This is a genomic window from Pseudomonas sp. NA-150 (assembly GCF_044336365.1).
Classification (GTDB): Bacteria; Pseudomonadota; Gammaproteobacteria; order Pseudomonadales; family Pseudomonadaceae; genus Aquipseudomonas.
The window spans coordinates 410477-524481 of sequence record NZ_CP172305.1 but is presented as its reverse complement, the minus strand read 5'-3'; the positions used below and the strand labels follow the sequence as shown (position 1 = coordinate 524481).

Here is a 114005-nt window from a genome sequence, read left to right as displayed (position 1 = left end):
AAAACGCACAGGCGGATTGCGTGGCCAGAGCTGAGGCTCGTCCAGTAGTCGCGCTTGCGCCGGCAAAGTCGGGCCGTCGTTCAGCTCCACACCATCGCGCAATCGCTGCAATTGCTCTTGCGTCGGCACGCCTTCCACTTGCACCCAATAGGTCTTGGCCAGCTTGTGCTTGGGATCAGCAATCCGCGCCTGCAGTTGGCCATCGTTGGTCAGCAGCAATAAACCTTCGCTGTCGCGATCCAAGCGTCCGGCCGGGTAGATTCCGGGGATCTCGATGTAGTCCTTGAGCGTCGCCCGGCCTTCACCGTCGCTGAATTGCGTCAGCACATCGAATGGTTTGTTGAACAGAATCAAACGAGGCTCGGCAGGTGGCGCTTTGGCAACGCGGCGGGGATTAGCCGACGAGTTAGAAGTGGGGCGACGGGAGATGGGGCGCGGGGTGCGGGGCATGACGGTTTACATTTCGAAAACGGAAAGGGCCACTTTAGTGGCCCTTCGCGTAAATGCCTAACCCAACCGATCAATTAACGGAACGGTGGCTCGTCAAAGCTGCGCAGTTTGCGCGAGTGCAACGAGTTGAGCTGGCTGCGCATCAGGTCGACGGCAGCAATACCGATCTTCAAATGCTGGCTGACCGCGCGCTCGTAGAACGCGTTGGCCGAACCCGGCAGTTTGATTTCACTGTGCAGCGGCTTGTCGGAAACGCACAGCAACGTGCCGTAAGGAACGCGCAGACGATAACCCTGGGCGGCGATGGTGCCGCTTTCCATGTCCACCGCCACAGCACGGGACAGGTTGATCAGCGGACGTTCCTGAGCCCAGCGCAATTCCCAGTTACGGTCGTCGTAGGTCAGAACCGTGCCGGTGCGCAAACGCTTCTTCAGGTCGTCGCCGCGCTCGCCGGTCACCTGTGCCGCCGCTTCCTGCAACGCCAGCTGCACTTCCGCCAAGGCCGGGATCGGAATGTTCGGCGGCACCACCCGGTCGAGAATCCCGTCGCGGCGCATGTAAGCGTGAGCCAGCACGTAGTCGCCGATGGTCTGCGATTGGCGCAAGCCACCACAGTGGCCGATCATCAGCCAGCAATGCGGACGCAACACCGCCAGGTGGTCGGTGATGTTCTTGGCGTTGGACGGGCCGACGCCGATATTGACCAGCGTCACGCCATGACCATCAGTCGCGATCAGGTGATAAGCAGGCATCTGATAGCGATGCCAGACCACGCCGGCGACGATCGACTGCATCTCGCCATGGTCCATGCTTTTGTCGACGATCACGTTGCCCGGCAGCACCATGCGCACGAAACGCGGGTCGCTGCGCAGTTGCTCCAGACCATGCAAGATGAATTGGTCGACATAGCGGTGGTAGTTGGTCAGCAGAATCCACGGCTGCACATGCCGCCAGTCGCTGCCGGTGTAGTGCACCAGTCGGCGCAGGGAGAAGTCCACCCGTGCGGCGTCGAACAAGGCCAATGGCAACGGGTCGGTGTTGGCCCAATCGTAGAGGCCGTCGGCAATGCCATCGGTGGCGGCGGACAGGTCGGTACTCGGGAACACACGTGCCAGCGCCGCTGCGGTTACGCCAGAGCCAGCCAGCTCATCGCCTTGCTCGACCACGTACGGATAAGGAATGTTTTGTTCGCTGACGCCCACTTCCACCGTGACGGTGAAGTCGTTCATCAGTGGCACCAGTTGCTCGAGCAGATAGGCGCGGAATGACGAAGGGTGGGTCACAGTGACGCTGTAGGTGCCGGGCAACTGGACCTTGGCGTAAGCCCGTGTGGTCAATGGCACTTCGCCCTGGCAGTGATAACTCAGACGCAATTCGGGGTAGCGGAACAGTTCACGCTCAGCCGCCGTCGGTTCGACGCGGTCTTTGAGATAGCGCTTGAGCGCCTGGCTCAGGGCGCCGGTGGCGCGTTCATGCAAAACGGCAAGCCGATCAACAGCTTGCTCGGCGGTTTCAACGACAATAAAAGCTTCGGTCACGATACACATCCTGTCTGATCTTGCAGACTTGTATCTTGCCTGCATCGACAGCCGAAGGCACTAGCAGATGTCACTGTAGGAGCGGGCTTGCCCGCGATGGCGATATGCCTGACACACCGCGTGACGATTATCGCGGGCAAGCCCGCTCCTACAGAGATTGCCTATTACCCGACATTCGGCGACGAACGTGCGACCAACCCCACCACATCAACCCCGCGCGGCAACGTGCCATACACCCGCCCGGTCGAGGCCAGGCGGCTGCTGATGAAGCCATCGCTGACGCTGGCATTGCCGGCTTCCAACAACAGCTTGGCCTGTAGCCCTATGGCGATGTCTTCGGTCAGTTGCCGAGCGCGGTATTGAATGTCATCGGTGTCCCGGAAGTTGGTTTTTAGCTGCGCGATGTGAGCGGCCAAACGCTTGTCGCCATGACCATCGCCCAATTCATCGAACAGCGCATCAAGCACGCCCGGCTCTTTGGACAGCGCGCGCAAAACGTCCAGGCATTGCACGTTGCCGGAACCTTCCCACGTCGAGTTGACCGGCGCCTCACGGTACAAACGCGGCAGGATGCTTTCTTCAACGTACCCCGCGCCGCCCATGCATTCGGCGGCCTCGTTGATCATCGCCGGCGCACGCTTGCAGATCCAATACTTGCCTACCGCCGTGACCAGCCGGGCAAAACGCCCTTCCCGCGAGTCGTCTTGATGATCCAGCGCGCGCCCCATGCGCATGGTCAGCGCCAACGCCGCTTCGCTTTCCAGCGCCAGATCGGCGAGTACGTTTTGCATCAATGGCTGTTCGCTGAGCACCCGCCCACCGACGCTGCGATGCGCGCAGTGGTGCGCCGCCTGGGTCAAGGCCTGACGCATCAAGGCGCTGGAGCCGACCATGCAATCAAAGCGGGTCATGGCGACCATCTCGATAATGGTCGGCACGCCGCGCCCTTCTTCGCCGATCATCCACGCCAGCGCGCCACGGAATTCGACTTCGCTGGAAGCGTTGGAGTTGTTACCCAATTTGTTTTTCAGGCGCTGGATGTAGAACTCATTGCGCGTGTCGTCAGGCCGATGACGTGGCAGCAGGAAGCAGGTCAGGCCTTTGTCAGTCTGTGCGAGGGTCAGGAACGCGTCGCACATCGGTGCCGAACAGAACCACTTGTGGCCAACCAACTCATAGGCCTGCCCCGGCCCGGTGGCGCCCACCGGATACGCGCGGGTGGTGTTGGCACGGACGTCGGTGCCGCCCTGCTTTTCGGTCATTGCCATACCGATGGTGACCCCGGCCTTGTGGCGCATGCCGACGTTGCGGGGGTCGTATTCGGTGGCGAGGATTTTTGGCAGCCAGAGGTCAGCCAGATCGGGCTGCAGCTTCATCGCCGGCACGCTGGCAAAGGTCATGGTCAACGGACATCCACTGCCCGCCTCGGCCTGACTGTGCAGGTAGCTCATGGCCGCACGGGCGACATGGGCGCCAGGTTGCGGATCGGTCCAGGGCAAGGATGGCAGGCCATGCTCGACCGCGGTGCGCATCAGTTCGTGGTAAGCCGGATGAAACTCCACCAGATCGATGCGATGCCCGTAGCGGTCATGACTGACAAACACCGGCTTGTTCTGGTTGGCGAGAAAACCTGCTGCCATCAGCGGCCCACCGGCCAGCGCGCCATAGGTGTCGATCCGCGCCTGCGCCCAACCGGCGCCATAGCGTTGCGACCACTCTTGCAGCGGGAGGTCGACGCGGTACAGGTTGACGCCATCCAGAGACGGTGGCTGATTGGTGACTTCGTGGGTTTCCGCGAACTGATGCAGGTTCATGAGACAGGCTCCTGTCTTCGCGGGCGCACCAACGTGCGCCCTGATGAAGATCAGTGAATCATGCACGCCTACGCGTACAAAGCGCCATATCGGACTAAATAACGGCGCTTTTGCCCTGCACGCGTTGTCGACCTACAAACTCCACTGACCCTGGACCGCAGACGAAGCTTGCAACGGCTCGGGGTCACACTGCTTCAATTCAAGGCTCAAGCGGAAACAGCTGCCAAGTCCTGGCTCTGATTCATGACTCAGGCTGCCACCCATCAAGCCGATCAGTTGCCGGCAAATCGCCAGACCGATGCCCAACCCGCCGTGTTCGCGGGTCATCGAGCCATCGACCTGAAAAAAGGTCTGGTACAGCGTTGCTTGATCCAGATGACTGAAACCGATGCCGGTATCGATCACTTCAATCACCAACCGATATTTTTCCGCCCCGCTGGGCTGCCCCGAAACCCTGACACCGACCGAGCCAGACCGGGTGAACTTGATGGCGTTGTCCATCAGGCAACCCATGCACTGGCGCAACTTGCTCACATCACCCAACAAGCTATCAGGGAGCTTTTCATCAAGCTCGACGCTGAAGCCCAGGCCTTTGTTTTCCGCAGCGCTGGTGTATTGACCGCGCACCCCGGCCATCAGACGACGCACGCTAAAAGGCTCATCCACCGGGCGCAGCTTGCCGGCCTGCAGTTCGGTCAGGGTCAGAATGCCGTTGACCATGCCCATCATGTCCTGCGCGGAGCCGGCCGCCGTTTGTTGGTACAGCTCAAGTTCGCTGTCCATGGGCAGCGTCTGCATCAACTCCAGGGAACCGATCACGCCGTTCATCGGCGTGCGCAGTTCATGGGTCAGCGTGGCCAGGAACTCATCTTTCAAACGGTTACTGGTCGCCAATTGCTGGTTCAAACGCTCCAGATTCTGCCCGGACTCCAGCAGGATTTGCGCCTGTTGCTCACGCATCATGTTGATACGATCGGCCAGCGCCAGCGACAGCAACGCCACTTCCAGCACCGAACCGATCTGGCTGGAGTACATGGTGAAGAAGGTATTGGGCAGATAGCCGAGCAGCATGACCGCATTGATCAAGCCGCCAGTGAGGAACACCGACCAGGCGATGATGAAATAACGTGCTACGCGCAATCCACGAACACCGGCGGTGATCCCGGTGGCGATGATGACCAGTGTAAACAGCAGCACCAGGCCCGTGGCCAGACGTAATGCCACGCCGTAATCAACGGTCAGCGCCAGCGCCATGACGACGACGGCAAACGCCATCATCAACAGCAACGAGCGGTCGAGCCAGCGACTCAGGGTACTGGTCTTGAGGAAGTGCCGAGAGAACTGGCTGGCGAAAAACACCGCCGAGCCCACCAGGAAGGGCGTCGCAGCGTTGGCCCACCAGGGATTGTCCGGCCAGAAAAACTCGACGCCCGCACCATTCACCGAGATCTGATACAGCCCGAACGAGGCGATATAAAGGTTGTAATACAGATAACTGGTATCGCGCACGCTGAGGTAGATGAACAGGTTGTAGACCAGCATCCCCAGTAACATGCCGTAGATCAGACCCAGAACATAAATGCGCGCCGGCTGCGCTTCTATATAAGCGTGACTGTTCCACAGGACCAGCGGAGCCTGAATCGAACCATGACCGGCCACCCGCACATACAGCGTCTGTGGTTGATTGGCCGGAAGTTTCAAGTCAAATAGGAAGTTGTTCTGTTTAATCTGCCGATGGGAAAACGGCAGCATATCGCCGGTCTGCCAGGCCACCTGGAAGCGACCGGTCTCGTCGGCGGTATAGAGGTCGACGTGATCCATGGGCGGATAGGCCATTTCCAACAGCCAGTCCGGACGTGCCAAAGGATTCGTGGGGCGAAATTGCAGCTCCACCTTCATCCAGAATGCAGAACGCGAATAACCGGCATTCAGGGTGTCGGCATCCAGCGGGCGAAAGCGCACCTGCATCTCGGGAGCGCTGACCTGATCGATGGTCACCTTCCCCGTAACATCTTCGAGCACCTGTACTGCTCGGCCCAAGGGCAACGTCCGCGTGTTCTCGTCGAACTCGATCGCACTGGCCCATAGCGGGAACAAGGTGATCAACATAATCAGCAAATAGCGCATACAGCCCCAGCGTGGTCTGTCTGACGGGTCGAAAAGCCTCTCTCCCTAAGAGACGACGGTCGTCAGCAGTGCCTGTTATAGATTGTGAATAACTGATGAGGTCCGGTTACTTAACCGACTGTCCATTATGACCGTATTTTAGTGAGTGCCCCGGTTGCCCCTGACACTGAAACTTTAAGTCAGCCTATTGGCTAATGGCAGTCAGCATAGCCGTGAATGGCTATACGACACCACTCTTTTTAAATTACCGAAAAGGCTCTAAACCGGGCCTCTTAGCGATTTACGTTGTAGTACATGACGGAAACAAGCTAATCAGTGCTGAAAAATGACCGTTCCGGCCGTATGAAAATTCCGCCATCGCCTAGCGGCCGCGGAAAAAGTTTGATGGTAAGCTCGCGCACCATGAATACCTATAGCTCCCGCCCTGTTGTCCTCTGTCTCTCCGGCCACGACCCTAGTGGTGGCGCCGGCCTGCAGGCAGATATCGAAGCCCTTATCGCTCAAGGCTGTCACGCCGCCCCGACCGTGACCGCCCTGACCGTTCAAGACACCGTCAATGTCAGTGATTTCCGCGTGCTGGATCGCGAGTGGGTGTTGGCGCAAGCCAATGCAGTGCTCAATGACTCCACCGTAGCGGCGGTCAAGCTGGGCATGCTCGGCTCGCTGGAAATGGTCGACACCGTCGTCGAACTGCTCCAGGCGCACCCGCATTTGCCAATGGTCTGCGACCCCGTGCTGCGTGCCGGCGGCGGCGGTCGACTGGGCAAGGATGAAGTCGGCTACGCCATGCGCGAACGCTTGCTGCCGTTGGCCATCATTGCCACGCCAAACCTCCCGGAAGCGCGCATCCTCGCCGAACTGCCTGAAGGCACCGCCGACGAGTGCGCCGCCAAACTGCTGCCCTTCTGCAAAAACCTGCTGATCACCGGCGGCCACGGTGACGAAGAACTGATCCACAACCGCCTGTACATCCGCGACGGCGAATCACAGACCTACACCTGCCAACGCTTGCCGGGCAGCTATCACGGTTCGGGATGCACCTTGGCCAGTGCGCTGGCTGGGCGCTTGGCGCTGGGTGAAAACCTGATCAGCGCGGTGCAATCGGCGCTCAACTACACTTGGCGTACATTGCGCGACGCTGAACAGCTGGGCAAAGGCCAGTACGTTCCACGTCGTCTGCCGTTGGATTTTTGCTCGTAATGCCACGCTTCGAGGTCTGACCGATGAAACTACGTGGCCTGTACGCCATTACCGACAGCCAACTGTTGGCCGGCAAATTCTTGTCTTACGTGGAGGCCGCCCTTGAAGGCGGCGTCACCCTGTTGCAGTACCGCGACAAAAGCGGCGACGAGTCCCGCCGCTTGCGTGAGGCAGAAACGCTGCGCGGGCTGTGCGAACAATATAAAACCCACCTGATCATCAACGACGATGCCGAACTTGCCGCGCGCTTGAACGTGGGCGTTCATTTGGGCCAAACCGACGGCTCGCTGCCGGATGCACGCGCATTGCTCGGGCATCGGGCGGTTGTCGGCGCCACGTGCCACGGCAGCCTGGCGATGGCCGAAAGAGCCAAGGCTGACGGCGCCAGTTACGTCGCGTTCGGCCGGTTTTTCAGCTCCACAACCAAACCCGATGCACCCGGCGTGCCCTTCGATTTACTCGATCAGGTTCGCGCCAAGCTTCATCTGCCGATTGCCGTGATTGGCGGGATCACCCTGGAAAACGCCGCGCCACTGGTGGCTCACGGCGCTGATCTGCTGGCCGTGGTGCATGGCCTGTTTGGTGCCGACAGCACGGCGGAAGTCACTCGTCGCGCTCGGGCATTCAACGCATTGCTCAAAGTCAACTGATTCAGTTCGCGGTCAATTCGAACTCAAACCCGGCGGGCCTGCCGATCGCGTTTTCCAGCGACAGCAGCGCCCGTTTGCGGTCGACACCGCCGGCATAACCAGTGAGATCACCACTGCTACCGATGACGCGGTGACAAGGGACGATGATCGAAATCGGGTTCTTGCCATTGGCGCTGCCTACCGCGCGTGAGTGCCCCGGACTCAAACCCATGTTCCTTGCCATGTCTCCATACGAGACGATCTCGCCGTAGGGAATTCGCGACAACTCCTCCCAGACCGCCCTCTGAAACGGCGTGCCCTGAGCCCGAAAAGGCACTTCGAAAACCCGACGCTCGCCGCGAAAAAACTCGGCCAACTCTTGGTGCGCCTGCTGCACCACCCGTGGCGCCTGCGCATCGCCCGCACCGAGCATGAGTGACGGGTAATATTTCTGGCCGACGAAAAACACGCCGGTCAACACCTCGTCCTCGACCCGCAAGGCGATATCACCCAGCGGGCTGGGAACCCAATAACCAGCGCTCATCGTTTTGCCTCTTCATGTTGACGCCATAGGTGCACCACGGCGTAGGCCCGCCACGGCGCCCACTGGCTGGCACGCTCGCTGAGTTGCAGCGCCGTCGTGCAGCCGAGGTGCTTTTTCAGCACTGCATCGCCTTCCGGGAAAGCATTCGGCCAGCGCAACGCGCGCATGGCAATGTATTGCACCGTCCACTCGCCGATGCCACGAATATCACGCAGCGCGTTGAGCGTGTCGTCCAACGGTGCGTGTGGAGTGAGCACGATCCGCAGCGCGGCTACTTCCTGCGCGGCCGCCACGATGGCCTCGGCGCGGATCCGAATGATACCGGTCAAAATCAGCGCCAGCGCATCCAGCTCCGCAATCACCGCTGCGCCCGGCAAGGTGTGGACCAGCCCAAACGGCGCGTTTTCGACCCGTGTTCCAAATTGCCCGGCAATCCGCCCCAGCACTTTGCGCGCATTGATGACCGAAATCTGCTGCCCGACCACCGCACGAATCACAATCTCAAAACCGTCGAAGGTCCCTGGCACACGCATACCGGGAAGCTCTGCGGCCAACGCCCCCAAGTGAGCGTCTATCGGACCCGGCTGGCTCTCGGTATCAAACACGCGTCGTGTCCGCTCCAGCACTTCGGCGATTGCTGGTTGCAGCGAGACAGAAACCGCCACCTCCAGCGCATTGCGCAACGGCGCGTGCGTAACGCTGATCCATCCGTTTAGACGCTGCGCCCCGTGCATGACTTCCACCGCACGCGCGTAGACGTCCTCGCCCACATACTCCACGCCCTCGATCTGGCGATGACGGAGGAAATGCAGCACCCCGGACCAGGAATAAGGTGCCTGATAAGGAAGGTCGTAGCTGACGGCGGTGTCGTGCATGTTCGGACCGAGTGTATTCATGGGGGACTTCAGTTGACCGGCACAGCCAAAGAGAAGCTAGGTATAATCCGTCCCCTGCCTCTTCTGGACAACCGAGATCTCATCATGTCCCGTTCCGAAACCCTGTTTGCCAACGCTCAAAAACACATTCCAGGTGGCGTCAACTCGCCGGTTCGTGCCTTCAAGAGCGTGGGCGGCACGCCGTTGTTCTTCAAACATGCCGCCGGCGCCTACGTGACTGACGAAGACGACAAGCGCTATGTGGATTACGTCGGTTCGTGGGGCCCGATGATCCTCGGCCACAGCCATCCGGACGTACTCGACGCGGTACGCAAGCAACTGGAACACGGCCTGTCCTACGGCGCACCGACGGCGATGGAAACCGAGATGGCGGACCTGGTCTGCTCGATCGTGCCGTCGATGGAAATGGTACGGATGGTCAGTTCGGGCACTGAAGCGACCATGAGTGCGATTCGCCTGGCCCGTGGCTTCACCGGCCGCGACAGCATCATCAAATTCGAAGGCTGCTACCACGGTCACTCCGACAGCCTGCTGGTCAAGGCCGGTTCCGGCGCCCTGACCCAAGGTGTGCCAAGCTCGGCCGGCGTACCGGCCGCGTTTGCCAAACACACCCTCACAGCGGCGTTCAACGACCTCGATGCGGTCGAGCAGATGCTCGCGGAAGTCGGCCAGGAAGTAGCGTGCATCATCGTCGAGCCGGTTGCCGGCAACATGAACTGCGTACCGCCAGCGCCAGGTTTCCTGCAAGGCCTGCGCACGCTGTGCGACAAACACGGCGTAGTGCTGATTTTCGACGAAGTGATGACCGGCTTCCGCGTGGCACTGGGCGGCGCTCAGGCTTACTACGGCGTTGTCCCGGACCTCAGCACCTTCGGCAAGATCATCGGCGGCGGCATGCCGGTTGGCTGCTTCGGCGGCAAGCGCGAAATCATGTCGCACATCGCACCGCTGGGCCCGGTCTATCAGGCTGGCACCTTGTCGGGCAACCCGTTGGCGATGGCGGCGGGTCTGACCACGTTGCGTCTGATCAGCCGGCCTGGCTTCCACGACGAACTGAGCGACTACACAGCGCGCCTGCTGGCTGGTTTGCAAGAACGTGCCGACGCTGCCGGTATTCCGTTCGTGACCACCCAGGCAGGTGGCATGTTCGGCCTGTACTTCAGCGGCGCCGATGACATCGTCACCTTTCAGGACGTGATGAGCAGCGATGCCGACCGCTTCAAACGCTTCTTCCACCTGATGCTGGAAGGCGGCGTGTACCTGGCGCCGAGCGCGTTCGAAGCCGGCTTCACCTCCATCGCCCACGGCGACGCAGAGCTGAAACTGACGCTCGATGCCGCTGAGAAAGCTTTTGCAGCGCTGAAGTAAAGCTGTCGGCGATTCTGTGTAGGAGCTGCCGCAGGCTGCGATAAGGTCTGAAAGACCTTCATTGAGTTTGAATACGGCGACCGCGTTGCGGTCGATCGCAGCCTTCGGCAGCTCCTACAGAGATAAAGTTGCAATTCCCACACTGCTTTTCCCCCGCAAAATCAGGCACATCAAGCCCGTGCAGCAGAAAATCCGTAAAGACTTTGTAAGGTAGCCCCCGCTTATTTCATAATGTGCCGCCAGCGCGTTCTGCTGGACGGGTACGCCCGCACCTTTTTCAGAGGTAAGTCGATTCCCATGAACCGCACCGGCCGCGCCCTTGCTTTGGGCTGCCTGATGCTCCTTCATCCCCTGCTGGCCAATGCAGGCGGCAACTCGTTGTTAATCCCAGCGGTGGGACGCTGCACCCTCAATACTCAGCCAGACAACCTGCCTGAGGCTTTGGCCGTGTGCCAAAAAGCCGCGCAATCCGGGGATGCACAAGCACAATACGAGTTGGGCGAGTTCTACTACTCAGGCAAAAACACCACCCGCGACCTGACCCAAGCGCTGAATTACTTCGAAAAAGCTTCGCTGCAAGGCCATGCGCAGGCGCAGTACAAGCTGGGTTTGATGTTTTTCCATGGCGAAGGCGTTCAGGCCAATAACATCCAGGCCTATATCGTGCTGAAGATGGCGGCGGTCAACGGTTCGGAAGATGCGCTGGATGTGGCTGACGAAGTGTCGGCGAAAATGCAGCGTTCAGAGCTGGAAGTCGCGACCCAGGTGCTGGGACAGATTTTCCGCAACTACCTGCTGGAGCTGCAAACGGCTGAAGGTCGTACGCCGTTCGCTCCACTGCCCTGATCTGATGTTGACTATTTTTCCGGCATCGGCATCGGAAACGGCATCACGTTGCTGGTGCCTCGGGCCTCACTGATCTTTGGCGTACCAATGCGCTCGACTTCATCGATGCGCACGATCGAATGCATCGGCACAAAACTGCGCACCACGCCTTCGAACTGGGCCTTGAGCTTTTCTTCGCTCGGGTCCACCACCACGGTCGTACGCTCACCGAAGACGAACTCTTCCACCTCGAGGAAACCCCACAGATCGCTCTGATAGATCTGCTTGGCGTACATCTCGAACACCTGGCCCTGGTTGAGGAAAATCACCTTGTAGATTGGAGCTTCACGTTTGGTCATAACAGGCGGGTAACAATCGGGGGACATAAAGAGGGCGCAAACTATAGCATGTCCTCCGGGCAGGGAATGCTAGGAAGCTGTGACCGGCAACACTATAATGCGCGGTTCTTCGAATCACCTGATGATCACGCATGGCCAAGAAGCTTTATATCGAAACCCACGGTTGCCAAATGAACGAGTACGACAGCTCGCGCATGGTCGATCTGCTGGGCGAACATCAAGCCCTGGAAGTCACTGCTCGCGCGGAAGATGCCGATGTCATCCTGCTCAACACCTGCTCGATTCGCGAGCGGGCGCAGGACCGGGTCTACTCCCAGCTTGGCCGCTGGCGTGAACTGAAACTGGCCAACCCGGACATGGTCATCGCCGTCGGCGGTTGCGTGGCCAGCCAGGAAGGCGCGGCGATTCGTGATCGCGCGCCCTACGTCGACGTGGTGTTCGGCCCGCAAACCCTGCACCGCCTGCCGGAAATGATCGACGCTGCCCGCGCTACCCGCCTGCCACAGGTGGATGTGTCGTTCCCGGAAATCGAAAAATTCGACCACCTGCCCGAGCCTCGCGTCGATGGCCCGAGCGCCTATGTGTCGGTCATGGAAGGTTGCAGCAAGTACTGCACCTTCTGCGTGGTGCCGTATACCCGTGGCGAAGAAGTCAGCCGCCCGTTCGACGACGTCATCACCGAAGTCATTCACCTGGCCGAAAACGGCGTGCGTGAAGTGACGCTGCTGGGGCAGAACGTCAACGGCTATCGTGGCGCGACCCACGACGGACGCATGGCCGATCTGGCCGAGCTGATCCGCGTTGTCGCCGCCATCGATGGCATCGACCGCATTCGCTATACAACTTCGCACCCGCTGGAATTTTCCGACAGCCTGATCCTCGCCCACGCTGAAGTACCCGAGTTGGTGAAACACCTGCATTTGCCGGTGCAGTCGGGCTCGGACCGGATTCTGTCCGCGATGAAGCGCAACCACACCGCGCTTGAATACAAATCCAAGCTGCGCAAGCTGAGGGCTGCTGTTCCGGGTATCAGCATCAGCTCTGACTTTATTGTCGGTTTCCCCGGCGAGACCGAAAAAGACTTCGAAAACACCATGAAGCTGATCGAGGACGTCGGTTTCGACTTCTCGTTCTCCTTCGTCTACAGCCCGCGCCCAGGCACGCCTGCCGCCGATCTGAAAGACGAAACCCCCGAAGCATTGAAAAAACAGCGCCTGGCCGCCTTGCAGCACCGCTTGAATCAGCAAGGCTTCGAGATCAGCCGGCAAATGGTTGGCAGCACCCAGCGGATTCTGGTCACCGATTATTCGAAAAAAGACCCCGGCGAATTGCAGGGTCGTACCGAGAACAATCGGATCGTCAACTTCAAGTGCGACAACCCCAAGCTGATCGGGCAATTCGCTGACGTCCATATCGACGACGCGCAGCCACATTCGTTGCGCGGTTCGCTGTTGCAGTAAGTGCTCTGGCGCGGGCGTTTAACGGCGCTCGCAGCCCAGCTCGATGACGTTTAGCAAGTGAAGGCTTTCACACATAGATTTACGGGGTTATCCTTCATTTCATCTTCATTGCCGTCGGGCGGCTAAAAACAGACCTTGAACGCTCCCATCGAACCACATCGTTTCATCCTCGAGCCTATCGAGGCCCACCGATTCGCAAATCTTTGCGGGCAATTCGACGAGCATCTGCGCTTGATCGAACAACGCCTGAATATCGAAATCCGCAATCGCGGAAACCAATTCGAACTGATCGGCGAACCCCAACACACCACTTCGGCCGAAAATCTGTTGCGCCGCCTGTACCGGGAAACCAAGGGTACCGAGCTGTCGCCAGACATGGTGCACCTGTTCCTACAGGAATCCGGCGTCGAAGAACTGGACAACCACCCGGCTGCCGAAGTCGGCGTGGCCCTGCGCACCAAGAAGGGCATGATTCGCCCGCGCGGCCTGAATCAGCAGCGTTACGTCAAAGAAATCCTCAGCAACGACATCAACTTCGGCATCGGCCCGGCCGGTACCGGCAAGACCTATCTTGCCGTCGCCTGTGCCGTGGATGCACTGGAGCGTGAGCAGATCCGCCGCATCCTGCTGGTACGCCCAGCGGTTGAAGCGGGCGAGAAGCTCGGCTTCCTGCCCGGCGATCTGTCGCAGAAAATCGACCCATACCTGCGCCCGCTGTACGACGCGCTGTATGAAATGCTCGGTTTCGAATACGTGGCCAAGCTGATCGAGCGTCAGGTCATCGAAGTTGCGCCGCTGGCCTACATGCGCGGTCGCACCCTTAATAACAGCTTCATCATTCTCGACGAAAGTCAGAACACCACTGTCGAGCAGATGAAGATGTTTTTGACCCGTATCGGTTTCGGCTCCACCGCCGTGATCACTGGCGATATCACCCAGGTTGACCTGCCCAAGGGCACGCGCTCGGGCCTGAACCATGTGATCGACGTGCTCAAGGATGTGCCGGGCATCAGTTTCACCCACTTCAAGCCCAAGGACGTGGTGCGCCATCCGTTGGTGCAGCGCATCGTCGAAGCCTACGAGCGCTTCGAGACTCGCTTCAACGACGAGCCGCCGGTCAGATATACGTCTAACCAGGACACCCGCCGCGATGCTTGAGCTGGATCTGCAACTTGCCAGTGAAGCGCAAGCACCGACTGAAGCCCAGTTCCGCCAATGGTGCGAGCTGGCCTTGCGCCAACGCAGCGCCGATTCGGAGCTGACCATTCGCCTGGTCGACGAAGCCGAAGGCCGCGAGCTAAATCACACCTGGCGCCACAAGGACTACGCCACCAACGTATTGTCCTTCCCTGCCGATGTGCCGGATGAATTGCTGGATATCCCGCTGCTGGGCGATCTGGTGATCTGCGTACCGGTGGTGGTGCGCGAAGCCGGCGAACAGGGCAAGGCTGTCGACGCACATTGGGCGCACCTTGTCATTCATGGCTGCCTGCATCTTCTCGGTTACGACCACATCGACGATGAAGAAGCCGAAGAAATGGAAGCACTGGAACGAACGTTGCTTGAAGAACTGGGTTATCCCGATCCTTATGCAGACGACGAAACCGCTGACCATCACCCTTTAGAAACAACCAGCAAGGAACACGAGTAAGGGCTATGAGCGAAGACCGATCGAGCAACGGGCAAAAGTCATGGCTGGGGAAAATCACCCAGGCTTTTGCCCACGAGCCGAAAAACCGCCAGGAGCTGCTTGAGCTGCTGCGCGAGGCCCATCAAAACAAGCTGCTGGACAGCGAAGCGCTGGCCATCGTCGAAGGCGCCATTCAGGTGGCTGATCTGCAGGTGCGGGACATCATGGTCCCGCGCTCGCAAATGGTCAGCATCAAGGCGACCCAGACCCCTCGCGAATTTCTGCCGGCAGTCATCGACTCCGCGCACTCGCGCTACCCGGTGATCGGCGAAAGCCACGACGACGTGCTCGGCGTGCTGCTGGCGAAAGACTTGCTGCCGCTGATTCTCAAGGCAGACGGTGACCTCGACAGCATCAAGGATCTGCTGCGCCCGGCGACGTTCGTGCCCGAGTCCAAGCGTCTCAACGTGCTGCTGCGTGAGTTCCGCGCCAACCACAACCACATGGCCATCGTCATTGACGAATACGGCGGTGTGGCAGGTCTGGTGACCATCGAAGACGTACTGGAACAGATCGTTGGCGACATCGAGGACGAGCACGACGTCGAGGAAGACAGCTACATCAAACCGCTGCCCAGCGGCGACTTCCTGGTCAAGGCGCTGACGCCGATCGACAGCTTCAACGAGTTCTTCGACAGCGAGTTCTCGGATGACGAGTTCGACACCGTAGGCGGACTGGTGATGAGCGCGTTTGGTCATCTGCCAAAACGCAACGAAACCACCGAGATCGGCGCCTACCGTTTCCGTATTCTCAACGCCGACAGCCGCCGCATTCACCTGCTGCGCCTAAGCCCAATCTCGCGCTAAGGAACATCCATGCACTGGATCACCCGCCCCGGCTGGCCCGGTAACCTGCTGGCCATGGCGGCCGGTGCACTGACCACCCTGGCCCTGGCGCCCTTCGATATCTGGCCGTTGGCGCTGGTGTCGCTGATTGTTCTGTACCTCGGCTTGCGCGAGCTGAACCCGCGCCAGGCGTTGGTTCGCGGCTGGTGCTATGGCTTCGGCTTGTTCGGTGCCGGCACCAGCTGGATCTACGTCAGCATCCACACCTACGGCGGTGCTTCGGCATTGCTCGCCGGCCTGCTGATGCTCGGCTTCATCGCTGCGATTGCCTGGTTTTTCGCCTTGCCGACCTGGCTTTGGGCGAAATGGGTTCGCCGCAACAACGCGCCGCTGGCCGATGCACTGGCTTTCGCCGCGTTGTGGCTGGGGCAGGAAGCGTTTCGTGGCTGGTTCCTCACCGGTTTCCCGTGGCTCTACTCGGGCTACAGCCAACTCGATGGCCCGCTGTCCGGGCTGGCGCCGCTGGGTGGCATGTGGCTGATTTCCTTCACCCTGGCACTGACCGCTGCCCTGCTGTGCAATCTGCCGCGGCTGCGGATGAACAGGTCTGCACTGATCGGTGGCGTGGTCTTGCTGCTGGCACCGTGGGGCCTGAGCCTGGCGCTGAAAACCCACGCATGGACTTCCCCGGCCGGCGCACCGTTGAGCGTTGCAGCGATTCAGGGCAACGTCGAACAGAGCATGAAGTGGGACCCGGCCGAACTGGACGCCCAACTGAAGCTGTACCGCGACATGACCTTCACCAGTAAACGCGCCGATCTGATTATCTGGCCGGAAACCGCGATCCCGATCCTCAAAGAGTCAGCCGAAGGCTACCTGTCGATGATGGGCAAATTCGCCGCAGATCGCGATTCGGCGATGATTACCGGCGTGCCGCTTCGTCAACTGGGTGGACACGGCGAATACCGTTACTACAACGGCATCACGGTGGTCGGCGAAGGCGATGGCACCTACCTCAAGCAGAAACTGGTGCCGTTCGGTGAGTACGTGCCGCTGCAGGAATTGCTGCGTGGCGTGATTACCTTCTTCAACCTGCCGATGTCGGACTTCGCTCGTGGGCCGGCCGATCAGGCATTGCTGCAAGCCAAGGGTTATCAGATCGCGCCGTACATTTGCTACGAAGTGGTGTACCCCGAATTCGCCGCCGGGCTTGCCGCCCAAAGCGACTTGTTGCTGACGGTGAGCAACGACACTTGGTTCGGTACCTCCATCGGCCCGCTGCAACATTTGCAGATGGCGAAGATGCGCGCTCTGGAAGCCGGTCGCTGGATGATCCGCGCCACCAACAACGGCGTGAGCGCACTGATCAACCCGTTCGGCAAGATCACTGAGACCATTCCACAGTTCCAGCCCGGCGTGCTGTACGGCGAGGTGGTGCCGATGCATGAGCTGACGCCTTACCTGCGCTGGCGTTCGTGGCCGTTGACGGTATTGTCGGTGGTGTTGATTGGTTGGGCGTTGGTGGCTCGGCGGGTAAAACGCCAAACTGCGTCCTGCGCAGACGCCCTGTAGGAGCTGGCTTGCCAGCGATCCGCTTGACGCGGTGTACCTGTTACACCGCTATCGCGGGCAAGCCCGCTCCTACAGACCGATGCCCTACCGATAAAACAACGGATACGCCAACAACCCCGCCACCTCATTGAGCAACTGCCCGCTCTGCCACACCGATTTGCTCTCCGGCAGCCAGCCGTTGAACGGTCGGGCGTTATCGACACCCAGAAAGCCCACCGGCGCCGCCACCACGGTGAAACCTGCCTGTTCAAAGCTCCAGCGCGAGCGCGGCATGTGCCACGCCTGGGTGACCACCACCACACGTTTGATGCCCAGCGGCTGCAACAGCGCGGCGGTCATGGTCGCGTTTTCCCAAGTGGTGCGGCTGAGCCCTTCTTGCCAGCGTACGTCCACGCCAAAATCGTTCTTCAGCGAGTCAGCCATGATCTGCGCTTCACTCGGCGGCTGGTCATAGTGCAGGCCGCCACTGGTCAGAATCGGCAAACCTGAGACTTTTGACAGATGTGCAGCAAAGCGCATGCGCTCAAGGGCCAGCCCGGTAGGGATATCACCGCCCCACGTAGGGTCGTTGCGCTCACGGCCAACCCCCAGAATCACTATCGCATCAGCCCGCTGCGCCAGCGACGCCCACTGGCTCTGCGGCAGGACCGGCTCAGTCTCAATAGCCCGAGCGCTCCACTCCACGACAATCGGCAGGCTCATGGCCCACATCCCTCCACAACCCACGACGAAAAACAGGGTGGCCAGGCGCGGCCGCGAGCGACGCAGCCACCAGGCGATCAAGATGAGCAGAATAAGAATGCCGGGCGGCAGGAGTAATTGTTTGATCAAGTAACGAATAGGCATCGAGCATCTCCAGAGATGCTCGAAGCCTAGAAGGATTGACGCTAAGCAACAATGCTTATGAAGCAGGCCCTAAGCCTGCAGTGGCTGACGTATATCGCGTACTAATAGCGTAACTACCTGAAATTCGATGATTTAATCTTTGCCGATGCCTTGGCACGCTGTTGATTGTTTAGCCAGATGACCTTGGCCGAACGCAGCGGCGTCGAAGTCGGCCCATCAAGCTCCCTTGCAGCAGAAGAACTCCTCATTACACGTTCAGCCACAAAACCAAAGGCACCTGAATCCAGGTAGGCTTCGATAAGCTCAAACTCCGCAGGGCTAAGGCCACGTAGCACCAGTTCGGCAGGGGCTTCATCACGAAGTCGAACCGCTGTATTTGCCACGTCCAGGGCCTGCCCCAAACGATTGATCAAGCGCTCGTAAAGCTCGGGTTTTATCGCTGCTTGCTGCAACTCTGCCATCCGTTCACCTCATTGAAGATAAAACACACTCCCCCGATATTGAGCTTAGCGAAACTGCCCAGATCAGCCGGATGCCGCGACCAACGGCCTCTGGCGGCCTTTTCGAAGCAATCAGGGTTTCCCTCGATAGTCGGCCCTCATGTATGCTACGGCGCTTCCTTTAATTCCACTTCCCGCTCTGCTGAGGCCAATTGACTCAGGGTTGCCACGAAGAGGATGAGGTCACCAATTCCTTAGTAAAAAAGTAGCCATGCACGAACTCTATCAGCCCCGCGAAATCGAAGCCGCCGCCCAGACCTTCTGGGACGAGCAAAAATCCTTTGAAGTCAGTGAGCAGCCAGGCAAGGAAACCTTCTATTGCCTGTCGATGTTCCCGTACCCGAGCGGCAAGCTGCACATGGGTCATGTGCGCAACTACACCATCGGCGACGTGATCGCGCGCTACCAGCGCATGCAAGGCAAGAATGTCCTGCAGCCAATGGGTTGGGATGCGTTCGGCATGCCGGCAGAAAACGCCGCGATGAAGAACAACGTCGCCCCGGCCAAGTGGACCTACGAAAACATCGCCTACATGAAAACCCAGCTGCGCAGCCTGGGCCTGGGCGTTGACTGGTCGCGCGAAGTCACCACCTGCAAACCCGACTACTACCGCTGGGAACAATGGCTGTTCACGCGCCTGTTCGAAAAAGGCGTGATCTACCGCAAGAACGGCACCGTCAACTGGGACCCGGTGGACCAGACCGTACTGGCTAACGAGCAAGTGATCGATGGCCGCGGCTGGCGTTCCGGCGCAGTGATCGAGAAGCGCGAAATTCCGATGTACTACTTCAAGATCACCGCCTACGCGGATGAACTGCTGGAGAGTCTCGACGACTTGCCGGGCTGGCCTGAGCAAGTCAAAACCATGCAGCGCAACTGGATTGGCAAATCCCGTGGCATGGAAGTGCAGTTCCCCTACGACCAGGCGTCGATCGGCGAAGCAGGCACACTGAAAGTATTCACCACCCGTCCGGACACCCTGATGGGCGCAACCTACGTCGCCGTGGCCGCCGAGCACCCGCTGGCAACGCTGGCTGCACAAGGCAATCCTGAGCTGCAAGCCTTCATCAACGAATGCAAAAGCGGCAGCGTGGCTGAAGCCGACATCGCCACTCAGGCGAAGAAAGGCCTGCCGACCTCGCTGTTCGTCGAGCACCCACTGACGGGCGAAAAGCTGCCAGTGTGGGTCGCCAACTATGTCCTGATGCATTACGGCGACGGCGCAGTCATGGCGGTCCCGGCGCACGACGAGCGCGATTTTGAATTCGCTACTCAGTACAATCTGCCGATCAAGGCGGTCGTTCGCACCAGCGCTGGCGATGAAACGCCCGCACCGTGGCAAGCCGCTTACGGCGAGCATGGCGAACTGATCAACTCCGGTGAGTTCAACGGCCTGGATTTCGCCGGCGCATTCGACGCCATCGAAGTGGCCCTGCTGAAGAAAAACCTTGGCGCTTCCCGCACCCAGTTCCGCTTGCGCGACTGGGGCATCAGCCGTCAACGCTACTGGGGCTGCCCGATCCCGATCGTGCACTGCGACACCTGTGGTGACGTGCCGGTGCCGGAAGACCAATTGCCGGTCGTGCTGCCGGAAGACGTCGTGCCTGACGGCGCCGGTTCGCCGCTGGCGCGCATGCCTGAGTTCTACGAGTGCAGCTGCCCGAAATGCGGTGCACCGGCGCGTCGTGAAACCGACACCATGGACACCTTCGTCGAGTCCTCGTGGTACTACGCTCGTTACGCATCGCCTCACTACGAAGGCGGTCTGGTCGACCCGGTTGCAGCCAACCACTGGTTGCCGGTCGATCAGTACATCGGCGGCATCGAACACGCGATCCTGCACCTGTTGTATGCGCGCTTCTTCCACAAATTGATGCGCGACGAAGGCCTTGTCAGCTCCAACGAGCCGTTCAAGAACCTGCTGACCCAAGGCATGGTGATCGCCGAAACCTACTATCGCCTCGAAGCCAACGGCAGCAAGACCTGGTTCAACCCGGCGGATGTCGAGCTTGAGCGTGACAGCAAAGCCAAGATCATCGGCGCCAAACTGATCAGCGACGGCTTGCCGGTCGAGATCGGTGGCACCGAGAAAATGGCCAAGTCGAAAAACAACGGCGTCGACCCACAGTCGATGATCGATCAGTACGGCGCCGATACCTGCCGCCTGTTCATGATGTTCGCTTCGCCACCTGACATGAGCCTGGAATGGTCGGACTCGGGCGTCGAAGGTTCGCACCGTTTCCTGCGTCGCGTCTGGCGTCTGGCGCAGACCCACGTCACGGCGGGCCTGCCAGGCACGCTCGACGTCTCTGCGTTGAACGACGAACAGAAAGCCGTTCGCCGCGCCATTCACTTGGCGATCAAGCACGCCGGTCAGGATATTGGCCAACACCAGAAATTCAACACGGCCATCGCCCAGGTGATGACCTTGATGAACGTGCTGGAAAAAGCCGCACAGACTTCCGAACAAGATCGCGCACTGGTGCAGGAAGGCCTGGAAACGGTCGCCCTGTTGCTGGCACCGATCACACCGCACATCAGCCACGAACTGTGGAGCCAACTGGGCCACAGCACGCCGGTCATTGACGCAGGCTGGCCAGTGCTGGATGAAACCGCACTGGTGCAGGACAGCCTGACGCTGGTGATCCAGGTCAACGGCAAGCTGCGTGGCCAGATTGAAATGCCGGCCAGCGCCACCCGCGAAGAAATCGAAGCCGCGGCGCGCGTGAACGAAAACGTCCTGCGCTTCACCGATGGCCTGACGATCCGCAAAGTGATCGTGGTCCCGGGCAAGCTGGTCAATATCGTCGCAAGCTAACGGGATCAAGCGCCCGGTATTGACTGGGCGCCGTACACACTTCCAGGGCGCGCAGTGTCGGCCCAAACGGATTCAAGGGGAGCTTCAAATGATCAAACGCAATGTGCTGGTGATGGGTCTCGCCATCTTGCTGAGCGCCTGTGGTTTCCAGCTGCGTGGCACGGGTACTACCGCGCTGACCCTCAAGGAGCTGGATGTAAGTGCGCGTGACGCTTATGGTCAGACCGTGACCGAGCTGACCAAGACGCTGAAAAACAGCGGCGTGAATGTGCATCAAGGCGCCGAGTACAAACTGTTCCTGGCGAGCGAAAATGAAAGTTCGCGCTCGCTCAGCTACAACGGCTCCAACCGTTCCGCCGAGTATGAGCTGACCGACACCCTGAACTACGAGCTTCGTGGTGAGCGTGGTCTGTTGCTGCTCGAAGACAAAACGCAAGTGCAGAAAGTCTATGTGCAGGACAGCAACAACCTGGCCGGTTCCGACCAGGAAGCCAGTCAGATTCGTCGCGAAATGCGCAGCCAACTGGTACAGAACATGGTCCTGCGCCTGCAACTGCTGACCCCGGAACAACTGGACAAGCTGCAGACCGCCGCCGATCGCAAAGCCAAGGCTGAACAAGATGCCCTGGATGCAGCGAAGAAAATCGAGGACGAAACACCTCGCCAGTCGCCTGTTGAAGTACCGGCTCGCTAAATGCTTCGGGGCCAGTTCGCTGGTCCCAGCATCTTCTGACTTATGAAACTCACTCCAGCCCAACTCGGCAAACACCTTCAGGGCAATTTATCGCCGGTCTACGTGATCAGCGGTGATGACCCGTTGTTGTGTCAGGAAGCCGCCGACACCATTCGCGCAGCTGCTCGCCAACAAGGTTTCGACGAGCGTCAGGTGTTCAGCGCCGATGCCAGCTTCGATTGGGGCACGCTGCTGCAAGCGGGCGCCAGCATGTCGTTGTTTGCAGAACGACGCCTGTTGGAGCTGCGCCTGCCTTCCGGCAAGCCCGGCGACAAGGGCGCCGCAGCGCTGATGGAATACTGCGGCCGCCCCGCCGAGGACACGCTGCTGTTGATCAGCTTGCCGAAACTCGACGGCAGCGCGCAGAAAACCAAGTGGGGCAAAGCGCTGATCGACGGTCCGCAGACGCAATTCGTGCAGATTTGGCCGGTGGATGCCGGGCAACTGCCACAGTGGATTCGTCAGCGATTGTCGCAGGCCGGATTGGCGGCCAGTCAGGATGCGGTCGAGCTGATTGCGGCGCGGGTCGAAGGCAACTTGCTGGCGGCTGCGCAAGAAATCGAAAAGCTCAAGCTGATGGCCGAGGGCGGACAGATCACCGTCGAAACCGTACAAGCCGCCGTGGCGGACAGTGCGCGCTTTGATGTGTTCGGCTTGACCGATGCCGTGCTCAACGGAGAAGCCGCGCATACCGTGCGGATGCTGGAAGGGTTGCGCGGTGAAGGCGTCGAGCCACCCGTGATTCTTTGGGCACTGTCCCGAGAACTGCGTGTGCTGGCCAGCCTGGCGCTGCAATTCAGCCAGGGTACGCCACTGGATAAAGCCTTCAGCCAGGCGCGCCCGCCGATCTGGGACAAGCGCAAGCCGCTTATGAGCAAAGCCCTGCAACGTCACTCGGCGCAACGCTGGAACCAGTTGTTGATGGACGCCCAGCGGATCGACGCTCAGATCAAGGGGCAGGCGGCCGGCTCAGCCTGGAGCAGCCTCACGCGCCTGGCGCTGTTGATGGCCGGGCAGCGCTTGAGTTTGCCTGCCGAGTAAGAAGTACGAAAGATTTCGTAGGATGAGGCTGTCCAAGCGATAGCAGACATCTATTAGACAGAACTCTCGCGCTGTCCGATCATTCCCCCCGCTTCAACCATCCCTCAAGAGAGCACCCGCCATGAGCAAGCCAAAGCGGCCGAACAAGGCCAAATCCATCGTCGCCCAGCCATTGTTCCGCAGTCGTCAGGAACAACCCTCCAAGGGCAAAGGCAGCTACCGCCGCGAAGCCTTCCAGTCTAAAAGCTGGGAGGCTTCTTACTTTCTGGCCGCTTGAAAACGCTTTAAAGCCTTGTTGAAAAACCCCGCTACACCACCCAAGGCCCATAACAACAGGCAAGCATGGTAAGGTCTGCATCTGTTGGTAATACCTTGGACCCGAGCATGCCCCCTAGTTTTTCCCATCGCTGGCCGTTGCGCCAACTGATGACCGTCTCCAGCTTCATCCTGCTAGTTGCCTGCGCGGAAAAACCGATCGCAGCCGACGCAACGCCTTTTCAAGTTGCCAATGTTCCACCGGCGGCCACCGCTCCTGCTGCCCCGCCGACGACTGCGCCTGGCACGGGCGACTACGATATTCAGCCCACTATCAGCTTTAGCGACTGGGAAGCCGGCTTCCGCGTCCAGGCCTTGCAGGCCGGTATTCGTCCCGATGTATTCGACAATGCCTTCGCGGGCGTGGTCCCGGACATGAGCGTGGTCAAGGCCGACCGCAGCCAGCCGGAATTCACTCGCCCAGTCTGGGAATACCTCGATGGCGCTATTTCTGGTGCGCGTGTGCGTAAGGGTCAGGCACTGATCGCGCAATACGCCGACGCCTTGCAAATCATTGAGCAACGTTATGGCGTCGACCGCCAGGCGTTGGTCGCGGTATGGGCCATGGAAAGTAACTATGGCCAGTTCCAGGGCACCCAATATGTGATCCGCTCACTGGCGACCCTGGCCTACGAAGGCCGTCGTCGAAACTTTGCCCAGGATCAACTGTTGGCTGCCCTGCAAATTCTCCAGCATGGCGATATCTCCCCGGCACAGATGCTCGGTTCCTGGGGCGGCGCGATGGGTCAGACGCAGTTCATCCCCACCACCTACAACACCCATGCCGTGGATTTCGACGGTGATGGCCGCCGGGATATCTGGAACACGCCGACCGACGCGCTGGCTTCCACTGCACATTACTTACAGAGCTCCGGCTGGCAACGCGGGCAGCCCTGGGGCTTTGAAGTGCGACTGGCCCAAGGTTTCGATTACTCGCTGGCCGATGCCTCGACGCGCAAAAGTGTTTTCGATTGGCAACAATTGGGGCTGAAATTGCCCGACGGCAGCCCGTTACCGGCCAACGTCGGCCAACAACAAGCCGCGCTGTTGCTGCCGGCGGGCTATCGCGGCCCGGCGTTTCTGGTGCTGGATAACTTCCGCGCGGTGCTCAGGTACAACAACTCGTCGTCCTATGCGCTGGCGATCAACTTGCTGTCCCAGCGCTTCAACGGTGGGGGTTACGTGCAAGGCAACTGGCCACGCGACGACCTGCCTCTGAGCCGTTCTGAGCGCATTGAACTGCAGACCCTACTGTCTTCACGCCAGTACGATGCAGGCGCCCCAGACGGCATTATCGGGGCCAATACGCGTAAGGCTATTCGCAGCGCACAGCAGTCCTTGGGCTGGCCGGCGGACGGCTATCCGACGCATGAGTTACTCAATAGCTTGCGCAAGCAGTAACGGGAAAATCCTGTAGGAGCGAACTTGTTCGCGAGGCGGTTTACCAAATACACCGCATATAGCCCTCGCCAACAAGTTGGCTCCCATCAAACAAAAGATAACCGGTTGACTTCAAAGGTTCCGCAATCTGCTTCTGCCGAAGGCGTAGGAGCTAGCTTGCTCGCGATCGGGCTGGGCCGCACTCGGACGCAGCGGCAGTAAAACCTGAGCACGCGGAGTGTCAGTTAAACCCGACAACCTGATTTTACGACTGCTGCGCAGCCGATCGCGAGCAAGCTGGCTCCTACAGGGACCGCGTTTGCTGCACGACAGCGCGGCGTCTGGACGACGGGCGCCCTCCTACAGAAAATCATCGACACAAAAAAAGGCCGGATATCACTATCCGGCCCTTTTTTTGTTCAGTGTTTTTTAGATAGCCATGGCTTCCACGGCAATCTTCGCCTGCTCATCGGCGTGGTACGAAGAACGCACCAGTGGACCGGAAGCAACGTTTTTGAAGCCCATTTTGTAACCTTCCTCGGCGAACCAGGCGAAGGTGTCCGGGTGCACGAAACGCTGCACCGGCAAGTGGCTGCGCGAAGGTTGCAGGTATTGACCCAAGGTGAGCATGTCGATGTCGTGTTCACGCATGCGCTTCATGACTTCGATGACTTCTTCGTCGGTCTCGCCCAGACCCAGCATCAGGCCGGACTTGGTCGGTACGTGCGGCACCAATTGCTTGAACTTCTGCAGCAAAGTCAGCGACCACTGGAAATCCGAACCCGGACGTGCAGCCTTGTACAGACGCGGCACGGTTTCCAGGTTGTGGTTGAACACGTCTGGCGGTGTAGCCGCAGTGATTTCCAGGGCGATGTCCATGCGACCACGGTAATCCGGTACCAGGGTTTCCAACTGCACGTTAGGCGACAACGCCCGGATTTCGCGAATACAGTCGGCGAAGTGCTGAGCACCACCGTCACGCAGATCGTCGCGGTCTACCGAGGTGATCACAACGTACTTGAGACGCAGGTCAGCGATGGCGATGGCGAGGTTTTTCGGCTCGTCGGCATCCAGCGCTTTCGGACGGCCGTGGCCGACGTCGCAGAATGGGCAGCGACGGGTGCAGATGTCACCCATGATCATGAAGGTCGCAGTACCACCAGAGAAGCATTCGCCCAGGTTCGGGCAAGATGCCTCTTCGCACACACTGTGCAGCTTGTGCTTACGCAGCAGTTGTTTGACGCGGTCCACTTCCGGGGAGACCGGGATGCGCACACGAATCCAGTCAGGCTTTTTCGGCAGATCGACCGTCGGAATGATCTTCACCGGGATTCGTGCAACCTTTTCCGCGCCGCGCAGCTTGACGCCCGCTTCCACTTTATGGGGACGGGCCGGCGTCTCGACACTCAGCGTCGGGATCAGGGTTTGCACGGAGCTATCTTGCGAGGCGATTCCCGCAGTATCAGTCGCAGTAGTCATATCAATCGATTCCGCCCGTTAGGGTCGTCTGCTCAGCATAGTCGAGGTGTTTGACGAGCTGCGCACGCAGCCGGGCACTTACCTCGGCAAATTCAATCGGGCCTGTATGGTCGCGCAGCTGGGTCATTGCCAGCCCTGCATACCCACAGGGATTAATCCGTCGGAACGGTTCAAGATCCATGTCCACATTCAGCGCCAGGCCGTGGAAGGAAAAACCGTTGCGAATACGCAGTCCAAGGGACGCGATCTTCGCTCCATTGACATAGACACCCGGCGCATCCGCTTTCGCCGCGGCCGTTACACCGTAACTGGCCAGCAGTTCGATCAGGGTGTGCTCAACTCGGGTGACAAGATCACGCACACCGAAACCCAGCCGCCGAACATCCAGCATCAGGTAAGCGACCAGTTGGCCGGGGCCATGATAAGTCACTTGGCCACCACGATCGACCTGAACCACCGGGATATTGCCCGGCAGCAGTAAATGTTCGGCCTTGCCGGCCTGCCCTTGGGTGAACACCGGCGGGTGCTGGACCAGCCAGACCTCATCGTCGGTGTCGCGGCCACGCTCGCTGGTGAAGCGCTGCATGGCATGCCAGGCCGGCTCGTAATCAACTTGCCCCAAGTCCCGGAAGCCCAGGCTACCGGGCATCAGAGCACCATGCGAACGGGACCCGTAGCGCGCAAGGCACTATTGATATCGCTCAATTGTTCTTCGCCAGTGGCGATGATATGCAGTTGTACGGTGGTGTACTTGCCATTACTGCTCTGGCGCTCGGCGAGCGTAGCGAGGTCAACTTCGGCGTATTTGCCAAGCACCTCAATCACCATTGCAGTAAAGCCCGCGCCGGTATCACCAATCACTTTGATAGGGTAGTCGGCGCAGGGAAATACGATTTTATGTGAATCAACATCAGTATCGGTCATGGCAGTAACGGCCTCGTAAGCCGTGACGACCGGCATGCCGCACGCTCTGGATCAGAGCCGCTGCGCGCCGGTCGGCAACATCAGTTGAACAAACCGTAGAAGAACAGGCGGATGCTATCCCACACGCGGCGGAAGATACCACCCTGCTCCACGGCGTCGAGGGCAATCAGGTCGGCGGTGTGCACAACCTTATCGTCCATCTTCACTTCTACTTTACCGATCACGTCGCCCTTGGCGATTGGCGCAACCAGTTTCGGGTTCATAGTCATGCTAGCGGCCAGCTTTTTCAATTGGCCTTTAGGCAAAGTCATGGTCAGGTCGTCTGCCAGACCGGCTTTGACTTGATGCTCGGAACCCTTCCAGACGGGCGCCTGCGCCAACTCGGTGCCTTTCTGGTAGAAGGTCTGGGTTTCGAAGAAACGGAAGCCGTAAGTCAGCAGCTTCTGGGTTTCGGCCGCACGAGCCTGTTCGCTGTTGGTGCCAAACACCACGGCGATCAGACGCATGCCATCACGCACGGCAGACGACACCATGCAGTAGCCCGCTTCTTCAGTGTGGCCGGTTTTCAGACCGTCGACGGTCTTGTCGCGCCACAGCAGCAGGTTACGGTTAGGTTGCTTGATGCCGTTCCAGAAGAACTCTTTCTGCGAGTAGATCGCATAGTGAGCCGGGTCCACGGTGATGATCGCGCGAGCCAGCAACGACATGTCGTGAGCCGATGAGTAGTGCTCCGGGTTCGGCAGACCGGTCGGGTTCATGAAGTGGCTGTTGGTCATGCCCAGGTCGCCGGCGGTTTTGTTCATCATGTCGGCGAAAGCATCTTCGCTGCCGGCGATGTGCTCGGAAAGCGCAACGCTGGCGTCGTTGCCGGACTGAATGATGATGCCGTGCAGCAAGTCGCTGACGGTTACCTGAGTGCCCACTTTAATGAACATTCGCGAACCGCCGGTACGCCAGGCGTTCTCGCTGACGGTCACCGGATCGTTTTCACCGATCTGGCCGCGACGGATTTCCAGGGTCGCGATGTAAGCCGTCATCAGCTTGGTCAGACTCGCCGGAGGCAAGCGTTGGTCGCCATTGTTTTCGACCAAAACGTTACCGCTGGAGGCATCCATCAGCACCCAGGCTTTGGCGGCCAACTGCGGAGCAGCCGGAGTCATCTGCTCTGTCGCCCAGGCGGCAGGAGTGACGATCAGGGGGAGAAGCAGGCACAGGCGTTTTGCAAAGGTGGTGATGTTCATCCGTCTCTCGAAATTGCTAATGGGCAAACATGCCCTCGCGGGCAAAGCTATTCAGACCGGCGATAACACTGCGCGTTCATCCGGTCTTTGGCGCCAGGCTTTATCCCTGGCTGACAAAACTGCCTGAAGATTCAGACCGTTCTGTGACAAGTTGCTTGTATCGCTTGCTCTGTCGGCAAGTCCCCTTCGAACAAGCAACGACACATCGTTCCCTGAAGCAACCAGGATGATTACTGATCCACCGTCACCACGCTTGGCTGGCCAAGGTTGGCGGATCTGACATTGGTTTGCAGCTGCTGCGCTTCACCCTGCGTGCTTATCGGCCCGGTCCTTACCCGATACAGCGTCTGCTGATTGCGTACGATCGAACTGATAAACACTGGGTGTTGCACCATCCCGCTGAGTTTCGACCTCAGGAGTTCCGCAGCGTCCGGGTTGGCGAAGGCGCCCACCTGGAGATACAGCCCAGAGGCTTGTACGGAAGCGTTTTTTTTTGCGTCCATCGGTGACGATACGACCGCGACAGCGACCGCGTGTTGCTGGGGCGGCGGCGTGTATTGCTCGATGGTCCCGGTGGAAGCGGTGAACGCCGGCGGTGTCGCCTGCGCCGTCACTACCGGCTCATCCAGCATCAACGGCGCCGGACGACCGCGCTGCGCCCACCATTCCTGCGGATCGATACCCTCGACTTTTACCCGAGCGGTACCCATTTCGGCGTAACCCAGCTTTTTCGCCGCCGCGTAGGACAAGTCGATAATCCGGTCCGAGTAGAACGGCCCTCGGTCGTTGACCCGCAAGATCACGCTGCGGTTGTTGTCCAGGTTGGTCACTCGGACATAACTCGGCAACGGCAAGGTCTTGTGCGCGGCACTCATGCCGTACAAGTCATATTTCTCGCCGTTGGCGGTGTCTTGCCCGTGAAACTTGGTGCCGTACCAGGACGCCGTACCCGTCGCGATGTAACGCTTGGAGTCAGTCAGCGGGAAGTAAGTCTTGCCCAATACCGTGTACGGGTTGGCTTTGTAAGGGCCGTTGTGCAACGTCGGTACGGCATCCGGGATGCGCGAAACATCGACATCCCACCACGGGGCACCATCTTTGTGCGCCCGATTGATATCCAGACCAGGCTGCGCACGCACGGTAGTACCGCTCTGCGGCGAGCGACTGGTCGAACAGCTGACCATCAAAACTGCCAGCGCTGTGAACGCCATGAACTTAAGTGGTTTGCGAATCGGCAGTGCTCGCATTACTTGACGCCCCGTGCTTGGACCAACAGCTCAGACAGCTGATGCACTGCCATGGCATACATCACGCTGCGGTTGTAGCGCGTGATTGCATAAAAATTCTTCAAGCCCATCCAATATTCGGGCCCATTCTCGCCATCCAGGCGAAAAGCTGTCACCGGCATATCGTCGCGCAGCGCATCATGACTCGACCAACCCAAGGCTCGCAACTCCCCAACATTCTTTACCGGGTCGATTCCCGGGCTCAAACCTTCCTCTACACGCCCACCTTGGACGCTGGCCAGACTCACCACCGGCTCTCCGGCAACCCAACCGTGACGCTTGAAATAACTGGCGACGCTACCGATCGCATCGTCCGGATTGGTCCAGATGTTGATGTGACCATCACCGTCAAAATCTACTGCATACGCACGAAAACTGCTCGGCATGAACTGCGGCAAACCCATTGCCCCAGCGTAGGAACCTTTGAGCGTCAAGGGATCGACCTGCTCCTCACGTGCCAGCAACAGGAACTCGCGCAACTCCTTGCGAAAGAACTCGGCGCGTGGAGGATAATCGAAACTCAACGTCGACAAGGCGTCTATTACGCGGTAGTTGCCGGTGTTGCGCCCAAAAAACGTCTCCACGCCGATGATCGCAACGATCACCTGAGCCGGTACGCCGTACTCTTGTTCGGCACGCGCCAACACCGCTTCATGCTGGCGCCAGAAGTCCACACCCCGCGCGATTCGCGCGTCGGTGATGAACATTGGCCGATAATCCTTCCACTGCTTTACTCGTTCCGCCGGGCGGGAAATCGCGTCAAGAATAGCCTGTTTACGCTCGGCTTCACGAAAAACACCCATCAACTGCTCACCGGCAAATCCGTAATCGCGGGTCATTTCACCGACGAATTCAGCCACTTGCGGCGAGCCCTCATAGTCGCCCGCCAGTGCTTCCTGCACGGAACCAAGAATGCCCACCAGGCCGACCAACGGAGCATATCGAGCCGCCCAGTTACGCACTACTTGCATTGAATTCTTCACCTTAATCAAACCTGAGCGATCCATTTGCGATGCGTATGGATCGACATCAGCACCCCGAACGCTGACAGCAGGGTCACCAGCGAAGTTCCGCCGTAGCTAATGAATGGCAATGGGACGCCTACAACAGGCAGAAGGCCACTCACCATCCCGATGTTGACGAACACATAAACAAAAAAGGTCATGGTCAGGCTGCCGGCCAATAATTTGCCGAACAACGTCTGCGCCTGCGCGGTAATCACCAGACCGCGTCCGATGAGCAGTAGATACAGCAACAATAGCGCGCAAATACCGACCAGCCCGAACTCTTCGCCCAGTACCGCAATAATGAAATCGGTGTGGCTTTCGGGCAGGAAGTCCAGGTGCGACTGAGTGCCCAGCAGCCAGCCCTTGCCAAATACCCCGCCCGAACCAATCGCCGCCTTGGACTGAATGATGTTCCAACCGGTGCCCAGCGGATCGCTTTCGGGGTCAAGGAAGGTCAGGATTCGCTGCTTTTGGTAGTCATGCATGAAGAAGAACCACATGCCGACGGCGACCGGTACCGCGGCGGTGAGCACGCTGATGATCCAGCGCCAGCGCAGGCCGGCCATGAACAATACGAATGTGCCCGACGCCAGAATCAGCAGCGAGGTGCCGAGGTCGGGCTGGCGCACGATAAGAATGAACGGCAGGCCGATCAAGGCCAGGCTCAAACCCACATGCTTCAGGGTCGGGGGCAAGGTGCGCTTGGCCAGATACCAGGCGATGGTCGCCGGCATGATCACCTTCATGAACTCTGAAGGCTGGAAGCGAATGACCCCCGGAATGTTGATCCAGCGGGTCGCACCCAGGGCGTTGTGGCCCATGACGTCCACCGCCACCAGCAGCACCAGGCCCATGACATACAACACCGGCACCCAGCGCGCCATAAAACGCGGCTCCAACTGGGCGATGACGAACATGGCTACCAGACCGATACCAAAGGACGTCGCCTGCTTGATCAGCAAGTCCCAGCTTTTGCCACTGGCCGAATACAGCACGAACAGGCTGCCGGCAGCCAGGGTCAGCAACAGGATCAACAACGGCCCATCAATATGGATGCGCTGCAAAAACGTGGCGCGACGGCGCATCACATCATCACTGGAGAGGATGCGGTCGAAATTACTCTTCACTGGCCGCAGCCTCCGCGTTTGAATTGCTGGCGTACTCAGGCTTGAGTAAACCGTCCGGGCCGAGCAACCAGGAATCCATCACCTGGCGGACCACGGGAGCCGCGACGCCGGAACCGGATTCACCGTTTTCCACCATCACCGCAACAACAATTTTCGGGTTATCGGCCGGCGCAAAGCCCACGAACAACGCGTGGTCGCGATGGCGCTCCTGGACCTTGCTGCGGTCGTATTTTTCGCCCTGCTTGATCGCGACCACCTGCGCCGTACCGCTTTTCCCGGCAATCCGGTATTGCGAGCCTATGGCCGCCTTGCGTGCCGTACCGCGCGCGCCGTGCATCACCTGCTGCATGCCGTGGTTAACCTTGGTCCAGTCAGACGGGTCGCGCAGGACGATGTTCGGCATTGGGTTTTCGTCCACTGGCGCTACGCCATCGACGGTTTTCGCCAGATGCGGACGGTTCCACACGCCTTTGTTGGCCACCAGCGCCGTGGCCTGCGCCAGTTGCAGTGGGGTGGCCTGCATGTAGCCCTGACCGATGCCGAGAATCAGCGTTTCGCCCGGGAACCAGGCCTGACGCCGCGTGATGCGCTTCCAGTCCCGCGACGGCATCAAGCCTGGCGACTCTTCGAACATGTCCAGCGAGACTTTCTGCCCGACACCGAACTTGTTCAGGTAAGACGACAGCCGATCGATGCCTATCTTGTGCGCCAGATCGTAAAAATAAGTGTCGTTGGAGCGCATGATCGCCGTGTCCAGATCGACCCAGCCGTCACCGGTACGGTTCCAGTTGCGGTATTTGTGGTCGTAGTTCGGCAACTGATAGAAACCCGGATCAAAGACACGGGTCTGCGCCGTCACCACACCGCTGTCCAGCCCGGCGATGGCCACCGCTGGCTTGATTGTCGATCCCGGTGGATACAGCCCACGCAGAATGCGATTGAACAGCGGCCGATCCACCGAATCGCGCAGTTCGGAATACGCCTTGAAGCTGATGCCGGTCACGAACGGATTAGGATCGAAGCTGGGTTGGCTGACCATCGCCAGTACCTCGCCCGTGGCCGGATCGAGCGCCACAACCGCGCCACGACGCCCACCCAGTGCCGTTTCCGCCGCTTCCTGCAACTGGATGTCGAGGCTCAGGATGATGTCTTTGCCAGGCACCGGGTCAGTGCGTTTGAGCACGCGCAGCACACGGCCTCGGGCATTGGTTTCGACTTCTTCGTAGCCCACCTGACCATGCAGGTCGGCTTCGTAGAAACGCTCGATCCCGGTTTTGCCAATATGGTGCGTGCCACTGTAATTGACGGCACTGAGCGTTTTCAGCTCTTTCTCGTTAATCCGCCCCATGTAACCCACGGAGTGCGCAAAGTGCGCGCCCTGCGGATAGTGACGAACCAACTGCGCGACCACTTCAACCCCGGGTAGACGGAACTGGTTGACCGCGATGCGGGCGATTTGCTCTTCGCTCAGCTCAAACAGAATCGGCACTGGCTCAAACGGCCGGCGTCCCTGTTTCATGCGTTTCTCGAACAACACCCGATCGTCGGGCGTCATTTCCAGGATATCGACGATAGAGTCGAGCACCTGCGCCCAGTTGCCGGAGCGCTCACGGGTCATGCTCAAGCTGAAACTCGGCCGGTTATCGGCGACCACGACGCCATTGCGGTCGTAGATCAAGCCACGGCTCGGCGGAATCGGCTGAACGTGAACCCGGTTGTTTTCCGACAGGGTCGAGTGATATTCGTACTGAATGACCTGCAAGTAATACAGGCGCGCGATCAGTACACACATCAGCAACAGCACGGCCACACCACCGACCACGATCCGGCCGCGCACCATGCGTGCGTCTTTCTCGTGATCTTTCAGGCGGAGGGGCTGAGACATGTGGGCTACGGATTACTTGTGATAAGGGTGCCCGGACAGAACTGTCCAGGCGCGATACATCTGCTCACCGATCAGAATCCGCACCAGCGGGTGCGGCAACGTCAGCGGCGACAACGACCAGCGCTGCTCACTGCGCGCGCACACTTCCGGCGCCAGCCCTTCCGGACCACCGACCATCAAATTCACGGTGCGTGCGTCGAGGCGCCAGCGATCGAGCTCAACCGCCAGTTGTTCGGTGCTCCAGGGTTTGCCGTGCACTTCAAGGGTGACAATCCGCTCGCCCGGCTGCACTTTTGCGAGCATGGCTTCGCCTTCCTGACGGATGAAGCGAGCCACGTCGGCATTCTTGCCACGGGTATTGAGCGGAATTTCCACCAATTCGAGTGCCAGCTCGGACGGCATCCGCTTGGCATATTCCTGCCAACCTTCTTCCACCCACTTGGGCATACGCGAACCGACAGCGATCAGGCGCAGGCGCACAACGGCCCCTTAGCCTTTTTCGTTGTCTACGTGACCGATCATCGGGTCGAACGGGTTACCTTCGTGAGTACCATGCAGAGCGCGGCTTTGTTCCGCACCGTGCCACAGACGCTCCAGGTCATAGAACTGACGAGCAGCAGCGGTCATCACGTGAACGATTACGTCGCCCAGGTCCAGCAGGACCCAGTCGCTGTCGCCCTTGCCTTCTTCGCTCAACGGCATCACACCGGCGGCCTTGACCTTGTCGCGAACGTTCTCGACCAGGGCGCTGAGTTGGCGATTGGAGGTACCGGTGCAGATCAGCATGTAATCAGCGATGCTGGTCTTGTCGCGAACGTCAATGGCCAAAATGTCGGTGCCCTTGACGTCTTCCAGAGCGGCAGTTGCCAACTTGATGACATCTTCGCTGGTCAATTTATGCGTCTTTTGCTTTGTCATAAAAACTCATTCAACTCGTGTGTAGGGGGACTGGAAACGCCATTTAACTAGGCTGTTTCAACGCGTCCCCTCGGTGTTCGGCGCATGGTACAGCCCGTGCGCGTCGATATAGGCCAGTACCGCGTCTGGCACCAGAAAACGTACCGACTTCCCGCTGGCCAGCAGTTGGCGGATCTGGGTGGCAGACACCGCTAACGGGGTCTGCCAGACGAATGTAATGTGCCCACCAGGCCCTTTCAGGGCCTTCGGATCGCTGACTGCGCGCCCCGCCAGCAAATTGCGCATGGCATCGGGTGATTCGCTGTCGGCGTCCGGGCGTTGCAGCACCACGATATGGCAGTGCTCCAGCAATTCTTCCCACCGATGCCAGGTTGGCAACCCGCAGAAGGCATCCCAGCCCAACAACAGGAATAACTGGTCATCTGCGGCCAACTCGGCCCGCATCAATTCCAGGGTATCGATGGTGTACGACGGTTTGTCCCGTTGTAACTCACGGTCATCCACCGTCAGGGGAGACACACCCGCTACCGCGTGCCGAACCATCGCCAGACGGTCCTGCGCGCTCACGCTCGGTGTGTCGCGATGAGGTGGCCTGGCACTGGGTGTCAGGCGCAACTCATCCAGTTCAAGCAGCTCGGCAACTTCCAGTGCACCGCGCAAATGGCCAATGTGCACCGGGTCGAAGGTCCCGCCCAGCATGCCGATACGTCGCGGCTGCCGTGGGGCTTGCTTCACCGAAGCAGCTGGCTGTTCAAGGTCGGCCAAGTCAGACCGGCCCCTGGCCACGCAATTGGTGACCGTCGCCGATCACGATGTACTTCTCGCAGGTCAGGCCTTCGAGGCCGACCGGGCCACGGGCGTGCAGCTTATCAGTAGAAATGCCGATCTCGGCACCCAATCCGTATTCAAAGCCGTCGGCGAAGCTGGTTGGCGCGTTGACCATCACCGAGCTCGAGTCGACTTCGGCCATGAAACGTCGGGACTCGCCCTGGTGATCGGTGACGATCGCGTCGGTATGGTGCGAGCCGTAATGGTTTATGTGCACGATGGCCTGATCCAGGCCATCCACCACTTTGATCGACAAAATCGGCGCCAGATATTCGGTGTTCCAGTCCTCTTCGGTCGCCGGCACGGCATCGATCAGGGCACGGGTACGTTCGCAGCCGCGCAGTTCGACGCCTTTTTCGACCAATTGACCGGCCATGGTCGGCAGGAACGCCGCCGCAACTGCCGAATCGACCAGCAAGGTCTCCATGGCACCGCAGATACCGTAACGGTAGGTCTTGGCGTTGAAGCAGATGCGATAGGCGCTTTCCAGGTCGGCGTGGGCACTGACATAAACGTGGCAAATGCCGTCCAAGTGTTTGATCACCGGAACCCGGGCGTCGCGGCTGACGCGTTCTATCAAACCTTTGCCGCCGCGCGGAACGATGACGTCGACGTATTCCGGCATGGTGATCAAGGCCGCAACCGCTTCGCGATCGGTGGTTTCGACCACTTGTACGACGGCAGCCGGTAAATCGGCCGCAGCTAAACCGCGCTGAATGCAGGTGGCAATCGCACGGTTGGAATGGATGGCTTCGGAGCCGCCGCGCAGAATGGTCGCATTACCCGACTTCAGGCACAGACTGGCGGCATCAATGGTCACGTTCGGACGCGACTCGTAGATAATCCCTACCACGCCCAGCGGCACACGCATCTTGCCGACCTGAATACCCGACGGCATGAAGCTCATGTCGCGAATCGCGCCAATAGGGTCAGCCAGACTGGCAACCTGACGCAACCCGACGATCATGCTATCGATACGCTCCGGGGTCAGGGTCAGTCGCTCGAGCATATAAGGCGACAAACCGTTGGCGCGGCCAGCGGCCAGATCCTGTTCGTTGGCAGCAGACAGCTCGGCACGCGCGTCATCGAGGGCGGCGGCGGCAGCTTGCAGGGCACGGTTTTTCTGCGCGGTGCTGGCACGGCCGATCACTCGCGAAGCTTCGCGGGCGGCGCGACCCAGGCGGGTCATGTAGTCAAGAACAGACTCAGTCATGGTCTCAGAGGTCTTGGCAAAGAGGAAAGCGGTCGATTATAGCTGTCAGACCCGTCTAACGACAGCGGTCACAGGCGGATGGTCGATAAGCTGCGCAGAAACAAGGCGAAAACTACCTTTCCAAGTCCTAAAACGATCTGTAGGAGTTGCCGAAAAGCACCGGTACTCGTTCAGGCCCGATTAAGACGGTTGTTGGTACAATCAACGCCTGTTCCGTCTCTGGCCCAGCCCACGCCAATGCCTGCCTATACCCCCACACCGCTGCCCGACGCCTTCTTCGACCGTGATGCACAGGTACTTGCCCGCGATTTGTTGGGCAAAGTCATTCGCCATCGATCTGGTACCGCGTCTGACGCGTTATGGCTCTCGGCGCGGATTATCGAAACAGAAGCTTACTATTTCGACGAAAAAGGCAGCCATGCTTCCTTGGGCTACACCGAAAAACGCAGAGCGCTGTTTTTGGATGGCGGGCATATCTATATGTACTATTCCCGAGGCGGAGATTCGCTGAATTTCAGTGCCAAGGGCCCCGGCAATGCCGTGCTGATCAAGTCCGCCTACCCATGGGTCGACACCTTTTCCGATAGCAACAGCCTGACACAAATGCTGCTGAACAACCCCGACGCCAAGGGCGCGCTGCGCACACCGGAACGCCTTTGCTCCGGACAAACCTTGCTGTGCAAGGCGTTGGGCCTGAAAGTCCCGGTGTGGGACGCCAAACGCTTTGACACCGAGCAACTGTTCGTCGAAGACGTCGGCGCGACTCCCCGGCAAATCATTCAAGCCACCCGCCTGGGCATTCCCCAAGGCCGAGATGAACACCTGATGTACCGCTTCATTGATGCCAATTACGCCCGTTTCTGTACCCGAAACCCGCTCCGGCGCGGCCAATTGGAAGGCCGGGACTATTTTGTACTTGAGCAAGGAAATGAGACATGGGCCCATGGCTCGAAAGCATCACTGCATGGCTGACGGCCAACCCGTCGTGGTTGGGGCTGGCGATATTTCTAGTGGCGTGCGTGGAATGCCTGGCGATTGCCGGAATCATCGTTCCCGGCACCGTCTTGCTGTTTGCCATCGCCGTGCTGGCCGGCAGCGGCGCCCTGTCATTAGGCGAAACACTTTTGTTGGGGTTGTGTGGCGGTTTGCTCGGCGACGGCCTGTCTTATCTCCTCGGTCGGCACTTCCACCAGAACATCCGGCGCTTGCCGGGGCTGCGCCATCACCCGGAATGGATCGGCAGCGCGGAGAGTTACTTTCAGCGATATGGTATCGCCAGCCTGTTGGTCGGGCGCTTTATCGGACCGCTGCGGCCGATGCTGCCAATGGTCGCAGGCATGTTCGACATGCCGTTCCCGCGCTTTGCCGCCGTCAGCCTGGTGGCTGCCTCTGGTTGGTCGGTAGCTTACCTGCTGCCAGGCTGGGTTACGGGCGCCGCCATTCGCCTGCCGCTGCCGGAAGGTTTCTGGCCGCAGGCCGGGGTGGTCGCGGGCGCCATCGTAGTATTCGCAGCACTGAGCATTCACGTCAGCGTGACCGGAAAACGTTATGCGACCAAACTGATCGCGGCGCTGAGCCTGTTGATGCTGATCGGCCTATGCCTCGGTTACCCCTATCTGCCGCACTTCGATCAAGGCGTAATGGCGCTGGTCCAAGAGCATCGCAGTCAGGCAGCCGAACTGTTCGTGGTACTCACGACCCGGCTTGGCGACTTCCGCACCCAGGCCTTCATCGTCCCGACCCTGATCGGCATTCTGCTGATTAGCCGGCAGTGGCGGCACGCTGCATTTGCCGCCATCGCCCTACTGGGTGCGGCACTGTGCAACACCTTCGTGAAGTGGGCGGCCGCCCGCGCGCGCCCCGACATTCTGCTCGACCCACTCACCAGCTACAGCATGCCCAGCGGCCACAGCTCAGGGTCTTTTGCGATTTTCATGGTATTGGCGATATTGGCCGGACGCGGGCAGCCCGTGCGCTTGCGCCTGACATGGCTGTTGCTGGGCAGCATTCCCGCGCTGTCGATTGCCCTGTCGCGGGTTTATCTGGGGGTGCATTGGCCAACCGACATTCTCGCCGGGGCCATGCTGGCGTTCTTTACCTGCGCCACCAGTCTGTCGCTAATCCAGTACAAGCAACCGCTGCCCGCACTGCGAAAGCCGGTGTGGTGGACCCTGTTACCGGTGCTGGCCGCGGTTTATGGATTTTTTGCGATGCACGAACTGGCCCGCTCGGTTATTCGATATCAATATTGAAACAGGTTCAGCGGTTTGACGCCTGTACCTCAAGCATGCAGATCGCCCTGCATTTCATCGAGCAGATCCTGAATAGCGTCCAGGCGTTCCTGGGCGTCGCTCAGCTCAAGCAGTTCGATTTTGTCTTCTTCAGCGAAGGGCAGCAGATACGCCAACTGATTAGCCAACGATTGTTGCCCGCTGGCGGTCATGCCCATGTTCAGCGCGGCGACCATCGGATGCTCGGCAAGGGCGGCCAGCAGTGCCACCAGATCATCATCTTCTTCCTGTAACGGGCGCTCTTGCAGCTCATCCAGCCACTCGATATGCGCGACGATCAACTGATCTTTCTGCACCTCGGTACTGACCACGCGAAAACGTCGGCCGCCTTCCACTCGAATGCCCAACAGGCCGTTTGCCTGCTGCTGAAAGTCACGCACCACGGCTTCGCAGCCCACCAATGCATAACCATCCGGTGCCTGGCCGACCTCTTCACCGTCCAGAATGCACACCACACCAAAGCCCTCCCCCTGCTTCATGCAGCGGCCGATCATGTCCAGATAACGCGCTTCAAACAGCTGTAAATCGAGCACGCAACCCGGGAACAGCACAGCGTTGAGGGGGAATAACGGCAAAATCATAAACGTGTCCTTAAACGGTCCGACCGCGTGGGCGAGCAGCGCACAGCATAAAACATTCAACCTAAACGAACAGTGAAACCGCCAACGGCAAGCACACGGCGGTCGCCACACCCATCAAACTCATGGCCAGCGCGGCAAACGCGCCGCACTCCTCACCTTCTTGCAATGCTACCGAGGTGCCGACGGCATGGGCGGTCATCCCCAGGGCCATACCCCGTGCTTCCGGACTGTTCACTCCCAACATAGACAGCAACCCCGGACCAAAAATTGCGCCGACCACACCGGTAATCAACACAAACACCGCAGCCAACGCGGCGACGCCGCCAATCTGTTCGGCCACCAGCATGGCAATGGGCGATGTCACCGATTTGGGCAGCATGGTCATTAAGATCATGTGCTCGGCGCCGAACAGCCAGCCCAACGTCACACCCAGCGACGTCGCCAGCACCCCGCCTACCATCAGCGTAGTAAAGGTCGGCCAGAACAATTGCTTGATCCGACGCAGATTGAGGAACAGCGGCACCGCCAGCGCGACCGTCGCCGGGCCTAGCAGGATGCTGAGGATTTCCGTGCTTTTGCGGTACTCGGCGTAATCAATGCCGCAACTGAGCAAAATCCCGATCACCACCACCATCGACATCAACACTGGCTGCAGAAACACCCAACGGGTTTTCTCATACGCCGCCAGCATCAGTTGATACGCGCCCAAGGTAATGGCGATGCCAAACAAGGGGTGATGGATCACCGAACCCCAGGCACCACTCCAGTCCAGGCTCATGAGAGCTCCCGGCGACGCGATTGGCGCGTGATCAATTTCTGCATCAACCAACCCACGAAGCCCAGAGAAAGCAGCAGCGACAGCACCAACGAGCCGACGATTGCCCAAAAATCGGCGGCAATCGCCGCAGCGTAAACCATGACCCCGACAGCGGGCGGCACCAGCAATAGCGGCAAATAACGCAGCAGGCTTTTGGCGGCAAGACTCAGCGCCTCATCGACCTCGCCCCGGGCCATGAGAAAAAACAACAACAGCACCAGCCCGATAATCGGACCCGGCAATATCGGCAGGAATAAATGGTTGAGCCAGGTGCCCACCAATTGAAACAGCACCAGCCACGTCAAACCTTTCAGCACCATAAAAACCCCCGCGTATTCACGGTGCCATTATAGGCATGCACACGGAATGGCTGATCAATCAGCATTCGCCAAAGGCATAGATCCTTGACCATCCCCGCGCCTCGTGCTGATCTTAAGGCTTGGCGCGGTGAAAACTCCGACGCCCTTGGTGGCTGAAAATGACAGCGACCCCAGCAAAGAACCGATGACAACAAGGAGAGTACTTATGCCGATTGTACCCGTTGCAGAGCTTAAGAATTATGCAGGCAAGGAACTGGGATGTTCCGAATGGCTGACCATCGATCAAGACCGCATCAACCTGTTCGCCGAGGCCACCGGTGACTTTCAATTCATTCACGTCGACCCGGTCAAAGCGGCGCAAACCCCGTTCGGCAGCACCATCGCCCACGGCTTTCTCTCGCTGTCGCTGATCCCGAAACTGATGGAAGACCTGCTGCTGGTGCCCGAAGGTCTGAAAATGGTGGTCAATTACGGACTGGACAGCGTGCGTTTCATCCAGCCGGTCAAAGTGAATTCCCGGGTTCGCCTGAGCGTAAAAATGGCCGAAATCATCGAGAAGAAGCCCGGCCAATGGCTGCTAAAGGCCACCGCCACGCTGGAAATCGAAGGTTCGGAAAAACCGGCCTATGTCGCCGAATCCCTGTCGTTGTGCTTCGTTTAATCCGCTAAAAACGCGAAACAGTCCACACTGACTGTTTCGCTGCCTCTATAAAGCAACCACATAGCTACGGCATACTCCGCGGTGGCTGTGTGAAAGCGACTGTTTTTGGGGACGCCTTCACCCGCCTGGAAATTTATCTTCGGGATCTACCATGCGCGCGCTCTCTCCACTTGCCCCACTGGCACTCATTCTCATGCTCGCCGCTTGCGGCAAAGGCGAACCCTTGTCGCCTCCAGACGCACGTCTGCCGGACGGCGGCCGTTATCGCGGCGACGTGGTCAATGGCCTGCTGCAAGGTCATGGCCGGGTCGACTACCCCAACGGCAGTTGGTATGAAGGCCAGTTCCAGAATGGCGTGTGGCATGGCGACGGCGAGTGGCATGCCAGTAACGGCGATGTCTATAAAGGTCAATTCAAGAACGGCCTGTTCGATGGCATGGGCACTTTGACCACCGGGTCAGGCAGTTTTGTCGGCGGCTTCAAGCTCGGACGCCGCGACGGCGAAGGCACGCTCAAGGAAACCGGAGTCTCCTACCGAGGTGAATTCAAGGCCGACCAGTACGACGGCCTCGGCCACCTGGAACTGGACGACGGCAGCGAATACCAAGGCCAGTTCGCCCACGGCAAGCCCAACGGTGAAGGCCAGCGCAGCGACGCCAGCGGCAATCAGTTCAGCGGCAAGTTCGTCAACGGCCAGCTGGAGGGTAACGGCACCTTTAACAGCGCTGACGGCGATCAATACGTCGGTGGCTTCCACAACAACCAGTTGCAGGGTAAAGGTCGCTACGAAAACAGCGACGGCGACGTGTGGATCGGCCAATTCAAGGACGGCACCCTCAGCGGTGCGGGTGAGTTGATCGGCGCCGACGGCAGCCATTATCAAGGCGGCTTCAATACCTGGCGTTTCTCGGGCAACGGCTTCCTGCGCCTCGCGGATAACAGCTTCTATCAAGGCGGGTTCGCCGAAGACACCTACGAAGGCAAAGGCTCGTTGACCCTGGCCGATGGCAGCGTGCAGAGCGGCACCTGGACCAACGGTCAACGGGTACGAGACGCTCAAGGCAAGCTGCTGCCTGACTCGCTGGACATCGGCTTGCTCGCCCAAGGTCCCCTGCTGGAAAAAGCCTTGGCCGCCGTGCCGGTTTCAACGCCAGCCGTCGAGCTGTACAGCCTGGTCGTCGGCGGCGATGGCAAGCAAAGCGTGTTCATGCGTGAAGCCGATTTCGTCAGCAAGCTGCTGTCCACGCGCTTCGGCGCCTATGGGCAGATCACCCTGGTCAACCATCGTGACCACATGGCCGACCGGCCGTTGGCGACCCGCGAGAACATCAATCGCGCAGCACAAACCCTGGCCCAACGCAGCGGTCCGGAAGACCTGATCTTCATCTACCTGACCAGTCACGGCACCCATGACCATGAACTGGTACTCGACCAGCCACGCCTGGAGCTGACCGACCTGCCAGCCGACGAACTGGCCGCAGTGCTCGCCCCGCTGAAGAACCGCGACAAGATCATCGTGATCTCTGCCTGTTACTCCGGCGGCTTTATCCCGGCACTGAAAGACGACAGAACCGTAGTGATCACCGCGTCCCGTGCCGACCGAGTGTCGTTCGGCTGCTCGGAAGAAGCGGACTTCACCTACTTTGGCGATGCACTGTTTGCCAAGGCGCTGGTCGAAACCGACGACCTGCAACAAGCCTTTAATCAGGCCAAGACTACGGTTGCTGCTCGCGAAGCCAGCGAAAACTTCGAAGCCTCCGAACCCCAAATCTGGGCGCCGAAAGCAGTGATGGCGCATTGGCAACAACTGCGCAAGACTCAAGCCGAGCGAGCGCTTACAACATCTTTGACGAACAAGGAAGCAAAGACCACGGGCAGCCACTAAACTGACGCGTATCAAGGGAGAGACACTATGTACCTGACGCCTCAACACATATTGCTCGGTGGTGCCACCGGTCTGACCGGTGAGCATTTGCTTGATCGCCTGCTCAACGAACCCACTGTCAGCCGTGTTCTCGCGCCGACCCGCCGCCCACTATCCGAGCACACACACCTGGAAAACCCGGTGGGTGAGTTGACGATCACGCTGCCGAATCTGAATGGCCGCGTAGACATCGCCTTTTGCTGCCTCGGCAGCACGATCAAACAAGCCGGCTCGCAGGACGCATTCCGTGCAGTTGATCTGGACATGGTGGTGGCCTTCGGCAGACGCGCACGGGAGCTGGGTGCACGGCACCTGGTGGTGATCAGCGCAGTGAATGCCGACCCGAAATCCAGCATTTTCTACAGCCGGATCAAAGGCGAGATGGAAAAGGCGCTCAAAGCGCAAGACTGGCCACAACTGACCATCGTCCGGCCGTCGCTGTTGATCGGTAACCGCACCGAAACACGCTTGGCTGAACAGTTGGCAGCGCCGTTGGCGAAATTGATTCCTGGCAAGTATCGCGGCATCGAAGCCTGCACCCTGGCCCGCGCGCTGTGGCGGCTGGCGTTGGAAGAGCAGGATGGACTGCGGATTGTTGAAGCCGAGGAATTGTGCAAGTTGGGTAAATAACCCGACAGCACGTCAGCTGTTAAAGCTGCCGAAGGCTGCGATCGACCGAGCATCGGTCGCTGCGATTAAAGCCTTCTCGCAGCCTTCGGCAGCTCCTACCGTGAGTTCATCGCAAACTGTTAAAACCCACCCGTCGCACCAAACCCCACACCCAAAACCGTCAACACCGACAGCGGCAACAGCAGGGTATCGAGCAACGCACTACCCGGCAGGTCAACATGTGGCCACTCAGGTGCTTCAGCACCAAAATGGTCTTTCGCGCAGCAACCGTGGTCTATCGCATACAAATCCAGTCGCGTCCCCGCGTACACCACTGGTGCGCCCGGTTTGGCCGCATCGAGGGTACGCGCCGTCGCGCAGCCAGCCAGATGCAGTACCAGCAGGCTCAGCGCCAGACCTTTGATCCGTCGCTTATTCATCGGCGCCCAAGTGGTGTTCGCCCCAACGTGGCAGCATGTCTTGAGGGATACTCAGCAGGTTGAGAATCCGTGCGACGACAAAATCCACCAGGTCGTCGATGGTCTGCGGCTGATGATAAAAACCGGGCGACGCCGGCAGAATCACCGCGCCCATGTTCGACAGCTTGAGCATGTTCTCCAGATGAATGCTGGAATACGGCGCCTCACGCGGCACCAGAATCAACTGGCGTCGCTCCTTCAATGTCACGTCCGCTGCGCGTTCGATCAGGTTGTTGCAGGCACCGGTAGCGATGGCCGACAAGGTCCCGGTAGAGCACGGCACCACCACCATTGCCGCCGGCGACCCCGAACCCGAAGCAACCGGTGACATCCAGTCTTCCTTGCCATACACCCGAATCTGCCCCGCCGAGGCCCCGGTGTACTCGGTCAGAAAGGCCTGCATCATCATCGGTTTTGGCGGCAGCGAGACGTCGGTCTCGGTGGCCATGACCAACTGCGCCGCCTTGGAGATCAGGAAGTGTACTTCCCACTCTTCGCGAACCAGGCAGTCCAGCAAGCGCAAACCGTACTGCGCCCCCGAAGCCCCAGTCATCGCCAGGGTAATGCGTTCCGGGCCACTCATTTCAGCGCCTCGGCCAATTTGCCGTGCAGACCGCCAAAGCCGCCGTTGCTCATGATCACCACTTGGGTGCCCGGCTGGGCCTGACTTTTCACTCGCGCGATGATCGCATCAAGGGAATCGCAGACCACCGATGGCACTGAACACAAGGCCGCCGTGGCGCCCAGATCCCAGCCCAGGTTGGCCGGCGCGTACCAGACCACTTGATCGGCCTGGTTGACGCTGTCTGGCAAACCGTCACGGTGTGCGCCGAGCTTCATCGAGTTAGAGCGTGGTTCGATAATGGCAATCACCGGCGCGTCGCCGACTTTTTTGCGCAGGCCATCTAGGGTGGTAGCAATCGCTGTCGGGTGGTGAGCGAAGTCGTCGTAGATCGTGATGCCGTTGACCTCAGCCACCTTCTCCATCCGCCGTTTAACGCTTTTGAACGCGCTCAACGCATCGACGCCTTGCGCAGGCACCACGCCCACATGCCGCGCTGCCGCCAGGGTAACGAGAGCATTGGCGACGTTGTGCTGGCCGGTCATGTCCCACTCGACTACACCTTGAGCGACGCCTTCAAAGATCACTTCAAAGCGCGAGCCGTCTTCGCTAAGCAAACTCGCCTGCCACTGACCGCCTTCGCCGGTGGTTTGCACCGGCGTCCAGCAGCCCATCTGAATCACCCGCGCCAAGGCCGGTTCGGTGGTCGGATGAATCACCAGACCTTCGCTCGGAATGGTGCGCACCAAGTGGTGGAACTGACGCTCGATGGCTGGCAGATCGGGGAAGATGTCCGCATGATCGAACTCGAGATTATTCAGAATCGCCGTACGCGGGCGGTAGTGAACGAACTTGGAGCGCTTGTCGAAAAAGGCGCTGTCGTATTCGTCAGCCTCGACCACGAAGAACGGGGTATCGCCCAGACGCGCCGAGACGGCAAAGTTCTGCGGCACGCCACCGATCAGGAAACCGGGGCTCATGCCCGCATGTTCCAACACCCAGGCCAGCATGCTGCTGGTGGTGGTTTTACCGTGGGTCCCGGCAACCGCCAGCACCCAGCGGCCTTGCAGCACGTGATCCGCCAGCCATTGCGGGCCGGACACATAAGGCAGGCCCTTGTTCAGCACGTACTCCACCGCTGGATTGCCACGGGACAGCGCGTTACCGATGACCACCAGATCCGGCGCCGGATCGAGTTGCGCAGCGTCGTAGCCTTGAGTCAGCTCGATGCCCTGCGCTTGCAGCTGCGTACTCATCGGCGGGTAGACGTTAGCGTCGGAGCCGGTGACGTGATGCCCCAACTCTTTGGCGAGCACCGCCAGCGAACCCATGAACGTACCGCAGATGCCAAGAATGTGAATATGCATGATCGACCTCTTAAAACATGGGCGCAGGTTAGCGTAGAGGACCACAAATCGCACCCGCTGTTTAAAAACCAGCCAGAATCGAGCGCGGCATTGGGCGGCAACGGAGACAAAAACGCCCTCGACAGACAACCGCCGAGGGCGCCAGTCCATCGACACTTACAACGCTTTAGGCGGCTGTTCCAGGTGATGTACCTCTGGCGCGAATATCACTTCGTCCGCCACCATGACGGCAGGGATGCCCAGCCCGGCGGCAATCAGACTGTCATTAATGGCTTTTATCGCCGCCTCAATCATTCGGCCCTTGATCATCCACATCCCGGCCTTGGCGGCAGTCAGGTCGACAAAACTCAGACCCAAGGGCTCCAGCGTTTTGCCAACGACCTTATCCAGCCGCTCGGAAATCGCGTCATGCAGGCTTTCGGCTCTGAACAGGTCGACCGGCCACTGGCTGGGCAACTCCTCGATCCCATCCCGCGACCGCAGCCTTTGCACCAACGGAATGATCGGAAGGTGTTTGACCCCGGGATCAAGTACATCATCTGAGCCCCAGATCGCCAGCAGCCCGGCTTCGTTATGCTCACGGGCGTGTTTGAACAGGGAATTGCCCAGCGGCAAGGTAAAGCCGTCGGTGAGGAATTTCTGCGCATTGCGCCGCCCGAGCAAATAATCGTGATGCCGATACTCGATGTGGAAGAGCCCGGACAGGCCGCCCAATGCGCCACAGGCGATGTGCAACTGCGTCGCACCGGCCGGGCGCTCGCGCCTTGGGCTGATCAAAAAACGGCTGTAGACACTTTCATCGGCCGCCAGCGCCAACTCCTCGGCGTTGAACCGAGCCTGGTTGCTCCACGCCCCCATCAACTGTCGAATCAGCGGTAACAGCGCCGGCGGTTGCGGCGCGGGTGTTTCGCTGGCACCGGCGGCATCGGAGAACGGGTCAATCATTAAAATAGTGCGGTGGGCCAGCAGTCCGTCGCGCAGGTTGCAGCCCTTGCGTCCGGCCAGCTCATTACGCGCCAAATCCACCCGAGGCCGTGCCGCGAAGCCTATCGGAAAGGCACCGCTGGCCAGTGCCGTCATGCCCAACGCGTGCCAACCGTCGTGCACATCGGCCGCCCAATCGAGCACCACGTCATCCGCCTTGACCCTGTCGCTCGCCGCATTGCCGCCGTAGCTGATGGAGAAACTGCGAAAGTCCTTGTGCCGTGACCGCCCCGTATCAGCATCCTCAGGCACAGAGGGCGCAAATACCGACAGCTCGGACATACCATCCAGGGTGAAGATATAGCGCACCGGATCGGCGAGGTAATCACGCGTTACCTTTTCGGCCGCCGGAATCGAATGCGCCGGATACTCCAGCGCATGCCGGGTGATCGCCATCAGCGCCGCGCTGTTGAGCAGCGAGCTTAACGCCGCACCGGGTTGATTGAGGTCCTCGCTGTCCAACAGCCGCTCCATCGACATGTCTTGCACCCACGCCTTATAGAACGGGTTCGAGGCGCCGATTTCCCGAACGGCTTCATCGACATGCGCATATCCGCCCTCACCGGCAATCGCGGTGCTGAAGTGCGGAATGTCGTAGCGCGCGGCGACCGCGAGAATCGCCGCGCTCAAGCTTCCGGCCGAAGCGCCGGTGACAACACGGATGCGTACGTTGTGCTGAGGTATCGAATGTTCCTGCGCAGTACCTTTGAGACGCTTCTTTTCCGCCTCCCACTCGTCCAGCGCTTCAATCAAAAAATCCAGCACGCCTGCCGTATAGGCGCCCGCCGAAATGGCCCCGGCCATGACCAGACCGATTTCGAAGGTGTCATCGCTGGGGGGTGGTTCTACCTTGCGACCGTAGCCGGAATGTTCGTCTCCCATCTGGACTTCCTCGTCAGAAAGGGCAGTTCAACGGCCCAATGACTACACAAGCTGTAAAGATTCAGCTTAGCCAAACAACCCGGCACCACTGGAACGATTGAGCCCGTGCTTGCGTAATTTGCGGTAGAGCGTGTTGCGGCTGACGCCCAGTTGCTCTGCGCAGTGACTGATGTGCCATCGCTGCCCTTCGAGGGCCGCCAACAAGGCCGTGCGCTCAGCGTCCGCCAACGGATGTTCGCTGACTATTGGCAATGCGGGCGCAGCGGGCTGCTGGCGAATGATCAGCGGCAATTCATCGAAACCAATGATCCCGTCATCACACAGCGCCACCAGCGTGCGCAATACCGTGCGCAGTTGCCGCACGTTACCGGGCCAGGCGAAATCCAGCAGCGCCTGACGGGTTGCGGCGTCGAGAGAGACGACTTGTGTGCCCGACTCTTCGTCCAATATGAAGTCCAGCAACTGCGACTTGTCGCTGCGTAACCGTAACGGCGGCAAGGCGATTTCGAGGCCGTTCAGCCGGTAATACAGGTCTTCGCGAAAACTACCGTCCGCGACTTTTTCCAGCAGATTGCGGTGGGTCGCGCTGACGATGCGCACATCCACAGCGTGAGGTTCGCCACCCAACGGCACCACCTGCCGATCCTCCAGCACCCGCAGCAAGCGGGTTTGCAGCGCCAGAGGCATGTCGCCAATTTCATCGAAGAACAGCGTGCCACCATCGGCCTGTTGCAGCTTGCCGCGCATGCCCTCCTTGCGCGCGCCAGTGAAGCTGCCGCCGCGATAGCCGAACAGCTCGCTCTCGATCAGGCTCTCCGGGATCGCCGCACAGTTCAGCGCAATAAAGGATTTGTCGCGGCGCAGACTGGCTTGATGCACGGCCTTGGCGAACGCCTCCTTGCCGGAGCCGGTTTCGCCGCTAATCAGCAGCGGCACATCACGTTCGAATACACGCAGCGCCCGGCGGAAATCGTTCTGCAATCCCGGATCGCCCAAACAGAGGCCACTTATCGACGGTGCCACGACCACTGGGCGCACCGGTGCAGCACTGGGCACGCTCCTGGGCTGACCACGCAACAACGCAAACAACCGCCGTCCATCACGCGTGCGCAGCGGCCAACTGGCGCTGGGCTGCGTGCTTGCGCGGCCGAGCAGCTCGTCCAGCGCACACTCGAACAACGACTCCACTGGCTGGCCGAGCAACTGGTTGCGCCCCTGCCCCAGCAGATTCAGCGCACTCTGATTGAGCGCACTGATCCGCCCTTCGCCGTCGAACGCCAACAAACCTTCACTGAACATTCCGACCGATTCGGCCTGCAGGTGAAAGCGCAGCAGCCATTGATGGCCGTAATAGCGCAGAAAATAGCTGCTCTCGATCATCTTCGCCGAGAGATTGACCAACGTCATGGTGTGGAACTGACTTTGGCGCGACACATCCGGGCGCGCCGACGAGACATCCAGCACAGCCAACAGCTCGCCATGGGGATCGAACACCGGGCTCGCCGAGCAGGTCAGCCCGGTGTGCCGCCCGCGGAAATGTTCGTCTTGGTGAATGGTCAGCGCCTGACGCTCGACCAGACAGGTGCCAATACCGTTGGTGCCTTCACAGGCCTCGCTCCAGTCGGCGCCCAGCCACAGCCCGGCGCGCTCGAAAGTCTTGCGCTCGGTCGGCGCAGTGACGCAATTGAGGATCACGCCTCGGGCATCGGTCAGCAGCACCGCATGCCCGGCGCCGGACAGCTGCTGATGCAGGCTGGCCATTTCGCTACCAGCGATGGTCAGCACCTGCTGCATACGTTCGCGGCTTTCCAACAGGCGATCGTGTTCAAGCACGGTCGGCGCCATGGCCAAGGCGGGATCGAGGTGGTAGTCCTCAAGGCAGCGCAGCCAGGAGCGGGCAATCGAAGGATCGCTGCCTGGCCCGCGTGTACGGGTTTTGCCTTGGGCGACAGTGAGGACTTGCTGGGCGTGCCGCGTCAGATGATTGCTGTGCACTTTTTATTGTTCTCCCAGGGAGGTCCGCCCAGCATCCTCCTCGACACCTGTCATTGCAACGCTGCGCCGACTGGCGAGTCAGCCGTTGTGCCGAAACCGGTACAAAGTGTCACCCGCACTGCGTCAAAGCCGCGACAAACAAGGCGTTACGCCACTGCCAAAATCGCCAAAACGCCCAGAAACAGGGGTTCAAAAGGCGCTGGCCCGACCTTTGCTCTACGCTTAATGCAGCGCTACAGCGCGTACTCCCCCATAACCACAATAGTCAGGAGACACTCACCATGCGTTATGCCCATCCCGGTACTGAAGGCGCCCTGGTCACCTTCAAGACCAAATACGGCAACTACATCGGTGGCGAGTTTGTGCCGCCGGTCAAAGGCCAATATTTCGAAAACACCTCGCCGGTCAACGGCAAGCTGATCGCTGAGTTTCCTCGCTCCAGCGCCGAAGACATCGATAAAGCCCTGGATGCTGCCCACGCCGCTGCCGATGCGTGGGGCAAGACTTCGGTGCAAGAACGCTCGCTGACCCTGTTGAAAATCGCCGACCGCATCGAGCAAAACCTCGAGCTGCTGGCCATCACCGAAACCTGGGACAACGGCAAAGCGGTTCGCGAAACCCTGAACGCCGACATCCCGCTGGCCGTCGACCATTTCCGTTATTTCGCCGGCTGCCTGCGTGCTCAAGAAGGCAGCGCCGCCGAAATCGACGGCAACACCGTGGCTTATCACATTCATGAGCCACTGGGCGTGGTCGGTCAGATCATTCCGTGGAACTTCCCGCTGCTAATGGCCGCCTGGAAACTCGCGCCAGCGCTGGCTGCCGGTAACTGCGTCGTGCTCAAGCCAGCAGAACAAACCCCGCTGGGTATCAGCGTGCTGATGGAACTGATCGGCGACCTGCTGCCACCGGGTGTACTGAACGTAGTGCAAGGCTATGGCCGCGAAGCCGGCGAAGCGTTGGCCAGTAGCAAACGTATCGCCAAAATCGCCTTCACCGGCTCGACCCCGGTCGGCTCGCACATCATGAAACTGGCGGCAGACAACATCATCCCGTCCACCGTGGAGCTGGGCGGAAAATCGCCGAACATCTTCTTCGAAGACATCATGCAAGCCGAGCCAGAGTTCATCGACAAGGCTGCGGAAGGCATGGTGCTGGCGTTCTTCAACCAGGGCGAAGTGTGCACCTGCCCATCGCGAGCGCTGGTTCAGGAATCGATCTATCCACAGTTCATCCAGGCCGTGCTGAAAAAGGTCGAACAGATCAAACGCGGCGACCCACTGGACACTGACACCATGGTCGGCGCGCAGGCGTCGGAACAGCAATTCGACAAAATCCTCTCGTACCTGGAAATCGCCAAAGGCGAAGGTGCCGAGCTGTTGACGGGCGGTAGCGTGCAGAAACTCGACGGCGATCTGTCGACGGGTTACTACATCCAGCCAACCCTGCTCAAAGGCAACAACAAGATGCGGGTGTTCCAGGAAGAAATTTTTGGCCCGGTGGTCAGCATCACCACCTTCAAGGATGAAGCTGAAGCCGTCGCCATCGCCAACGACACCCAGTTCGGCCTCGGTGCCGGCGTGTGGACCCGCGACATCAACCGCGCCTACCGCGTCGGTCGTGCACTGAAAGCCGGTCGCGTCTGGACCAACTGCTACCACCTGTACCCGGCGCACGCAGCGTTCGGTGGCTACAAAAAATCCGGCGTCGGCCGCGAAACCCACAAAGTCGCGCTTGAGCATTACCAACAGACGAAAAACCTGCTGGTGAGCTACGACACCAATCCGCTGGGCTTTTTCTAAGCTTCCAGCGTTGTAACAGCCAATGGCCTCCTCGGAGGCCATTGCTGTTTCTGCCCTTTGTAGGAGCGGGCTTGCCCGCGATGGCAATGCAACTGACACACCGCATCGCATCAATCGCGGGCAAGCCCGCTCCTACATGCTGCTTTCTGCGCAAAACCTACCCATCTACGCCCTATTCCGCCGCTTTTGGCCCGATGAATGGCGATGTTCCCCTCGATGGAGTATTAATTGCTTGGTTCGCTGCTTACCGTCGGCCTGACTGGATTCTGGCCGAACGTCATGGAGAATATGTATGGCCAGCTTTTCCCATTCAGTCGGCGCCCAGACTTATCGTTTTGACAGTCTCAAGGACGTCATGGCTAAAGCCAGCCCTGCACGCTCGGGAGATTTTCTCGCCGGTGTCGCGGCCTCCAATGACGGCGAGCGCGTGGCAGCGCAGATGACGCTGGCCGATATCCCGCTCAAGCACTTCCTCGAAGAGGCGTTGGTTCCTTACGAGGACGATGAAGTCACCCGACTGATCATCGATACCCACGACAATCAGGCCTTCGCCGTGGTCAGCCACCTCACGGTTGGCGGTCTGCGCGATTGGCTGCTCAGCGATCACGCCGACGAAGTCAGTCTGCGCGCCCTTGCCCCCGGCCTGACGCCTGAGATGGCGGCCGCCGTGTCGAAAATCATGCGCGTACAGGATCTGGTACTGGTGGCGCAAAAGATCCGCGTGGTCACTCGTTTTCGCGGCACCCTGGGCTTGCGCGGACGCCTGTCGACCCGCCTGCAGCCCAACCATCCGACCGACGAACCGTCCGGTATCGCCGCCAGCATTCTCGACGGCCTGCTACACGGCAATGGCGACGCCATGATCGGCATCAACCCCGCCACTGACAGCACTTCATCGATTAGCGCGATGCTGGAGATGCTCAACGCAATTATCCAGCGCTATGAGATCCCGACCCAGGCCTGCGTGCTGACCCACGTCACCACCTCCATCGAAGTGATCAATCGCGGCGTACCTTTGGATTTGGTGTTCCAGTCCATCGCTGGCACCGAAGCGGCCAACGCCAGTTTCGGGATCAATCTGAACATTTTGAAGGAAGGATACGACGCCGGCCTCAGCCTGAATCGCGGCACCGTCGGGCAAAATCTGATGTATTTCGAAACCGGCCAAGGCAGCGCGTTGTCGGCTAACGCCCACCACGGCATGGACCAACAGACCTGCGAAACCCGCGCCTACGCCGTGGCGCGGCATTTCAATCCGTTTCTGGTAAACACCGTGGTCGGCTTCATTGGCCCTGAATACCTGTACAACGGCAAGCAGATCATTCGCGCCGGGCTGGAAGACCATTTCTGCGGCAAGCTGCTGGGCGTGCCCATGGGGTGCGACATTTGTTACACCAACCATGCCGAAGCTGATCAGGACGACATGGACACCTTGCTGACCCTGCTGGGTGTAGCCGGAATCAACTTCATCATGGGTATTCCCGGCTCCGACGACATCATGCTCAATTACCAGACCACTTCGTTCCACGACGCCCTCTACGCACGCCAGACCCTCGGCCTGCGCCCGGCGCCGGAGTACGAAGCGTGGCTGGAGAAAATGGGCATCTTCACCCAGGCCGATGGCCGCGTACGCTTCGGCGACAACCTGCCGCCGGCCTTTCGCCAGGCGTTGGCACAATTAAAATGAGCGACTTGCCAGTGGATAAACTTCCTACAGAGAGCCCAGACATCTCGCCCAACAAGGTTCTGAATCCCTGGCTGGAGTTGCGTCGCCTGACGCCCGCCCGTATTGCCCTCGGCCGCACCGGCACCAGCCTGCCGACCAGCGCGCAACTGGACTTCCAGTACGCCCACGCCCAGGCTCGCGACGCCGTGCATCTGCCCTTCGATCACGCAGCCCTCAGCGCTCAACTGGCCGAGCATGGGCGCGACACCTTGTTGCTGCACAGCGCGGCGCTCAATCGCGACAGCTATCTGCAACGTCCGGACCTCGGGCGGCGCCTGAATGACGCGTCGGCTCAACAACTGCGCGACTATGCGCTGGCTCATCCGGGCGGCGTCGACCTGGTAATTGTGGTGGCCGACGGTTTGTCGTCGTTGGCGGTGCATCGCCACACCTTGCCGTTTCTGGAGCGCATGGAGGAACAGATCGCCGCCGAAGGCTGGTCCGTGGCGCCCGTCATTCTGGTTGAACAGGGCCGGGTCGCCGTGGCTGATGAAGTCGGCGAACTGTTGGGCGCGAAAATGTCAGTGATTCTGATCGGCGAGCGCCCCGGTTTGAGTTCGCCGGACAGCCTCGGCCTGTATTTCACCTACGAGCCGAAAGTAGGCCTGACCGACGCTTATCGCAACTGTATTTCCAATGTTCGCCTAGAGGGCTTGAGCTACGCCATGGCCGCACATCGCCTGTTGTATCTGATGCGCGAAGCCTGCCGACGGCAGTTGTCAGGGGTCAACTTGAAGGATGAAACGCAGGTGCTGACGATCGATTCAGACGTTTCCACCAACCCAAACGGAAACTTCCTACTGGCAAAAGATGACGATTGAGTGACTCTAGATTGCACTTTCTAATCGCTTTCAGGCAGCATCGAAAAACGACTGGCTGATCGAGCCGTTTACGGTCATCCCCCATTGTGAAGTGAGACCCCAATATGCGGATCATCCAAGCCACGCTGGACCATCTCGACCTGTTAACCCCTCTGTTCGTCAAATATCGCGAGTTCTACGGCGAGCTGCCGTTCCCGGATTCGTCCCGCGCCTTCCTGGAAAAGCGCCTGCGCCGTAAAGAGTCAGTGATTTACCTGGCCCTGCACGACGAAGATGACAACAAGCTGATGGGCTTCTGCCAGCTCTACCCGAGTTACTCCTCGCTGTCGCTCAAGCGCGTATGGATCCTCAACGACATCTACGTCGCCGAAGACGCCCGCCGCATGCTGGTCGCCGACCACCTGATCAAAAGCGCGAAAAAAATGGCCAAGGAAACCCAGGCCGTGCGCATGCGCGTTTCCACCAGCAGCAACAACGAAGTTGCGCGCAAGACTTACGAATCCATCGGCTTCCGCGTCGACACGCAGTTCATCAACTATGTGTTGCCGATCAGCGAAGATTGAAATCACATCCCCTGTAGGCGCTGCCGAAGGTTTGGGCCGCACTCGGACGATAGGCCGGAACGGCCCCCCGACCAATGGTTCGCAGCCTTCGGCAGCGCCTACAGATTATTCCTGCAGTGCCAGCACCTCCTGCATCCAGGCAACATCTGGTAACCCTCGCAGTCTCAATTCCGACACTTTATTCACACATTGAGCGACAAACTGCTCAAGCGAGGCTCGTTTATCACCCTATAATGCAGCCCTTTCCAAGCGCTCGACCCAAGGCCGGGTCATCCACACAGGTGCCGTACATGGATTTCAACCCGCTCGACATTATTCTGCATCTCGATGTTTACCTCGACATGCTCGTCACCAATTACGGCACCTGGGTCTACGCGATCCTGTTCCTGGTGATCTTCTGTGAAACCGGCCTGGTGGTGACGCCTTTCTTGCCTGGCGACTCCCTGCTGTTTATCGCGGGCGCAGTGGCGGCCGGCGGTGGCATGGACCCCTACCTGCTCGGTGGGTTATTGATGCTCGCGGCGATACTCGGCGACAGCACCAACTACGTCATTGGCCGAACGGCGGGCGAAAAACTGTTCAGTAACCCGAATTCGAAGATCTTCCGCCGTGACTACCTGCAAAAGACCCACGACTTTTACGAGGTTCATGGCGGTAAAACCGTGACCCTGGCGCGCTTCCTGCCGATCGTCCGCACCTTCGCGCCATTCGTGGCCGGCGTGGGCAAGATGCCGTATCTGCGCTTCTTCTTCTTTAGCGTGGTCGGCACCATTGCTTGGGTTGGCGGCTTGGTGGCCTTGGGCTATTTCTTCGGCAACGTGCCATTCATCAAGAAGAATCTGTCGCTGCTGGTGGTGGCAATCATCCTGCTGTCGCTGATCCCTATGATCATCGGCATGGTGCGCAGCCGAATGGGCCGTTCCGCCAACGCCCGCTGATCCACGATGTGGTCGCTTAACGGCTGGCGTCGACGCCGGGTTCTCGCCCGGCACCCCGTCGATCAAGCTGTCTGGAATCGAATTCGGCAACGAATCGCGATTCTCGACGGCTTGAATGCCGAACAGGACCAACGTCTGCGCGACAACTGCGTATTTTTCCTGCAAGACAAACACCTGAACGCCCTGCCCGGGGTCGACCTGGACGATGAGCAACGCCTGTTCCTAGCCGCCCAGGCCCAATTGCCGCTGCTCAACCTGGGCGACCTCAACTGGTATCAGGGCTTTCACGAACTGCTGCTGTACCCCGATGACTTCGTCAGCCCACAGCGACACCGCGACCCCAGCGGCGTCGAGCATGAGTGGGATGCCGAGCACAGCGGCGAAGCCTGGTTGCAAGGTCCGGTGATTCTGGCGTGGCCAGGGGTGCTGGCCAGTGGTGGTTGGGACGCTTATAACCTGGTGATCCACGAACTGGCGCACAAGCTCGATATGCTCAATGGCACCGCCAACGGCATGCCGCCCTTGCACCGCGACATGCACGGCAAAGACTGGGCAAAAGCCATGCAAAGCGCCTACGACCACATGAACCGACAACTGGACCACGACCCGGACGCTGTAACCGCCATCGATCCCTACGCGGCGGAAAACCCCGCCGAATTCTTCGCAGTGACCAGCGAATACTTCTTCAGCGCCCCGGACGTCCTCGCCGAAGCCTACCCAGCCGTGTATCAGCAACTCAAAGGCTTCTATCGGCAAGACACACTCGCCCGCCTGCGACACCTGCAACACGAACATCCGGCCTATACGTCGCACCACTAAGCTGCGCTCCATCGCCATCCGTAGCGCCAGATTTTAAATATGCCTATAATCGCGGCCACTTTTTGGTCTTTATGACCAAAGCCTGACTGGTTAACTACGGGGGCAACGCCCAATGAGCTACAGCAAGATTCCGGCTGGTAAAGACCTGCCGAACGACATCTACGTCGCGATCGAAATTCCGGCCAACCACGCGCCGATCAAATACGAAATCGACAAAGAAACCGATTGCCTGTTCGTTGACCGTTTCATGGCCACCCCTATGTTCTACCCGGCCAACTACGGTTTCATCCCGAACACCCTGGCAGACGACGGTGACCCCCTCGACGTGCTGGTCGTGACCCCTTACCCGGTCTCGCCAGGCTCGGTGATCCGCGCACGTCCAGTCGGCATCCTGCACATGACCGACGACGGCGGCGGCGATGCCAAAGTCATCGCAGTCCCGCACGACAAGCTGTCGCAACTGTACGTCGACGTCAAAGAGTACACCGACCTGCCACCTCTGCTGCTTGAGCAGATCAAGCACTTCTTCGAGAACTACAAAGACCTCGAAAAAGGCAAGTGGGTGAAGATCGAAGGTTGGGGTGACGCAGAAGCAGCCCGCACCGAAATCATGAAGTCGGTCAAGGCTTTCAAAGGCTGATCCACTGACGAGGCCACCTCGGTAGCCTCGTGAAAAAGCCCCGGCATCCTCTACGGACACCGGGGCTTTTTTTCGCCTCGAATCCGGCCGGTTTACTCAAAATGAAACACTCCCGGAAACCCCCTACAGCACCCGGGAAAACCTGTAGTCCAGCTGTTCAGCACAGGACCTGACTCACCTCTCATTTGAACACCTCGTTTATTTAAACAGCCCCGAGACCTCCGTAGACTCGGCGTTTATGAATACATCAGGTGATCGCTTACGCGCCCTCCTTCGGGAGTGCCATCTCTCCGCCACGGACTTCGCTGCCAACCGCAACGTGACGCCGCAGCACGTCAACAACTGGTTCAAACGCGGCATCCCCATGGCGCGCATGCAAGAAGTGGCCGAACTACTAACCGTCAACGTTCGCTGGCTGCGCAGCGGCGAAGGCTCCAAACATCCCGGCGACGAACCGGAAACCATCGACGACAACCCGGCCGACCACCCCCAGACCGAGCCGGCCCCGGAATACGTCCACCTGCCACTGGTCAAGGAGATACAAGCCAGCGCAGGGCTGGACCAGACCATCGTCTCCGAAGTCGTCGGTCGCACCCTGCGCCTGCCGCTGTGGACCCTGCAGGCCGTCGGCGTCGAGCCGAGCGACGCGGTCTGCGCGCCGATGATCGGCAACAGCATGGCCGAGAAAATCCAGGACGGCTCCGTCATCGGCATCGACCGTGGGCTCACCCACATCACCGACGGCGAAATCTACGCCCTCGAACACGACGGCATGCTCCGTGTGAAATACCTCTATCGCCTGCCAGGCGGCGCCCTGCGCCTGCGCAGCCACAACAGCGGCGAATACCCGGACGAAATATTCGCCGCAGAACAAATTCAGCAACAAAATATCCAGATCATCGGATGGGTTTTCTGGTGGTCAACATTAAACACCCGCCGACGACCGGCATCGTTTCGGGTAGGCGCATAAACAGAAGGTGTAGCGGTCCGGCTTCCTCTGTGGGAGATTCGGTGTTTTCGGGCAACACACTTGCCCCCTGTAGGAGCTGCCGAAGGCTGCGATCGGCTGCGAAGCAGTCGTGTTCTCAGCTTTGCTGAAGGTCCTTCGGACCTTATCGCAGCCTGCGGCAGCTCCTACAGGGGATCTGCGTTGTGCGCAGCGTTGCGCCATACACAAATCCTCTGTGCCAGGCTTGCCTGCGAGAGCGCCCCACCAGTCGGCCGATAAAGAATGATTGGTCCAAAAGCTGGGCATCCCCTCCAAACCCCAGTATGATCCGCGCCACGTTTTACCGACGCGAGCAACACCCTCGCCTCGTACCCCTATCCCGTCGATCCCCTGCGGATCGCACACTTTGAAGGCGGATGCGGTTTACCAAAAATAAACCAAGCCCGTCCCCGAGAAGCCGGCCACAAGCCGGCTTTTTAATGCCTGAAATAATCCTGCCCCATCCGAGAATCCTCCTGATAGCCTAGCTATTCCGGGCGTTTCAGACATGCCCTTGTCCAATGGTGTTCAACGCCATCTGACCTCATCCGACGATGAAGTGGGGGGACAGAAGGGACAATAAGGGGAAACCAATGGGTAAGCTGAGTCCGAAACAAGTCGAAAACCTGACCGAACCTGGCACTAGTTGCAAAAGCAGCCTCGGCCTGGCAATCGGCGCTTTTGCCGGTGGCGCTTACTGCGTGGTATTGATTGCGGCCTTATTGTTGCCCGAAACCAAGGGCAGGACGCTGGACTGACAGGTAACGCCCCTTTGTGACCCAAAGGGGCGACTATCGGTTGATCGCTGCAACCTTTGCGAGCAGGGCTACGCCTTGACGTCCTTCGCCAGCATCGCCTTCGGAATCAACAGAATCAGTACACAACTCACCAACAAACACCCACCCAGCACATAGGTGCCGTTGTTCATATCACCGGTCAGGGTTTCGGCCATGGCGGTGATCATCGAGCCGGTGAACCCCGACAGGTTGCCGATCGCATTGATCATGCCGATACCCGCAGCCGCCGCCACGCCCGACAGCACTGTGCCCGGCAATGTCCAGAAAATCGGCATGAGGCTCAACAAGCCGGAAGCTGAAACGCTGAGGAAGAAAATCGATACCGGCAGGTTGTGGGCAAAGATGGCGCTGCAGATCAACCCTATGCCGCCGATGAAAGCGGGAATGGCCGCGTGCAGTCGGCGCTCTCCGGTTTTGTTGGAGTGCCACGCGTTCAAGGTCATGGCCACGATGGCGGTGAGGTAAGGAATCGCGGTCAGCAAACCGATGTGCAGGGTGTTGGAAATCCCCGTGGACTTGATGATGGTCGGCATCCAGAACGCTAGCCCGTAAAAGCCGGTGTTGAACGTCAGCAATATCAACACCAGCAACCAGACCCGCCCGTTAAACAGCACATCGCGAAGACCGGAAGCCTTGCTGGTCTTCTCTTGGTTGAGGTTGTTCTTGAGCATGCTTTTTTCTGCGGGGGTCAGCCATTTGGCTTTGTCGATGTTGTCGACCAGCATAGTCACTACCACGACGGCCATTACCAGCGACGGAATGCCTTCGATAAGCAGCATCCACTGCCAGCCCGCCAAGCCGTGCACACCTTGCATGGCGCCCATCAACCACCCGGAAAGAATCCCGCCCAGGGTCAGGCTGATCGGCATGGCCATGAGAAAACCGGCCATCACGCGGCTCTGCCGATGGGTCGGGAACCAGTAGTTGAGGTAGAGGATCACGCCAGGGAAAAAACCGGCTTCGCATATCCCGAGCAGGAAGCGCAGCACGTAGAACGTCGTTTCTGATTCAACGTGAAAGAATTTCGCCAGAGGCACTGTGAACGCCACGGCAACCGAGACGATGCTCCAGCTGATCATGATCCGGGCAATCCACAGCCGTGCGCCAAACCGATGCAGCAACAGGTTGCTCGGGACTTCAAAGAGGAAATATCCCCAGAAGAAAATACTCGCACCGAGGGCGTAAACGGTATTGCTGAACTGCAGATCGTTGAGCATATCAAGCTTGGCGAAGCCGATATTCACACGGTCCAGGTACGCCGCCATGTAACAGAACAACAGGATCGGCAAGATGCGCAGGATGACCTTTCGGTAGGTCCGATCCTCAAAGGTAAGCTCCGCCGAGCCCTCCCCTTCGAGGGGACGCTGAGATACTGATTCCATGTGTTGGACCTCAAGGCACGTTGTCATGCCGATTGTTTTTGTTTTTGGCTTGCGACCTTGAGTCGTAGGGACTGATGTTGAGTCATCCGCACGAAGAGCAGGAATCTGCAAGAGGCTTGTTACCGGTAACATTTTTAATTTAGCAATTAGTTTCACGGCAATGCAAGCAGGCCCGCTTAAAAATTTTCAGGTGCTTTCGCGCGCCAGGATCTTGAATTCGACGACGTCGGATTCGCGCGGACGTGGCAGCCCAAGCCGTTGTGCCGAGGCACTGGCCAGCAGCAATTGCCCCGCGCGCCGGCCAATACCATAGGGATCGACCGAGACAGTGGTGATGGTTGGCGTGCAATAACGCGAGACTTCGAAGTCGCCAAATCCGGCGATTGCAACGTCACTCGGCACGCTCAAGCCTTGTCGATGGCACTCCATGACCGCCCCGAACGCCGACAGGTCACTGACGCACATCACTGCGTCGGTATCCGGCCACTTTTCCAGTAACCGCTTCACTGACTCGCCACCATGGCTCATGGTGATCGGCGACTCGCCATACTCCATCACTCGCGGCTCACTTACCCCCAGCGCGGCGACAGCCTGCAAGTAACCTTGCTGACGCTGCTGACCACGGTGGTCGAGGACCGAGGCGCCACCGATGTAGCCGATCCGCCGATATCCGCGCTCGATCAAGTGCTCGTACAGGGCAGCAGCGGCTGCCACGTTGGAGAAACCGACGGACTGTTCAATCGGATCAGTGGGGATATCCCAGGTTTCAACCACGGGAACCTGCGCCTGGCGTAACAGCTTGCGCGTTTCCTCCAGGTGCGCGCTGCCGGTCAGCATCACCCCTACCGGGCGATGACGCAGCAACGTGCGCACCAGCAAGGCTTCCTGTTCCAGGTGGTAATCCGTGTCGCCCAACAGCAAGCACAGGCCATGCTCGCGGACGATGTCGTTGAGACCGCGCACGGTGTCGGCGAAGTTCGAGCTCGCCAAAGACGGTACCAAGGCCACGATAAACTCGGAGCGCCCGGTAGAAAGGGTCCCGGCGGAGGCATCCGGCAAGTAACCGAGGCTTTCAATCGCCGCGTGGACCGCCGCCTGGGTACGCTCCGATACATCGCGACCGGCCAGGACTCTGGACACGGTCATCTTCGAAACGCCCGCCAGTTTGGCGACATCGGCCATACGCGGCGGCGTGGTGATTTTGCCTGATTCCTCGTGACTCATGGACGCCCTGTTTTCCTGAAGAATGACCCAGCGAAAGATAAAACCCTGCTGCTGGCGCTGACGGCCGCCGATTATACATGCTGATTATCCCCGCCCGGTTATCCATCCCGAAACCGCAGCCCGCAGGCCACTTGCGGCGCCTGATGAAGTTGAATGCAGGTCTTTACAAAAAAATTGTTACCGGTAACATCGGATCAAATCGAATGCTTGCGGCTGCTTCATCCCTCTCGTTTTCACTCGTCAGCAGCCGGTTATGTCCATCTAACAAGAGATAAAAACCATGCCTGAAAACACTCCTCTGCCCCTCAGAAGCCAGCAATGGTTTGACGATCCCAGTCATGCCGACATGACTGCGCTGTACGTCGAGCGCTTCATGAATTACGGCATGACGCGCGAGGAGTTACAGTCCGGCAGGCCGATCATTGGTATTGCACAGACCGGCAGCGACCTCGCCCCGTGCAACCGCCATCACATCGAACTCTCGCAACGCACCAAGGCCGGCATTCGCGATGCCGGCGGCATTCCCATGGAATTTCCCGTGCACCCGATGGCCGAACAAAGCCGTCGGCCCACCGCCGCACTCGATCGCAATCTGGCTTATCTGGGCCTGGTCGAGGTTCTCCACGGTTTCCCGCTGGATGGCGTGGTGCTGACCACTGGATGCGACAAGACCACACCCGCCTGCCTTATGGCTGCGGCGACCGTTGATTTGCCGGCGATCGTATTGTCGGGCGGCCCGATGCTTGACGGTCATTACAAGGGCCAGTTGATTGGCTCCGGCACCGTGCTCTGGCATGCACGCAATCTGCTGGCCAGCGGTGAGATCGACTACGAAGGTTTCATGGAAATGACTACGGCGGCCTCGCCGTCGATTGGTCACTGCAACACCATGGGCACAGCCTTGTCGATGAACGCCCTCGCCGAAGCGCTGGGGATGTCCTTGCCGGGCTGCGCGAGCATTCCAGCGGCCTATCGTGAGCGCGGACAAATGGCCTATGCCACCGGCAAACGCATCGTCGAGATGGTGCGCCAGGATATTCGCCCGTCTCAGATCATGACCCGCGAGGCCTTTGAGAACGCCATCGCGGTAGCGTCGGCCTTGGGCGCCTCGACCAATTGCCCGCCGCACCTGATCGCCATCGCTCGGCACACCGGCATCGATCTTGGGCTGGAAGACTGGCAGCGCGTCGGTGAAGACGTGCCATTGCTGGTCAACTGCATGCCGGCCGGCAAATACCTTGGCGAAGGCTTCCACCGCGCTGGTGGTGTGCCTGCTGTGATGCACGAACTGCAGAAAGCCGGCCTGCTGCATGAAGACTGCGGCACGGTTTCAGGCAAGACCATCGGTGAGATCGTCAGCAACGCGGCCGCCAGTGATACCGACGTTATTCACTCTTATCAGGACCCGCTGATTCAGCGAGCCGGGTTCATCGTCTTGAGCGGCAACTTCTTCGACAGCGCGATCATGAAGATGTCGGTGGTGGGCGAAGCGTTCCGCAAAACCTACCTGTCGGAACCGGGCGCGGAAAACAGCTTCGAAGCCAGAGCGATCGTTTTTGAAGGCCCCGAGGACTACCACGCACGGATCAACGACCCTGCTTTGGACATCGACGAGCGCTGCATTCTGGTGATCCGTGGCTGCGGTACCGTGGGTTATCCAGGCAGCGCCGAAGTGGTCAACATGGCGCCGCCAGCGGCCCTGATAAAACGCGGGATCGATTCGTTACCGTGCCTGGGCGATGGTCGCCAGAGCGGCACCTCCGCCAGCCCGTCAATCCTCAACATGTCGCCTGAAGCGGCCGTCGGTGGCGGCCTGGCGCTGCTGAAAACCAATGACCGGCTGCGTGTCGATCTCAATGCCCGCCGTGTCGACCTGCTGGTCGACGAAAGTGAAATGGCACGTCGCCAGGCGGAGTTCAAGCCATCGTTCCCGGCGTCGCAAACCCCTTGGCAGGAACTCTACCGGCAACTGGTTGGCCAACTGTCCACCGGTGGTTGCCTGGAGCCCGCCACCTTGCACCTGCGGGTTATCGCCCGTAGCGGCAATCCACGTCATTCCCACTGAGTCGACCACTTCCACTAGAGGGTTTCGTCAATGTCCCAAACATCCACGGCAACGACGTTGTCGGAGTTGAATGTACTGGCCCAGGATCTGGCCCAAGGCACCTGGATCAGCCGCGTCTGGATTCCCGGCAACACGGCGGGGCCAGCTGTGGTCCTGCTCAGAGACGGTCAGGTGTACGACATCAGCGCTCGGGTTGCGACCGTATCAGCGCTGCTTGAGCTGGATGATCCCGTCAGTTATCTGCGCAGCTTGCCGTTGCAGCAATCGTTGATTGGCTTCGACGAACTGCTGCGCAACAGCGACGCTTCCTTGCGCGACGACAGTCAGCCATGGTTGCTGGCGCCGATTGACCTGCAAGCGGTGAAGGCCGCCGGTGTGACCTTCGCCACCAGCATGCTGGAGCGTGTCGTCGAAGAACAGGCCAAGGGTGACCCGGCCAAGGCAGAGAGCATTCGCGCCAGCCTGGTAGAAAGCATTGGCATCGACCTCGGACAAATCGTACCCGGTTCACTCCAGGCCGCCACCCTCAAAGAAGTACTGATCAGCAAGGGGATGTGGTCGCAATACCTCGAAGTGGGCATCGGCCCGGACGCCGAAGTATTCACCAAGGCTCAGCCGCTGTCGGCGGTAGGTTACGGGTCGGCGATTGGCATTCATCCGAAATCCAGCTGGAACAATCCCGAACCCGAAGTGGTGGTGGTGGTATCCAGCCGCGGCAAGGTACAGGGCGCGACGCTGGGCAATGACGTTAACCTGCGTGACTTCGAAGGCCGCAGTGCCCTGCTGCTGTCCAAGGCCAAAGACAACAATGCCTCGACCGCCCTCGGGCCATTTCTGCGTCTGTTCGATGAGACGTTCAGTATCGACGACGTGCGCGCTGCCGAGGTGTCTCTGCGGGTAGTCGGCAAGGACGGTTTCATCATGGACGGCAGCAGCTCGATGAACCAGATCAGCCGCGATCCGCTGGATCTCGTCGCACAAACCCTCAATGAGAACCACCAATACCCGGATGGCTTCGTGCTGTTTCTCGGCACCCTGTTTGCGCCGAAGCAAGACCGCGACCAACCGGGCGGTGGCTTCACCCACAAAGAGGGCGACATGGTCGCCATCAGCAGCGCCAAATTCGGCACGTTGGTCAATCGGGTAACAACCAGCGACCGCGCACCGGCATGGCAGATGGGCTACCGCGCCTTGCTGGAAAACCTGGATGGGCGAGGATTGGTTTCGGCGGCGTTCAAGCCGCGTTAATACCGGTAGCGGCGACGTATCCTGTAGGAGCTGCCGAAGGCTGCGATAAGGCCAGAACAATTGACGCGTTCTAGTGCCATTCGCAGCCTTCGGCAGCTCCTACAGAGATAGAAGCTCGGGCGACGACGCCCATCGCCTTGGCGATGTAGCCCGCATCCCCTGTCTCAAACGCGTCAGCTACAAAGACCGCAATAGACTCTGGGTCGCTGAGTGACGCAGCGGGGTCATATTCAAACAGGGGTTCGCTCGTTCTTCGCTCCTCTGACTGGCTAAAATTCTTGTCAGATCAATCACACGACTCTAGCTACCTCCCCCCTCACGGCAACCAAACCCGAAACTCGCCCCCACCCAACGCGCCACCATTACCAATCTCAATCCGCCCCTTCACCCCGCCGCGCTCATGCAATTCCGCTATTCGCGCCGCGAAGTACAACCCCAATCCGGTACTGCCACTGCTCTGATTGATGCCCAGCACATAGTCCATCTGGCTCTCAATCATCTGCGCCGGATAGCCAGGGCCATCGTCGTTGATCGCCAACACCAGCTGCCCGTCTTCCTCGGCAACGCTGATCGATATCGCACTGCGCGCATAGCGAATTGCGTTGGTGACGATGTTGGAGATCACTGAGCCAATCAGTTCGCGATCAAAAAAACCCAGCGGGCTGAAGTCGTCGATGTGGTAGCTGGCGGCGATGCCGCGGCTGTCGAGGACTTCCTGGTGACAGGCGAGTTGGGCCTCGATGAAGTCGTCGAGTTCGTGGTAGTCGGGGCGCAGCGGGAGTTGGTTGACACCCAGTTTGTAAAGGCCGAGCAGTTGCACGAGCATGCCGTTGAGGTGGGCGAATTCGTATTCGATGACCCCATGTTCAGGGGTTTCTCGCTGGCTGTCGGGCAGCCGCGCCAGCCACTGGCTGTGGGCCTGAATGAGCATCGCCAGCGAGTTTTTCATGTCATGCACGGTGGAGGCGATGACAGTGGAGAAGTCGAGGCCTTTGCTCATGTCATTCATTCGCCCAGCACCTTGATTCGCAGTTTTTCATAACGCGGGTAGCGTGGGTCGGTGTCGGGCATTTTGTCGATCATGTTCAGGCCGGATCGACACTCTTCAAACACAGCGGGCGGCAGTATGGCGCTTGCGCCGTGCAGCAGCGATTGCACCAGGTTGAGGGCGATGCTGATGTTTTTCGGTTGCAACGCCAGCGCTTTACGGAACAACTCCTGGGCTTCAGCGAGGTTGGCCGCTTTGTAGCTGCGCACGCCTTGCAGGTTGAGGTCGACGGCGGCCTTGCTGGCGCCAAGGATCGCCGGGTCGTCAGTCAGGCGGGCGATGCCTTGCATGACAACCGGGTCGTCGCCGTAAATCTCGCCGACGCTTTTCAGGACGGCGGTGCCGGCTTCTTCATGCCCGAGTTTTTGCAATTGTGCGGCGACGGCCAGCGCAGCGTCGGCGGAGAGGAACTGCTCCATGCCATCGAGGCGCGCCATGGCTTGCTCGACGAGTTTCCCCGCCGTTTCAGGGTCGGACTTGAACATGCTGGTGGCTTTCATCAGCCGCGCGCGCACCTGCAGCCCTTGGTCGCCTTCGTTTTGTTTGGCGACTTCGCTCAGCGTCTGGTTGATCTCCAGCCGGGTGCGGGTGTCGAGCCCCTGCTCACCGCCTTTGCTGATCAGTGCCTGAGCGAGGCCGAGGTTGCTTTCCGGGTTCTTGAACCGTGAATGCTGCCCTTGAGCCACCGCCTGGCGATACGCGCGGGAGGCGCTTTCGAAGTCTTCGTTGGCCAGCGCGAGTTTGCCCAACATTGTTTGTCGCCGTACCGCCAGTGGCGACAGACGCACCGCTTCATTCAGCACGCTTTGCGCGCGTTTGGTCTCGCCACGGGCGACCAGCACTTCGGCCATGCCGTCGTAGAGTGCCGGCAGCATCGGGAACGCTTTAAGCGCCACTTCGTAAACTGCCTGCGCCTCTTTCATCTGACCGCGCTTGAATAGCAAGGCACCCAGTGCCGCATGCGCCCAAGGGGTAGGACGGTCGGCGAGGATGCCCTTGAGAAATTTCTCCAGCGTCTCATGTTGGTTCAGATCGCGCAGGGCGTCGGCACGATAGCGCAGGCACAACGGTGCATAACGTGGGTCTTGCTGACACAGCGCGGCACAGGCGGACAACACTTCGGCAGGCTTGCCGCGGTCGAGGGCTTGCAGGATCGGCTTGAGCAGGTTTTTGCGCTGCACCAGTTTGTCCAGGCGCTGGGCCAGGCCGGAGCGGTTGAACGGCTTGGACAGATACGCATCCGGCTCGTGCTCAAGGGCGCTGAGCACCATGGCCTGGCTGGTCTCGGCCGTGACCATGACAAATATGCTTTCGTGACTGATCAGCTTGTCGATCATCAGGTCTTCAAGCACCTGTTGGCCGTTCTTCTTGCCGTCGCCCAAGTGATAGTCGTGCAGGATGAAGTCATAGCGCTTCTGGCCGCACATGCGCAGCGCCTGCTCACCAGTGTCGGCGGTGTCTACTTCCTTGACGCCCAGCTCACGCAGCATGGACCTGACTGAACTGCGAAAATCGGAGAAATCGTCGACGATAAGAAAGCTTTTTTGGTGATACGCCAACATCGAAGATTCCTGACACGGGAAATAGGAGATGAACTCAACGCAAGACAACAACGGCTCAACATCAATGCGCCAGCACGCAATTCTACACAATCGCGCGGCGCAGCTTGCTAACCGTCAACGTACCGGACAAATGGATTTGTCCCTGGCAGCGTTCTTTTCGTTGGCACCCGTCATCATATCGGCGGCTACCGGCAGTTCTTCAGAGGTTTCCACTGCGACCTTAGTCACGCTATGGACATGTGTGAGCGGGCCGTATCGCAGGCCGAAGGGAGGGCGACGCTGTTTATCAGGGGGATTTGCCGATGCATCGAGGAGGTGCAGCATCAACCGGCGCGGCTAGCGTCTCTGCGGCACAAGGCGTTACAGAGAGCCAGCTGGCGTCGGTCTATGTTTGATGTTCCAACCTGGGGACAGCTGCGACTTAACCGTTGCAACCATCGCCCACGACTTGATAATCAAGTTCGTGTTTCAAACCGGTGGAATCCAGGTAAATCATTTTTTCCGGTACCACGTCGCAGCTGTTAGCGGGTGTCGATACAGACAGCACTTTGGAAATATCCAGATGCGTCCCGTATTTATAATTATCCACTTTGGCCATCGACGCCTGGTGAGCCGTGTCAGAGCCAGCTGCCATTGCGGTATTAAGGAAAGCCAACAACACTGCGCCTACGAATAAAGCTTTCATGAGTCCACCTCGTTATATGAGTAAAAAATGTATGTCTGAGCTGATGTGCAGAGCTATTTGCGAGTGCTCTTGCGTTGGACATACGTTACGAGATGGGCGACAGCGCAACCATTGTACCTAGGTGTTCGGCGCTCATACGTTGGAGCCAGCACCCTATACCTTGGTTTTAAACTGGCCAGTATCAGGCTCCTTTTGTCCTGAAAATCGAACGTCTGTCACACGATCGACATAATGGCGACTTAATATCACACGCTCCTTCGGCCAATGGATGAGCTTTCCATGAACGCTCCGTTCTCGCCTTTCCGACGCCCTCAAACGCCGGGAGATCACCGGTGTGCCGGTGATTTGTGTCAGGACGTGCCCGCGATAGACGTGTCGGGCTCCAATTCGCAAGTGATGGAGATGTTCTCGCAACGAGACATCACCAGCCTGGCCGTGCTTGAGAACGAGCGACCGATCGGGCTAATCAACCGCAATATCTTTTTGTCGCAGATGAGTAAGCCGTTTCACCGCGAGCTGTACGACAAGAAGAGTTGCATCGCCTTCATGGACAAGGAACCGCTGATCGTCGACGCCGGAATGAGCATCGAGGCGCTGACCTTCAAAACCGTGGAAGTGGGCGAGAAGGCCTTGGCCGACGGTTTCATCGTGACGCGCGACGGTTGTTTTGCCGGACTGGGTAATGGCCTGCAATTGATGGCCGTGGTCGCCGCGCTGCAGGAAGAAAAAAATCGCCAGATCATGCAGAGCATCGAGTACGCCAGCGTCATCCAGCGCGCCATGCTCCGCGCCTCACGGGAAACCCTGGCCTCTACCCTGCGTGACGCCGCATTGCTGTGGGCGCCGCGAGATGTGGTCGGCGGCGATTTCTATCATTTCGTCACCCAGGAAGACGGCTGGTTCGGTGCCGTGGCGGACTGCACCGGGCATGGCGTGCCGGGGGCGTTCATGACATTGATCGCTTCATCGTCGCTGTCCAAAGCGCTGGAACAACACGGCCCACGCAATCCGGCGGCGTTGTTGGCGGCGGTCAATCGCAGCGTCAAAGGCCTGCTGGGTCAGGTCAATGGCGTCGATGACACCCCGGAATCCAACGACGGCCTCGATGCCGCGTTTTTCTGGTTCGACACCGACCGTTCAGAACTGACCTTCGCCGGTGCGCGAATCGGCCTGCATATCCTCAGCCCGGGTGCCGACACATTTGACACCCTTGGCGGACAGCGCATGGGCGTTGGTTACGTGGACAGTGACGCCGACTACCAGTGGACGCAAACCACGGTTCCGCTGCCGGCCGACAGTTTGCTGTTCATCACCACCGACGGTTTAACCGATCAGATCGGCGGCCCGCGCCAAATCGCTTTCGGCAAGCGTCGCGCCCATGACGTGATCATCGAGCATCGTGACCAACCCGCCAGTGCCATCGCCGAGCAGCTGAAACAGGCTCTCGACACGTGGCAAGGCACGCAAAACCGTCGCGATGACGTGACCCTATTTTGTGCTCGCATTCAGGACAAACTATGAGTGTTTCGTCTCTCTCCGTGCAGGACTGCGCCTTCCTTGAGCTGGCTCAGCAACGCAACGTGATTTTTTATCACATGGGTTATTTCTCCCATAACATCGTCACCGCGATGGCCGAGGTGGTGAAGCTGCAGTTGGAGGTCTCCGGGGTTAGCGGGCCTACGCGACGCAAGCTGTTTTCCTCGTTCGTCGAGCTGTCGCAGAACATCATTCATTACTCGTCAGAAGCGCTGGCTGCCGAAGAACCGCCGGCCCTGCGCCAGGGCGCGGTGTGCATTACCGCCGAGGGCGAGCACCACTTGATGTTGTGCGCCAACCCCATTGCCACGCGGGACGTGGAAGCGTTGCGCGGCAAGCTTGAGCCGCTGCGTGAGATGTCGCTGGAAGAGATCAAGCAGGCCTACAAGGTCTCGCTGCGAGCGGAAACGCCGGTTGACAGCAAGGGCGCAGGGTTAGGTTTTCTGACCATGGCCCGGGATGCAAGCGCACCACTGGATTTCGCTTTTCATCCACGCGCCGATGATCCCGACACCACGCTGTTTTGTCTCAAAGCCATTATCTGAACAAGAAGAGCGACACGAGCCATGGATAATCTGCATATCGCCGCAACGGCCACCTCCCCGGAAGTCGATTTCCGCTTCGACGCGCATCTGCTGTCGCTGACTGGCGAGTCGTACCCGGAAAACGCTGCGGCGTTCTACACCCCGATCCTTCAGCAGTTGAACGCTTATCTGGCGTCCTGCAACGGTGTTTCGATCATCGCCAACGTGGCGCTGGCCTACTTCAACAGTTCGAGCACCAAGATGCTGTTCAGCATCTTCGACGCCCTGGACCGCTCAGTGCAGGCCGGTAACAAAGTGCAGATGAATTGGTATCACGACGAAGAAGACGACACGATTTTCGAGTTCGGCGAGGAGCTGCGCGCGGATTTCCAGTCGATCGACTTCATCGATCACCCGGTTGCCACTCAGTGAGGATGTCATGCCTGCTTTAGCTTCGTCTGCAGACGCGCCCTCGGGCGACGTGCCGGACCTGTTCGAAAGCGAGAATGCTGCGCTTGAGAAGGCTCGCGCGACGCTGGCCGCAGCTGAAGGCGGCGCACAGGTGTATCGCCAATCGCTAAAGGAATTGAGCACGCATTTCGAGCGTCTGATGCGCGAGACACGGCGTCTGATTGGCCGCAGCGACCGGGCCGAACGCGAAATGAACGCGCTGAACTTGCAGTTGCACACCCTCGCCCAGCAGCTCGAACACCGCGCGACCCATGACGCCCTGACCGGGATTCTGAACCGCGGCGCGGTGATCGAACTGGCGGCCAAGGCCCTGCGCGAAGGCAGCGTGGTGATGATCGTACTGGACATCGACTACTTCAAACGCATCAACGACGAATTCGGTCACCCCACCGGCGATGCCGTGATCCAGGGCATCGTCACCTGCCTGCGCCACATCGTCAAAGACGCCGGCATTATCGGCCGGGTCGGCGGCGAAGAGTTCACCGTGTTGCTGCCGGCCTTTGAGCTGGACGCTGCCGTGAGCCTGGCCGAAGCCATGCGCGACGCAGTCGCCCGTCATGTATTCCCTACGCCTGTGGATCGCTGCATCACCGCCAGTTTTGGAGTGAGCATCAGCCCCGGCGGCACCGAGTTCGACCACGCCTACGGCCTTGCGGATGCCGCCTTGTACAGCGCAAAACGGCTTGGGCGCAATCGGGTTGAAGTGGCGGGCCGGGAAACAAGCTATCCCGCAGACTTGATTCTTTGAGTTTTCATCGAAATTCAAACGAATCACTAAAGCCTGAATCGTCACCCAAATGGATTGCTTTTAAACTATCGGCTTCTGCTATGGTCAACTGAATTCATCTCCTCCTCGCCGGCGTCTTTTCAGCGGCCATCTGTGAGCGTGTTCTGCAGCGCGACGTGTCGACGCGCTGATTTGATTGTTTATGGACGGAAGCCGTGGACGAGAACAACGCAGGCGATGGTGCACGATTGCTGCGCGCCGAACGGATCGTTGAATCCCGTCGCCAGGAAACCCTGCTCAAGACTGGCGCCCTGCAAGACGCTATTTTCAACAGTGCCAACTTTTCCAGCATCGCCACCGACGAGAAGGGCGTGATCCAGATCTTCAACGTCGGCGCCGAGCGCATGCTGGGTTACGAGGCGCAGGATGTGGTCAATCTGATCACCCCGGCTGACATTTCCGACCCCACCGAACTGATCGCTCGCGCCGCCGCCCTTAGCCTGGAACTCGATACACCCATCACCCCGGGGTTCGAGGCGCTGGTGTTCAAGGCGTCGCGGGGTATCGAAGACATTTACGAACTGACCTATATCCGCAAGGACGGCAGTCGCTTCTCGGCCATCGTTTCGGTGACTGCCCTGCGCGATGCCAAGGATGCGATCATCGGCTACCTGTTGATCGGTACCGACAACACTGCGCGCAAACGCTTCGAGCGCAGCCTCGAAGAGCAGAATATCGAGCTGGTACATGCCAGTCGTATGAAATCCGAATTCCTCGCCACCATGTCCCATGAGCTGCGCACGCCACTGAACGCGATCATCGGTTTTTCCGAAGCGCTGAAGGATGGTCTGGCCGGCGACATGAGCGCGACGCAGTTCGAGTACATCGGCGACATTTTTACCAGTGGCCAACATCTGTTATCGCTGATCAACGACATTCTCGATTTGTCCAAGGTCGAGGCCGGCATGATGAACCTCGAACTGGAGTTCGTTGATCTGCACAATCTGCTGGGCAACAGCTTGTCGATCGTCAGGGAAAAAGCCGCTGCACAACAGATCCGTCTGGAACTGAAAACCGCGGAGGACTTCGGCCTGCTGGTACTGGACCCGCGCAAGACCAAACAGATTGTTTATAACCTGCTGGCCAACGCAGTTAAATTCAGCGCCAGCGGCGGCCAGGTGATCCTCGCCGCCCGGCGCGTTTCCCGGGAGGTGGTCGGCACCCTGGAGGGCGACTGGCCGGTGCATGGTTTTCCTCTCGGGGGCAATGAACACAGCGAATTCCTCGAACTCTGTGTGAGCGATACCGGGATTGGCATTTCGCAGGACAACATGACCAAGTTGTTCGTCGCCTTCAGCCAGATCGACAGCAGCCTGGCGCGCAAATTCGAAGGCACCGGCCTGGGCCTGGCAATGGTCAAGCAGCTCGCGCAATTGCACGGCGGCAGCGTGGCGGTGGCCAGTGAGGTCGGCGCAGGTGCGCGTTTCGCCGTCTGGCTGCCGTTACGTGATTCAGGGCAATTCCACACACAGCAAGAAGCGACGGCGACAACCCTATGGCCCAAGTTCTGATTGTTGAAGACAATGCGGCAAACATGAAGCTGGCTCGCCTGCTGCTGCGCAATGCCGGGCACACGGTGCTCAGCGCGGTGGATGCGGAAACCGGCCTGATGCTCGCCCGCGACCAACAGCCCGACTTGATTCTGATGGACATCCAGCTGCCCGGGATGGACGGCCTGGCAGCGACGGCCCTGCTCAAAACCGACCCGTCCACCGCCAACATTCCGGTCATCGCGCTCACCGCAATGGCCATGAAGGAAGACAAGGACAAGTGCCATCTCGCCGGGTGCGACGGCTACATTGCCAAGCCATTGCGCTACTCGGAACTGTACGCCGCAATTGACGCGCTGCTACCCGGGCATACAAAACTCAGCCCAAGCGGGCCTCGCTCATGACCGACTCATCAACCACGATATTGGTCGTCGACGACGATCCCCAGGTCCGCAAGCTGCTGGACATGCTGCTGCGGCACGAGGGTTATCAAACCCATATAGCGTCCAGCGGCGAAGAGGCGCTGGAGATCCTCAAGGATCATCCGCCCGATTTGATTCTGCTGGACGTGATGATGCCGGGGATGGACGGTTATCAAGTGGCCAGTCATCTCAAGGCCAGCGCCGACACCTCGAATATCCCGATCATTCTGCTCACCGCGCTGAATGATCATGCCGCGCGCCTGGAAGGCTTGGCAGCCGGTGCCGAAGAGTTCCTCAGTAAACCGGTGGATCAGGCCGAGTTGCGGCTGCGCGTGCGCAACATGCTGCGACTCAAGTCGTTCAGTGACCTTGTCCTGGGCCACAGCGCCATCCTCGAAGCTCAGGTTCAGCAACGCACCGCAGATCTGCAACGCTTTCGCACCGCCATGGACGTCACCGCCGACGCAATTATTCTGATCGACCGCAAGACCATGAGCTTTATCGAGTTCAACGTCGCAGCCTGCAACATGCTGGGCTACAGCCGCGATGAACTGCTGCGGATGAGCCCCGGCGATCTGAACGGCTCTCGTCTGGAAGACCTGCAAGCGTTGTATGACGAAATCATCGCCGGCCGAGGCTCGAATGCGCTGACCGAATCCAGGATGCGGCGCAACGACGGCTCGCTGTTGAATGTCGAGATTCGTCGCCAGGCGTATCAATCAGGTCAGGACTGGATCATTGTCGGCGTCGTGCGTGACATCACTGACCGCAAGGAAGCTGACCAGCGCCTGCTGCACATGGCGCATTACGATACGCTGACCGGCCTGCCCAACCGCACGCTGTTTTATTCAACCTTGCAAGCCGCCCTGGACCAGGCCAGCGATAAAGGTTTGCAAGTCGCGATCCTGCTCATCGATCTGGATCACTTCAAGAACATCAACGACACCCTTGGCCATGCCGTCGGCGACGATTTGTTACGCCAACTCAGCAACCGACTCATGCATTGCGTGCGCATCCGCGATACGGTTGGGCGGCTGGGTGGCGATGAGTTCGCCTTGATCCTGGTGATGCGCGACGGCTTGAAAGGCGCAACCAGCGTGATCAGCAAAATCCGCGAAGTCCTGCGCGCGCCCTTCCATCTCGGCGGCCATGCGATTCCGATGACCGCCAGTATTGGCATCACCCTGTTTCCCGACGATAGCCTCGACACCAATACCCTGCTCAAGTATGCCGACACTGCCATGTATCGAGCCAAGCAGGCCGGGCGCGACAACTATCGATTCTTCACCGCGCAAATGAACACTGAGGTATTGGCCCGACTTGAGCTGGAAACAGCCCTGCGCAAAGCCTGGGCCGAAGAACAGTTTGTTCTGCACTACCAACCGAAAGTCAGCCTGATCGACGGGCGCGTTTGCGGTCTGGAGGCCTTGTTGCGCTGGCAGCGACCGGGCCACGGCCTGGTCTCGCCCCTGGTGTTTATCCCTATTCTGGAAGAAACCGGATTGATCGTTGACGTGGGGCGCTGGGTCATCGAAACAGCCTGCCAGCAGATCGGCCAGTGGCAGCGCTCGGACATCGGTTCGATGCAGATTTCGGTGAATGTGTCCGGTCGCCAATTCGCCGATGGCACGTTGGCGGCAGATGTCCGCCGCGCCCTCGCCGACAACCACATCGCCGCGGGTTTACTGGAGTTGGAGCTGACCGAGACCTCGCTGATGGTCAATACCGAGAGCACCATTGCCAGCTTGCACAGCTTGCGCGATCAGGGCGTGAAGATTTCCATCGATGACTTCGGCACCGGCTTTTCCAGCCTGGCTTACCTGCGTCGATTCCCCATCGACAAGCTGAAAATCGATATCGCGTTTATCCGCGAAGTCACCAGTAATCAGGAAGACGCCGCCATCGCCCTGACCATTATCCACCTCGCCCACAGCCTGAAACTTGAGGTCATCGCCGAAGGGGTGGAAACCGAAGGCCAGCTTGAGTTTTTGCAGCGCAACCGCTGCGATCAAATTCAAGGCTATCTGTTCAGCCGGCCAGTGGGGTTGCTGGCCGTCGAGCAATTACTGCGCGAGAACAGACGCTTGATGTTGGGGAGTCAGTATCAGCGTGGGCAGCAGCAATGATGATGTGTGGATGCGGGTGCGCGATGGCGGCGTAACCCATGGCACAAATCCCCGAATAGCTCATGCAACATGAAGCGCATGTCACGCAGTGGGGCTTGATAACTCATAGCTGACCGTCCTTTACGTCAGAGAAATGCTGACCGCTGGCGGCCAGGCGCTCGATCAACTTGGCAGGTTGCCAATGGCCGCCTAAGCGAGATTGCAGGTCACGCAGACGCTGAAGAATGTCGGCGGCGCCTTGCTGATCGGCCCAACTCATCGGCCCATTTTTGTCCGCTGGGAAGCCGTAACCGTTGAGGAACACCAAGTCCAGGTCGTGGCTGTTGCCGGCGATGTTTTCTTCAAGAATTTTCGCGCCTTCGTTCACCAGCGCCAACAGGCAACGTTCGAGGATTTCCTCGGCACCGATATCGCGGCGCTGAAAGCCGAGCTTTTCGCTGACGCGCACCACCAAGGCATCGACTTCGGGGTCGTGCTCAGCCTGACGACTGCCTTCGGCGTACAGGTAATAACCCTTGCGCGACTTCTGGCCGAAACGCTCCATTTCGCAGAGCTGGATGTCCACCTGCGCCGCAGGATCGTCCAGCCCCTGGCCCGACAGATTGCGCGCCCGCCATTCAAGGTCGAGGCCCACCACGTCATAGGTACGGAACACGCCCATGGCGAAACCGAAGCCTTGCAATGCAGCATCCGCCTGATACGGCAGCGCACCTTCCAGCAGCATCATCCGCGCTTCACGCACGTAGGTGTGGAACATGCGATTGCCGATAAAACCCCGGCAGTTGCCAGCCACCACGCTGACCTTGCCCATGCGTTTGCCCAGCGTCAGGGCAGCCTCGAGCACGGCGGGCGCGGTCTTGGCGCCACGCACGATTTCCAGCAGTTTCATGATGTGTGCCGGACTGAAGAAGTGCAGGCCCAGCACATGCTCCGGCCGCGAGGTCACTGCCGCGATAGCGTCGATATCCAGCGCCGAGGTGTTGCTGGCGAGAATCGCGCCAGGCTTGAGCGTGGCGTCGAGGGTGCGAAAGATCTGCTGCTTGAGTTCAAGGTTTTCGTACACCGCTTCGATGACCAGATCGGCATCCTTCAGCGCCGGATAATCGGCGACCGGCGTGACGCATGCACGACGAGCGGCGGCCTGTTCTTCGCTGATCCGCCCTTGGCGCACGCTATGGGCGTAGGTCTCGGCAATCAACGCCTGACCGCTGTCGAGCATCTGTGGATTGTTGTCCAGCCACAACACCTGAACGCCGGCATTGGCCAGGCTCATGACGATGCCGCGACCCATGGTGCCGGCGCCAATCACGGCGACGCGCTGAATATCGAAAGCGGTCTGACTCATTTGGACTTCCTGTAGGTGACTGGACGCTGCGCTTGCCCACCACCATAAGAAACTTCCGACTACTTTTGAAATTTAGTCTGGTGATGGGGCACATTCACCGGCTGGATTTTGGTCCTGCCCTTCCATTTCCAACCCTGCTGCATCCCCGCTGCGGCCAGTAGAATCGCGATCACACCGAGCCATTGCAGAAGGCTCAGACGGTGACCGAACGCCAACCAATCGACAAAGATCGCCGCTATCGGATAGATGAACGACAGCGCGCCGGTCAGCGCCGTCGGCAATTTTTGAATCGCACCGTAGAGCAACACGTACATCACGCCGGTATGCACCAGGCCGAGGGTCAGCAAGCTGCCCCAGGCTGTGGCCTGTTGCGGCAATGGCGAGAAGTCGGCAAACGGCGCCAGCATCAGGGTGCCGGTACACACTTGAATCAACGCGATCAGGTGCGGCGGCGTGCCGCTCAGGCGTTTGATGATCAGCGCAGCGAACGCGTACAACAGCGCAGCGCCCAGCGCCAAGGCAATGCCTGTCAGGTAAGTGTCGCCGGTCTGACTTTGATCTCCGTGAGCGCTGACGATCGCCAACATTCCGACAAATGACACGCCGAGCCACACCAGCTTTTGCGCGGTGATTTTCTCGCCGAGAAACACCGCTGCCAGCCCCACCAGCATAAACGGCTGAACGTTGTACACCGCCGTGCTGATGGCAATCGATGCCCGCGAGTAAGAGGCGAACAACAGCAACCAGTTGCCGACGATTGCCACGCCGCTGAGCACCGCCAAGGTAAACGTGCTGCGCGTCAGAATACCCGGCCGCAGGTAGCCCAACACCGCACTGATCAGCAACAAGGTTACCGCGCCGAACACGCAACGCCAGAACACCACGTCCAGCACCGGTTGCCCGGACACCAGGACAAACCAGCCGATGGTGCCGGATATCAGCATGGCGGCAATCATTTCCAGTGACCCGCGACGTATCGATGTGTTCATGATTTAACTCCTGTGGGAGTGCAAATTATGAGCAACGGTAGAGGCCTACTCCAGAGCCAAAAGAAGGCTAGAATTCAATTACGCCTTTCTTATGAAGGCAGATTTCGCGAATGACCTAATGAGGTAGATATGACCGATGACATCGACCAACTGTTGATCGCCGCGCTGATGGAGGACTCGCGTCGCTCGCTGAAAGCGTTGGCGCAGATCAGCGGCCTGTCCTCGCCCAGCGTTGCTGAACGCCTGCGCAGGCTGGAAGAGCGCGGGGTTCTGAAGGGCTATACGGTGGAGATCGACGCCAAAGCCTTCGGTTACCAGCTACAGGCCATCGTTCGGGTAAGGCCGTTGCCAGGGCAATTGCAGGAAGTGGAGCGACAGATTCAGTCGATTCCGGAATTTACCGAATGCGACAAAGTGACGGGCGAGGATTGCTTCATCGCGAGAATGCATGTGCGCTCGATGGAGCAACTGGATACGTTGCTCGACCGGCTGAATCTGTATGCGGAAACCAACACCGCCATCGTCAAGAAAACCCCGGTGAAGCGGCGGCTGCCGCCGATGGGGTAAGAGCCTCGGAACATCCTGTAGGAGCTGCCGAAGGCTGCGATCGACCGAAGGTCGTACCGACCTTATCGCAGCCTGCGGCAGCTCCTACTGGGTGACGCATATCAGATAACAGCGGTCTGCCAGACAAATCGATACGTTTGGGCAGCCGGTTCTGGGTGGCATTGACCGTTGTCGGCATCAGGCCCCACCAGGTACCACTCCGCGCGCGAGGTAGTACCCAACTGCCGCGCCTTGTCCGGCAGGAAGCAGCGACCCAGTTCCTGCGCCGGCACCAGCGCGAAGTCTTTTGGATGGCCGCGCAGCCACAGCGCCGCCTGCTCCACGGTCGAGCCTGACAAGAAGCCGAAATGCACGATCGGCTGGCGAGCAAACAACCAGTTGCCTTCGCGCCAACCGGCGAGCACCAGATCGGCACCGCCGCTTAATTCGGCTGCCTGACGCATGATCCCGTCGTGGGGGTTGGCGCCGTCCTTCACTGGCTCGACAAAACCCCAGACGAACCACGCGCCAAACCAGGCCACCGTCGCCGCCAGAAACACCTTGCGACCCCGGGGCCGCTCGGCAAACCAGCGCCGCATCAACCACGGCACCAAGGGCGCGACCAACAACACCAGGCCTGGCAACGCGGGGTAGATGTACAGCTTGCGCTTGCCGGTGCTCAGGCTGAAAAACAGCACAACCAGAACCACCCAGCCCAGCAACACCAGCACCCGGCCATCCTGCTTCATTAACTGCTTGCGCCACGCCGGCACCAGCCACGGCAGGGCGAGAAACATCGGCAGCCAGTATTTGGGGATAACGTTGACGAGGAAGTACCAAAACGGCTCGCGATGCTCCCAGGCATCGGCATAGCGTTTGGCGGTCTGGTGCAACAGGATGTTGTCGAGGTACGCCGCTCCGTCGGCAGTCCCTCCCAGCTTCACGCTTAACACCATCGGCACCAGCCACACCGCAACGGCCGCCAACATCACCAACGGTCCCAGCGCCCAGGCCAGCTTTCGGTTGGGCATCGCCACCACACCGGACCAGCCTTTGCGCACAGCGTAGGCATAAGGAATCAACATCAACAGCGGGACAAATCCCACACCTTTGGTGGCAATACCAAAACCCATCGCCGCGCAAGCCGCATAAAACCAACCCCAGGCCGGCCCCAGCAACAGATGGCGCACCAAACCGTACACGCCAATGGCGATCCACAAACACAGGAAGCCGTCGATCTGCCCGGCGCGGAGAATGCTCATTGTTTGATAAGTGCCGAGGAACAACAGCCCTGCAATCACCCCGATACGCCGATTCCACAAACGTCGGCCAAGGTCATACAGGCACCCCGTCGCCACCATGCCGGATACCAGCGCTGGCAAAAACAACGCAACCTTTGGCAGGCCCGTCAGGCGCGTGAAAAACGCCACCGCCCACATGAACAAAGGCGGCTTGTCCGGGTAGATCTCTGCGGCGCGATGCGGAATGAACCACGAGCCGTCCTGCAACATTTCCAGGGCGACACCGAGGAAGCGCTCTTCGTCGACGTTGAGGGGTTGCCGCAGCCCAAGACCAGCGCCAATCAACAGCACCGCCAGCAACATCAAACCCAACTGCTCTATGCGGGGGGAAAATTCTCTACGCACTGGGTTGTTCGTCCTTCACCGGTTTTTGCTTGGCAATCAACTGCAAGTTACGCAGGTAGACCACGATCCCGAACGACTGGCCGATAATGAATACCGGGTCTGCTCGGTAGATGGCATACGCCAGCAATAACAGGCTGCCCACGATACTCAGATACCAGAAACTCACGGGGATGACGCTGCGTTTTTTGTATTCGCTGTACAGCCATTGCAGGACAAAGCGTCCGGTAAACGCCAATTGCCCGATGAAGCCTACCGCCAACCACATTGCTTCGCGGCTCATATTCATTCATGCAACTCCTGCGGCACAGCATCCAGCCGGGTGCGGCGGATCAGCCACCAGACTCCAAACAAATCAAGGATGCCCACCAACGCACGGTCGATGTTGCCGTATTTGGAAACCCCGGCGCTGCGGTGGCGATGATTGACCGGGTGCACGATCATCCGCCCGTTGTGGCGTTGAATCAGGGCCGGAATGTAACGGTGCATGTGGTCGAAATACGGCAGGCGAAGAAACGCTTCGCGCTCGATCAACTTGAGGCCGCAGCCCGTGTCAGGCGTGGCGTCCTTCAGCAAACGGCTACGCAGTCCGTTGGCAAACCGCGAGGCCCAGCGTTTGCTGGCGGTGTCGCGGCGATTGACGCGATGTCCGGCGACCAACTTGACGCCTTGCGGGTTGCCTTCGCTGCCGCGCACCAGCGCGAGCATGCCAGGAATATCGGCCGGGTCGTTCTGCCCGTCGCCATCGAGCGTTGCCAACCAATGCCCACGGGCAGCCTTGGCTGCATGATAGATCGAGGTGCTTTGCCCCAACGAACGTTGGTGGCTAAGGACCCGTAACTGATGAAAACCTGCCGCTTTCAAGGCATTCAGCTCAACAATGCTGCTGTCCGTGCTGCCATCGTCTACCACGATCACTTCGTAGTCTTCATCGCCCAACGCGCTGCGGATCTCTTCAAGCAGGGGGGTTAGATTGCTGGCCTCGTTCTTGGCAGGAATCAGCACGGAGAGGTAAACGTTGTTGCTCATTAATGGACCCTTTATAGCTATAAATGTGCTGCGGCACGGCGGTCGGCAGCGTCACCTTGAAGTAGTCACAATACCAATCCACGAAATGTCGCACGCCTGTATCGAGGCTGACCTGGGGTAAAAAATCGATCCGTTGCGCCAGTTCCGAGACATCAGCCCAGGTCTGCAGAACCTCGCCCGGCTGCATCGGCAAATAATTTCTGAGCGCCTTGATACCGATCGTCGCTTCCAGGCATTCGATAAAATCCAACAATTTCACCGGCGCGCCACGACCGATATTGTAGACCTTGTTCCGCACGCCCGGGCCGTCAGGAGGCAGCAAGCGCAGGCGCACAATGCCTTCAACAATGTCGTCTATATAAGTGAAATCGCGCGACATCAGGCCGTCGTTATAAATATCGATGGGCGTGCCATTCAAAATCGACTGGGTGAATTTGAACAGTGCCATGTCTGGACGACCCCAGGGGCCATACACGGTAAAAAAGCGCAGGCCGGTAACGGGAATGTCGTATAGGTGAGAGTAGGTATACGCCATTAGTTCATTGGCGCGTTTGGTCGCGGCATAGAACGACGCAGGAGAATCGACGGCATCGGCAGTGGAAAACGGCACTTTTTCGTTGTGGCCATACACGGAACTGCTCGACGCATAGATCAGATGTTCAAGCTTCACCCGACGGCAGACCTCAAGCACATTGAGGAACCCGCTGACGTTAGACTCCGCATACGCCTCCGGATGGTCCAACGAATGGCGCACGCCCGCTTGCGCAGCCAAATGAATAACTTGAGTAAAAACATGAGCCTGAAATAGCTCTAACAACGCGTCCTTGTCGACGATATCCAGCACCTTGAATTGAAAATTGGGGAATTCGCTCAACAGTGCAAGGCGTGCTCGCTTGAGCTCGACACTGTAATAGTCGTTTAAGTTATCGATCCCTACGATCTCTACACCCTCCTGGCATAGACGCCGCGCTGTATGGAATCCGATGAAGCCAGCCACTCCGGTGATCAATACCGTCATGTCGTTCCGCCAAATTAAAATATATAGGGTGAATTACTTGCCAGTCTGATGACAATTAGATCTAAGACGGGTGTAGTACCTGTGAAATCTTAGCACCTTTGCCAAAAAATTACTTCGTCAGTCAGGAGCGATCCTGACCATCGCGGTATCGCAGTTTTTTGCAAACCTGCAGGCACAACAGAGAATAGCCGCGCCTTGTGAGCGTGGGCACCGCCAATGGCACTCTGTGATTTGCCCCAAAGGCGCCGCTCTGCTAGTGTCGCGCCGGTTTAACGTCACCGAGAAAACTGCCATGGCCCGCAAGAAAGCTGCACTGGATTTCGAACAGTCACTCGCTGACCTGCAATCGCTGGTCGAACGCCTGGAGAATGGCGAGCTGTCGCTGGAAGACTCTCTGACGGCCTTCGAACAAGGCATCCGCCTGACGCGTGACTGTCAGAGCGCCTTGGCGCAGGCCGAGCAAAAGGTCCAGGTCCTGCTCGAGCGCGATGGTGAACTGGCTGAAGAACCCTTCGATGCGGACCAGCCGGAATGATTGCAGTTTATCTGGCCAACAGTCAGGCCCGCGTCAACGCCGCCCTTGAGGGCCTATTTCAAGCGCCAAGCCCCGAACTGAACCGCCTGTATGACGCCATGCGCTACAGCGTGATGAACGGCGGCAAGCGCGTGCGTCCATTGTTGGCCTATGCCGCGTGCGAAGCCTTGGGTTCGGCGCCGGAGCTGGCCAATGGTGCGGCCTGTGCGGTGGAACTGATTCACGCCTACTCGCTGGTGCACGACGACTTACCGGCGATGGACGATGACGATCTGCGTCGCGGCCAGCCCACTACCCACAAAGCGTTCGATGAAGCCTGCGCGATCCTGGCCGGTGATGGCCTGCAAAGCCTGGCATTCAGCGTCTTGCTCGACCCGCAACTGACGCCACAAGACGCCGACACTCGCTTGAACATGGTCAAGGCCCTGGCCTTTGCCGCAGGCCCGGCCGGCATGGTCGGCGGCCAGGCCATCGACCTCGGTTCGGTTGGCCTCAAGCTCGATCAAACTGCGTTGGCCTTCATGCACCGGCACAAGACCGGCGCCCTGATTGAGGCAAGCATCAAACTCGGAGCCCTGGCCAGTGGGCGCGCGGAGAAAACCGAGCTTAAATCCTTGCAGACTTACGCTCGGGCAATCGGTCTGGCGTTCCAGGTGCAAGACGACATTCTCGACGTCGAAAGTGACACCGCGACCCTGGGCAAACGCCAGGGCGCCGATATTGCGCGCGACAAGCCAACCTATCCGTCGCTGCTGGGCCTGAGCGCGGCCAAAGGTTATGCGTTGGAGCTGCGCGATCAAGCGTTGCATGCCCTGCGACCTTTCGACGCGTCAGCCGAGCCATTGCGTGAGCTGGCGCGCTACATCGTTGATCGCCGTAGCTGAAAATACACCGCTGCGACGAACCGATGGCCAGAAAATCAACTATATAAATGCCACTGTCTGACCATCCGATGCTGCGCTTCGTGGGCAGCTCGCGATGCATCAGGTAAACTGCCGCCTCTTCTACTTATAACGATTCGCCTGATGCCCACGACGTTTAAAGAGATCCCCCGCGAGCGCCCGACCACGCCCCTGCTCGACCGCGCCAATACGCCGGACGGTTTGCGGCGACTGGGTGAGGCCGAGCTGGAAACCCTGGCCGATGAACTGCGCCTGGAGCTGCTCTACACCGTAGGTCAAACGGGTGGGCATTTTGGTGCCGGCCTGGGTGTCATCGAGCTGACGATTGCGCTGCATTATGTCTTCGATACCCCGGACGACCGCCTGGTCTGGGACGTGGGCCATCAAGCCTACCCGCACAAGATCCTCACCGGTCGTCGCCTGCAGATGGGCAGTCTGCGCCAGAAAGGCGGGGTTGCTGCTTTCCCGCGTCGCAGCGAGAGCGAGTACGACACCTTTGGCGTCGGTCACTCCAGCACCTCGATCAGCGCCGCGCTGGGTATGGCCCTTGGTGCGCGTCTGCAAAACAGCCCGCGTAAAGCCATTGCCGTGATCGGTGACGGCGCGCTGACGGCCGGCATGGCCTTCGAAGCGCTGAACCATGCGCCGGAAGTCGCCGCCGACATGCTGGTGATCCTCAACGACAACGACATGTCGATCTCGCGCAACGTCGGCGGGTTGTCCAACTACCTGGCGAAAATTCTCTCCAGCCGCACCTACGCAAGCATGCGCGAAGGCAGCAAAAAAGTGCTGTCGCGTCTGCCCGGCGCCTGGGAAATCGCCCGCCGTACCGAAGAATATGCCAAGGGCATGCTGGTCCCCGGCACCCTGTTCGAAGAGCTGGGCTGGAACTACATCGGCCCGATCGACGGCCATGACCTGCCGACCCTGATTGCCACCTTGCGCAACATGCGTGACCTCAAGGGCCCGCAATTCCTGCACGTCGTGACCAAGAAAGGCAAAGGCTTCGCGCCGGCGGAAGCCGATCCGATCGGTTACCACGCAATCACCAAGCTCGAACCACTGGACGCTCCTGCCGTCGCGCCGAAAAAAACCGGCGGGCCGAAGTACTCTGCGGTGTTTGGCCAGTGGCTGTGTGACATGGCTGAAGCGGATGCGCGCGTGGTCGGCATTACCCCGGCGATGAAAGAAGGTTCGGACCTGATCGAGTTCAGCGAACGCTTTCCTGAGCGCTATTTCGACGTCGCCATTGCCGAACAGCATGCGGTGACGCTGGCTGCGGGCATGGCCTGCGAAGGCGCCAAGCCGGTAGTAGCGATCTACTCCACCTTCCTGCAACGCGGCTATGACCAGTTGATCCACGACGTGGCGGTGCAGAACCTCGACGTATTATTCGCCATCGACCGTGCGGGTCTGGTGGGCGAAGACGGCCCGACTCACGCCGGCAGCTTCGATTTGTCCTTCTTGCGTTGCGTCCCCGGCATGCTGGTGATGACCCCGAGCGACGAAAACGAACTGCGCAAAATGCTCAGCACCGGCCACCTGTTCCCAGGTCCTGCTGCCGTGCGTTACCCGCGTGGGACAGGCCCGAATGCGCTGATCGACAGCAGCCTCGAACCGCTGGAAATCGGCAAGGGCGTGGTACGTCGAACCGGCAACAAAGTCGCGATGCTGGTGTTTGGCGTGCAACTGGCCGAAGCCCTCAAGGTTGCCGAAACCCTGGACGCGACCGTGGTCGACATGCGCTTCGTCAAACCGCTGGATGAAACGCTGATTCGCGAAATGGCCGACCGTCATGAGTTGCTGGTGACCATCGAAGAAAACGCGATCATGGGCGGCGCCGGCGCTGCGGTCAGCGAATTCCTGGCGCGGGAAAACATTCTCAAATCGGTCCTGCATCTCGGCTTGCCGGACAGCTACGTCGAACACGCCAAGCCGGCGCAGATGCTGGCCGAGTGTGGGCTGGATGCCGTTGGGATTGAAGCGTCGATCCAGAAGCGCCTAGAGTTGATGTAGCCAGATAAATCGCCATCGCGGGCAAGCCCGCTCCTACAGGGGGATGTGATCCTCTGTCGGAGCGGGCTTGCCCGCGATGGGATTCCCAGTCAGCGCGTCATCGCATTACAGAGTTTTTCGACCGCCCCAATCATCTGCCCACTCGGGCGCTCTATGCCTTTATCCGGTACCACGACCAACCTCGCATTCAGCGACCAGGCGTTCCAGGCATCCAGTTGCGCCTGACTCCCGGCAACAATCACCTCTGGTTTTCGCTGCAGCACTGCCTCGACACTCACCTGCGGCGCAGGCAACGACAGGTCGGCAAACAGGTTCTCGCCCCCACAGACCTTCAATGCATCGCTGATGATCTGCTCACCACCCACGGTATATAGCGGTCGATCCCAGACTTGGTAGAACACCCGCAACGGCACGTCGCGTCGATAATGCTGACGCAACTCTGCCACTCGCTGTCGAAACATCTCGGCCAATTGCCGCCCACGCTCAACGCGCCCCAACTGTAAGCCGACTTGCTCAAACTGAGTGGCCAGTTGGTCGAGCGTTTGGGGTTCTGCGGTGTAAGTGGGAATGCCCAGGCGCTGCAATTGCTCGCGCTGGGCGACGCCGACGCTGCCGGGCCAGAGCAACAGCAGATCGGGTTTGAGACTGAGCAAGCGCTCCATATCCAACTGACCGTAGCGACCGACCGAAGGGATGCCCGCCAACTCAAGCGGACGCTCGCCACCGTCCAGGACCCCGACCAATAAATCGGCGGCACCCAGCTCAACAGCGATTTCAGTCAGGGAAGGCGCAAGGCTGACGACTCGCTCGGCGCCCTGTGCAGGCCAAACGAGGACCAGCAGCAGACAGGCGACAAGCCGTTTCATCAGGCCAGTTGGCGTGGAATACGATAGAGGTACAGCAGCACCACGCTGGAAAACCCCAGCAAAAACAGCGGCACCGCCTCCAGGCCAACAAATACCGCCAGTGCAGCGATCCAGGCTGGCAATCCGGCCGCGAGAAACGCGATGCGTCGACGCGCTGCCAATTCAATCCAGGCTGCCGGTTCGTCTGCAGTGTCCAGGGCTTTTTGCGTAGCAATCAGCGCGTTTTTATAGCCGCCGAAGTATTTCAGGCTGACGAACATCGAGGCGACGCCGGCGATGAACATTGGCATTGCCAACACCGGAATCAAAGGTTCGCCACCGCCGAAGAAGCCATTGATGACCAACAGCGGTGCCAGCGTCAGGAACAACTGCCACCACCACGCCAGCGCCAGGCGGCGCCGTACATTGTTTCGCGTCACGCGCGACCGGCCTCGCCCAGATGCTCGTTGCCCATCATGTGCCCGAGCTTGCCGGCTTTGGTCGCCAGGTACATTTTGTTGTGCGGGTTGTGCCCGGTGTGCAACGGTACGCGCTCGGAGACGGCAATGCCCATGTCGGTCAAAGCTTTGACCTTACGTGGGTTGTTGGTCATCAAGCGCAGGGATTTGACGCCCATGTGCTCGAGCATCGGCTGGCAGATTGCATAGTCACGCTGATCGGCAGCGAAACCCAGGCGCTCGTTGGCCTCAACGGTGTCGGCACCGCCGTCCTGCAATTCATAGGCGCGGATTTTGTTCATCAAGCCAATTCCACGGCCTTCCTGGCGCAGGTAAAGCAGAACACCACGGCCCTCGGAAGCAATGGCGCGCAACGCGGCTTCAAGTTGCGAGCCACAATCGCAGCGTTGGCTGAACAGCGCATCACCGGTCAGGCATTCGGAATGCACGCGACCCAGGACGGGCGCACCATCCGCCACGTCGCCAAGGCTCAGCACGACGTGCTCGCGCCCGGTGGCTTCCTCAAAGAAGCCATGCATGGTGAATTGCGCAAAAGGAGTAGGCAGCTTGGAAGCTGCGACAAAGACGACGGGCACCGTTGTGCTCCTGATCATGATGGGGCTGAAAATTCGCAGAGCCGGCATTGTAACAGCAGCTTTCAGCAGACGCTTAGGCTGAATTATTGCCTATACATATCGACTCGATAGATTAATGCTCCTCGCCAGACTGCGGATGGCTCTCTTCGTCCTCGAATGGATAGGGTTGCCGCCAGCGCGCGAAGATCGGTCGCAACTGCCCGGAACGGACCAGATGCGCCATGCGCTGATCGTATATCGAGCGCAGCGCTTTGCCTTTCGGCGTGTCGGCAAAGCCCAGAAACAACGGCAACTCAGCCAGATGGGTGGCGCGCAAAGCCCCGGGATTACCCGACACGCTGACCAAATGATCGATCTCGGTTTTGGCGTCGATATAGAAATCTGCGCGCTCATGATCGAGCATCGACACAATGCTGTCGCGACGCTGGATCTCGTTGTACTGATTGACGTTGGGTAAATAGCGCTGATATTGATAGCCACGAACCCAGGCCAAACGATAGTGGCCCAGCGTAGACAGGGTCGGTGTCGGACGATTGGCCAGCCCCAGCGCGTAGATATGATCTGTGTCGTAATGCCAGCGCGGATAGAGCGCACCCCCGACTTCATCCTGATAGGCACCGACCCAGGCATCCGCCTCGCCACGCTTCACCAGACCGATAGAACGAATGTACGGCGCGCTGCGGGTCTGCACTTTGACGCCCTGAGGCTCGAACACCTCACGCAGAATATCCCAGCCCAGACCGCTGCCATTGGCATCGGTGTATTCATCCCATGGTTCGCTGACCAGACGAATGTCTTTCGGCGCGGCCACCGGACTGTTTTCAGCCAGCGCCCCTCCCATCATGCAGAACCACAGTAAAAACACCCAGCAACCGCGCATACGCCTACTCCCTTAAGCGAACACCCATACCAGCGCGTGCATTCCCAGCCAGGCGAAAACCCCAGCCAGCACGTCATCCAGCATGATCCCCAATCCACCATGAACATGCCGGTCGATCCAACTGATGGGCCACGGCTTGAGAATGTCGAAGAAACGAAACATCAAAAAGCCGGCCAACAGCCAATACCAACCTTCCGGCACCAGCCACAAGGTAATCCACATGCCGACCATTTCGTCCCAGACGATGCCTTCATGGTCATGCACACGCAGGTCTTCGGCGACTTTGCCGCACAGCCAGAAGCCGAACAGCATGGTGACGCCCAGCATCAACCAATAACCCCAGTCGGGCAACATTTGCCACAACGGAACGAATGGCAGCGCGACCAGCGAACCCCAGGTGCCCGGCGCCTTGCGCATGGTGCCTGCGCCAAAACCGAAGGCCAGAAAATGCCAGGGATTGGTCCACACCGAAGGCGGCACCCGATCCACCGGAGTTTTATTAGAATCTGTCACTGAGACTCCTGAAAGTGTTGATAGCCGCGTGTCAGCGGCGTGACATCCTGTCCATCGGCGTCGAGCACAACCACGCCCTGCCCGACCTCGACCCTACCCACTACATGCACAGACAATCCCGCCGCGCGCAACCCGGTCAGCTGCGATGCTGGCAAGGTGAATGCCAGCACATAATCATCGCCACCAGTGAGCGCGGCTTCGCGTGCGGCCTCCAGACCGAGGAATTCACTCAGTGCCGATGACAACGGCAACGCCTCGCGCTCGATCAGCAAACGGACATTAGACGCGAGGGCAATGTGCCCGCAATCAGCCAATAGTCCATCGGAGATATCCAGCGCCGAGGTCGCTTTGCCACGCAACGCCTGACCCAACGCCAGTTGCGGTTGCGGCGACCAGTAACGCGCCAGCAATGCCTCGGCCACCGGTGCGTCGGCGCTGCGCTGGTTCAACACCAGCGGCAAGGCACCTGCGCCATCACCCAACGCGCCACCGACACACAGCAAATCGCCCGGCCGGGCGCCGCTGCGGGTCAATGCCTGGCCCGTCGGCACGCGGCCAAACACAGTCAAGGTCAGGCTCAAAGGACCACGGGTGGTATCGCCGCCAACCAAACGCAGCGAGCAGCCCTGCGCCATCTGGTTCAAACCACGGGCGAACGCCTGCAGCCAGTCGGCATCGACGCTGGGCAAGGTCAGGGCAAGGGTGAAGGCAAGCGGCGTTGCTCCCATGGCCGCCAGATCACTGGCAGACACAGCGAGGGCTCGTTGGCCCAGAAGAAAAGGATCGCAGACAACGGGGAAGTGCACCCCGGCGACCAGGGTGTCAGTAGAAATCGCCAACTGTTCGCCGGAGGTAACCGTCAGCAAGGCGCAGTCGTCACCGATCCCCAAAGCGACACCTTCGCCCGCCTGCGCACAGGGAGCAGCGGCGAAGTAATTGCGGATCAGCTCGAACTCGCCCATGAAGAGTCAGGCGCTCAAGAGCGCTTGTGAGCCTTCACTTCGGCTTCACGCAAGCGTGGCGCCAGTTTGTCCAGAACACCGTTGACGAACTTGTGGCCGTCGGTAGAGCCGTAGACTTTCGCCAGCTCGATACCTTCGTTGATCACCACGCGATACGGAACGTCGATGCGCTTGAGCAACTCGTAGGTGGACAGGCGCAGGATCGCCAGTTCAACCGGATCGAGCTCTTCGATGGTCAAGTCCAGGCAAGGCTTGAGCGCGGTGTCGATCTCGGTCTTGTTGGTCGGAACGCCGTGCAGCAACTCACGAAAATACGTGCTGTCAACGTTGCTGAAATCGTTGTCGACGCGGAACTGCGCTTCGATTTCGTTCAGCGAGTGACCTGCCATGTGCCACTGATACAGGGCCTGAGTCGCGAGCTGACGAGCTTCGCGGCGCTTGGCGCTTTTGCTCTTGGCGACTTCTGGATCTTTTTCGTCGCGCGGGTTGAAGCGATCGCTTTCGTCGGAAATCACTTGGCCTCCAACTGTGCCAGCAGGCTGACCATCTCGATGGCAGACAATGCGGCTTCAGCACCTTTGTTACCGGCCTTGGTGCCGGAACGCTCGATGGCTTGTTCGATGGAATCGACGGTCAACACGCCGAAGGAAACCGGTACGCCGAATTCCATGGCAACCTGCGACAGGCCTTTGGTGCACTCGCCGGCAACGTATTCGAAGTGCGGAGTACCGCCACGAATGACCGCGCCGAGGGCGATGATGGCGGCGAACTCGCTGGCGTTGGGCAACTTTCTGCACCACCAGCGGAATTTCAAAAGCACCCGGCGCGCGGATGATGGTGATGTCGCTTTCTTTCACACCGTGGCGAACCAGTGCATCAACGGCACCGCTCACCAGGCTTTCGACGACGAAGCTGTTGAAACGGCCTACCACCAGGGCATAGCGGCCTTGGGGGGCGATGAAGGTACCTTCGATGGTCTTCAGGGTCATTTAGGGTGAGTCTCGTCTTAAAGAGCAAGCACGCCCAATCGGCGTGCTTTCAGGGATTTTAGGCCACCAATCGTAGACTGTCGGGGGCAAAGTGTGAAAGCCATGAGGATTTCACCCAACGCCCGGGCGGTCGTTATTCGGAGGGCACGTATTCTACAACTTCCAGATCGAAACCGGATATCGCATTGAACTTAACCGGCGAACTCATCAGGCGCATTTTACGCACGCCGAGGTCACGCAGGATCTGCGAACCGGCACCGACCGTGCTGTAGGTACTCGGGGTTTTCACCACCACTTGTTCCGCCGTTTCGCGGATATGGGCCAGCAACACGTCGCCATCCAGCGGGTGTCCGAGCAACAGCACGACACCGCTGCCAGCCTCGGCCACTGCGGTCATGGCAGCGCGCAGGCTCCAGCGGCCGGGCTGTTTGACCATCAGCAGGTCGCGTAGCGGGTCCATGTTGTGCACACGAACCAGGGTCGGTTCTTCCGCGCAGATCTTGCCCAGGGTCAACGCCAGGTGCACGTCGCCTTCGACGGCGTCGCGGTAGGTCACCAGGTTGAACTGGCCCAATTCGCTGTCCAGCGGCTGCTCGGCAATCCGCTGAACGGTACGTTCGTGGATCATGCGGTAGTGAATCAGGTCGGCGATGGTGCCGATCTTGATCCCGTGTTCCGCTGCAAAGGTTTCCAGTTCAGGACGACGGGCCATGGTGCCGTCATCGTTCATCACTTCGCAGATCACGCCACTTGGCTCGAAACCGGCCATGCGCGCCAGGTCGCAAGCAGCTTCGGTGTGACCGGCGCGTGCCAGGGTGCCGCCGGCCTGGGCCATCAGCGGGAAGATGTGCCCCGGGCTGACGATGTCTTCAGCCTTGGCGTCCTTCGCGGCCGCAGCCTGTACCGTGCGTGCGCGGTCAGCGGCGGAAATACCGGTGGTCACGCCTTCAGCCGCTTCAATGGACACGGTGAACTTGGTACCGAAACCGGAACCGTTGCGCGGCGCCATCAAGGGCAGCTTGAGGGTTTCGCAGCGCTCGCGGGTCATCGGCATGCAGATCAGGCCACGGGCGTGCTTGGCCATGAAGTTGATGTGCTCGGCCTGGCAGCTCTCGGCGGCCATGATCAGGTCGCCTTCGTTCTCGCGGTCTTCGTCATCCATGAGGATGACCATCTTGCCTTGGCGGATGTCTTCAACCAGTTCTTCGATGCTGTTGAGCGCCACAAGGCACCCCCTTTAATCAGGATTTGAGGTAGCCGTTGGCGGCCAGAAAGCTTTCGGTGATGCCGCCCTTCGAGGGGTCGGTCGGCTCGGCGGCCTTGTCACCCAGCAGCAGCCGCTCCATGTAGCGCGCCAGCAGGTCCACTTCGAGGTTGACCTGACGCCCCGGTTTGTACTCAGCCATGATAGTTTCGGCCAGCGTGTGCGGGACGATGGTCAGTTCAAATTCGGCGCCATTGACTGCGTTCACGGTCAGGCTGGTGCCGTCGACGGTGATCGAGCCCTTGTGCGAGATGTACTTAGCCAACTCACGCGGTGCGCGGACGCGGAACTGGATAGCGCGCGCGTTATCTTCGCGGGAAACAATCTCGCCCACGCCATCGACGTGGCCGCTGACCAAGTGACCGCCCAGACGCGTGGTCGGGGTCAGGGCCTTTTCCAGGTTGACCGGGCTGCCGGCCTTCAAGTCGACGAACGCGGTGCAGTCGAGGGTTTCACGGCTGACGTCGGCCCAGAAACCGTCGCCCGGCAGTTCCACCGCAGTCAGGCAAACGCCGTTCACTGCAATGCTGTCGCCGAGTTTGACGTCGCTGAGGTCGAGTTTGCCGGTGGCCACGTAAACGCGGACGTCGCCGCCTTTAGGGGTAATGGCGCGGATGCTGCCGATGGATTCGATGATGCCGGTAAACATGAGGTCCTCCAGGAGAACAAAGCCAGCGCTGTGCGATGGCTGAAAATTATACGCCGGGTACTACGACAGGGACTGCAATGACTCGCCAGTCATCACCGACGGCGCGCATTTCTGTGATTTTAAGTTCTACCGCATCGCTCATCTGCGCCAACGGCAGGTCAAGCAGCGGTCGCGCCGAGGAGCCAAGAAACTTGCTCGCGACGAATATCTGAAATTCATCGACCAGACCGTACCGGGTAAACGCACCGGCCAATTGCGGTCCGGCTTCCACCAACACGTCATTGACGCCACGGGCGGCCAGTTCGTGCATGAGCTTGCGCAGGTCGACTCGCCCTTCGCTGTTGGCCAATGCCAGCAAGTCGTGGCCCTGCGCGTGATAGCGCTCGCGGGCTTCGGCGGCGGCACAGGTCACTACCAGCGTAGGACCTGCCTGAAAGAATGGCGCATCAAGCGGCACACGCAGCCGACCGTCGATCAGCACGCGCAACGGCGGACGGGTGACGGCCAACGCCGTCAATTCGGCATCCAGGCCCAGCTCATCCGGGCGCACCGTGAGGCGCGCGCCATCAGCCAACACGGTGTCGGCACCCGTCAGGATCACACTGGATTGTGCACGCAGCCGTTGCACCGCCGAGCGCGCAGCCGGGCCGGTGATCCATTTGCTTTCGCCGCTGGCCATCGCCGTGCGACCGTCAAGACTCATCGCCAGCTTGACCCGCACGTACGGCAGGCCATGCTCCATGCGTTTGAGGAAACCGTTGTTCAGCGCACGGGCCTCGCTTTCCAGCACACCGCTGCGCACCACAATCCCGGCGCTCATCAACCGCAACAGGCCCTTGCCCGCGACACTGGGGTTTGGGTCCTGCATCGCCGCGACCACCCGCGCCAGCCCGGCGTTGACCAAGGCATCGGCGCAGGGCGGCGTTCGACCATGATGGCTGCAAGGTTCGAGGGTGACGTAAGCCGTTGCGCCCTGGGCTTTGTCGCCCGCCTGACGCAGCGCATGGACTTCGGCATGGGGCTCGCCAGCGCGCACGTGCCAGCCTTCGCCGACAATCTCGCCGTCGCGAACAATCACGCAGCCGACACGAGGATTCGGGTGGGCGGTGTAAATGCCCTTGCGCGCCAGTTCCAGCGCCCGTCCCATGTAATGCAGGTCGAGGACGCTCTGCTCAGCCGATGGCAGGGTCATGTCTTCACTGGCTCACGGGCCAGGCGATCGATTTCTTCGCGGAATTCATTGAGGTCCTGGAACCGGCGGTAAACCGAGGCGAAACGGATATAGGCCACTTCGTCGAGCTTCTGCAGCTCGCCCATGACCAACTCGCCGACCACCAGCGATTTGACTTCGCGCTCGCCCGTCGCTCGCAGCTTGTGCTTGATGTGCACCAGTGCGGCCTCCAGACGCTCGACGCTGACCGGACGCTTCTCCAGCGCCCGCTGCATGCCGGCGCGCAGCTTTTCTTCGTCGAACGGCTGCCGGCTGCCGTCTTGCTTGATCAGGCGCGGCAGCACCAGTTCGGCAGTTTCGAAAGTCGTGAAACGCTCAACGCAGGCCAGGCATTCGCGGCGGCGACGAACTTGATCGCCCTCGGCGACGAGGCGCGAGTCGATAACCTTGGTGTCGTTGGCACCGCAGAAGGGACAGTGCATGGTGGCAGGCAACAAAAAAATGGAGGGTCATGGTAGGGCGAGTCACCATTTATTTCCAGCGCGGCAAACAAATGATGTCTCGGTCCACGGCAAGACAAGTCCGGGGCTTTGCGGTATATAGACGCCCGGCGAGCCGTGTGAAATTCATCGGGCTGAGCAATACTCAGCTGTCTACCTCCGCCGCTATCGGATTTTTTGTTTTGTTGGAGCTGTTCATGTCGCTACGACCGCTTGTTGCTCTCTGTCTGTTCGGTCTGCTGGTCTCCTGCAGCAGCAAGGCGCCCACACCTGTCGTGACCGCCCCGACGGCGCAACAACCAGCGACCAGGGAACCCGAGGGTCAAGGCCCGCTGCCGGCGTTCCAGCGCGAAATCAGCGGGCAATTGCTGGGCGCACCTGCCGGGGCCATGGTCGAACTGGCGCTGCTGGTGGTTGATGAGCGCAGCCGTCCAACGCAATTATTGGCCAACATCACCCTCACCGGCACCAATCAGCCGCTGAATTTCCAGTTGCGCTTCAATCCTGATTCATTCCCCGTCGGTGCCCGTGTCGAGTTGCGTGGTCGCGCCAGTCAGTCCGGCCAGTTGATTTTGCATCTGCCGTCTCGACGTATCGACCAGGGCATCACTCAAACGGTTGGCGCCATGCAGTTCGTTACTGCGCCATGAAGCAACCGCTGTCTCTGCAACAGGCCCTGAGCGAGTTGCTCGGCGATGCGCAACTGGTCGCCAGCGAACTACCGGGCACGAACTTGAAGCTGTGGCTGATCGACGCCGACAACATGGACCGAGCCTTCAGCCCGGAAGAAACCCGACGCATCCTCGACGAACCGCCGTACTGGAGTTTCTGCTGGGCCAGTGGTCTGGCGTTGGCGCGCTTCCTCGCCGAGTTTCCTGAATGGGTGGCCGGCAAGCGCGTGCTGGACTTTGGCGCTGGCTCGGGCGTAGCGGGCATCGCGGCGCTGAAAACCGGTGCGCTGGAAGTGGTGGCCTGTGACCTCGACCCACTGGCTATCGCCGCGTGTCGGGCGAATGCCGAACTGAACGACGTGCAACTGAGTTATTCCACGGACTTTTTCGCCGAGGACGACCGTTTCGACCTGATTCTGGTGGCCGACGTGCTGTATGACCGGGCCAATCTGCCGTTGCTGGATCACTTCCTCAGTCGCGGACGTCAGGCGCTGGTGGCCGATTCACGCGTGCGCGATTTCCGACACCCGGCGTATCAACGCCTGACCATGCTTGAAGCCCATACCCTGCCCGATCTGGCCGAACCCCACGAGTTTCGTCACGTCAGCCTCTATCACGCGCAACGCGATTCTGCTTAAGGCGTGCGGCAAAACCCCGCGACCATTATAGTTGTCGATATTGAATGACTTTTTGAGACTAGCGATGAGCCAGGACACCCCGTACATCTTTGACGCGACCACCCTGACCTTTGACCAACTGGTCATTCAGAACTCCTACCTCAAGCCGGTGCTGGTGGATTTCTGGGCCGAGTGGTGCGCACCTTGCAAAGTGCTGATGCCACTGCTCAAGCAAATCGCCGAGGATTATCAGGGCGAGTTGCTGCTGGCCAAGGTCGATTGCGATGCCGAACAGGACATCGTCGCTCGCTTCGGCATCCGTAGCCTGCCGACCGTAGTGCTATTCAAGGACGGCCAGCCGGTCGACGGCTTTACCGGCGCACAACCGGAGTCGGCGATTCGTGCCTTGCTCGAACCGCATGTGCAAATGCCGCCGCCTGCTGCGGCTGATCCGCTGGTGCAAGCGCAAGAACTGTTCGCCGAAGGCCGTATTGCCGACGCCGAAGCGGTGCTCAAGGCGTTGCTCGGCGAAGACAACAGCAATGCAGCGGCGCTGATTCTGTATGCGCGCTGCCTGGCCGAACGCGGTGAATTGCTGGAAGCCCAGACCGTGCTGGATGCGGTCAAAGGCGACGAGCACAAGGCCGCGCTGGCCGGTGCCCGTGCGCAACTGACGTTCTTGCGTGAAGCCGCCAATCTGCCCGACGTGGCTGACTTGAAGACGCGCCTGGCCAAAGATCCGCAAGACGACGAAGCGGCTCATCAACTGGCGATTCAGCAACTGTCACGCCAGCAATACGAGGCGGCGCTGGAAGGTTTGCTGAGGCTGTTTATCCGTAATCGCAGCTACGCCGAAGGCCTGGCCCACAAGACCCTGCTGCAAGTATTCGACCTGCTGGGTAACGATCACCCGTTGGTGACCACTTACCGTCGCAAGTTGTTTGCTGCGCTTTACTGATCGACCCAGCTGTACAGCGGTGCATCGGCGCCGCTTTGCACTTTGACCTCGGCACTGTGGCGCAAACGCACCAATAATCGTTTGCCCGCTGCGGTGCTGCCGGTCAGACCTTCCAGTTGATCGAGCAACTCCGGCCCACTCATCTGCCCCGCCTTGCGCAGCAAATCTTTGGCGATCTGCCAGATGGCGTCGTCCTGGGTCACAGGCGCGGCAGCGGTTTGGCTGGCGGCGGGCTTGCTCGCCTGCAATTGCGCGCCCAGTTGCGCCCAGTCGCCCTCGTCCAGCTCCAGCGTCAGGTCTACCGGCCAATCGCCGATGGTTCCGCGAATGCGCAGCATAGGTTTGATTCCTTGGTAAGTCATACGTCGCCCAGTGTAGGAGCGGGCTTGCCCGCGATCAATTCCACGCGGTATGTCAGACCTGCCGCGCCTACAGGAAATGCAATCTGTCAGGCGAGGACAAATTGTTATAAGATCACATAACAATTTTATCCAATCTGCCTCCGGGGACTTTTTATGCGCCGTTTGTTGCTCGCTCTGCCGTTTGCCTTGCTTCCGCTGGCTGCTGCCCATGCAGCGACCGCGACCGAGCACGCCAGCCTGGGCGCACATGAACACGGCGTTGCGCGTCTGGACATCGCGCTAGATGGCAAGTCGCTGGAGTTCGAGTTCGACAGCCCGTCGATGAACATTGTCGGTTTCGAGCATGATGCCAATACCCCGGATGACAAGGCCAAGGTCGCCAACGCGCGCGAACTGCTGCTGAAATCTCAGGCCCTGTTCAATCTGCCAGAAGCAGCCCAGTGTTCGGTCAGCTCACAAACGCTGCAAAGCCCGCTGTTCGGCGATAAGTCAGATGCCGACGCCATCGATGATGACCACGATGAAGACGAAGACCACGCCAAGGGTGAAGAACATCACCACAGCGAAGTCCACGCGCACTACATTTTTGTCTGCGACAGCCCGTCTTCGCTGAAAAAAATCGACCTGTCGCAAATCTTCAAGACATTCCCCGGCACTCACAAAATTCAGGTACAACTGATCGCCCCGAGTGGTCAGCAAGGTGTTGAAGCGACGCCTGACAATGCGACGCTGAAGTTCTGATATCGCGAACGTCAATGACCTACACCCAACGAATCGGCCTCACATGACCCAAGCACTGATCGAGTTGTCCGACCTGGGCTTTGCCTGGCCCGGCCACGCGCCGTTACTGGATATTCCGGCGTTCCGTCTGGAACCGGGTGAAACGCTGTTTCTCAAAGGCCCCAGCGGAAGCGGCAAAACCACGCTGCTCGGGTTGCTGGGCGGCGTGCAGAAACCCAATCGCGGCAGTATTCGCCTGCTGGGCCAGGAACTGACGGAGCTGTCCGCCGGCGCCCGCGATCGCTTTCGGGTCGATCACACCGGCTACATCTTCCAGCAGTTCAACCTGCTGCCCTTCCTGTCGGTGCGGGAAAACGTCGAACTGCCCTGCCACTTCTCCAAATTGCGCGCCGCGCGTGCGACCCAGCGCCACGGCAGCGTCGATCAGGCCGCCGCGACCTTGCTCGCGCACCTTGGGTTAAAAGACCCGGCGCTGCTGGAACGTCGTGCCGACTCACTGTCCATCGGCCAGCAGCAGCGCGTCGCCGCAGCCCGGGCATTGATCGGCCAGCCGGAACTGGTGATTGCCGACGAACCGACCTCCGCGCTGGACGCCGATGCGCGGGAGGCGTTTATCCGCCTGCTGTTCGCCGAATGCCAGGAGGCCGGCGCCAGTCTGCTGTTTGTCAGTCACGATCAGAGCCTCGCGCCGCTGTTCGACCGCAACCTGTCGCTGTCCGAACTCAATCGCGCCGCCGTCGCCGCAGAGGTTTGAGATGTATTTGTTCCGCCTAGCCATGGCCAGTCTGGCTAACCGCCGCTTCACCGCGTTTCTCACCGCGTTCGCCATCGCCCTGTCGGTCTGCTTGTTGCTGGCGGTCGAACGGGTGCGCACCGAAGCCCGCAACAGTTTCGCCAGCACCATCAGCGGCACCGACCTGATCGTCGGCGCTCGCTCAGGCTCGATCAACCTGCTGCTGTATTCGGTGTTCCGCATCGGCAACGCCACCAACAATATTCGTTGGGACAGTTTTGAACATTTCGCCAACGATCCCCATGTGAAGTGGGCGATCCCGATTTCTCTCGGTGACTCGCATCGCGGCTACCGAGTGATGGGCACCAACGAGTCGTATTTCGAGCACTACCAGTACGGCCGCCAGCAAAACCTGGAGCTGGCCAGCGGTCGCCCGTTTGCCACCGATCCCTTTGAAGTGGTGCTGGGTGCCGAAGTCGCCGAGACCTTGAAATACAAACTTGGTGACAAGCTGGTGCTGGCCCACGGCGTGGCGGTGGTCAGTCTGGTCAAACACGATGACAAGCCGTTCACCGTGGTCGGGATTCTCAAGCCGACCGGCACCCCGGTGGACCGCACGCTGCACATCAGCCTCGGCGGCATGGAGGCGATTCATATCGACTGGCACAACGGCGTGCCGGCCCATGGTGAGGGTCGCATCAGCGCCGATCAGGCGCGCAACATGGACCTGACGCCGACCGCGATCACCGCCTTCATGCTCGGCCTGAACAGCAAGATCTCGACCTTCGCCGTGCAGCGCGAGATCAATGACTTCCGGGGCGAACCGTTGCTGGCGATTCTGCCGGGCGTGGCGCTTCAGGAGCTATGGGGGTTGATGGGCACTGCGGAGAAGGCACTGTTCGTGATTTCGCTGTTCGTGGTGTTGACCGGTTTGATCGGCATGCTTACCGCCATTCTCACCAGCCTTAACGAACGTCGGCGAGAGATGGCGATCCTGCGTTCGGTGGGTGCCCGACCCTGGCACGTCGCCAGCCTGTTGATCCTCGAAGCCTTTGCACTGGCTTTGATCGGCGTGGTCAGCGGCGTGGCGCTGCTGTACGTCGGGATCGCGGCGGCGCAAGGCTATGTGCAAACCAATTACGGGCTGTTCTTGCCACTGTCACTGCCGACCGCATATGAATGGACCCTGCTCGGCGGTATTCTGGTGGCCGCGCTGTTGATCGGGATCGTTCCGGCCTGGCGCGCCTATCGCCAATCACTGGCGGATGGGCTGTCGATTCGTTTATGAGGACGTCCACCATGTCGCGCCGTTTGCTAGCGCTGTTGCTGCTGATCGCTCCCCTGCTGGCCACCACGCCGGCTTGGGCCGATCAGCCCAAGGACCTGACCTGGGAACAGATGATCCCGCCCGACGCGCCAAAGATCGCCCCACAAATGGCACCGATCCATAACCTGTCGGGCATGTCCGATGCGCTGTCTGTCGAGTCAGCGCCCGCCGCCAAGCAGCAACAGCCGTCAGCGCCGGTGGTCAAGGCGCTGGACGGGCAACACATCCGCCTGCCGGGCTACATTGTGCCGCTGGAAGTGACGGAAGAAGGCCGGGTGACCGAGTTCTTGCTGGTGCCGTACTTCGGCGCGTGCATCCACGTGCCGCCACCGCCGTCGAACCAGATCGTTTACGTGAAGAGCAAGGTCGGGGTGAAACTGGATGAGTTGTACCAGCCGTACTGGATCGAAGGCTCGATGAAGGTCGAAGCGTCCACCAGTGAGCTGGCGGATGCCGGGTACAAGATGGATGCCGAGAAGATCTACGTGTATGAGCTTCCGGACTCTTGAGGTTACCGCTCGGCGGATCGTGATTCCCTGTAGGAGCGAACTTGTTCGCGAGGCGTTCTGACAGACACTCCGAGTTGAATACCTCGCCAACAAGTTGGCTCCTACAGTGTGACTTCATTGAGCTACGTCAAAAGGCCCGATTTAGCCACGCCTTACCATTAGACATCGCTACTTTTATCGTCTAATGGAGTCCTTATGCATAGGTCATTGCTCAGCGCGTCCCTCCTTGCGCTGGCGCTCAGCGCCCCTTTTATCGCCCATGCCCACGAAGCCGGCGACATCATCGTCCGTGTCGGTGCGGCCACCGCCGATCCCCACGAGGACAGCGGCAACATCAAGCTCGACGGCGCCAAAGTGTCGGGCACCAAGGCAACTCTGGACAGCGATACTCAGCTCGGCCTGACCCTGGCTTACATGCTCACTGATCACCTCGGCATTGAGTTACTGGCCGCCACGCCGTTCCACCACAACGTTGGCGTCAAAGGCCTCGGCCCGGGGCTGGATGGCAAGCTGGGGAGCAGCAAACAATTGCCGCCAACCCTGTCGCTGCAGTACTACCCGATGGACCCGACGTCGAAGTTTCAGCCTTACGCCGGGTTGGGCGTGAACTACATGATGTTCTTCGATGAAGACCTGACCGGCAACCGCCAGCAACAAGGCTTCAGCAACCTGAACATCAAAAACAAGTTCAGCCCGGCGGCGCAGGTGGGGATGGATTACATGCTGACCGACAAGGTGATGCTCAACGCGTCGGTCTGGTACATCGACATGAGCACCACGGCAACGATGGATGGCCCGACGGCGCTGGGCGTGGGTCAGACCAAGGTTAATATCGATGTCGATCCGTGGGTGTATATGGTGGGGATTGGCTATAAGTTCTGATCGACACAATTCCCGGTAGGAGCCAACTTGTTGGCGAGGGGGCTTACGCGGAGTGTCAGGTACACCACCTCGCGAACAAGTTCGCTCCTACAGGTTTTTTTAGCGGCCGAGCAGGCGCGCCAAGCCAACAGCTAGCGGTGTTGGCTCAGGAAATTCAAAACGCTGCAGCAAGCGCTGATTGTTCGCCCGCGAATGGCGGATATCACCCGAGCGACCTGGCAGATAGCTGACTTCAGGCAAACCACCCAACACCTGCGACAACGCCGACAACAGCTGATTAAGCGTCGTCGACTGATTCAGCCCAACATTGATCGCGCCCTCTTCTACCACCGGTATTTCCAGCGCTTGCACCAGCAACGCCGCCAGGTCGCCGACATAGACGAAATCCCGGGTCTGCTCGCCGTCGCCGAACACTGCGATCGGCAGACCTTTTTCCGCGCGCTCGCAGAAAATACTGATCACCCCGGAGTACGGAGAGGATGGGTCCTGGCGCGGGCCGAAGATATTGAAGAAGCGGAACAGCACCGGCTCCAGGCCATGTTGGCGGCGGTAGAAGTCCAGGTAGTACTCACTCGACAGCTTGTCCGAGGCGTAGGGCGTCAGCGGCGCTTTCGACGTGTCTTCGCTGATCGACTCACCTTCGCCATTGTTGCCATACACCGCCGCGCTGGACGCAAACAATACGCGCTTGATCCCGGCCTGACGCATGGCTTCGCAGACGTTCAGCGTGCCGACGAAGTTGCTTTGATGGGTGCGCACCGGGTCCTCCACCGAGGCTTGCACCGAGGCGACCGCCGCCAGGTGGGCGACAGCCTGACAGCCGAGGGCAGCACGGGCGACCAGTGCGGCGTCGGCGACATCACCGACGATCAATTCAACGCGCGGATTGCCCAGCGGCAGGTTGCTGCGTTTGCCGGTGGACAGGTCGTCCAGCACGCGGACCGCGTAACCTTTGGCGAGCAAGGCATCGGCCAGGTGCGAGCCAATAAAGCCGGCGCCGCCGGTGATTAGAATGGGTGCATCAACCATGGCGATAATAACGATCCAGTAGGCTTGGCAGCGCGGCGCGCCAGGCGCGGGGCTTGATACCAAAGGTATGGAGAATTTTCTTGCAGGCCAATACCGCGTGCTGTGGTTCTTCGGCTGCATCGGGACGTGCGGCATGGGCCTGCGCGGTCGGCTCTTCAATGGCCAGCGGGTGCATCGAACGCGCTTCGGTGAGAATCGCCTGACCCAACGCCAGTGGCGTGGTCGCCTCGTGTCCGGCGTAGTGGTAGGTGCCCCACAACGGCGCCGCGCAATCCAGTTGCTTGAGCACCGAGATAATCACCCGCGCCGCATCATCGACCGGGGTCGGGTTGCCCCGGCGGTCATCGGCCATCAGTAATTCTTCAGCCCGCTCGGCACGCGTCAGAAAACGCCCCAACACACCGTCGCAACTGTCATCGAGCAGCCAGCCGAAGCGCAGCAGCACGTGTTGCGGACAGGTCGCACGCACGCTCTGCTCGATCCGCCACAGCGACTGACCACGCAAGCCCAGCGGGACGGGTTCGTCTTTTTCGCTGTAGGCCGTCGCCCGCGAGCCATCGAAGACCCGATAGCTGGAGGGTTGCAGGAGGACGATATTATGGTGCTGGCACAGTTCAGCGAGGCGCTCGATAGCACGCTCCTGACCAGCCAGACGTGTTTCGCTCACGCTCTCCGCCTGAAACCAGTCGAAGTAATAAGCAAGATTGATCAGTGCATCAGGACGGGTGTCGTCGAGCAGTTGCGTCAGGCTCGCTGCGTCCCAACCGGCATCCGGTGGACGCGGTGCGAGGAAACCAATGTCTTCCTCGGCACCAAGGCGAATCAGCGCCTGCCCGAGGGCATTCCCGCCGCCCAACAGCATAAGGCGCATTCGCATAGAGTCAGCAGGCTCGGTATCAGAATCAGTCAAAAAAAGTGGAAAAACGTCAACAAACATAACACGTTGGTGCCTATCACCCAATAGGCCAAGGGCCGTGGCGCTGGCTCTATGTAGGAGCGGGCTTGCCCGCGATCGGTTTGGGCCGCACTTGGACGCAGCGGTCGCCGTTTGTTTTACAACCGCTTCGCGCTTGATCGCGGGCAAGCCCGCTCCTACAGGGGATTAGCGGCTCTTGCATCTTGCCTGCGCAGCCCGCATAACTCGCGAATGAACCTTCTCACCGCCCCAGACCCGGTCCTGAGCGAGTTTCACCCCGCCGTCAGCACCTGGTTTCATCGCACCTTCCCTTCGGTGACCCCTGCACAGGCCCAGGCGTGGCCGCTGATCAAGGCGCGCCGTTCGACCCTGATCGCCGCGCCCACCGGTTCGGGCAAGACCCTGACCGCCTTTCTCGCCGTGATCGACGATCTGGTGCATCAAGGCCTCGAGCACGGCGGAGAATTGCCGGATCAGACCTTCGTGGTCTACGTTTCACCGCTCAAGGCGCTGTCCAACGACATCCAGATCAACCTGCAAACGCCTCTGGCCGGCATCACCGAGCAACTGGCGCACCTGGGCCTGCCTGAGCTGCGCATCCGTACTGCCGTGCGCACCGGCGACACCCTGCAAAAAGAACGCACGGCGATGCGCAAAACCGCACCGCATATTTTGGTGACGACTCCGGAATCGCTCTATGTACTGCTGGGTTCCGATTCGGGTCGACGAATGCTCGCCAGCACCCAAACCGTGATCGTCGACGAAATCCATGCCATTGCCGCCGGTAAACGTGGCAGCCATCTGGCGCTGAGCCTGGAGCGGCTGCAAGCCTTGTGCAATCAACCGCTATTGCGCATTGGTCTATCGGCCACGCAAAAACCCATCGAACGCGTCTCGCGTTTTTTGGCCGGCAGCGATCTGCTGCAACGGCCTTGCGCGATTGTCGATATTGGCCACGCACGCCCTCGGGATCTGGACATCGAAGTACCGCCGGTGCCGTTGAGCGCGGTGATGGCCAATGATGTCTGGGAGCTGGTTTACGACCGCCTCGCGCAGTTGGCCCGCGAGCACCGGACCACGCTGATTTTCGTCAACACCCGGCGCATGGCCGAGCGTATGGCCCGACATATGAGCGAACGCCTCGGTAAGGAAGCGGTCGCCGCGCACCACGGCAGCATGGCCAAGGAGCATCGCCTCGACGCCGAGCAACGCCTCAAGCGCGGCGACTTGCAGGTGCTGATTGCCACGGCGTCGCTGGAGCTGGGCATCGATATCGGCGATGTCGATCTGGTGTGTCAGATCGCGTCCCCCCGCTCTATCGCCGCGTTCCTGCAAAGGGTCGGGCGCTCCGGGCACCACGTCGGCGGCACACCGAAAGGACGTTTGTTCGCCACCTCGCGGGATGACTTGATCGAATGCACGGCGCTGCTTGATTGCATACGCCGTGGCGAGCTGGACACCTTGCTAATACCCGAAGCGCCGCTGGATGTGCTGGCACAGCAAATCATTGCCGAAGTCAGCTGCCAGGAATGGCACGAGCAAGCATTGCTGGCGATGATCCGCCAGGCGTCGCCTTACGCCCAATTGGATGAGCGACATTTCCAGGCGCTGCTGAAAATGCTTGCCGAAGGCTACAACGGTCGTCTGGGTATTCGCAGCGCTTACCTGCACCGCGACGCGCTGACCCGCACACTGCGTGGCCGGCGCGGCAGCAAACTAACCGCCGTCACCAGTGGCGGCACGATCCCGGACAACGCTGACTACAGCGTGATACTCGAGCCACAGGCGCTGAACATCGGCACCGTCAACGAAGACTTCGCCGTGGAAAGTCTCGCCGGCGACGTGTTCCAACTGGGCAATACCTCGTATCGCATCCTGCGCATCGAGACCGGTCGAGTGCGGGTTGAAGACGCACAAGGCCAGCCGCCGAATATTCCGTTCTGGCTTGGTGAAGCGCCGGGGCGCAGTGCCGAGCTGTCGTTTGCCATTGCCCGTCTGCAAGCGCAGATCGATGAGTTGCTCAGCGCCAGCCCTGGCGATTTGCAACCCTGCATTGACTGGTTGAGTGGCACGCTCGGATTGAATCGGCAGAGCGCCGAGCAACTGGTGGATTACCTGGCACGGGCGCGCTTGGCATTGGGCGCACTGCCGTCGCAGGACACGCTGATCATGGAGCGTTTTTTCGACGAATCCGGCGGCACCCAACTGGTTATCCACACGCCGTTCGGCAGCCGGGTCAACCGCGCCTGGGGCCTGGCACTGCGCAAGCGCTTTTGCCGCACCTTCAATTTCGAGCTACAGGCCGCCGCCAGTGAAGACGCCATTGTGTTGTCGCTGTCCGCCAGCCACAGCTTCGAACTGGACGAGGTTTGGCGTTACCTGAATTCGAACAGCGCGGAGCATTTGCTGATCCAGGCCGTGCTGGAAGCTCCGTTGTTTGGCGTGCGTTGGCGCTGGAACGCCGGTGTCGCACTGGCATTGCCACGCTACGCTGGCGGACGCAAAGTCGCGCCGCAGTTGCAGCGAATGAAAAGCGAAGACCTGATCGCCGCCGTGTTCCCCGACCAGATCGCCTGTGTGGAAAATCTGCTGGGCGAGCGGGAAATTCCCGATCATCCGCTGATCGAACAAACCCTCGATGATTGCCTGCATGAAGCGATGGACTGTGAAGGCTGGTTGACGCTGCTGCGACGCATGGAACACGGCAAGGTGCGCTTGATCAGTCGTGATCTGCCCGCGCCCTCGCCCTTGGCCGCAGAAATTCTCAGCGCGCGGCCCTACACCTTTCTCGACGACGCGCCGCTGGAAGAGCGCCGTACCCAGGCGGTGCTCACCCGACGCTGGAGCGATCCTCAGTCCACCGACGACCTCGGGGCGCTGGACGCCGAAGCAATTACCGCCGTGCGCGACGAGGCTTGGCCCCAGCCGCAGTCTGTCGATGAAATGCACGAAGCGTTGATGAGCCTGAGTTGTATCAGCGGCGCTGAAGCACGCGACAATCCGAATTGGCTGACACGGCTGGAAGCATTGGCCCACTCCGGACGCGCCACGCGTTTGCAGGTCAGCGCCGAGCTCGCGTTGTGGTTACCGCTAGAGCGCCTCACCTGTCTGCGCGCTATTTATCCACAGGCTGAAATGCATCCGCCGTTGCAATCGCTGGCGGATTTCGACGAGCCGTGGGACGCCGACGACGCCACGCTGGAAATTGTTCGCGCCCGTCTCGCCGGTTTCGGTCCGCTGCCGTTGCAAGACATTGCTGAACCGCTGGCCCTGCCGCACAGCCGCGTCGCACAGGCCCTGACCCAACTGGAGGGCGAAGGCTACGTGCTGCGCGGTCGTTTCAGCCCCGGCACGAAGGATGATCAATGGTGCGAACGACACCTGTTGGCGCGTATCCATCGCTATACGATCAAGCGCCTGCGCCGGGAAGTCGAGCCGGTATCGCTCCAGGACTTCATGCGTTTTCTGTTCGATTGGCAACACCTGTCCAACGCCACTCGCCTGCAAGGCAAAGCGGCGCTGTCGGCGGTGGTGGAGCAACTGGAAGGCTATTCTGCGGCCGCTGGCGCTTGGGACAGCGACCTACTGCCAACCCGCCTGAAAGACTACACGCCCACCTGGCTCGACGAGTTGTGTCGCTCTGGAAAAACGGTGTGGACGCGCCTGTCGCCACGGCATAAAACCACAGCGGCGGCGCTGCGCAGCACGCCGATTGTGTTGCTGCCTCGCCGTCAGGTCAGCCTGTGGAGCGAGTTGACAGAGCAGCCTCCGGTGGCGGATTTATCGCTGCGTGCGCAGAAAGTGCATGCGGCGCTGCTCAGCCACGGCGCGCTGTTTTTCGATGAGCTGATGCATGAAGCCCATCTGCTGCGCACTGAGCTGGAAAATGCGCTGCAAGAACTGGTCGGTGCTGGATTGGCCAACGCCGACAGCTTCGCCGGCCTGCGCGCCCTGATTACGCCCGCCAGCAAACGCTCGGCGCACACCAGTCGTCGCCAGCGTGGCGCGTTTATCGGCGGGATGGACGATGCCGGACGTTGGGCGCTGTTGCGGCGCTCCACCGCGCCCGCCACTGACAGCAATCGGACCGCCACGGCAACCCTGGAACATATCGCCATGACCTTGCTCCGTCGCTACGGCGTGGTGTTCTGGCGCTTGCTCGAGCGTGAAGCAGAGTGGCTGCCGAGCTGGCGTGAACTGCTGCACACTTTTCATCGATTGGAGGCTCGGGGCGAGATTCGTGGTGGGCGTTTCGTCAGTGGCCTGGCCGGCGAGCAGTTTGCCTTGCCCGAGGCAATTCCGCTGCTGCGCGAGATTCGCAGGCGGCCGCTGGATGGCAGCTTGATCGCCGTGTGCGCGGTGGACCCGCTGAACCTGGCGGGCACCTTGTTGCCGGGGGATAAAGTCCCGGCGCTGGCGGGAAATCGAGTGGTGTATCGGGACGGCGTTGCGATGGCGGCGATGGTGGCTGGCAAGCCGGTGATCTGGCTGGAACTGGACGCACTGGAAATGGCGCGGGTTCGCGATCGGTTGCTGCATTAGCACCGCATCGCGCCCTTCGCCAACCAGTTGTCGCAGGCGTCAGTTCAGACCGCCGGGCTTTCCGAACCATCGCCATTCACCATCGGCGGCTGCGGATGAGGACTGATCACCGTCTGTGGATAAGTCTGCGCAAAGCGAACATCCGTGGCTTTATCCACAAGCTTTTTCAAGCGCTCGTTAAACGCTCGACTCACCCCATATTGCCCACCCGATACCGTCCGAAATTGCGCTGTCAGCACCACGCCATTCAGGTCCATCCGGTCAACGCCAAACACTTCCAGCGGCCCTTGCAAATTGCCCTGCAGCAACAAGTCTTCGGTAATCGAATTGCCGGCCTCGCGAATCAACCCGGTGGCTGAATCAATATCGCTGTCGTAAGTGAATTGAATGGAAAAGAACGCGTAGGCGAACTGACGTGATTGGTTGGTCACCGCCTTGATCTGCCCGAACGGCACCGAATGCACGAAGCCTTTGCCATCGCGCAGACGCAAGGTGCGGATGGTCAGGCTTTCCACGGTGCCGGCGTGGCCAGAGTCGAGCACCACCCAGTCGCCGATGGAAATGGTGTCCTCGATGATGATGAACAGACCAGTGATCACGTCCTGCACTAATTGCTGCGAACCAAAACCGATGGCCAGGCCGACGACACCCGCACCGGCCAGCAGTGGCGCCACGTTGATCCCCAGATTGGCCATGGTAGTGATGGCGCACACCAATACCAGCAGCACTTTGACCGCGTTGCGCAGCATCGGCAGGATGGTTTTCACCCGCGTACTGGCTTGGCGCAATGAGCTCTTGTTGAGCGGCGGTTTCAGCGCCTCTTGAATCGCCGTGTCGATGATCACCCAGAGCAGCCAGTTGACCAGGAAAATCAGGCCGATTCGGCTGATCGAATTACTGATCGCCCGACCAACACTGTTGCCCTCGGCGAACTCCAGCAACGAAAAACCCCAGATCCGCGCCAACAGTTCAATGAACGCTACCGCCAACACAATGCGCAGTACGGCATACACCAGACTCAGCAAGCGCTCTCGATAAACATGTTCGCTACGTGCGGTCGACTCGGTAGTTCTGAAAACATGTTGAAATACCGTGCTCAAAAAAACCGTGGCAATCATCAGCACCGTGGTCAGCAAAGCACAGCGCAAAGCCTGCTGACTGTCTTCACCGAGGCCGATCAGATGGATGGCCGAGACCAGAATCATCAGCAAAATCGGTAGGTACCACACACTGGAAAAAATCTTCAGTGATTCCTGCAACGCCGGCTGGTGCAAACGACTGCTCAGCGAACGATTACGGATCAAATGCGCCACCGGCCGCCGCATCTTGACCACCAGGACGCAGAACATCACCGAAGCGAACAGCCCGGTTACTACCGCCACGCTGCCGGCCACGTTTTCACCCAACTGCCGGGAAATCTGCGGGCTGGTCAGGCCGTCGCTCAGCGCCGCGAAGAAGGCGGTCAGAAACAATGGGCGCGGGCTGTAGCGGCGAATGATGCGCACCGCCGCGCGCTTGTGGCCGACGTTAAACATGACGATCACGCACAACACTGCCGAGGTCGAGACAATGCCGCTGCTGGTGGCGTAGGCAAAACACAACGCCAACACACGCCCCACCGAGGTCGTGATGAAGTGGCTGACATACAGGGTCAACGGCAAGCTGATCAGTGCCGGAAGGGTGAACGGCAACAAGTAATTGAGCAGCGCCCTGACCCGCGGAAACGTCTTGAAGAAGCGGCGGCGGCCTGCACGCAGCATGATGAATCGGCCGATCACAAACGGAATGGCAAAGGTTGCAAGCCACACCGCTGTCAATGCCAGGAAGTCGCCCACCAGGCTGACGTCCGAGCGCGAGGTGGTTTGGGTGACCAACTGATCAAGCTCGTCAGCCGCCCGATCCGTGCGCAGACGCCAGGCATCGACCAAGTGCCCACCCAGCTCACTTTGCGCGCTATCTATGCTCGAACTGATCGCCCCGAGCAGCCCTCCTTGCACCAGAATGTCCGGCTTGGCCGGTGCTGACGCCGAGGCGGTCGGTGCCGTGAGTGCAGCAATCGCGGAGGGCGCCGCCACCGCCGCGAGGTTGAAAGTGCCTGCATAAAGCAGGGTGCATAACAGCGTCAAGGTCTTGAACTTCAACAAAGCGCGGGTCCCTCCTGTGTCCGGCGAGCCGACAAATGTGCAGCACAGAGGAATGGATCTGAATTTATCCAGCAAGTTCGTTGCGCCCCTGACTCCGATGATTATGGAAACCATAGCTCTGATTAACTTCAAACGACCACTTGGTTGATTTCAAGCACGACGCTTGACCATGGAGAACGATCGTTCTACCATCTTTCACATGAACACACAGACCACTCAAACTGTACGCGACACGGTCCTGAAGACCGCCGAAGCGCTTATTTACCAAAACGGTATTCATGCCACCGGCATGGACTTGTTGGTGAGGACTTCCGGCGTAGCGAGAAAGACTATTTATCGCTACTTCAGTACCAAGGACGAAATAGCCGCCCAGGCACTGCACGCCCGCGATATTCGCTGGATGGCATGGTTCAGGGCCGAGGTCGACAAGGCTGAAACGCCCGCAGAACGCATCCTCAACCTGTTTACCGCGCTTAAAGGCTGGTTCACCAGCGAAGGCTTTTGCGGTTGTGCGTTTATCAACACGGCCGGTGAAGTGGGCGATCCCGACGACCCGATACGTTTAATTGCCAAAGAACACAAACAGAAGGTGTTCGAGTATGCACTTGAGTTGTGTAAAGACTATGGCGCGGCCAATCCAGATGCGTTGGCAAAACAGCTACTTATCTTGATGGACGGCGCTATAACCGTTGCCCGTGTCATGGGAGACCACAGTTCGGCGGATACCGCGCGTGATATTGCGCAGAACCTGTTGAATACATAGCGTTTATTTCAAACGCGGGCTTTATTGCTAGACCCTTGTCATTAATCAGGAGCAATTGCCATGTCTGACGCTGAAACTCGCCCACCGCTTCCGCCCTTTACTCGCGAATCCGCCATCCTCAAAGTTCGCCTCGCGGAAGATGGCTGGAACGGCCGCGACCCGGAAAAGGTCTCCCTGGCCTACACCCTCGATACAAAGTGGCGTAATCGCGCAGACTTCGCCACGAACCGCGCTGAAGCCAAAGCCTTCCTGACCCGCAAGTGGAACAAGGAACTGGACTATCGGTTGATCAAAGAGCTGTGGGCTTTCACCGATAACCGCATCGCCGTACGTTATGCCTACGAATGGCACGATGATTCGGGTAACTGGTTCCGTTCCTACGGCAACGAGAACTGGGAATTCGCTGAAAACGGTCTGATGGCCAACCGCTTCGCCTGCATCAACGACATGCCGATCAAAGAGTCCGAGCGCAAATTCCACTGGCCACTGGGCCGTCGTCCTGACGATCACCCAAGCCTGTCCGATCTGGGTCTGTAACCCGCTGTTGATCGCTCGAGCGAGCAAGGATGCTCGCTGATAGAGTGGGTCGATCATGCGGTCATAAATAGCGATTGGATAAAAAATACCTTACCTCTTAGTCTGAGACTCTCCAACGCGATGGCCACGGAGACCTCGTGTGCTGACGCCGGCAAGCCGGGCTGCTACAGGAGCAACATTCAACGATCTGCAAAAGAGGCACCCATGTCAGACCGTATTTTGATGGACAGCTTTTCGCGCAAAGTCGATTACGTTCGGTTGTCCGTCACCGACCGTTGCGATTTTCGTTGCGTCTATTGCATGGCCGAAGACATGGAATTCCTGCCGCGCCAACGCATTCTCACCCTGGAAGAAATCTATCAACTGGCGCAGAGCTTCGTCGCGCTGGGGACACGCAAGATTCGCCTGACCGGCGGCGAACCGTTGATCCGTCCGGGCATCGTTGAACTGTGCCGGCAAATCGCCGCGCTGCCTGGCTTGCGCGAGCTGTGCATGACCACCAACGGATCGCAGTTGGGCAAGCTCGCTGCGCCGCTGTTCGATGCCGGCCTCAAGCGGCTGAATGTCAGCCTCGACAGCCTGAATCCCGAGCGCTTTCGCGAACTGACACGCACCGGCGATCTGGCGAAAGTCATCGCGGGTATCGATGCCGCCAATGCTGCGGGTTTCCATCACACCAAACTTAATTGCGTGGTGATGAAAGGTCGCAACGATCACGAAATCAACGACCTGATCCGCTTCGCCATCGACCGCCAGTTGGACATCACCTTCATTGAAGAAATGCCGCTGGGTGCCATCAGTGAGCACAGCCGCGCCGAATCGTTTTTCTCCAGCGATCAAGTGCGTGACCTGATTGCCGAACGCTACACGCTGATTGACTCCGCCGAGTCGACCCAAGGTCCGTCGCGCTACTGGCGCCTGGCCGAGGCACCCGAGATTCGCGTCGGCTTCATCTCGCCCCACAGCCATAACTTCTGCGCCACCTGCAATCGCGTTCGCGTGACCGTGGAAGGCCGCTTGCTGCTGTGCCTGGGTAACGAACATTCAGCCGATCTCAAGGCGATATTGCGCGGCCACCCGGGACAACCGCACAAGCTGGAAAAGGCGATTATCGACGCCATGCGCCTCAAGCCCTATCGCCATAACTTCGAGATCAACGACGACGTGCAGGTCGTGCGTTTCATGAACATGACCGGAGGCTAGGGGTAATGATTGTCAGACCCAAGCCGAACTTCATTCATATCCTGACCTCCCTCAAAGGCTCGATTGCCCGATACATCGCCCTGCGCAGTTTGATGGTCACCCTGCTGGCATCGGTGATTGTGCTGGTCGAAGCCCTGCGTCCGACTTACTTTTCCGGGGTCAGCGCGATCCCCTTTACCTTGCTCGGGTTGTCGCTGTCGATCTTCATGAGCTTTCGCAACAACGCCTGCTACGACCGTTGGTACGAAGGGCGCAAGTTATGGGGCGAGATGGTGATGGATATTCGCTCGATGAGCCGGGAAACCCAGGTCATCAAAGACCCGGCCCTACGTGCGAGCATTCTGCGAAACCTGTGCGGCTTTGCCCACGCCTTGAATGCGCGCTTGCGCGGCGAGGACGAACAATCCGAAGCACGCACCTGGCTCAGTTTCTCGCCGTCGGACAGCACGCCGAATATCAGCGAACGGATTTTGCGTGAGGTCGGCCAACAATGTTCGGACCTCGCAGAAGCTGGGGACATCAGTGAATGGCGTTACACCTTGATGGAAACGCGCCTGACCAATCTCACACGCACGCTGACCTTCTGCGACCGGATCAAAACCACGCCTCTGCCCTTTCCGTACACCTTGCTGTTGCACCGCACGATTTATCTGTTTTGTATCCTGCTGCCCTTCGCCATGGCTGAATCATTGGGCTGGCTGACGCCGCTGTTCACGGCCATCGTCAGCTACACCTTCTTCGGTCTGGACGCGATTGGCGATCAGTTAGAAGATCCCTTCGGCCGCAACGAACATGACCTGCCGACTGACTCCCTGGTGCGCATCATCGAACGTGAAATTCTCGACGCACTGGGCGTGACCGAGCTGCCGCCCCTCCTCCAACCCGTGGACTTCGTCCTGAGCTGAGCCTTGCCATGCACGACACATCGACTGATCCCAATCGCTGCTCGATCCTGCTACTGGCGGGCGGCCGTGGACAACGCATGGGTGGTCAGGACAAAGGGTTGGTGCAGTGGAACGGTCGGCCATTGATCGCTTACCTACATGACACCGTCAGGCCGCTGACGGATGACCTGATCATTTCCTGCAACCGCAATCAGGATCGCTATCAGTCTTTTGCCGACCGTCTGGTCAGCGATGAGCAACTGGACTTTCCAGGACCGCTGGCCGGCGTGTTGGCAGGTCTGGCATTGGCGCATCATCGCTGGGTGCTGGTGTTGGCCTGTGATGCACCGAGGATTGATCGCCCACTGATCGAGCAGCTATTGAACGGAGCCTCGGGAACATC

General features: G+C 59.6%; 110 protein-coding genes and 3 pseudogenes (2 of these 113 running past the window's edge). 55 read left to right on the top strand and 58 right to left on the bottom strand.

Going from position 1 to position 114005, the window contains the following annotated elements; translation table 11 throughout:
- The 4 genes and pseudogenes from ACF0H7_RS02570 to ACF0H7_RS02555 form a co-directional block, all read right to left on the bottom strand.
- A protein-coding gene (locus tag ACF0H7_RS02570; protein ID WP_397451252.1) for a pseudouridine synthase crosses the window boundary here: on the bottom strand, positions 1-450 show its 5' portion. 183 nt of this gene lie to the left of the window's left edge; 450 of the gene's 633 nt are visible here — the first part of the coding sequence; it begins with the start codon at positions 448-450; its stop codon lies beyond the left edge, outside the window.
- A 74-nt stretch (positions 451-524) separates the two neighbouring features.
- On the bottom strand, positions 525-2033 hold the full coding sequence (amn, locus tag ACF0H7_RS02565; protein ID WP_397451251.1) for an AMP nucleosidase: 1509 nt from the start codon (positions 2031-2033) through the stop codon (positions 525-527).
- 119 nt (positions 2034-2152) lie between these two features.
- Positions 2153-3802, bottom strand: a complete 1650-nt coding sequence (locus ACF0H7_RS02560) for an acyl-CoA dehydrogenase family protein (protein ID WP_397451250.1) — start codon at positions 3800-3802, stop codon at positions 2153-2155.
- Between the two features lie 177 nt (positions 3803-3979).
- Positions 3980-5929 (bottom strand): annotated as a pseudogene (locus ACF0H7_RS02555) (7TM diverse intracellular signaling domain-containing protein); the annotation flags it as partial.
- A gap of 402 nt (positions 5930-6331) precedes the next feature.
- On the opposite strand from ACF0H7_RS02555, the gene ACF0H7_RS02550 reads away from it, so the two are divergent.
- Positions 6332-7129, top strand: a complete 798-nt coding sequence (locus ACF0H7_RS02550) for a hydroxymethylpyrimidine/phosphomethylpyrimidine kinase (RefSeq protein WP_397451249.1) — start codon at positions 6332-6334, stop codon at positions 7127-7129.
- 23 nt (positions 7130-7152) lie between these two features.
- Positions 7153-7779, top strand: coding sequence for a thiamine phosphate synthase (thiE, locus tag ACF0H7_RS02545; RefSeq protein WP_397451248.1), 627 nt, complete (start codon positions 7153-7155; stop codon positions 7777-7779).
- 1 nt (position 7780) lies between these two features.
- On the opposite strand, the gene ACF0H7_RS02540 is transcribed toward thiE, so the two are convergent.
- Positions 7781-8302, bottom strand: coding sequence for a methylated-DNA--[protein]-cysteine S-methyltransferase (locus ACF0H7_RS02540; protein WP_397451247.1), 522 nt, complete (start codon positions 8300-8302; stop codon positions 7781-7783).
- Positions 8299-9198, bottom strand: a complete 900-nt coding sequence (locus ACF0H7_RS02535; protein WP_397451246.1) for an AlkA N-terminal domain-containing protein — start codon at positions 9196-9198, stop codon at positions 8299-8301. Before ACF0H7_RS02535 ends, ACF0H7_RS02540 begins: the two co-directional genes overlap by 4 nt.
- Positions 9199-9282: 84 nt before the next feature.
- Between ACF0H7_RS02535 and hemL the strand changes: the two genes are divergently transcribed.
- Together hemL and ACF0H7_RS02525 are read left to right on the top strand one after the other, a co-directional pair.
- Positions 9283-10566: a glutamate-1-semialdehyde 2,1-aminomutase gene (hemL, locus tag ACF0H7_RS02530; protein WP_397451245.1), complete on the top strand. Its 1284-nt coding sequence runs from the start codon at positions 9283-9285 to the stop codon at positions 10564-10566.
- 297 nt (positions 10567-10863) lie between these two features.
- A complete protein-coding gene (locus tag ACF0H7_RS02525; protein ID WP_397451244.1) occupies positions 10864-11412 on the top strand; it encodes a tetratricopeptide repeat protein in 549 nt (182 codons plus the stop codon).
- Positions 11413-11423: 11 nt separating this feature from the next.
- Here the strand turns inward: ACF0H7_RS02525 and ACF0H7_RS02520 are convergent, their stop codons facing one another.
- Positions 11424-11750, bottom strand: a complete 327-nt coding sequence (locus ACF0H7_RS02520; RefSeq protein ID WP_397451243.1) for a DUF1820 family protein — start codon at positions 11748-11750, stop codon at positions 11424-11426.
- Between the two features lie 131 nt (positions 11751-11881).
- On the opposite strand from ACF0H7_RS02520, the gene miaB reads away from it, so the two are divergent.
- From miaB to lnt, 5 genes are all read left to right on the top strand, one after another.
- Positions 11882-13210 carry a tRNA (N6-isopentenyl adenosine(37)-C2)-methylthiotransferase MiaB gene (miaB, locus tag ACF0H7_RS02515; protein ID WP_397451242.1) on the top strand — a complete coding sequence of 443 codons (1329 nt, stop codon included), beginning with the start codon at positions 11882-11884 and terminating at the stop codon, positions 13208-13210.
- A gap of 135 nt (positions 13211-13345) precedes the next feature.
- The gene (locus ACF0H7_RS02510; protein ID WP_397451241.1) at positions 13346-14368 is read left to right on the top strand and encodes a PhoH family protein; all 1023 of its coding nucleotides are present in this window, start codon (positions 13346-13348) and stop codon (positions 14366-14368) included.
- Positions 14361-14861 (top strand): rRNA maturation RNase YbeY, encoded by a 501-nt coding sequence (gene ybeY / locus ACF0H7_RS02505; protein WP_397451240.1) that lies wholly within the window; start codon positions 14361-14363, stop codon positions 14859-14861. The genes ACF0H7_RS02510 and ybeY overlap by 8 nt, the downstream gene beginning before the upstream one ends.
- A gap of 5 nt (positions 14862-14866) precedes the next feature.
- Entirely contained in the window at positions 14867-15706 is an 840-nt protein-coding gene (locus ACF0H7_RS02500; RefSeq protein WP_397451239.1) for an HlyC/CorC family transporter, read from the top strand.
- Positions 15707-15715: 9 nt separating this feature from the next.
- On the top strand, positions 15716-17257 hold the full coding sequence (gene lnt, locus ACF0H7_RS02495) for an apolipoprotein N-acyltransferase (RefSeq protein ID WP_397451238.1): 1542 nt from the start codon (positions 15716-15718) through the stop codon (positions 17255-17257).
- 84 nt (positions 17258-17341) lie between these two features.
- Here lnt and ACF0H7_RS02490 read toward each other — a convergent pair whose 3' ends face one another.
- Positions 17342-18103 (bottom strand): YdcF family protein, encoded by a 762-nt coding sequence (locus ACF0H7_RS02490; protein WP_397451237.1) that lies wholly within the window; start codon positions 18101-18103, stop codon positions 17342-17344.
- Positions 18104-18216: 113 nt separating this feature from the next.
- A complete protein-coding gene (locus ACF0H7_RS02485) occupies positions 18217-18564 on the bottom strand; it encodes a hypothetical protein (protein WP_397451236.1) in 348 nt (115 codons plus the stop codon).
- Positions 18565-18814: 250 nt separating this feature from the next.
- Here ACF0H7_RS02485 and leuS point away from each other — a divergent pair, with 250 nt between their 5' ends.
- The 5 genes from leuS (at position 18815) to ACF0H7_RS02460 (ending at position 24911) form a co-directional block, all read left to right on the top strand.
- Positions 18815-21421, top strand: a complete 2607-nt coding sequence (leuS, locus tag ACF0H7_RS02480; protein ID WP_397451235.1) for a leucine--tRNA ligase — start codon at positions 18815-18817, stop codon at positions 21419-21421.
- An 88-nt stretch (positions 21422-21509) separates the two neighbouring features.
- Positions 21510-22115, top strand: coding sequence for an LPS assembly lipoprotein LptE (gene lptE / locus ACF0H7_RS02475; RefSeq protein WP_397451234.1), 606 nt, complete (start codon positions 21510-21512; stop codon positions 22113-22115).
- 42 nt (positions 22116-22157) lie between these two features.
- Positions 22158-23195 carry a DNA polymerase III subunit delta gene (gene holA, locus ACF0H7_RS02470; protein WP_397451233.1) on the top strand — a complete coding sequence of 346 codons (1038 nt, stop codon included), beginning with the start codon at positions 22158-22160 and terminating at the stop codon, positions 23193-23195.
- 121 nt (positions 23196-23316) lie between these two features.
- Complete coding sequence (gene arfA / locus ACF0H7_RS02465) at positions 23317-23472, top strand: alternative ribosome rescue factor ArfA (RefSeq protein WP_397451232.1); 156 nt, start codon at positions 23317-23319, stop codon at positions 23470-23472.
- Positions 23473-23579: 107 nt separating this feature from the next.
- A complete protein-coding gene (locus ACF0H7_RS02460; RefSeq protein ID WP_397451231.1) occupies positions 23580-24911 on the top strand; it encodes a lytic murein transglycosylase in 1332 nt (443 codons plus the stop codon).
- 408 nt (positions 24912-25319) lie between these two features.
- Here ACF0H7_RS02460 and lipA read toward each other — a convergent pair whose 3' ends face one another.
- From lipA to ACF0H7_RS02400, 12 genes are all read right to left on the bottom strand, one after another.
- Positions 25320-26369, bottom strand: coding sequence for a lipoyl synthase (gene lipA / locus ACF0H7_RS02455; RefSeq protein ID WP_397451230.1), 1050 nt, complete (start codon positions 26367-26369; stop codon positions 25320-25322).
- A 1-nt stretch (position 26370) separates the two neighbouring features.
- Positions 26371-27018: a lipoyl(octanoyl) transferase LipB gene (gene lipB / locus ACF0H7_RS02450; protein ID WP_397451229.1), complete on the bottom strand. Its 648-nt coding sequence runs from the start codon at positions 27016-27018 to the stop codon at positions 26371-26373.
- Positions 27018-27293 carry a DUF493 domain-containing protein gene (locus ACF0H7_RS02445; protein ID WP_397453807.1) on the bottom strand — a complete coding sequence of 92 codons (276 nt, stop codon included), beginning with the start codon at positions 27291-27293 and terminating at the stop codon, positions 27018-27020. The genes lipB and ACF0H7_RS02445 overlap by 1 nt, the downstream gene beginning before the upstream one ends.
- Positions 27294-27373: 80 nt before the next feature.
- Positions 27374-28534, bottom strand: coding sequence for a D-alanyl-D-alanine carboxypeptidase family protein (locus tag ACF0H7_RS02440; protein ID WP_397451228.1), 1161 nt, complete (start codon positions 28532-28534; stop codon positions 27374-27376).
- A gap of 230 nt (positions 28535-28764) precedes the next feature.
- Complete coding sequence (locus tag ACF0H7_RS02435) at positions 28765-29781, bottom strand: septal ring lytic transglycosylase RlpA family protein (RefSeq protein ID WP_397451227.1); 1017 nt, start codon at positions 29779-29781, stop codon at positions 28765-28767.
- Complete coding sequence (mltB, locus tag ACF0H7_RS02430; RefSeq protein WP_397451226.1) at positions 29781-30791, bottom strand: lytic murein transglycosylase B; 1011 nt, start codon at positions 30789-30791, stop codon at positions 29781-29783. The genes ACF0H7_RS02435 and mltB overlap by 1 nt, the downstream gene beginning before the upstream one ends.
- 17 nt (positions 30792-30808) lie before the next feature.
- The gene (rodA, locus tag ACF0H7_RS02425; protein WP_397453806.1) at positions 30809-31912 is read right to left on the bottom strand and encodes a rod shape-determining protein RodA; all 1104 of its coding nucleotides are present in this window, start codon (positions 31910-31912) and stop codon (positions 30809-30811) included.
- Between the two features lie 31 nt (positions 31913-31943).
- Positions 31944-33839: a penicillin-binding protein 2 gene (mrdA, locus tag ACF0H7_RS02420; RefSeq protein ID WP_397451225.1), complete on the bottom strand. Its 1896-nt coding sequence runs from the start codon at positions 33837-33839 to the stop codon at positions 31944-31946.
- 12 nt (positions 33840-33851) lie between these two features.
- Entirely contained in the window at positions 33852-34319 is a 468-nt protein-coding gene (gene rlmH, locus ACF0H7_RS02415; RefSeq protein ID WP_322166209.1) for a 23S rRNA (pseudouridine(1915)-N(3))-methyltransferase RlmH, read from the bottom strand.
- Positions 34320-34328: 9 nt separating this feature from the next.
- Positions 34329-34757, bottom strand: coding sequence for a ribosome silencing factor (rsfS, locus tag ACF0H7_RS02410; RefSeq protein WP_397451224.1), 429 nt, complete (start codon positions 34755-34757; stop codon positions 34329-34331).
- Positions 34758-34814: 57 nt separating this feature from the next.
- Positions 34815-35522 carry a nicotinate-nucleotide adenylyltransferase gene (gene nadD, locus ACF0H7_RS02405; RefSeq protein WP_397451223.1) on the bottom strand — a complete coding sequence of 236 codons (708 nt, stop codon included), beginning with the start codon at positions 35520-35522 and terminating at the stop codon, positions 34815-34817.
- Between the two features lies 1 nt (position 35523).
- A complete protein-coding gene (locus ACF0H7_RS02400) occupies positions 35524-36798 on the bottom strand; it encodes a glutamate-5-semialdehyde dehydrogenase (protein WP_397451222.1) in 1275 nt (424 codons plus the stop codon).
- A 237-nt stretch (positions 36799-37035) separates the two neighbouring features.
- On the opposite strand from ACF0H7_RS02400, the gene ACF0H7_RS02395 reads away from it, so the two are divergent.
- Positions 37036-37770, top strand: coding sequence for a DNA-3-methyladenine glycosylase (locus ACF0H7_RS02395; RefSeq protein WP_397451221.1), 735 nt, complete (start codon positions 37036-37038; stop codon positions 37768-37770).
- Positions 37734-39050, top strand: coding sequence for a bifunctional DedA family/phosphatase PAP2 family protein (locus tag ACF0H7_RS02390; RefSeq protein ID WP_397451220.1), 1317 nt, complete (start codon positions 37734-37736; stop codon positions 39048-39050). The genes ACF0H7_RS02395 and ACF0H7_RS02390 overlap by 37 nt, the downstream gene beginning before the upstream one ends.
- A gap of 29 nt (positions 39051-39079) precedes the next feature.
- On the opposite strand, the gene ACF0H7_RS02385 is transcribed toward ACF0H7_RS02390, so the two are convergent.
- From ACF0H7_RS02385 to ACF0H7_RS02375, 3 genes are all read right to left on the bottom strand, one after another.
- The gene (locus tag ACF0H7_RS02385) at positions 39080-39670 is read right to left on the bottom strand and encodes an LON peptidase substrate-binding domain-containing protein (protein WP_397451219.1); all 591 of its coding nucleotides are present in this window, start codon (positions 39668-39670) and stop codon (positions 39080-39082) included.
- 61 nt (positions 39671-39731) lie between these two features.
- Positions 39732-40448 carry an LrgB family protein gene (locus ACF0H7_RS02380; protein ID WP_397451218.1) on the bottom strand — a complete coding sequence of 239 codons (717 nt, stop codon included), beginning with the start codon at positions 40446-40448 and terminating at the stop codon, positions 39732-39734.
- Positions 40445-40807 (bottom strand): CidA/LrgA family protein, encoded by a 363-nt coding sequence (locus tag ACF0H7_RS02375; protein ID WP_397451217.1) that lies wholly within the window; start codon positions 40805-40807, stop codon positions 40445-40447. The genes ACF0H7_RS02380 and ACF0H7_RS02375 overlap by 4 nt, the downstream gene beginning before the upstream one ends.
- A 205-nt stretch (positions 40808-41012) precedes the next feature.
- Between ACF0H7_RS02375 and ACF0H7_RS02370 the strand changes: the two genes are divergently transcribed.
- From ACF0H7_RS02370 to ACF0H7_RS02360, 3 genes are all read left to right on the top strand, one after another.
- The gene (locus tag ACF0H7_RS02370; protein WP_397451216.1) at positions 41013-41468 is read left to right on the top strand and encodes a MaoC family dehydratase; all 456 of its coding nucleotides are present in this window, start codon (positions 41013-41015) and stop codon (positions 41466-41468) included.
- Positions 41469-41619: 151 nt separating this feature from the next.
- Positions 41620-43353 carry a C13 family peptidase gene (locus ACF0H7_RS02365; protein ID WP_397451215.1) on the top strand — a complete coding sequence of 578 codons (1734 nt, stop codon included), beginning with the start codon at positions 41620-41622 and terminating at the stop codon, positions 43351-43353.
- 27 nt (positions 43354-43380) lie between these two features.
- Positions 43381-44022 carry an NAD(P)H-binding protein gene (locus ACF0H7_RS02360; protein ID WP_397451214.1) on the top strand — a complete coding sequence of 214 codons (642 nt, stop codon included), beginning with the start codon at positions 43381-43383 and terminating at the stop codon, positions 44020-44022.
- Positions 44023-44141: 119 nt separating this feature from the next.
- On the opposite strand, the gene ACF0H7_RS02355 is transcribed toward ACF0H7_RS02360, so the two are convergent.
- The 5 genes from ACF0H7_RS02355 to ACF0H7_RS02335 all read right to left on the bottom strand — a co-directional run bounded on the left by ACF0H7_RS02355 (position 44142) and on the right by ACF0H7_RS02335 (position 50270).
- The gene (locus ACF0H7_RS02355; protein ID WP_397451213.1) at positions 44142-44441 is read right to left on the bottom strand and encodes a YceK/YidQ family lipoprotein; all 300 of its coding nucleotides are present in this window, start codon (positions 44439-44441) and stop codon (positions 44142-44144) included.
- The gene (gene ubiX, locus ACF0H7_RS02350) at positions 44434-45063 is read right to left on the bottom strand and encodes a flavin prenyltransferase UbiX (RefSeq protein ID WP_397451212.1); all 630 of its coding nucleotides are present in this window, start codon (positions 45061-45063) and stop codon (positions 44434-44436) included. Before ubiX ends, ACF0H7_RS02355 begins: the two co-directional genes overlap by 8 nt.
- Positions 45060-46409, bottom strand: coding sequence for a UDP-N-acetylmuramate:L-alanyl-gamma-D-glutamyl-meso-diaminopimelate ligase (gene mpl, locus ACF0H7_RS02345; RefSeq protein WP_397451211.1), 1350 nt, complete (start codon positions 46407-46409; stop codon positions 45060-45062). The genes ubiX and mpl overlap by 4 nt, the downstream gene beginning before the upstream one ends.
- Before the next feature lie 156 nt (positions 46410-46565).
- Positions 46566-48275 carry a patatin-like phospholipase family protein gene (locus ACF0H7_RS02340; RefSeq protein ID WP_397451210.1) on the bottom strand — a complete coding sequence of 570 codons (1710 nt, stop codon included), beginning with the start codon at positions 48273-48275 and terminating at the stop codon, positions 46566-46568.
- Between the two features lie 66 nt (positions 48276-48341).
- Positions 48342-50270 (bottom strand): sigma-54-dependent Fis family transcriptional regulator, encoded by a 1929-nt coding sequence (locus ACF0H7_RS02335; protein WP_397451209.1) that lies wholly within the window; start codon positions 50268-50270, stop codon positions 48342-48344.
- A gap of 281 nt (positions 50271-50551) precedes the next feature.
- Between ACF0H7_RS02335 and ACF0H7_RS02330 the strand changes: the two genes are divergently transcribed.
- The 9 genes from ACF0H7_RS02330 to ACF0H7_RS02290 all read left to right on the top strand — a co-directional run bounded on the left by ACF0H7_RS02330 (position 50552) and on the right by ACF0H7_RS02290 (position 59325).
- Positions 50552-52072, top strand: coding sequence for an aldehyde dehydrogenase family protein (locus tag ACF0H7_RS02330; protein ID WP_397451208.1), 1521 nt, complete (start codon positions 50552-50554; stop codon positions 52070-52072).
- Between the two features lie 292 nt (positions 52073-52364).
- Positions 52365-53759, top strand: a complete 1395-nt coding sequence (locus tag ACF0H7_RS02325) for an ethanolamine ammonia-lyase subunit EutB (protein ID WP_397451207.1) — start codon at positions 52365-52367, stop codon at positions 53757-53759.
- On the top strand, positions 53756-54619 hold the full coding sequence (eutC, locus tag ACF0H7_RS02320) for an ethanolamine ammonia-lyase subunit EutC (protein WP_397451206.1): 864 nt from the start codon (positions 53756-53758) through the stop codon (positions 54617-54619). The genes ACF0H7_RS02325 and eutC overlap by 4 nt, the downstream gene beginning before the upstream one ends.
- A gap of 104 nt (positions 54620-54723) precedes the next feature.
- Positions 54724-55182, top strand: a complete 459-nt coding sequence (locus ACF0H7_RS02315; RefSeq protein ID WP_397451205.1) for a GNAT family N-acetyltransferase — start codon at positions 54724-54726, stop codon at positions 55180-55182.
- Between the two features lie 290 nt (positions 55183-55472).
- Positions 55473-56120 (top strand): DedA family protein, encoded by a 648-nt coding sequence (locus ACF0H7_RS02310; RefSeq protein ID WP_397451204.1) that lies wholly within the window; start codon positions 55473-55475, stop codon positions 56118-56120.
- Between the two features lie 6 nt (positions 56121-56126).
- Positions 56127-56939, top strand: a complete 813-nt coding sequence (locus ACF0H7_RS02305; RefSeq protein ID WP_397451203.1) for a zinc-dependent peptidase — start codon at positions 56127-56129, stop codon at positions 56937-56939.
- A gap of 112 nt (positions 56940-57051) precedes the next feature.
- Positions 57052-57579 carry an inorganic diphosphatase gene (gene ppa, locus ACF0H7_RS02300; protein ID WP_397451202.1) on the top strand — a complete coding sequence of 176 codons (528 nt, stop codon included), beginning with the start codon at positions 57052-57054 and terminating at the stop codon, positions 57577-57579.
- 238 nt (positions 57580-57817) lie between these two features.
- Positions 57818-58549 (top strand): helix-turn-helix transcriptional regulator, encoded by a 732-nt coding sequence (locus ACF0H7_RS02295; protein WP_397451201.1) that lies wholly within the window; start codon positions 57818-57820, stop codon positions 58547-58549.
- Between the two features lie 611 nt (positions 58550-59160).
- A complete protein-coding gene (locus tag ACF0H7_RS02290) occupies positions 59161-59325 on the top strand; it encodes a hypothetical protein (protein ID WP_397451200.1) in 165 nt (54 codons plus the stop codon).
- Positions 59326-59393: 68 nt separating this feature from the next.
- Here ACF0H7_RS02290 and ACF0H7_RS02285 read toward each other — a convergent pair whose 3' ends face one another.
- Complete coding sequence (locus ACF0H7_RS02285) at positions 59394-60746, bottom strand: MFS transporter (RefSeq protein WP_397451199.1); 1353 nt, start codon at positions 60744-60746, stop codon at positions 59394-59396.
- Positions 60747-60932: 186 nt separating this feature from the next.
- The gene (locus ACF0H7_RS02280; RefSeq protein WP_397451198.1) at positions 60933-61970 is read right to left on the bottom strand and encodes a LacI family DNA-binding transcriptional regulator; all 1038 of its coding nucleotides are present in this window, start codon (positions 61968-61970) and stop codon (positions 60933-60935) included.
- Positions 61971-62250: 280 nt separating this feature from the next.
- Between ACF0H7_RS02280 and ACF0H7_RS02275 the strand changes: the two genes are divergently transcribed.
- Both ACF0H7_RS02275 and ACF0H7_RS02270 read left to right on the top strand, forming a co-directional pair.
- Positions 62251-64035, top strand: coding sequence for an IlvD/Edd family dehydratase (locus ACF0H7_RS02275; RefSeq protein ID WP_397451197.1), 1785 nt, complete (start codon positions 62251-62253; stop codon positions 64033-64035).
- Positions 64036-64065: 30 nt separating this feature from the next.
- Positions 64066-65283 (top strand): fumarylacetoacetate hydrolase family protein, encoded by a 1218-nt coding sequence (locus tag ACF0H7_RS02270; RefSeq protein ID WP_397451196.1) that lies wholly within the window; start codon positions 64066-64068, stop codon positions 65281-65283.
- 112 nt (positions 65284-65395) lie between these two features.
- On the opposite strand, the pseudogene ACF0H7_RS02265 reads toward ACF0H7_RS02270, so the two are convergent.
- From ACF0H7_RS02265 to ACF0H7_RS02250, 4 genes and pseudogenes are all read right to left on the bottom strand, one after another.
- Positions 65396-65521, bottom strand: a pseudogene (locus ACF0H7_RS02265) (transcriptional regulator); the annotation flags it as partial.
- Between the two features lie 78 nt (positions 65522-65599).
- A complete protein-coding gene (locus ACF0H7_RS02260; protein WP_397451195.1) occupies positions 65600-66292 on the bottom strand; it encodes a sensor histidine kinase in 693 nt (230 codons plus the stop codon).
- On the bottom strand, positions 66289-67893 hold the full coding sequence (locus ACF0H7_RS02255; RefSeq protein WP_397451194.1) for a response regulator: 1605 nt from the start codon (positions 67891-67893) through the stop codon (positions 66289-66291). Before ACF0H7_RS02255 ends, ACF0H7_RS02260 begins: the two co-directional genes overlap by 4 nt.
- Positions 67894-68314: 421 nt before the next feature.
- Entirely contained in the window at positions 68315-68578 is a 264-nt protein-coding gene (locus tag ACF0H7_RS02250; RefSeq protein ID WP_397451193.1) for a DUF2790 domain-containing protein, read from the bottom strand.
- A gap of 279 nt (positions 68579-68857) precedes the next feature.
- Here ACF0H7_RS02250 and ACF0H7_RS02245 point away from each other — a divergent pair, with 279 nt between their 5' ends.
- The 7 genes from ACF0H7_RS02245 (at position 68858) to ACF0H7_RS02215 (ending at position 75934) form a co-directional block, all read left to right on the top strand.
- Complete coding sequence (locus tag ACF0H7_RS02245; protein ID WP_397451192.1) at positions 68858-70099, top strand: SpoIIE family protein phosphatase; 1242 nt, start codon at positions 68858-68860, stop codon at positions 70097-70099.
- Positions 70096-70659, top strand: coding sequence for a SiaB family protein kinase (locus tag ACF0H7_RS02240; RefSeq protein ID WP_397451191.1), 564 nt, complete (start codon positions 70096-70098; stop codon positions 70657-70659). Before ACF0H7_RS02245 ends, ACF0H7_RS02240 begins: the two co-directional genes overlap by 4 nt.
- 21 nt (positions 70660-70680) lie before the next feature.
- Positions 70681-71070, top strand: a complete 390-nt coding sequence (locus tag ACF0H7_RS02235; RefSeq protein WP_397451190.1) for a DUF1987 domain-containing protein — start codon at positions 70681-70683, stop codon at positions 71068-71070.
- Positions 71071-71077: 7 nt separating this feature from the next.
- A complete protein-coding gene (locus ACF0H7_RS02230; protein WP_397451189.1) occupies positions 71078-71857 on the top strand; it encodes a GGDEF domain-containing protein in 780 nt (259 codons plus the stop codon).
- A gap of 194 nt (positions 71858-72051) precedes the next feature.
- Positions 72052-73407: a sensor histidine kinase gene (locus ACF0H7_RS02225; RefSeq protein WP_397451188.1), complete on the top strand. Its 1356-nt coding sequence runs from the start codon at positions 72052-72054 to the stop codon at positions 73405-73407.
- The gene (locus tag ACF0H7_RS02220; RefSeq protein ID WP_397451187.1) at positions 73392-73790 is read left to right on the top strand and encodes a response regulator; all 399 of its coding nucleotides are present in this window, start codon (positions 73392-73394) and stop codon (positions 73788-73790) included. Before ACF0H7_RS02225 ends, ACF0H7_RS02220 begins: the two co-directional genes overlap by 16 nt.
- Positions 73787-75934 (top strand): EAL domain-containing protein, encoded by a 2148-nt coding sequence (locus ACF0H7_RS02215; protein ID WP_397451186.1) that lies wholly within the window; start codon positions 73787-73789, stop codon positions 75932-75934. Before ACF0H7_RS02220 ends, ACF0H7_RS02215 begins: the two co-directional genes overlap by 4 nt.
- Here ACF0H7_RS02215 and ACF0H7_RS02210 read toward each other — a convergent pair.
- From ACF0H7_RS02210 to ACF0H7_RS02200, 3 genes are read right to left on the bottom strand one after another with little or no spacing between them, the layout of a single operon-like run.
- Positions 75913-76041 (bottom strand): acyl-CoA dehydrogenase N-terminal domain-containing protein, encoded by a 129-nt coding sequence (locus tag ACF0H7_RS02210; protein ID WP_397451185.1) that lies wholly within the window; start codon positions 76039-76041, stop codon positions 75913-75915. The genes ACF0H7_RS02215 and ACF0H7_RS02210 overlap by 22 nt on opposite strands.
- A complete protein-coding gene (locus ACF0H7_RS02205) occupies positions 76038-77279 on the bottom strand; it encodes a 3-hydroxyacyl-CoA dehydrogenase NAD-binding domain-containing protein (protein ID WP_397451184.1) in 1242 nt (413 codons plus the stop codon). The genes ACF0H7_RS02210 and ACF0H7_RS02205 overlap by 4 nt, the downstream gene beginning before the upstream one ends.
- Positions 77280-77338: 59 nt before the next feature.
- Positions 77339-78268 carry a DMT family transporter gene (locus ACF0H7_RS02200; protein WP_397451183.1) on the bottom strand — a complete coding sequence of 310 codons (930 nt, stop codon included), beginning with the start codon at positions 78266-78268 and terminating at the stop codon, positions 77339-77341.
- 129 nt (positions 78269-78397) lie between these two features.
- On the opposite strand from ACF0H7_RS02200, the gene ACF0H7_RS02195 reads away from it, so the two are divergent.
- Complete coding sequence (locus tag ACF0H7_RS02195; protein WP_397451182.1) at positions 78398-78835, top strand: Lrp/AsnC family transcriptional regulator; 438 nt, start codon at positions 78398-78400, stop codon at positions 78833-78835.
- A 101-nt stretch (positions 78836-78936) separates the two neighbouring features.
- Here ACF0H7_RS02195 and ACF0H7_RS02190 read toward each other — a convergent pair whose 3' ends face one another.
- The 4 genes from ACF0H7_RS02190 to ACF0H7_RS02175 are packed head-to-tail and all read right to left on the bottom strand — an operon-like array spanning position 78937 to position 82504.
- The gene (locus ACF0H7_RS02190) at positions 78937-80460 is read right to left on the bottom strand and encodes an ArnT family glycosyltransferase (protein WP_397451181.1); all 1524 of its coding nucleotides are present in this window, start codon (positions 80458-80460) and stop codon (positions 78937-78939) included.
- A complete protein-coding gene (locus ACF0H7_RS02185) occupies positions 80453-80746 on the bottom strand; it encodes a lipid-A-disaccharide synthase N-terminal domain-containing protein (RefSeq protein WP_397451180.1) in 294 nt (97 codons plus the stop codon). Before ACF0H7_RS02185 ends, ACF0H7_RS02190 begins: the two co-directional genes overlap by 8 nt.
- Complete coding sequence (locus ACF0H7_RS02180; protein WP_397451179.1) at positions 80743-81486, bottom strand: glycosyltransferase family 2 protein; 744 nt, start codon at positions 81484-81486, stop codon at positions 80743-80745. Before ACF0H7_RS02180 ends, ACF0H7_RS02185 begins: the two co-directional genes overlap by 4 nt.
- On the bottom strand, positions 81413-82504 hold the full coding sequence (locus ACF0H7_RS02175; RefSeq protein ID WP_397451178.1) for an NAD-dependent epimerase: 1092 nt from the start codon (positions 82502-82504) through the stop codon (positions 81413-81415). The genes ACF0H7_RS02180 and ACF0H7_RS02175 overlap by 74 nt, the downstream gene beginning before the upstream one ends.
- 292 nt (positions 82505-82796) lie before the next feature.
- Between ACF0H7_RS02175 and ACF0H7_RS02170 the strand changes: the two genes are divergently transcribed.
- From ACF0H7_RS02170 to dxs, 3 genes are all read left to right on the top strand, one after another.
- Positions 82797-83039, top strand: coding sequence for an exodeoxyribonuclease VII small subunit (locus tag ACF0H7_RS02170; RefSeq protein WP_397451177.1), 243 nt, complete (start codon positions 82797-82799; stop codon positions 83037-83039).
- Positions 83036-83923: a polyprenyl synthetase family protein gene (locus tag ACF0H7_RS02165; RefSeq protein WP_397451176.1), complete on the top strand. Its 888-nt coding sequence runs from the start codon at positions 83036-83038 to the stop codon at positions 83921-83923. Before ACF0H7_RS02170 ends, ACF0H7_RS02165 begins: the two co-directional genes overlap by 4 nt.
- 141 nt (positions 83924-84064) lie before the next feature.
- Positions 84065-85957, top strand: a complete 1893-nt coding sequence (dxs, locus tag ACF0H7_RS02160) for a 1-deoxy-D-xylulose-5-phosphate synthase (protein ID WP_397451175.1) — start codon at positions 84065-84067, stop codon at positions 85955-85957.
- An 89-nt stretch (positions 85958-86046) separates the two neighbouring features.
- Here dxs and ACF0H7_RS02155 read toward each other — a convergent pair whose 3' ends face one another.
- From ACF0H7_RS02155 to nrdR, 12 genes and pseudogenes are all read right to left on the bottom strand, one after another.
- Positions 86047-86823 carry a cobalamin-binding protein gene (locus ACF0H7_RS02155; protein WP_397451174.1) on the bottom strand — a complete coding sequence of 259 codons (777 nt, stop codon included), beginning with the start codon at positions 86821-86823 and terminating at the stop codon, positions 86047-86049.
- Positions 86823-87242, bottom strand: coding sequence for an MFS transporter (locus tag ACF0H7_RS02150; RefSeq protein ID WP_397451173.1), 420 nt, complete (start codon positions 87240-87242; stop codon positions 86823-86825). The genes ACF0H7_RS02155 and ACF0H7_RS02150 overlap by 1 nt, the downstream gene beginning before the upstream one ends.
- Positions 87239-87856 carry a GTP cyclohydrolase II gene (gene ribA / locus ACF0H7_RS02145; protein ID WP_397451172.1) on the bottom strand — a complete coding sequence of 206 codons (618 nt, stop codon included), beginning with the start codon at positions 87854-87856 and terminating at the stop codon, positions 87239-87241. Before ribA ends, ACF0H7_RS02150 begins: the two co-directional genes overlap by 4 nt.
- Before the next feature lie 112 nt (positions 87857-87968).
- Complete coding sequence (locus ACF0H7_RS02140) at positions 87969-88736, bottom strand: substrate-binding periplasmic protein (RefSeq protein WP_397451171.1); 768 nt, start codon at positions 88734-88736, stop codon at positions 87969-87971.
- Positions 88737-88748: 12 nt separating this feature from the next.
- On the bottom strand, positions 88749-89249 hold the full coding sequence (locus ACF0H7_RS02135; RefSeq protein ID WP_397451170.1) for a phosphatidylglycerophosphatase A: 501 nt from the start codon (positions 89247-89249) through the stop codon (positions 88749-88751).
- Entirely contained in the window at positions 89246-90211 is a 966-nt protein-coding gene (gene thiL, locus ACF0H7_RS02130) for a thiamine-phosphate kinase (protein ID WP_397451169.1), read from the bottom strand. Before thiL ends, ACF0H7_RS02135 begins: the two co-directional genes overlap by 4 nt.
- Before the next feature lie 14 nt (positions 90212-90225).
- The gene (nusB, locus tag ACF0H7_RS02125; protein WP_397451168.1) at positions 90226-90726 is read right to left on the bottom strand and encodes a transcription antitermination factor NusB; all 501 of its coding nucleotides are present in this window, start codon (positions 90724-90726) and stop codon (positions 90226-90228) included.
- Positions 90723-91200 (bottom strand): annotated as a pseudogene (gene ribE, locus ACF0H7_RS02120) (6,7-dimethyl-8-ribityllumazine synthase). Before ribE ends, nusB begins: the two are co-directional and overlap by 4 nt.
- A gap of 133 nt (positions 91201-91333) precedes the next feature.
- A complete protein-coding gene (ribBA, locus tag ACF0H7_RS02115) occupies positions 91334-92425 on the bottom strand; it encodes a bifunctional 3,4-dihydroxy-2-butanone-4-phosphate synthase/GTP cyclohydrolase II (protein ID WP_397451167.1) in 1092 nt (363 codons plus the stop codon).
- Positions 92426-92441: 16 nt separating this feature from the next.
- A complete protein-coding gene (locus ACF0H7_RS02110) occupies positions 92442-93113 on the bottom strand; it encodes a riboflavin synthase (RefSeq protein WP_397451166.1) in 672 nt (223 codons plus the stop codon).
- 46 nt (positions 93114-93159) lie between these two features.
- Positions 93160-94305 (bottom strand): bifunctional diaminohydroxyphosphoribosylaminopyrimidine deaminase/5-amino-6-(5-phosphoribosylamino)uracil reductase RibD, encoded by a 1146-nt coding sequence (ribD, locus tag ACF0H7_RS02105; protein WP_397451165.1) that lies wholly within the window; start codon positions 94303-94305, stop codon positions 93160-93162.
- On the bottom strand, positions 94302-94766 hold the full coding sequence (gene nrdR, locus ACF0H7_RS02100) for a transcriptional regulator NrdR (RefSeq protein ID WP_397451164.1): 465 nt from the start codon (positions 94764-94766) through the stop codon (positions 94302-94304). The genes ribD and nrdR overlap by 4 nt, the downstream gene beginning before the upstream one ends.
- Before the next feature lie 215 nt (positions 94767-94981).
- On the opposite strand from nrdR, the gene ACF0H7_RS02095 reads away from it, so the two are divergent.
- The 3 genes from ACF0H7_RS02095 (at position 94982) to trxA (ending at position 97030) form a co-directional block, all read left to right on the top strand.
- Positions 94982-95434, top strand: coding sequence for a YbaY family lipoprotein (locus ACF0H7_RS02095; protein ID WP_397451163.1), 453 nt, complete (start codon positions 94982-94984; stop codon positions 95432-95434).
- Positions 95431-96093 carry a class I SAM-dependent methyltransferase gene (locus tag ACF0H7_RS02090; RefSeq protein WP_397451162.1) on the top strand — a complete coding sequence of 221 codons (663 nt, stop codon included), beginning with the start codon at positions 95431-95433 and terminating at the stop codon, positions 96091-96093. Before ACF0H7_RS02095 ends, ACF0H7_RS02090 begins: the two co-directional genes overlap by 4 nt.
- Before the next feature lie 64 nt (positions 96094-96157).
- Positions 96158-97030, top strand: a complete 873-nt coding sequence (gene trxA / locus ACF0H7_RS02085; protein ID WP_397451161.1) for a thioredoxin — start codon at positions 96158-96160, stop codon at positions 97028-97030.
- Here the strand turns inward: trxA and ACF0H7_RS02080 are convergent.
- Complete coding sequence (locus tag ACF0H7_RS02080) at positions 97024-97368, bottom strand: hypothetical protein (RefSeq protein WP_397451160.1); 345 nt, start codon at positions 97366-97368, stop codon at positions 97024-97026. The genes trxA and ACF0H7_RS02080 overlap by 7 nt on opposite strands.
- A 177-nt stretch (positions 97369-97545) precedes the next feature.
- On the opposite strand from ACF0H7_RS02080, the gene ACF0H7_RS02075 reads away from it, so the two are divergent.
- The 5 genes from ACF0H7_RS02075 to ACF0H7_RS02055 all read left to right on the top strand — a co-directional run bounded on the left by ACF0H7_RS02075 (position 97546) and on the right by ACF0H7_RS02055 (position 101584).
- Positions 97546-98133 carry a DUF2796 domain-containing protein gene (locus tag ACF0H7_RS02075; RefSeq protein WP_397451159.1) on the top strand — a complete coding sequence of 196 codons (588 nt, stop codon included), beginning with the start codon at positions 97546-97548 and terminating at the stop codon, positions 98131-98133.
- Positions 98134-98176: 43 nt separating this feature from the next.
- Entirely contained in the window at positions 98177-98887 is a 711-nt protein-coding gene (locus ACF0H7_RS02070) for an ABC transporter ATP-binding protein (RefSeq protein WP_397451158.1), read from the top strand.
- Between the two features lies 1 nt (position 98888).
- Positions 98889-100154, top strand: coding sequence for an ABC transporter permease (locus ACF0H7_RS02065; RefSeq protein WP_397451157.1), 1266 nt, complete (start codon positions 98889-98891; stop codon positions 100152-100154).
- Positions 100155-100165: 11 nt separating this feature from the next.
- Positions 100166-100702, top strand: coding sequence for a DUF3299 domain-containing protein (locus ACF0H7_RS02060; protein WP_397451156.1), 537 nt, complete (start codon positions 100166-100168; stop codon positions 100700-100702).
- Between the two features lie 195 nt (positions 100703-100897).
- The gene (locus tag ACF0H7_RS02055; RefSeq protein WP_397451155.1) at positions 100898-101584 is read left to right on the top strand and encodes an OmpW family protein; all 687 of its coding nucleotides are present in this window, start codon (positions 100898-100900) and stop codon (positions 101582-101584) included.
- Positions 101585-101683: 99 nt separating this feature from the next.
- Here the strand turns inward: ACF0H7_RS02055 and ACF0H7_RS02050 are convergent, their stop codons facing one another.
- Both ACF0H7_RS02050 and ACF0H7_RS02045 read right to left on the bottom strand, forming a co-directional pair.
- Positions 101684-102613, bottom strand: a complete 930-nt coding sequence (locus tag ACF0H7_RS02050) for an NAD-dependent epimerase/dehydratase family protein (RefSeq protein ID WP_397451154.1) — start codon at positions 102611-102613, stop codon at positions 101684-101686.
- Positions 102606-103490: a sugar nucleotide-binding protein gene (locus ACF0H7_RS02045; protein WP_397451153.1), complete on the bottom strand. Its 885-nt coding sequence runs from the start codon at positions 103488-103490 to the stop codon at positions 102606-102608. Before ACF0H7_RS02045 ends, ACF0H7_RS02050 begins: the two co-directional genes overlap by 8 nt.
- Before the next feature lie 270 nt (positions 103491-103760).
- On the opposite strand from ACF0H7_RS02045, the gene ACF0H7_RS02040 reads away from it, so the two are divergent.
- A complete protein-coding gene (locus tag ACF0H7_RS02040; RefSeq protein ID WP_397451152.1) occupies positions 103761-108071 on the top strand; it encodes a DEAD/DEAH box helicase in 4311 nt (1436 codons plus the stop codon).
- A gap of 44 nt (positions 108072-108115) precedes the next feature.
- Here the strand turns inward: ACF0H7_RS02040 and ACF0H7_RS02035 are convergent, their stop codons facing one another.
- On the bottom strand, positions 108116-110215 hold the full coding sequence (locus ACF0H7_RS02035; protein WP_397451151.1) for a mechanosensitive ion channel family protein: 2100 nt from the start codon (positions 110213-110215) through the stop codon (positions 108116-108118).
- Between the two features lie 199 nt (positions 110216-110414).
- On the opposite strand from ACF0H7_RS02035, the gene ACF0H7_RS02030 reads away from it, so the two are divergent.
- The 5 genes from ACF0H7_RS02030 to mobA all read left to right on the top strand — a co-directional run.
- Complete coding sequence (locus ACF0H7_RS02030; RefSeq protein WP_397453805.1) at positions 110415-110978, top strand: TetR/AcrR family transcriptional regulator; 564 nt, start codon at positions 110415-110417, stop codon at positions 110976-110978.
- A gap of 60 nt (positions 110979-111038) precedes the next feature.
- Entirely contained in the window at positions 111039-111515 is a 477-nt protein-coding gene (locus tag ACF0H7_RS02025; protein WP_397451150.1) for a DUF1348 family protein, read from the top strand.
- A gap of 204 nt (positions 111516-111719) precedes the next feature.
- The gene (gene moaA, locus ACF0H7_RS02020; protein WP_397451149.1) at positions 111720-112718 is read left to right on the top strand and encodes a GTP 3',8-cyclase MoaA; all 999 of its coding nucleotides are present in this window, start codon (positions 111720-111722) and stop codon (positions 112716-112718) included.
- Positions 112719-112723: 5 nt separating this feature from the next.
- A complete protein-coding gene (locus ACF0H7_RS02015; RefSeq protein ID WP_397451148.1) occupies positions 112724-113623 on the top strand; it encodes a bestrophin family protein in 900 nt (299 codons plus the stop codon).
- A gap of 8 nt (positions 113624-113631) precedes the next feature.
- Positions 113632-114005, top strand: partial view of a molybdenum cofactor guanylyltransferase MobA gene (mobA, locus tag ACF0H7_RS02010; protein ID WP_397451147.1) — the 5' portion only. The gene runs 211 nt beyond the window's last position; the window shows 374 of its 585 coding nt (coding positions 1-374); the start codon lies at positions 113632-113634; the stop codon falls past the right edge of the window.

Coding starts and splice junctions, on each gene's coding strand:
- amn (WP_397451251.1), bottom strand. CDS start 2,033: ATGCAGGCAAGATACAAGTCTGCAAGATCAGACAGGATGTGTATCGTG.
- ACF0H7_RS02560 (WP_397451250.1), bottom strand. CDS start 3,802: ATGAACCTGCATCAGTTCGCGGAAACCCACGAAGTCACCAATCAGCCA.
- ACF0H7_RS02550 (WP_397451249.1), top strand. CDS start 6,332: ATGAATACCTATAGCTCCCGCCCTGTTGTCCTCTGTCTCTCCGGCCAC.
- thiE (WP_397451248.1), top strand. CDS start 7,153: ATGAAACTACGTGGCCTGTACGCCATTACCGACAGCCAACTGTTGGCC.
- ACF0H7_RS02540 (WP_397451247.1), bottom strand. CDS start 8,302: ATGAGCGCTGGTTATTGGGTTCCCAGCCCGCTGGGTGATATCGCCTTG.
- ACF0H7_RS02535 (WP_397451246.1), bottom strand. CDS start 9,198: ATGAATACACTCGGTCCGAACATGCACGACACCGCCGTCAGCTACGAC.
- hemL (WP_397451245.1), top strand. CDS start 9,283: ATGTCCCGTTCCGAAACCCTGTTTGCCAACGCTCAAAAACACATTCCA.
- ACF0H7_RS02525 (WP_397451244.1), top strand. CDS start 10,864: ATGAACCGCACCGGCCGCGCCCTTGCTTTGGGCTGCCTGATGCTCCTT.
- ACF0H7_RS02520 (WP_397451243.1), bottom strand. CDS start 11,750: ATGACCAAACGTGAAGCTCCAATCTACAAGGTGATTTTCCTCAACCAG.
- miaB (WP_397451242.1), top strand. CDS start 11,882: ATGGCCAAGAAGCTTTATATCGAAACCCACGGTTGCCAAATGAACGAG.
- ybeY (WP_397451240.1), top strand. CDS start 14,361: ATGCTTGAGCTGGATCTGCAACTTGCCAGTGAAGCGCAAGCACCGACT.
- ACF0H7_RS02500 (WP_397451239.1), top strand. CDS start 14,867: ATGAGCGAAGACCGATCGAGCAACGGGCAAAAGTCATGGCTGGGGAAA.
- lnt (WP_397451238.1), top strand. CDS start 15,716: ATGCACTGGATCACCCGCCCCGGCTGGCCCGGTAACCTGCTGGCCATG.
- ACF0H7_RS02490 (WP_397451237.1), bottom strand. CDS start 18,103: ATGCCTATTCGTTACTTGATCAAACAATTACTCCTGCCGCCCGGCATT.
- ACF0H7_RS02485 (WP_397451236.1), bottom strand. CDS start 18,564: ATGGCAGAGTTGCAGCAAGCAGCGATAAAACCCGAGCTTTACGAGCGC.
- leuS (WP_397451235.1), top strand. CDS start 18,815: ATGCACGAACTCTATCAGCCCCGCGAAATCGAAGCCGCCGCCCAGACC.
- lptE (WP_397451234.1), top strand. CDS start 21,510: ATGATCAAACGCAATGTGCTGGTGATGGGTCTCGCCATCTTGCTGAGC.
- holA (WP_397451233.1), top strand. CDS start 22,158: ATGAAACTCACTCCAGCCCAACTCGGCAAACACCTTCAGGGCAATTTA.
- arfA (WP_397451232.1), top strand. CDS start 23,317: ATGAGCAAGCCAAAGCGGCCGAACAAGGCCAAATCCATCGTCGCCCAG.
- ACF0H7_RS02460 (WP_397451231.1), top strand. CDS start 23,580: ATGCCCCCTAGTTTTTCCCATCGCTGGCCGTTGCGCCAACTGATGACC.
- lipA (WP_397451230.1), bottom strand. CDS start 26,369: ATGACTACTGCGACTGATACTGCGGGAATCGCCTCGCAAGATAGCTCC.
- lipB (WP_397451229.1), bottom strand. CDS start 27,018: ATGCCCGGTAGCCTGGGCTTCCGGGACTTGGGGCAAGTTGATTACGAG.
- ACF0H7_RS02445 (WP_397453807.1), bottom strand. CDS start 27,293: ATGACCGATACTGATGTTGATTCACATAAAATCGTATTTCCCTGCGCC.
- ACF0H7_RS02440 (WP_397451228.1), bottom strand. CDS start 28,534: ATGAACATCACCACCTTTGCAAAACGCCTGTGCCTGCTTCTCCCCCTG.
- ACF0H7_RS02435 (WP_397451227.1), bottom strand. CDS start 29,781: ATGCGAGCACTGCCGATTCGCAAACCACTTAAGTTCATGGCGTTCACA.
- mltB (WP_397451226.1), bottom strand. CDS start 30,791: ATGCAAGTAGTGCGTAACTGGGCGGCTCGATATGCTCCGTTGGTCGGC.
- rodA (WP_397453806.1), bottom strand. CDS start 31,912: ATGCGCCGTCGCGCCACGTTTTTGCAGCGCATCCATATTGATGGGCCG.
- mrdA (WP_397451225.1), bottom strand. CDS start 33,839: ATGTCTCAGCCCCTCCGCCTGAAAGATCACGAGAAAGACGCACGCATG.
- rsfS (WP_397451224.1), bottom strand. CDS start 34,757: ATGACAAAGCAAAAGACGCATAAATTGACCAGCGAAGATGTCATCAAG.
- ACF0H7_RS02400 (WP_397451222.1), bottom strand. CDS start 36,798: ATGACTGAGTCTGTTCTTGACTACATGACCCGCCTGGGTCGCGCCGCC.
- ACF0H7_RS02395 (WP_397451221.1), top strand. CDS start 37,036: ATGCCTGCCTATACCCCCACACCGCTGCCCGACGCCTTCTTCGACCGT.
- ACF0H7_RS02390 (WP_397451220.1), top strand. CDS start 37,734: ATGGGCCCATGGCTCGAAAGCATCACTGCATGGCTGACGGCCAACCCG.
- ACF0H7_RS02385 (WP_397451219.1), bottom strand. CDS start 39,670: ATGATTTTGCCGTTATTCCCCCTCAACGCTGTGCTGTTCCCGGGTTGC.
- ACF0H7_RS02380 (WP_397451218.1), bottom strand. CDS start 40,448: ATGAGCCTGGACTGGAGTGGTGCCTGGGGTTCGGTGATCCATCACCCC.
- ACF0H7_RS02375 (WP_397451217.1), bottom strand. CDS start 40,807: ATGGTGCTGAAAGGTTTGACGTGGCTGGTGCTGTTTCAATTGGTGGGC.
- ACF0H7_RS02370 (WP_397451216.1), top strand. CDS start 41,013: ATGCCGATTGTACCCGTTGCAGAGCTTAAGAATTATGCAGGCAAGGAA.
- ACF0H7_RS02365 (WP_397451215.1), top strand. CDS start 41,620: ATGCGCGCGCTCTCTCCACTTGCCCCACTGGCACTCATTCTCATGCTC.
- ACF0H7_RS02360 (WP_397451214.1), top strand. CDS start 43,381: ATGTACCTGACGCCTCAACACATATTGCTCGGTGGTGCCACCGGTCTG.
- ACF0H7_RS02355 (WP_397451213.1), bottom strand. CDS start 44,441: ATGAATAAGCGACGGATCAAAGGTCTGGCGCTGAGCCTGCTGGTACTG.
- ubiX (WP_397451212.1), bottom strand. CDS start 45,063: ATGAGTGGCCCGGAACGCATTACCCTGGCGATGACTGGGGCTTCGGGG.
- mpl (WP_397451211.1), bottom strand. CDS start 46,409: ATGCATATTCACATTCTTGGCATCTGCGGTACGTTCATGGGTTCGCTG.
- ACF0H7_RS02340 (WP_397451210.1), bottom strand. CDS start 48,275: ATGGGAGACGAACATTCCGGCTACGGTCGCAAGGTAGAACCACCCCCC.
- ACF0H7_RS02330 (WP_397451208.1), top strand. CDS start 50,552: ATGCGTTATGCCCATCCCGGTACTGAAGGCGCCCTGGTCACCTTCAAG.
- ACF0H7_RS02325 (WP_397451207.1), top strand. CDS start 52,365: ATGGCCAGCTTTTCCCATTCAGTCGGCGCCCAGACTTATCGTTTTGAC.
- eutC (WP_397451206.1), top strand. CDS start 53,756: ATGAGCGACTTGCCAGTGGATAAACTTCCTACAGAGAGCCCAGACATC.
- ACF0H7_RS02315 (WP_397451205.1), top strand. CDS start 54,724: ATGCGGATCATCCAAGCCACGCTGGACCATCTCGACCTGTTAACCCCT.
- ACF0H7_RS02310 (WP_397451204.1), top strand. CDS start 55,473: ATGGATTTCAACCCGCTCGACATTATTCTGCATCTCGATGTTTACCTC.
- ACF0H7_RS02305 (WP_397451203.1), top strand. CDS start 56,127: ATGTGGTCGCTTAACGGCTGGCGTCGACGCCGGGTTCTCGCCCGGCAC.
- ppa (WP_397451202.1), top strand. CDS start 57,052: ATGAGCTACAGCAAGATTCCGGCTGGTAAAGACCTGCCGAACGACATC.
- ACF0H7_RS02295 (WP_397451201.1), top strand. CDS start 57,818: ATGAATACATCAGGTGATCGCTTACGCGCCCTCCTTCGGGAGTGCCAT.
- ACF0H7_RS02290 (WP_397451200.1), top strand. CDS start 59,161: ATGGGTAAGCTGAGTCCGAAACAAGTCGAAAACCTGACCGAACCTGGC.
- ACF0H7_RS02285 (WP_397451199.1), bottom strand. CDS start 60,746: ATGGAATCAGTATCTCAGCGTCCCCTCGAAGGGGAGGGCTCGGCGGAG.
- ACF0H7_RS02280 (WP_397451198.1), bottom strand. CDS start 61,970: ATGAGTCACGAGGAATCAGGCAAAATCACCACGCCGCCGCGTATGGCC.
- ACF0H7_RS02275 (WP_397451197.1), top strand. CDS start 62,251: ATGCCTGAAAACACTCCTCTGCCCCTCAGAAGCCAGCAATGGTTTGAC.
- ACF0H7_RS02270 (WP_397451196.1), top strand. CDS start 64,066: ATGTCCCAAACATCCACGGCAACGACGTTGTCGGAGTTGAATGTACTG.
- ACF0H7_RS02260 (WP_397451195.1), bottom strand. CDS start 66,292: ATGAATGACATGAGCAAAGGCCTCGACTTCTCCACTGTCATCGCCTCC.
- ACF0H7_RS02255 (WP_397451194.1), bottom strand. CDS start 67,893: ATGTTGGCGTATCACCAAAAAAGCTTTCTTATCGTCGACGATTTCTCC.
- ACF0H7_RS02250 (WP_397451193.1), bottom strand. CDS start 68,578: ATGAAAGCTTTATTCGTAGGCGCAGTGTTGTTGGCTTTCCTTAATACC.
- ACF0H7_RS02245 (WP_397451192.1), top strand. CDS start 68,858: ATGAACGCTCCGTTCTCGCCTTTCCGACGCCCTCAAACGCCGGGAGAT.
- ACF0H7_RS02240 (WP_397451191.1), top strand. CDS start 70,096: ATGAGTGTTTCGTCTCTCTCCGTGCAGGACTGCGCCTTCCTTGAGCTG.
- ACF0H7_RS02235 (WP_397451190.1), top strand. CDS start 70,681: ATGGATAATCTGCATATCGCCGCAACGGCCACCTCCCCGGAAGTCGAT.
- ACF0H7_RS02230 (WP_397451189.1), top strand. CDS start 71,078: ATGCCTGCTTTAGCTTCGTCTGCAGACGCGCCCTCGGGCGACGTGCCG.
- ACF0H7_RS02220 (WP_397451187.1), top strand. CDS start 73,392: ATGGCCCAAGTTCTGATTGTTGAAGACAATGCGGCAAACATGAAGCTG.
- ACF0H7_RS02215 (WP_397451186.1), top strand. CDS start 73,787: ATGACCGACTCATCAACCACGATATTGGTCGTCGACGACGATCCCCAG.
- ACF0H7_RS02210 (WP_397451185.1), bottom strand. CDS start 76,041: ATGAGTTATCAAGCCCCACTGCGTGACATGCGCTTCATGTTGCATGAG.
- ACF0H7_RS02205 (WP_397451184.1), bottom strand. CDS start 77,279: ATGAGTCAGACCGCTTTCGATATTCAGCGCGTCGCCGTGATTGGCGCC.
- ACF0H7_RS02200 (WP_397451183.1), bottom strand. CDS start 78,268: ATGAACACATCGATACGTCGCGGGTCACTGGAAATGATTGCCGCCATG.
- ACF0H7_RS02195 (WP_397451182.1), top strand. CDS start 78,398: ATGACCGATGACATCGACCAACTGTTGATCGCCGCGCTGATGGAGGAC.
- ACF0H7_RS02185 (WP_397451180.1), bottom strand. CDS start 80,746: ATGAATATGAGCCGCGAAGCAATGTGGTTGGCGGTAGGCTTCATCGGG.
- ACF0H7_RS02180 (WP_397451179.1), bottom strand. CDS start 81,486: ATGAGCAACAACGTTTACCTCTCCGTGCTGATTCCTGCCAAGAACGAG.
- ACF0H7_RS02175 (WP_397451178.1), bottom strand. CDS start 82,504: ATGACGGTATTGATCACCGGAGTGGCTGGCTTCATCGGATTCCATACA.
- ACF0H7_RS02170 (WP_397451177.1), top strand. CDS start 82,797: ATGGCCCGCAAGAAAGCTGCACTGGATTTCGAACAGTCACTCGCTGAC.
- ACF0H7_RS02165 (WP_397451176.1), top strand. CDS start 83,036: ATGATTGCAGTTTATCTGGCCAACAGTCAGGCCCGCGTCAACGCCGCC.
- dxs (WP_397451175.1), top strand. CDS start 84,065: ATGCCCACGACGTTTAAAGAGATCCCCCGCGAGCGCCCGACCACGCCC.
- ACF0H7_RS02155 (WP_397451174.1), bottom strand. CDS start 86,823: ATGAAACGGCTTGTCGCCTGTCTGCTGCTGGTCCTCGTTTGGCCTGCA.
- ACF0H7_RS02140 (WP_397451171.1), bottom strand. CDS start 88,736: ATGCGCGGTTGCTGGGTGTTTTTACTGTGGTTCTGCATGATGGGAGGG.
- thiL (WP_397451169.1), bottom strand. CDS start 90,211: ATGGGCGAGTTCGAGCTGATCCGCAATTACTTCGCCGCTGCTCCCTGT.
- ACF0H7_RS02110 (WP_397451166.1), bottom strand. CDS start 93,113: ATGTTTACCGGCATCATCGAATCCATCGGCAGCATCCGCGCCATTACC.
- ribD (WP_397451165.1), bottom strand. CDS start 94,305: ATGACCCTGCCATCGGCTGAGCAGAGCGTCCTCGACCTGCATTACATG.
- nrdR (WP_397451164.1), bottom strand. CDS start 94,766: ATGCACTGTCCCTTCTGCGGTGCCAACGACACCAAGGTTATCGACTCG.
- ACF0H7_RS02095 (WP_397451163.1), top strand. CDS start 94,982: ATGTCGCTACGACCGCTTGTTGCTCTCTGTCTGTTCGGTCTGCTGGTC.
- ACF0H7_RS02090 (WP_397451162.1), top strand. CDS start 95,431: ATGAAGCAACCGCTGTCTCTGCAACAGGCCCTGAGCGAGTTGCTCGGC.
- trxA (WP_397451161.1), top strand. CDS start 96,158: ATGAGCCAGGACACCCCGTACATCTTTGACGCGACCACCCTGACCTTT.
- ACF0H7_RS02080 (WP_397451160.1), bottom strand. CDS start 97,368: ATGCTGCGCATTCGCGGAACCATCGGCGATTGGCCGGTAGACCTGACG.
- ACF0H7_RS02075 (WP_397451159.1), top strand. CDS start 97,546: ATGCGCCGTTTGTTGCTCGCTCTGCCGTTTGCCTTGCTTCCGCTGGCT.
- ACF0H7_RS02070 (WP_397451158.1), top strand. CDS start 98,177: ATGACCCAAGCACTGATCGAGTTGTCCGACCTGGGCTTTGCCTGGCCC.
- ACF0H7_RS02065 (WP_397451157.1), top strand. CDS start 98,889: ATGTATTTGTTCCGCCTAGCCATGGCCAGTCTGGCTAACCGCCGCTTC.
- ACF0H7_RS02060 (WP_397451156.1), top strand. CDS start 100,166: ATGTCGCGCCGTTTGCTAGCGCTGTTGCTGCTGATCGCTCCCCTGCTG.
- ACF0H7_RS02055 (WP_397451155.1), top strand. CDS start 100,898: ATGCATAGGTCATTGCTCAGCGCGTCCCTCCTTGCGCTGGCGCTCAGC.
- ACF0H7_RS02050 (WP_397451154.1), bottom strand. CDS start 102,613: ATGGTTGATGCACCCATTCTAATCACCGGCGGCGCCGGCTTTATTGGC.
- ACF0H7_RS02045 (WP_397451153.1), bottom strand. CDS start 103,490: ATGCGAATGCGCCTTATGCTGTTGGGCGGCGGGAATGCCCTCGGGCAG.
- ACF0H7_RS02040 (WP_397451152.1), top strand. CDS start 103,761: ATGAACCTTCTCACCGCCCCAGACCCGGTCCTGAGCGAGTTTCACCCC.
- ACF0H7_RS02030 (WP_397453805.1), top strand. CDS start 110,415: ATGAACACACAGACCACTCAAACTGTACGCGACACGGTCCTGAAGACC.
- ACF0H7_RS02025 (WP_397451150.1), top strand. CDS start 111,039: ATGTCTGACGCTGAAACTCGCCCACCGCTTCCGCCCTTTACTCGCGAA.
- moaA (WP_397451149.1), top strand. CDS start 111,720: ATGTCAGACCGTATTTTGATGGACAGCTTTTCGCGCAAAGTCGATTAC.
- ACF0H7_RS02015 (WP_397451148.1), top strand. CDS start 112,724: ATGATTGTCAGACCCAAGCCGAACTTCATTCATATCCTGACCTCCCTC.